We start from the raw sequence: 102,986 nt of genomic DNA, 5'->3' as shown, positions 1-102,986 counted from the left end.
GAGATGGTAATGCCGGGGGACAATGTGAGCGTAGAAGTGACGCTGATAACCCCGATAGCGATGGAGAAGGAATTAAGGTTTGCAATACGTGAAGGCGGCAGGACAGTCGGCGCAGGCGTCGTAAGCGAAGTAATTAAATAACGTTGAACGAAACAAAGTGAGACATGGTAGAGCAAAAAATAAGAATCAGGCTTAAGGCTTATGACTACAGACTTCTTGATAAGTCTGCAGATGAGATAGTAAACACCGCTGTTAGAACAGGCGCTAAGGTTGCCGGTCCGATACCTCTTCCGACTCATATAACGAGGTACACGGTGCTTAGATCTCCTCATGTGGACAAGAAGTCGAGAGAACAGTTTGAGATAAGAACGTACAAGAGGCTTCTGGACATACTAGAGCCTACAGCGCAGACTGTTGATGAGCTGATGAAGCTTACTCTCTCGGCAGGAGTCGATGTAGAAATAAAGCTGCCAAAAGCAGGAAAGTAGCAGTAAATATACGGAGCAAGATTGATGAAAACGATCCTCGGAAAAAAATTAGGGATGACACAGATCTTTGATACGGACGGGCAGGCAATTGCCGTGACAGCTGTAGAAGCAGGGCCCTGTTCTGTTACACAGATAAAAACCGCTGAAAAAGACGGTTATACAAGCATTCAGTATGCCTTCGGCGGGAAGAGAAAGAAACCGGGAAAAGCACTTGCAGGACACTTTGCCAAGAGCAAGGTGGAACCGGTGATGACAGTTCGTGAAGTAAGGATTGATGACCCTTCGGCATACAGCCTTGGACAGAAGATAACCGGGGAGATTTTCAAGGAAGGGGATTATGTTGATGTAGTCGGGACCTCTAAGGGGAAGGGATTTCAGGGTGTAATAAAAAGACATCATTTCTCGGGAGGACCTGCGACTCATGGTTCGAGATTTCACAGGGCGGTGGGTTCTGTAGGATGCAGAAAGCCCCAGCATACCGTGAAGGGCCGCAAAGGTGCAGGCCGGATGGGTGGTGAACGCGTAACCGTTCAGAACCTCCAGATAAAGAAGATAATGACTGACAAGAATCTGATATTCATAGAGGGAGCAGTACCTGGAACAAAGGGATCTCTCGTGGTAATAAAAGAAGCTGTAAAAACCTTATAGTTAAGTGAAGAGACAGGAATGATACCGGTAGTAAACAGTAAAAATGAAAAGATTAAAGAGGTGAACCTCCTCGAAGGATTTGAGGTTAAAGATATATCCCTGAAGCTCCTTCATCAGACGGTTGTGAACAAGCTTGCAAGCGAGAGGGAGGGGAATGCATATGCCAAACCCCGCGCAGAAGTTGATTACAGCACAAGGAAACTTTTCAAGCAGAAGGGAACAGGGCGTGCAAGAGCAGGTTCACGCAAATCGCCAGTAAGGGTCGGCGGCGGAACTACACATGGGCCGCTTCCCAGAGATTACTCCTATACGCTTCCAAAGAAGCTCAAGAAACGTGCCCTTATTGATGCTGCGAACCTTAAGGCCGGGGAAGGTAATATTATAGTGATCGATGACTTTGGTCTCACAGGTATAAAGACAAAGACTATGGTGGAGGTTCTCAAAAAATTAGGTGTCAATAAATCAGCCCTCATACTCATTGGCGATAAGAATGAGATAATAGAAAAATCGGCAGGGAATATACCGGGTGTGAAGGTTATGAATGTGCGCCACCCGAATGTGTACGACATGCTCAACCATGAAAAGGTCATCATCATGGAAAAAGATATAGCCCTCTTCAGGGAGGCACTGAAGTGGAACTGAAAAAATATGACATTATAAAGTCTCCTGTGATAACGGAGAAATCCAACAGGCAAAAAGATAAAGAGAATAAGGTTTCCTTTGTGGTTCATCCTGATGCAAACAGGCTTGAGATAAAGGATGCCATAGAACAGATATTCAATGTAAAGGTTCTTAAGGTCTGCGTTCAGAACAGGGTTGGTAAGGTCAAGAGATATGGAAAATTTACCGGCAAACGTTCTGACTGGAAAAAAGCAATCGTAACCCTGAAGGAAGGGGAGAAGATAGAAATTTTTGAAGGTGTATAAGGATTGGAGAATATAAATGCCGGAATTACTAAAATATAAACCTACGTCTCCTGGAAGGCGCTTCCAGACAAAGGTAATCCGCTCAGAGGTAACAAAGTCTGAGCCTGAGAAGTCGCTCCTTGACTCTTTGCATAAGACGGGAGGCCGCAATAATAACGGAAGAATTACCTCGCGCCATATCGGAGGGGGCCACAAGAGACGTTACAGGATCATAGATTTCAGAAGGGACAAGTTCGCAGTTCCAGCACGCGTCGCTTCCGTGGAATATGATCCGAACAGGACGGCGCTTCTCGCTCTGCTTCATTATGCTGACGGTGACAAGCGCTACATACTTTATCCTGCAGGGGTTAAGGTCGGTGATACGCTTATATCTGGTCCGGATGCTGATATAAAGGAAGGGAATGCTCTTCCAATAAAGAAGATCCCGCTTGGTACAACGATACATAATATAGAAATGAAGCCTGGCAAGGGCGGACAGCTTGTACGCGGCGCCGGAATGGGAGCACAGTTGCTCGCAAAAGATGGTGAGTATGCACAGGTCAAACTGCCCTCAGGTGAGATAAGGATGATAAGCAAAGACTGTCTTGCCACCATAGGCCAGATAGGAAATGTAGAGATAGAGAATGTTTCTCTCGGTAAAGCCGGAAGAAAACGCTGGCTCGGAAAAAGGCCGAAGGTAAGGGGTGTCGCGATGAACCCTGTTGATCATCCGCACGGCGGAGGAGAAGGAAGAACATCAGGAGGCAGACATCCTTGCACGCCATGGGGCAAACCGACTAAGGGATATAAAACTGTCCGTAAGAAATCAAGCAATAAATATATAGTCAAAGGGAGGAATAAAAGATAGATGGCACGCTCAGTATCGAAAGGTCCATTTGTTGATGAATCCCTAAAGAAAAAGATCGAGGGGATGAGCCGTTCAAGGGGAGACCAGAAGATTATTAAAACCTGGTCAAGGAGAAGCACCATCATCCCTGAATTCATAGGCTATACATTAGCCGTACACAACGGAAAGAAGTTTATACCCGTTTATGTCACAGAGAATATGGTAGGACACAAACTCGGAGAATTCGCCCCGACGAGGACATTCCGCGGGCATTCCGGGAAAAAATCTGAAAAAACTACAAGTGTAACGGGAAAGAAATAAATGGCTGAAATAGAGAAAAAACCAGAGGCAGAAAAAATAACAGGAGTGGCAAAGGCACGGTTTCTAAGAATCGGCCCGAGAAAAGTAAGGCTTGTCGTTGACATGATCCGCGGCAAGACTGCCAATGAAGCTCTTTCAATACTTGAATTCTCGCCGCGCTACCCTTCTGTTGCCGTGAGGAAGCTTTTGAAATCAGCGATTTCGAATGTAATGAATGTTTCTGAAGCAAAGAAGGTTGAGCTCGATCCTGACACACTGGTAATAGACAGGGTGTTTGTGGATGAGGGACCTAGTATGAAAAGGATGAGCCCCAGGGCTTTCGGAAGGGCAGATATCATCCGCAAGAGAAGCAGTCATATAACAATAATTTTAGGGACCAAGTAGGATCCGGAGGTTACGACGTGGGACAAAAGGTTCATCCGTTAGGATTTAGGCTCGGAATTACAAAAACTTGGGACTCCAAGTGGTTTGCTACTAAAAATTATGCTGACCAGGTTCATCAGGATCTTGCCATAAGGAAGCTTCTTAAGGTCAAGCTTGAGAGAGCAGGTGTGGCAAAAATAGAGATAGAAAGAGCATCTGATAATCTTAAGGTTGATATCTATTCTGCCAGGCCCGGTATAGTTATAGGAAGGAAGGGGCAGGAAGTCGACAAACTCAAAGATGATCTGAAAAAGCTTACGGGAAAGATAGTTACCGTAAATATACATGAAATAAAGAAAGCTGAAGTGGACTCTCAGCTCGTGGCGGAAAACATAGCCATGCAGATATTAAAGAGGGTCTCATACAGACGTGCAATGAAGAGGAGTATTACATCCGCGCTCCGTTACGGCGCACAAGGGATTAAGATCTGCTGTGCGGGAAGGCTTGGCGGCGCGGAAATCGCAAGGACAGAATGGTTCAGGGAAGGCCGCGTTCCGCTGCACACCCTGAAGGCTGATATAGATTACGGATTTGCAGAAGCAAGAGCACCGTACGGGTTGATAGGGGTCAAGGTATGGATTTACAAAGGCAATGTTATCCCGGAGAAGGCCGCACCAGAGAAAGAAACGGAAGCAAGGTAAATAAGCAGGTTTAAAAAAAGAGAGGTAGACCGGCAATGTTAATGCCATCGAAAACAAAATATAGAAAGCAGCAGAAGGGAAGACTGAGAGGGAAGGCTACAAGAGGGTCCAAACTTGATTTCGGTGAATACGGTCTAAAGACGCTTGAATGCGGAAAAATTACAGCGCGCCAGATTGAGGCAAGCCGTATTGCAATAACCAGAACGATTAAAAGAGGCGGGAAAGTCTGGATAAGGATTTTCCCGGATAAACCGGTTTCTAAGAAACCGGCTGAAACCAGGATGGGAAAAGGAAAAGGAGCCCCAGAGTTCTGGGTTGCTCCGGTAAAGGCAGGGAGAATGCTTTTTGAAATGAGCGGAGTTACGGAAGATGTTGCTACCAAAGCGTTGATGCTTGCTTCGCATAAGCTTGGGATCAGGACAAAGATTGTTTCCCGTGCGTAAAAACAGTAAAACGAAATCCTTTGAGGTTTTTGAATGAAGGCAAAAGAATTAAGAGAACTTACAGACGAAGAGCTGAAAAAAAAGGAAACAGATCTGTCGGAAGAGCTTTTCAACCTGAAATTCAGGCATTCTTCCGGTCAGGCTGAATCTCCTGCCAAGATAAAGCAGGTAAGAAGGGAACGCGCCAGAATCATTACGATACTGAATCAGAGGGCGCATAGCAGTAAGACGGCTAACGTCTGATAGGGCATTTAACCGGGAATAACGGCAGATGAAAGTTAATAAAGAATTGGTTGGTACGGTAGTAAGCAACCGGATGGACAAGACGGTTGTAGTAGCAGTCGAAAGGCTTGTGCGGCATCCAAAGTATAACAAGATATACAGACGCCGTGTAAAGTTTAAGGTCCATGATGAGAAGAATGAATGCAAGCTCGGCGACAAGGTCCGGATTATAGAGACCAGGCCGATTAGCAAGGATAAACGGAGCATAGTAAAAGAGATAATTACGAGGGCGGAAAGATAGTTTTCATACATTTTTTATGTGTATTGCTGCATCAGGAGATTAATTAGATGATTCAGACCAGAAGTAACTTGAACGTGGCTGACAATTCCGGCGCAAAAAGTATCCAGTGTATCAGGGTAATGGGCGGATCAAAACACAGGTATGCTGCTATAGGCGACATAATAAGGGCATCGGTGAAGGAAGCGTCCCCGAATGGAACTGTTAAAAAAGGTGATGTTGTCTTTGCTGTGGTTGTAAGAACAAGAAAAGAACTTGGAAGGACTGACGGGACTTATATCAGGTTTGACGACAATGCGGCTGTTCTAATAAATGCCCAGAAGGAGCCGGTCGGAACACGAATATTCGGACCTGTTGCAAGAGAGTTAAGGCGCAAGAATTTCATGAAGATCATATCTCTGGCGCCAGAGGTATTATAGGAGTATCAGTTTTATGGAAAATGAAAATAGGCTTCTTAAAAAAAATGACATGGTAATGGTAATTACCGGCAAAGAACGCGGAAAGACCGGCAAGTTGTTGAAGATATTACCCCGTACTAAACGCGTCATCGTTGAGCATGCAAATATGGTAAAGCATCACCAGAAGCCAACGCAGAAGCAGAGTCAGGGAGGTATAATCGAAAAAGAAGGTACAATCAGCTGGTCGAATGTAATGGTGTACTGCAGCAGATGTGCAAAGCCGGTAAGGCTTGGAAAAAAAATACTCGCAGACGGTAATAAAATAAGATATTGCAAAAAATGCGGTGAGAGCATTGAGGGAAAGTAAATGGCTCGTATAAAAGAAATTTATCAAAAAGAAGTAGTTCCACAACTCCTAAAAGAGTTCGGGTACAAGAATGTCATGCAGGTCCCGCGGATAGAAAAAATAGTCCTTAACATGGGTATCGGTGCTGAGGTTATACAGAATTCCAAGGTGCTTGAATCCGCTAACGCTGACCTTACGGCAATAAGCGGACAAAAGCCGGCACTTCGAAGGTCAAAGAAATCGATAGCCAATTTCAAACTGCGCGAGGGTCTTGTTGTAGGACTTAAAGTAACGCTTCGCGGATCCAGGATGTATGAATTCTTCGACAGGCTTGTAAACGCTGCATTGCCAAGGATCAGGGATTTCAAGGGGATCTCAGGGAAGGCGTTTGACGGCAGCGGGAATTATACACTTGGAGTGAAAGAACAGATAATATTCCCTGAGATAGTTTATGACAAGATAGACAAGCTCCGTGGAATGAATATAACGATAGTGACAACGGCAAAAAATGATGAAGAAGGGAAGACTCTTTTAAAGTTCATGGGAGTTCCTTTCAGGAATTAACATTGCGGGAGATAGATGGCAAAGAAATCGCTAATAATCAAGTGTAATAGAAAGCCAAAGTTCAGTGTCAGGGCTTATACCAGATGCAGGATTTGCGGCAGACCAAGGGGCTATTTAAGGAAGTTTGAGATGTGCAGGATATGTTTCAGAAAGCTTGCTCATGAAGGACAGCTTCCAGGCGTAATAAAAGCCAGCTGGTAATTTGTAACATAAGTTAAGGGAGAAAACCAATACTATGATGACAGATGTCGTAGCTGACATGTTAACAAGGATACGCAACGCGATCATGGCGAGGCATGATGATGTAGAGATACCCTCATCAAAGCTTAAGCTTGCAATCGCAAATATACTCCAGGAACAGGGGTATATTCAGAAGTTCAGGATAACCAAGAACGAGAAGGGACGAGACCTGATAAATATAGTTCTCAAATATGATGAAACAGGGAAATCTATAATTACAGGATTGAAAAGGAAAAGCACCCCTGGCGGCAGGTACTATGAAAAGTCGAAAAAGATTCCAAAATCATTGGGAGGATACGGCATAGTAATAATATCCACGTCAAAGGGGATAATGACGGATAAGGATTGCAGGAAAGAGAATATCGGTGGAGAGGTGCTTTGTGAAGTATGGTAAAGACAGCTTTTATGTTTATGGAATAAGGGGGCAGGCAGTATGTCAAGAATAGGTAAAAAGCCGGTACCCTGTCCGCAGGGAGTTTCGGTTGAAACTAAGGGGAACGAAGTCAAGGTAAAGGGCCCTCTGGGTTCCATACAGTTCAGATTTCCCAGTGAGATATCCGTGAAAGTTGAAACAGGGCAGGTTGTGGCGAGCATCGGGACGTCAAGCAGTGATTCCGACGCCAAGCACGGTCTCGTCCGGAGCGTAATCAATAACATGATAACTGGTGTAACTAAGGGTTTTGAACGGAAGCTTGAGATTGTCGGTGTCGGTTATAAATCGCAGGTACAGGGGAATGAACTTCTTCTGAATATAGGATTCTCACACACTGTAAATTACAAGATCCCGGAAGGGATAAAAATAGAGGTTGGCAAGCAGACTGAAATAACTGTAAAAGGCGTTGACAAACAGCTTGTTGGTCAGACTGCCGCGGAAATAAGGGGATTCTATCCTCCTGAGCCTTACAAGGGAAAGGGGATAAGATATTCAGGCGAGTACATAAAGACCAAGGTTGGAAAAGCCGGGGCATAAGATATCGGGATTGATTGATTAAGGAGCGGAACATTGGAAGTCAGCAGAAGCGAAACAAGAAAAAGCAGACATCTGAAAATCAGAAAAAAGATTCACGGAACAACTGAGAAGCCAAGGCTTTGTGTTTATAAAAGCCTCCATTACATCTATGCGCAGCTCATAGATGATGACAAAGGCCACACAATTGTTTCATGCAGCAGCATTGACAAAGAGTTGCGGGGGAAGCTTAAGAACCATAAGAATAAGGATGCTGCGAAAGCTGTTGGTGAATCATTGGCAGAAAAGGCGGTTGCAAAAAATATAAAGAAAGCGGTTTTTGACAGAAATGGCTATCCTTTCCACGGGAAAGTTAAAATACTGGCAGATGCAGCCCGAGAGAAGGGCCTGGAGTTTTAGCCAGCGGAGGTTCCATTGAAAAAATTAAATTTAGATGAAATGAAGTTGAATGACAAAATAGTCCATATCAGCCGTGTATCAAAGGTTGTTAAGGGTGGTAAACGTTTCAGCTTTTCCGCGCTTGTTGTTGTCGGAGACGGCAACGGGCATGTAGGTTATGGAATGGGAAAAGCCAACGAAGTTCCTGAGGCGATCAGAAAGGGGACTGAAAGGGCAAAGAAGAACATTGTTGAAATCCCAATTAAGGAAGGCACAATTCCTTACGAGGTTATCGGGCATTTCAGGAGCGGCAAGGTGTTATTGAAACCTGCCCACAAAGGTACAGGCGTTATAGCAGGAGGTGGAGTAAGGGCTGTACTTGAGATACTTGGCATAACTGATATTCTTACAAAGTCTCTTGGCTCAACAAATCCTCACAATGCAGTTAAAGCCACATTCGATGCGCTTACAAGCTTAAGAAGCCCATCTGACATAGCAAGGTTAAGAAATAAAACCTTAGAAGACATAGTTTCATAGGGTGTTAAAATGGGTAAAATAAAAATAGATCTTAAAAGAAGTCTTATTGGATGCAGCAAGAAACAGAAAGCCGTGATCAAGGGATTGGGGCTTAGATATATCAATCACTCTGTTGTCCGTGAGGATTCTGTGCAGGTGCGCGGGATGATAGAGAAGATTCCTCATATGCTTGCCGTAAGTGAACTGAGCGGGCAATAAACCAGGAAAGAGCAGAGGGAGAAGATTTAAAATGACACTTTCGAGTCTGCCTACATCAAGAGGCAATAACGGGAAAAGAAAACGTGTAGGACGCGGCCCGGGGTCAGGGCATGGCAGCACATCATGCCGCGGCGACAAAGGAGCAAAGGCACGCTCCGGCTACAGCCGCAAGTTAGGTTTTGAGGGAGGCCAGATGCCTCTTTACAGAAGGCTGCCTAAAAGAGGTTTCACCAATATCTTTGCTGCAAAACCTGTAATCATCAATCTTTCCGATATAGATGCACTGGAAGGAATAAACGAAGTCACTCCTGAAATCCTCATAGCGAACAGGCTGGTTAAGGGAGCCGAGAATGGGATAAAAGTTCTTGGACAGGGGAATATTTCAAAAGCAGTCAAAGTATCCGCGCACTACTTCAGCAAACAGGCTGAAGAGAAGATAAAGAAGGCAGGCGGTGAAGTTGTGGTCCTTAAAAGATAAATCACGTGATTGAGAAATTTCAAAATATTTTCAAAATTCCGGAGCTGAAAAAAAGGCTCCTTTTTACATTTGGCCTCCTTGCGGTGTACAGGATTGGTGCGCATATACCTGTCCCCGGAATTGACGGCCAGGCTCTGGCTGAGTTCTTTGCAAAGATGCAGGGCGGGATGCTCGGTTTTTTTGACATGTTCTCAGGCGGCGCCCTCAGGAAACTTACGATATTTGCACTCGGCATAATGCCTTATATCAGCGCATCAATCATACTGCAGCTGCTTACGGTTGTCATACCTGCACTTGAGAAGCTCTCAAAAGAGGGAGAAGCAGGAAGAAAAAAGATCACACAGTACACCCGATACGGCACGGTCGTGCTCAGCATGATACAGGGTCTTGGTATAAGCTACGGACTTGAACAGATGAGAAGCCCCGTAGGCAATGCTCCGCTGATACCGGATCCGGGATGGGGTTTCAGGATTATTTCCATGCTCACTCTTACAGCCGGCACTGCGTTTATCATGTGGCTTGGCGAACAGATAACTGAAAAGGGAATAGGGAACGGAATATCACTTATAATTTTCTCCGGTATCGTAGTGAGGATGCCTGATGCAATAGTTACTTCAATTCAGGCAGTTCAAAGAGGGGATATCAACCTTATTTTCATGGTAATCGTAGTAATACTCGTAGTCGCCATAACAGGTGCAATAATATTCATGGAGCGTGGACAGAGAAGGATACCGGTCCAATACGCAAAACGGGTTGTCGGGCGCAGGGTTTACGGCGGACAGAATACGCATATACCGTTAAAAGTAAATACAGCAGGCGTCATACCTGTAATATTTTCATCTTCAATACTTATGTTTCCGGCGACGATTGCCGGGTTTTACAAGAACTCATTTACGATGTGGATTACCGAGAAGCTTTCACCGGGCTCGCTTGTTTATGAGTCCATGTATGTTCTTGGAATCATATTCTTCTGCTATTTTTATACGGCCATAATTTTTAATCCAACTGATCTGTCTGAGAACATGAAAAAGTACGGCGGATTCATACCGGGGATACGTCCCGGGAAGAAGACCTCCGAGTATATTGATAAAGTCCTTATGCGTATAACTTTCGGCGGAGCTCTTTATCTTTCGGCAGTCTCGGTTATGCCTGATTTTCTAATAAGATATGGCCGCGTCCCCTTTTATTTCGGTGGTACAGCGCTGCTCATAGTCGTGGGTGTAGCCCTTGACACTGTATCGCAGATAGAATCCCATCTGCTTACAAGGCACTATGAAGGGTTCCTGAAAAAAGGAAGATTGAAGGGGAGGCGCGGATAGATAATGAACAACCTGATTTTTTTAGGTCCTCCCGGGGTTGGAAAAGGTACGCAGGCAAAGATGTGTGCGGAAAAATTTTCGATTCCGCAGATATCTACCGGTGATATGCTTAGAAGCGCAGTGAAACAGGGAACGCCGCTTGGCGTAGAGGCAAAGACCTTCATGGACAAGGGTGAACTTGTTCCGGACAGGATAGTAATAGGGCTTATCGCTGAAAGAATAGGAGAGGATGATTGCAAAAAAGGCTTCATTCTCGACGGATTCCCGAGGACTATAGTGCAGGCTGAAGAGCTTGATAAGCTTCTTTCAAAGAAAAATCTTCCTCTTAAGAAGGTTGTTTCCATAACAGCTTTGGATGAGGAACTTGTAAAAAGATTAAGCGGCAGGAGAACTTGCAGTTCATGCGGCGAGGTGTTCCACCTGATGTTCAATCCCCCGAAGACAGCAGACAAGTGTGATAAGTGTCAGGCGAAACTCTTCCAGAGGGATGATGACAAGGAAGCAACCATACGTGAGCGGCTGAAGGTTTACAAGAATCAGACAAGCCCGCTTATTCAATATTACGGTAATAAAAGAATACTGGAAGAAATAGACGGCTCTCTTGAGATAGGGAAGGTCTTCGGACTGATATGCGATGCTATTGGGAATAGCAGATGATCGCGCTTAGGTCTCCCCGGGAGCTTGATACAATGCGTCGTGTGAACAGGATTGTGGCTGAGATATTGACAGAGCTTGGCAAGATGGTTGCACCGGGGGTTAAAACAAAAGATCTTGATGAATATGCTGAAAAGCGTATTCTTGAGCTTAAATGTAAACCGGCTTTCAAAGGGTACAAAGGGTATCCGGCAACACTTTGTATTTCCGTCAACAATGAGATTGTTCACGGTATTCCTGCTGGCCGGGTGCTTTGCGAAGGAGATATAGTAAGTATTGACATAGGCGCAGAGAATGAAGGATATTTCGGTGATGCCGCAGCAACATTCCCTGTGGGTAAGATAAATGAGAATGCCAGGAAGCTTATAGATGTGACAAGGAATTCCCTCGAGGCAGGCATAAGGGAAGCAAGAGAGGGGAACCGGCTGGGAGATATATCAAATGCTATTCAGCTGGAAGTTGAGCGGAATGGATTTTCGGTAGTAAAGTATTTTGTAGGCCACGGCATAGGAAGAGAGCTCCATGAGCCGCCGCAGATACCGAACTTCGGGGAACCCGGCAAAGGTATAAGGCTTAAAAGCGGTATGGTTTTTGCCATAGAACCTATGGTAAACGAAGGAAGCTGCGATGTAGAAATATTAAATGATGGGTGGACTGCAATTACAAAAGATGGTAAACTTTCTGCCCATTTTGAACATACGATAGCTATCAAAAATGACTGTGCCGAGATTTTAACACTGGCTTAAGTGAGTTTGCAGGAGGGGGGAGCTAAATCGGATGCCGAAGGAAGAGCCCATTGAAGTGGTAGCTACTATCCTTGAGACATTGCCTAATGCAATGTTCAGGGCTGAACTGGAAAATGGGCATAAGATACTGGCACATGTTTCAGGTAAGATGAGGATGAATTTTATTAAGATATTACCGGGTGATAAGGTCACTGTGCAGTTATCCCCCTATGACCTCACAAGAGGAAGGATCATTTACCGACACAAGGATAGAAAGTAGGAGCAGGAAAATGAAAGTAAGAGCATCAGTAAAAAAAATCTGTGATAAGTGCAAGATAATAAAGAGAAAAGGCACGGTAAGAGTGTTATGCATCAACCCTAAACACAAGCAGCGTCAAGGTTAGGGAACAGGAGGAGCGAGAATTGGCAAGGATAGGCGGAGTTGATTTACCAAAAGAAAAGAATGTAGAGATAGCGCTCACTTATATCTTTGGGATTGGGAGAGCAACATCACAGAAGGTGCTGCAAATAACAGGGGTGGACGGGTTCAAGAAGGTGAAGAATCTCAGCGACCCTGAAGTGAATGAGCTGAGAAAAGTTATAGAGAGGGACCTGAAGATTGAGGGTGACCTCAGGAAAGATATATCCATAAACATAAAACGCCTTATGGATATAGGATGCTACAGGGGTTTAAGGCACAGAAGAAGCCTTCCTGTAAGGGGTCAACGCACTCACACCAATGCAAGGACACGCAAGGGACCGAGAAAAGGCGGAATAGTAAAAAAGAAGTCAGCAGAATAGAAGCAAATTGTTGCTGATAAATATTACGGGGTGATTAATGGTTAAGGAAAAAAAAGTTAAGAAGAAAAAAGAAAAGCAAATAGTGCGCAATGGTATTGCCCATATTCAGTCTACTTTTAACAATACGATTGTCACTATAACAGATATTGAAGGGAACGTCTTAACCTGGGCGAGTACCGGTACGCAGGCTTTTAAGGGATCAAGAAAGAGTACTCCCTTTGCTGCAACTCTGGCAGCTGAAGGTGCTGCAAAGAAAGCCATTGAATTTGGCATGAAGCAGATTGAAGTTTACGTAAAAGGGCCCGGTGCCGGAAGAGAGGCTGCAATAAGGGCTTTACAGTCTGCTGGATTGACCATAAGTGTGATAAAGGATGTTACCCCGATACCGCATAACGGGTGCCGCCCGAGGAAACGCAGAAGGGTGTAATTCCCTTAAAATTGGTTGAATGTTTTTTTTGAAAGACAAGTTTGAGGAGGAGTAACTTTGGCAAGATATAGAGAAGCCGCTTGCAGGCTTTGCAGGAGAGAAGGTTTAAAGCTGTTTTTGAAGGGAGACAAGTGCTTTGAGAAATGCACTTTTGAGAAAAGAGGTTATCCGCCGGGACACAGCGGAAAGTTTACACGCGGAAAGTTTTCAGAGTACGGAATACAGCTCAGGGAAAAACAAAAGGTAAAAAGGATATACGGAATACTCGAGCGCCAGTTCAGAAGCTACTTTAAAATGGCTGAGCGACAGAAGGGAATCACCGGAGAAAACCTGCTGATGCTTCTTGAACGGAGACTTGATAATATTGTTTTCAAAATGAACTTTGCAGCTTCACGTCCGCTTGCAAGGCAGTTTGTAACTCACGGCCATTTCCGTGTGAACGGCAGGAAAGTAAACATTCCTTCCTACCTGGTAAAAGCAGGTGATACAATCGATCTTGATGAGGGGAGCAAAAAACTTGATATCGTGAATCAGATTGGGAAGCTTTCAAACAGAGGCGCAGTGCCGGCGTGGCTTGAGACAGACAGGGAAAATGCCAAAGGCAAAGTGTTAAGTCTGCCGCGCAGGGATTACATCACTATACCAATCCAGGAACAGCTTATAGTGGAATTATATTCGAAGTAAAATCTTACTTTGAGGGAGTTGGTTGCATGAAAATTCAAAGTCTTAATAAACCTAAAAGGGTTGAGTGTGATGAAGAAACAAAAACCGCTATGTATTCGAGGTTTGTAGCGGAGCCTCTTGAAAGAGGTTTTGGAACAACTATTGGTAACTCGTTAAGGAGAATACTTCTTTCTTCAATAGAAGGTGCTGCACCTACGAGCATAAGAATCGATGGTGTGAACATGAAGTTTACCTCGCTTCCCGGTGTTGTTGAGGATGTAACCGATATAATCCTTAATCTGAAGCAATTAAGGGTGAAGATGCATTCAGATGGGCCAAAAACGGTTTATATCAAGGCAAAGGGAGAAGGGGAAGTCAAGGCATCAGATATTGAACATGACAATGATATTGAAATAATGAACCCCGATCTTCATCTGGCGACGCTGGATTCAGACGGTAAGTTCGAAGCTGAGATAGAGATTGAAAAAGGGCGTGGATATGTGCCTGCCGAGAAGAATGAGAAGGAAAAAAATCCGATAGGTGTTATTGCCATAGATTCTATATTCAGCCCTGTAAGAAAGGTGAATTACAGGATCGAAAGCGCTAGAATCGGACAGGAAACTGACTACGACCGCCTGCTTTTGGAAGTATGGACTGACGGAAGCATAACCCCTGATGATGCGCTTGGGCAGGCTGCAAAGATACTGAAGGATTACATGACTCCATTCATAAACTTTGATGAAACGGAAATGCTGGAGTCGTCCAGCTCGGAAGGTCCTTCGGAAGACAAGGAAAAGGTAAGGCTTTCAGAAAATCTTTTAAGAAGTGTTGATGAACTTGAGCTCTCTGTAAGGTCTCAGAACTGTTTGAAAAATGCCAATATCCGGACTATAGGGGAACTTGTGCAGAAGACAGAGCAGGAGATGCTGAAGACAAAGAACTTCGGAAGAAAGTCACTTAACGAGATCAAACAACTGATGACGCAGATGGGTCTTTCGCTTGGCATGAAGATAGATGAATGGCCTGTTGCAGAGCCAGTAAAAAAGCCTGAAGAAGACCTCGAAGAGGAAGAAATAATTTAAGCGGAGATTGTTAAAATGGATCACCGGACGGGAAACAGGAAACTCAATAAAACAACAAGCCACAGGCTTGCCATGCTTCGCAACATGACAACCTCACTTTTTATTCATGGGAAGATAGAGACGACTGTCCCCAAGGCGAAGGAGCTTAGAAGGGTTGCGGAAAAGGTGATAACCCTTTCAAAGAAAGAGTCATTGCATTCAAGAAGACTTGCAGCTAATTGGGTAAAGGATAAAAAAATATTAAAGAAGGTCTTTACAGAGATATCACCCAAATATGCATCAAGAAACGGCGGCTATACGCGTATTATCCGTACCAGGGTAAGGCGTGGTGATGGCGCTGAAATGGCTATAATCGAGCTTGTAGAGTAATGCTTCGCCGCCCTTTTGGGCGGCGGGTTTTTTCAGATAGTTGTATTCGAGGTTTTGAACCGTATAGTACCAGAGCAGTTTGCAGCACTCCATGAAAAATGTCTTGGCATAAAGCCTTTCTTTCCACCATCTGTCAGCCTTGAATCTCATATTTTCTGCACCGGTCATTATGATTTTTATATCTCCCGAATTTGAAAGGTGTATGAAGGTGAAAGCCGTCCTTCTTGTGTGGTAATCGCTTGTTACGATTATGGCCTTCCTGAATCCCTTATTTTGAAGAAAAGCGACTATTCCAGGGACTTCCTCTACTGTAGAGTGGGCATTGCTGGTTACACGGAGTATTGACTCTTCAGGCACTTTTAAGGAAAGCGCCTGCTTCAGCATGATTTCATTTGAATAAGTATTCCACGCTATTTTGTTTCCGCTCAGTATTATGACCTTCCCATAATCTTTTTTAAAGAGCTCAACTGCTCTCTCCACACGGCTGCCGTTCTCATCATCTCCGCTCATGACAACTATGGCGTCAGCCTTTTCCAGCTTTTCATCCACGATAAGAAAATTTCCTATCCTCGTTAAGATCCATGGATGGAATTGATATGCGACAAATAGAAGTGCAGCATAAAAGACGAGTTTAATAAGTTTGAACATCAGTTTTTATATCTGTTGGGTCAAAAAAAAGGCCATACTACTGCTCTTAATGGATGCACTTCATTCCCTAAATGGCAATTTACGGATCCGTATCCTCTGGTCTTCAAAAACAACTACACTTCCCTGCTCGAGAGCGTCTTTAATATCAGGCAGATTATTAATCAAAATATCCAATAAATTGTAAGTTCGTTTATCTTCCATTTTGAACAAGATAAAAGAAGGCTTAATCGAATTACGTGCTGCTAAAATAGTTCCAAAGTCAGTATCTTCAGAAATGAGTATTCGGTTTTCTCTTACTGCATAGTCAAAGATAACTTCATCAAGGGCTGATGACAATCCAATATCCCTGACATGCACTGACTCATATCCTAATTTAATAAGTCCCCCTGAAAACCGCGGAGAAAGAGCATTATCAATCAAAAATTTCATTTTCCTGATACGATAGGTATCTGTCGTTCTTCAACTGCCTTAGCAGCGAATCGTAAAGCTTCGTGAATATCTTCTGCCTCAAGGTCAGGATAATCCCTCAAAATTTCTTTTTCTTTAATCCCGTTTGCCACAAGACCAACCACAGTAGCGACAGGAATCCTAAGGTTTCTGATACAGGGGATTCCCCCCATCTGCTTAGAATTTATTGTGATTCTTTTAAATTTCATAATCCTTTCTCCAATAAAACTACTTTGTATTTATACTTTACAGTCAGAAAAACAAAAAATTTTACACCTGTTATCAAGTTTAATAAAATGTTAGTGAACTGTAACTCTATAAGCAAGATATTTTTTGGGGAGTTTCAAAGACGTCAGTCTTCTTTATCCCTTTTTTTTCCTGAAAGAAGGTCTTTCCAGAACTCAAGACGCTGGGCAATCTTTTTTTCAAAGCCTCTGTCTGTGGGAGTGTAGAATTCTTTGTTTTTCATCCCCTTGGGATAGTACTCCTGTTTTACTACGGCATTCTCATAGCTGTGAGGGTAAAGATAGCCGTCGCCGTAACCTTCTTCTTTCATAAGATCTGTCACAGGATTTCTCAAGTGGAGCGGCACAGGAAGATAGCCGGTATTTCTTACCTCTTTTTTGGCTGAAAGATATGCCATGTATGTAGCGTTGCTCTTTGGCGCAGTTGCAAGGTAAATGGCAGTCTGTGCAAGGGCAAGATCTCCTTCCGGCATACCGAGAAAGTCAACTGCCTCCTTGGCTGCATTTGCAACAAGCAGAGCTTGCGGGTCAGCGTTCCCCACGTCTTCGCTTGCAAACCTTACCATGCGTCTTGCGATATAAAGCGGGTCTTCTCCGGCTTCAAGCATCCTTGCAAGCCAGTAAAGGGAAGCGTCCGGGTCGCTGCCTCTTAAGCTTTTATGGAATGCAGATATTATATTGTAGTGTTCCTCGCCTGCTTTGTCATAGATCAGGGCTTTTTTCTGCATGACCTGCGTTATTGTGTCGTTAGTTATTTTTCTTTTCCCATCTGCATCAGGCTTTTCTGATGTTATGGCAACATCGAGGACATTAAGGGCAACTCTGCCGTCGCCTCCTGAAAGGGATGCGACAAATGAGAGAGTATCATCCGAGATATCAGGGTTATATTTTGCCACTCCGTGCTCTTTGTCATTCAATGCTCTTTTGATGATTTTTATTATTTCCTCCTCAGTTAAGGCATGGAGGGTATAAACCCTTGTTCTTGAAAGAAGAGGAGATATGACCTCAAAAGAGGGGTTCTCAGTTGTTGCACCTATCAATATTATCGCTCCTTCTTCAACATAAGGGAGGAACGCATCCTGCTGTGCCTTGTTGAAACGGTGTATCTCATCAATAAATATTATTGTCCTTTTCCCATACCGTTCCAGATTCTCTTTTGCGGTCTTTATTACTTCCTTTATTTCCTTTATGCCTGAGGTGACTGCGCTGAAGGAGATGAAAGTCGCTCCGGTTTTCTGCGAGATTATCTGAGCCAGGGTAGTTTTACCTGAGCCCGGCGGACCCCATAAGATTATGGAGCTTACCGAGTCTTCCTCTATCGCCTTTCTTAAAAACTTTCCTTCACCGAGGATGTGGTCCTGCCCGACGAATTCATCCAGATTATTGGGACGCATTCTTTCAGCAAGAGGGGCAAATTTCCCCGGTTTTACAATCTTGGGCTTGTCGTATTCGAATAGTTCCATTTATTATACTTATTCTTTCTTTTCTTCATGGCTCTCGTTAAGGAGAACATATGCCTTATCCCTGTTTTTCTGCGGAGTCTCATCAGAGGGATCAATCTTTATCGCTTTTTCAAATTCCTCAATCGCCTCTTTTATCATCCCTTTTTTTATAAGTACTGCACCATAGTCATTATGTGCAAGTGAATCATTTGGAAGAATCGCAACAGCTTTCCTGTAAGCTAAAAGTGCGTCATCATATTTTTCCTGGTCATAGTAAATTTTAGCTATGGATTTATAAAGGAATCTATATTGATCCGGTGAGTGCTCGAGCGCCATGCGGTAATGGATGATTGCCTCTTCATAATTTTTGAACTCAGTTTCCAATAGATAAGCAAGATCATAATGGGCAAGAGCATTTCCCGGGTCAATTTCAATGGCAGTCTTGTATTCTTCAATGGCGGTTTTAAAGTCCTTCACCCTGACAGCGCTGTTTGCGGTTTCTATGTGGTTTTTTGCAAGGCTTTCCGGCGTATCTCCCCCGCAGCCTGCATAAAAAATCAGAGAAAGACTCAATAAAAGCATGGATGGTACCAAAAGTTTTTTCATAACAATTCTCCTTCCTCTATGAAAAACTTATTTTGTGAAAGTAGTTTAGTTACAACTCCATATCTATTACAAAAAAATCTTTATGAATAAGGAATTGACGGTTGTCTGCACTTTAGTCCTAATATCCGGTAGAAATTGTCTGTTCGATATTTGCAATCTTTTTTTCCCTGTCATCTATGTTGAGAAGATTTTTTTCCAAAATATACTTTGACACAAGCAATCCTGCGAGATGGTTTCCGGTTTTGTTCCAGTGCGCATCATATTTCCAGTATAGGATCTTGGGAGTGAAATTCTTATTATCAGGATCTGCATTTGCCTCTTTTTTGAAATAAGGGAGGAGATCTATAAAATCTATCCCTTCTGCCTGAAAAAAATTATTGAGTATTCTGTTGGGTTTATCAGGAGCAATATTTTTGAACTCATCAAAACGATCTGAAAATACCTGGTATTTTGCGGGAATTTCTACAACCAGTAACCTGGCTCCGCAGCTTTCCGCCAGTTTTTTGAATTCTCTTAAATTCTCAAAATGCTGTTCCCATGCATTCTTGATCCACGGGTAATCATTATAAGACAAATCAAGCTCTATGGGGTTTAAGAACGCATTGAAAAATACAATTCGCACAAGATTATAAATGATAGAATGCTTTTTGAAAAAATATCTTATCCTCACAAAATAGGGATTTTTAGGATAATGGTTTAATCCGAATTTTTTCCAGAGATGAAATTCATCTTTGAGATCTTTACGTAAAAAAATCTCACCTGTTTTTTTATCAAGTGTCCTGTCAAAAACCCTGCATCCCTCTATAATTGTTATTTGAGGGAACAGATAGTCATCCTGGAGATCATTTATGAAATACCCTAAAATAATTAATTTTGGGGGATGCTTTACTTTCGAGATGATATCTTTTGCTTTGTAAAGCTCATCCTTGGTTCCATATCCTGATACGCCGCATTTTAGTATCCTGTATCCTAGAAGTGATTCTGCATATGTTCCCCATTTATCCTGAAAGTCAGTATAAGCATGGGTGAAGCTATCGCCAACAAGGAGGACGTAATTATCTATATTCTTTGCAGGAGTGTCAAAACATCCTATCTCATTTGACCAGATTTTATACGTACGGTCTCTGTCAGCATAAGCTTCGGATTCATTAAAATTTTCTCTGATATCATATCCCTTCACAGGGTCTGACTTGAAATAAAATTTGGGGAATGGATAATTATAAAATGAATATCGTTTGATAGTATGCTCGAACCTTGTGAATCTCAGAGCTATTTCGCCGGCTAAGAATGTAAATATGATACTTGCCAAAACAAGCACTAAATTTACTATCCTTCTTCTGGTTATTCTCATAAATACAGGTTAAGTTTTTAATAAAACTTTTGCTCTGACATTAAGATACCTTTACTCTCTGTTAATGGCAAGAAAGGAATTGAAAATTACAGAAGTGAAATTATAGTTGCCTAATATTGTGGTTTTTATTTTATAATAATAATCATGAAGAAATTTTTGGTACCTGCACTTATTCTTATTTTCTGTGGGGGCATTACAGTTTCTGTTTTCCCTCTCTCTAAGTTCTCAGGCCGGATTGTAAAATTCAGCCACAAAGTACATGTCGTAGGACAGGGCATTGAATGCGAGGCATGTCATGTCTATGTTAAGAAACAAACTTTTGCAGGTATTCCTGATATAGGTATCTGCCTTGGTTGTCATGAGAGCAAAATAACGGACAGCCCTGAGGAGGAAAAGATAAGACAGGCTTCCTCAAGGCATGAAGACCTGGAATGGGAAAGGGTTTTTAAACTCCCTTCTCATGTTTATTTTTCGCACAGAAGGCATGTGGGCATAGCGAATATTGACTGCGTGAAATGCCATGGCGAAGTATGGAAGATGACCGAGCCGCTTACAAGTCCTCTTAAAACATTGGTGATGGAAGACTGCATCGAATGTCACAAGGAGCGGAACGTTGTATGGGATTGTGTGGATTGTCACCGCTGAGAAAGCTGGGAAAGAATAATGAGGAGAAAAGGTGTTTTGAAGAAGCATAGAAATATAAAAAGAAGATCATTTCTAAAAGCTTCCGGAGCCGCTTCTGCTACTGCACTTGGCGGCTGCCAGAAGATAAAAAATGTGAACAAGGGAATCCATGAATTCCTGAACAGATTTGAGGAGGTCCCGGTTCCGCACGGCATTGAAACATGGAAGACTACGACGTGCAATCTCTGCTCAAGCTCCTGCGGCATCCGTGCAAGGACGATTGATGGCCGTCTTGTAAGCATAGAGGGGAATTCTGCCCATCCTGTAAACCGCGGCGGCATATGCCCCAGAGGTGTGAACGGGCTTCATATCCTTTATAATCCTAACAGGCTTTCGGGTCCGATGAAAAAAACCGGAAGCGGCGACAGTTCAAAATGGGAAAGGATATCCTGGGATGATGCCATGAAAGCTGTTACCGGTAATCTTAAATCCCTGAGGACACAAAGCCCGCAGTCTCTTATGTTTTTGCATGGGAAGCCTTCAACCAGTCTTGAAGTAAGTTTTGCTGACAGGTTTATGCAGGCTTATGGAAGTCCAAACTATATCTGCTACATGGATGGGCATGATTATTATGATTCATCCATGCTCGATGCAATTTATTTGATGCAGGGGATAAATGCTGCCCCTTCCTATGATATTGGTAATTCCAATTTTGTCCTCTCTTTCAATACTGATATCTTTGAAAGCCACGAGAACCTCATGCAGTCTTTAAAAGCTTATGGACAGGCCCACAGCGAAAGACCATCGGGCAGATGCAGATTTGTTCACGTGGGTCCGAGATTGTCCGCATCTGCTTCGACTGCGGACAAATGGATACCGGTAAGGCCCGGAACCGAGGGCGTTCTTGCTCTGGGTGTTGCGCATGTGATCATAAGGGAAGACCTCTATGATTATAATTTTGTGAATATAAACTGCAGCGGCTTTGAAGACCGGACTGATGAAAGCGGAAAAACAGAGAGGGGCTTCAAATCTGTTGTGATGAGTGAATATGCCCCTTCTGATGTTTCAAATATGACGGGAGTTAAGGTTGAGGAAATAATAAGGCTTGCAAGAGACTTTGCCTCTTCAAGACCTGCATTGGCTGTAGGAAATCGGACGCAAACGCGGATACAGCTTGCAGTCCATAGCCTTAACGCTCTTTTAGGAAGTATAAATACGAAAGGCGGCATCCTTTTCCCTCCTGATATAGTGTTGAAAAAAGAAGGAGAGAAATCATCATCAATATATGGAGAGAATAACACGGATTTTCTAAGTAAAATTATTTCTTCGCCGGAATCGCCGGTAAAGGCTCTTTTCATAAAAAATGCAAATCCGATTTACTCAAGTTTAGAGAGCGCGCTGTGGAGAAAAGCACTTGATAAAATACCTTTCAAGGTGAGTTTCTCCGGTATAATGGATGAAACATCATCTCTTTGTGATATGATACTTCCTGACTGCACATATCTCGAAAAATGGAACGGCTCCGCTGTTGCCACCTCTGAAGGTTATCAGGTATTTTCAATATCCCGGCCGGTTGTGGAGCCTGTTGTCGAATGCAAAGCATCTGAGGATGTTCTTTTAAACATTGCATCAGGACTTTCTCCGGAGGTCGCCATAAACTTTCACTGGAAGAGTTTCAGCGATTACGTAGAGCTTGCCATCGAAGGGCTTTTTGAAGCGGGAAGAGGGAGCAGGCTTGGAGAGGAATTTGAAGGGACATGGGTAAGACTTCTTGAAAAAGCAGGCTGGAGGATCCCATCAGAAGGCGGACTTGATGAATTCAAAAAAACGATAATAGATGCAGGAGGATGGTGGGACCCGATTTATTATTATGGGGAATTATCGCGTGTTATTTTAAAACCGACCGGCAAATTTGAGCTTATGCCGGCAATCAAAAGTATGACGAATTATTCTTTCCCCGAGCTGACGGAAACGGATGAAACACGAGAGCAGTATTTCGCACTTCATGTTTCTAAACCTGCGTCTCTTGCCGCACTGACCAACCCGAATTCACCCTGGATGCTTGATAATATAACATCTGTTCTGACTGATAGATGGAATACATGGATTGAGATAAATGAAGAGATCGCAAAAAAGCTCGGGTTTAAGCGGGGAGATGAGGTTATAGTGGAGTCTGATAAAGGGAAGATAAGGGCAGAGGTTACACCGACAAAGAGTATTCATCCAGAATTTGTTTCAATCCCTGCCGGCATGGGGCATGTTATCCCCGGTGAATGGTCAAATGGGATTGGAAGCAATGCAGCAGATATCATGAGTGCTGTGCGTGACCCAGTTACAGGGATTTTCCTTGCAGATAAGACGAAGGTGAAGATTTATAAAGCATAATGTTTTAGGAGTGATTAAATGCCGCGATGGGGAATGGTGATCGACCTTGATAAATGCACTGGCTGCGGAGCCTGTATTATCGCCTGCAATTCGGAAAACAACATTGGGCTCTCTGATCCTCAGCTTTTCAGGGAAGGAAGGTCCATAAGATGGATGGATATTCTTACAATTGAGGAAGGCGAATATCCTGATGTGAAGAAGAAAATAATGCCAAGACCCTGTTTCCACTGCGATAAACCTCCCTGTACCAAGGTCTGTCCTGTGAGAGCAACATATAAAGGAGATGGAGGTTTGGTTGGGCAGATTTATCCACGCTGTATAGGCTGCCGGTACTGTACTACCGCCTGTCCTTATACTGTGCGATATTTCGACTGGTATGTGCCGTACTGGCCCAGTGAGATGATGGCAACGCTTAACCCTGATGTCTCGGTACGCCCCAAGGGGGTTGTAGAAAAATGCTCCTTCTGCCACCATAGATGGCAAAAGGCTAAAGAGCTGGCAAGGTCTGAAAACCGCGATATGCGTGAAGATGATTATGTGCCTGCATGCGTCGAATCCTGCCCGGGCAAGGCGATGTATTTCGGGGACCTTGACAATCCTCAGCACAGGGTTACAGTTCTTTCGAAAAGCCGCAGGGCTTCACGGTTATTGGAAGATTTAGGGACAGAGCCTAAGGTCTATTACCTTTTAAAAGGTGAATGATAAATGGCGGATGAAAAAGTAAAAACCATCGGGGAAGACCCTGACGACATTCTCCTTGAGCCCATATTTAAAACAGGAAGGGGATTTTATATTACAGTAGGTATTCTTCTTGCCATTGTCGCCTGGGCCGGGATTGCTTATATGTCACAGCTCATATGGGGGTTAGGGGTAACCAATCTGAACCGTCCTGTTTACTGGGGGATGTATATTACAAACTTCGTATTCTTCATCGGCATAAGCCATGCGGGTACGCTTATCTCTGCAATCCTCCGGATAGCCAAGGCTGAATGGAGAAGAGCCATAACAAGGTCGGCTGAAATCATTACAGTGATGGTTCTTTTTATCGGTGCAGCAAATCCCTTTGTGGATATGGGTAGACCTGATAGGTTGTTAAACCCGATAATCTACGGAAGGTTCCAGTCCCCGCTATTGTGGGATATGGTGAGCATTACGACATATCTTACAGCAAGCACGGTTTATCTTTATATTCCCATGATACCTGACATCGCTTTGATACGTGACCGCTCTGAAGGGAAAATAAGGAAGCTCGTTTATTCAATTCTTGCCCTTGGCTGGGAAGGGACTCCTCTCCAGTGGAAGGTGCTTGAAAGATTGATTGCCATAATGGCGATTGTCGTTATCCCGGTAGCTGTTTCTGTACATACGGTTGTGTCATATGTTTTTGCCATGACCGTCCAGCCTATGTGGCACAGCACTGTATTCGGTCCCTATTTTGTGGCAGGTGCGATTTTTTCAGGGATTGCAGCCCTTATTATCGCCATGGCGGTTTTAAGAAAAGCGTTTAACCTTGAGAACTATATACGCCGTGTCCATTTCGAGAATATGTCATTACTTCTTCTTGTTATGACACTGCTATGGTTTTATTTTACATTCTGTGAGTATATCACGACGTTCTACGGCGCGGAGCCGGTTCACATGGCGGTATTCTGGGAAAAGTTCAGCGGGCGCTTCTCCCCTTATTTCTGGGTAATGTGCATCACCTGTTTTGTTATTCCATTTACGATATTGTGCAACAAGAAGACGAGAACAATTACCGGAATTGTGATTGCTTCAGTCTCAGTCACTATTGGAATGTGGCTTGAAAGGTTCTGCATCATTGTACCTACGCTTGCCAACCCAAGGCTTCCCTATGACAGGGGAAACTATTTCCCAAGCTGGGTGGAGTTTTCAGAAATGGCAGGATGTTTTGCGGGTTTTATCCTCCTCTATGTTTTATTTACAAAGTTCTTTCCCGTAATATCCATATGGGAAATAAAAGAGGGGCGTAAAAAATCTGTACAGGAGGTAAGCGAGAGGGTTGAAAGCTATCTGCCGGGACTGAAAAATGAACCGGAACGGGCTGATTAGGGAGAATAAGATTGAAGATTGATGACTCAACATTCAGGAAAATAACTTTTGCGGGACATGTTTCAATTGTTCTCGCCTTATGGGGAATGGCTGTGTTTATAATCGTTTTTCTCCTTAACGGTTATTTTTGGGCTTCTGAATGGAATGACCCTTCAGCGCCTTTTGCGCGTGTCATAGCTATTCTCATAATACCGGTATTCATTCTTCTTGCCGGCGTGGGAGGTACACTCTTTTTTGGGATAACTCTGGCTAAAGACAGACCTAATGATAAATTCAATGATAAACTCAAAGATAAACCCAAAGATAAACCAATGAATAAAATAGAGGAGATGAACCAGTGATGAGGGGGAACTTGAAATCTCAGAGTTTGTGTGTTCTCTTCCTGATCATGTTGATACTGCTTCTTGCCTCTCCCCCTGTATCATCTTCTGAGAGTATTAATGATAAGACTTCAGAACAGGGAAATCCTACGAAAGGATGGAAAGCTTTTTATGAGAAGGGGTGTATCAAATGCCATTCGGTTTGGGGAGAAGGCGGAAATGAGGGGCCTGACCTTGCGGTGTCAGAAGATAAGAGACGGGATATAACTGAAAGCAGTTTGGCTTCATCCCTCTGGAACCATGCGCCGGTTATGCTTGAGAAAATAGTCCTTAAAGAAATCAAATACGAACCTGTGTCAAAAGAGGAGATGTCAGATATCTTCTCCTTTCTTACCTTTATACGCTCTACCATTGAGATCGGTGATCCAAAAAAAGGGGCATCTTTTTTCGAAGAAAAAAAATGCAGCGTATGCCATTCTATTAAAGGGAAAGGTGGACGTGTGGGGCCTGAGCTTTCGGGCTGGGGAAAATATACAAGCCCGGTTGTATGGGCTGATCTCATGTGGAACCATGCGCCTGCGATGAAAAGAGAAATGGCTAAAAAAGGGATAAAATGGCCTACCTTTGAAAAAAGCGACATGGCAGATCTTGTGGCTTATATAAAGGAAGTATCAGGTGTGTCTGAAAAAGAATATTTGTCGCCCGGGAATGCCGCTGAAGGAGAGGAGATTTTCCGGAGGAAGGGATGCATCGCCTGCCATTCGGTATATGGCAAGGGAGGAAAAGCAGGCCCCGATCTTTCGAAGGCATTAAGTTCCGGGGAAAATGGAATCATCACCATAATGCAGATTGCAGGGCTAATGTGGAATCATTCCCCGCTTATGATTTCCAGAGGAGCCAGTATCAGCGAAGGAAAATTAGAGCTTACTTCTGATGAGATGTCTCATCTGGTTGCATATCTTTTAAGTTTAAGACGGGTTGAAACTGCCGGGGATGCCAAAATGGGCGCGGAGCTTTTCAATACAAAGAAGTGTTCTTCCTGCCATGTAAAAGGAACCGGGAAAATAGATGGGAAGATATCCCTGCCGTCTGACAATAATAAAATTTCTCCGATTTATATGGCGTGGGCGATGTGGAACCATGGGCCCAAGATGCGCGATGAGATGAAAAAGAAGAATATACAGTGGCCATTGATGGAAGACTCTGAGCTTGCCGACATAGCGGCATTTCTCAATAATTAAGTTTAATGTTGCCTACAACAAATATCTTAACTGGTTTATTTCCGCTTTTGTTTAAGATTCCTAAAACACGGCTGAGGTTGTAATATTACCTTAAATCCTGTATATGATAGTTTTTTCAATAATGAGTATTAAAAAATAACAATGTAACTTTTCTTACAGCCACAGATTGAAATTATTTGATAAACAGTAAGTATGGATTCTGTTGATTAGAAAAGGTGACTAAATTAGTAGGTTGCGTTATTATATAATTGATTATGACTAAAATTACTAAATGTATAATTCTCGCAGATAAATTAAGTAAGAGGTTAAGTCCTCTGACGAAGGATAAACCGGTCTTTATGCTGCCGGTTTTTAACAGACCGCTTGTCGAATACACGATACATTGTCTTGCCGGAATGGGGATAAATGAGATTGTTTTTGCCGCGTCGATGGGTAGTGCTTCAACAGCATATCTCGAAAGCCTTAAACGTAAAAACGGTCTTACTATAGATATACATTATACTGATGACGAAAAACCTCGTGGGAGCGCAGGGATACTGAGGGACATGAGGGATTTTATAGGAAATGACAAGTTTCTGGTTGTAGATGGGAACTCCTTTCTCGGTACCATCAACCTTAATGACATTGTAGCATATCATGATGAAAATCACTCTGTTGTAACAATCGCAGTGCAGGTTACAAAAAGATTTCTTTCAGAAGGAGTTCAGGTTGCAGACAACAATGCTGTGGGTTCTTTTTACAGCATACATCATTCAGTGGAAAGAAGATCTGTAATGAAGCCTCTTGGTGTTTATGTTTTTAATCCCGAGGCGCTTGAGTTTGTAAAAGATGATGGTTATTTCGACATTCAGGAGCAGCTTATTCCTCTTTTGAAGAATGCCTCATTAAGCGCATATACCTATGAAATAAAAGAAAGCTGTAAAGCAATCAACAGCATAGAAGATTATTATGAAGCCCACAGGGAGAACCTGTTTACGGGGCATGCAGAGGACGGTTATAAAATGCTTGCCGAAGGGATATGGGTAGGAGAAAATGTGTCAATATCTCCAAATACGTATATTCTCGGGCCGGTGTTAATCGGGAATAACTGTATGATTGAAGAGGGTTCACGGATAATCGGACCGACTGTGCTTGGGAACGGGTGCACGATAGGAAGAGGGGTTCTTGTGAGGGAAAGCATTCTCTGGGATAACTGCAGGGTGGAACAAGGCTCGGCGCTCGGTTATTGCATTGCCGGCAGCGGTCTTTATATCAACTCAGGAAAATCTTTTAAGAATAAGGTGCTTGTGGGAAATCTCAGTTTCGGGGATATAAATCTTCTCCCTGCGGGTTATGAGTTTAACGGTGTCGCTGCTATTGATTCTCCGCAGGTAAATCGTTTTAAGTACAGGACATTCCTCAGAATAAAACGTTTCGTAGATATTGTTTTTGCTTCTTTGGGATTAATTGTTTTTTCTCCCTTGATGCTTTTGATAGCTGCCGCAATTAGAATTGATTCAAGAGGGCCCATTGTATTCTGGCAGAAGAGATGCGGAAAAGACGGAAAAGAGTTCGGCATGCTCAAATTCAGGACAATGATTGAAGATGCAGAGAGCCTGCAAGAAAAGCTTGCTGCTCAGAAAGAATGCGACGGTCCGATGTTCAAACTGTCAAAAGATCCCCGCGTTACAAAAGTGGGGAGAATACTTCGTTCCACGAGCCTTGACGAGCTTCCGCAGTTTATCAATGTTTTGAAAGGAGACATGAGCCTTGTAGGTCCTAGACCTCTTGTGATGGAAGAAATGAAATTCTGCTCCAGCTGGCGTGACATCCGCCTTAAAGTTAAACCGGGGATTACCGGATTATGGCAGGTCGAAGGAAGAAGCGATTCCCCCTTTCACAGCTGGATAAGGTATGATGTTTTCTATGTCGAGAACCAGTCTGTATGGCTGGACATAAAAATTTTGTTTAGAACGATAATTGCTGTTTTAAAAAGAGCCGGTGCATATTAGAATAGAAACAAAATTTTTTTAAAAGAAGGTAATCAAATTTGCCAGTAAAAAAAATATTAGCATTTACATTGGTCGTATTTCTTGTTGCCTGTGCAAGCTGCAGTATGATTGGGAATAAACAGGATATCAGCGGAAAAGGAAATGCGGCATCTTCCGGACAGGAAAATCCGGCAGAAAATGAGAAAACTCCCAAAATAACTGAGTTTATTCTGGGTTCAGGGGATATTGTTGATATTTCAGTTTACAGACGTGATGAGCTATCCAAAACTCTGCGCATAGATTATTCCGGAAAGGTAATGTATCCGCTTGTAGGAGATATTCAGGCTGGCGGCTTAAGTATTTTCCAGCTCAGGGACAAGATAGCTCAAGGGCTTTCTCCGTACATTATTGATCCGCAGGTCTCAGTTGCAATTACTGCTATTCACAGCCAGAAAATAATGGTCCTTGGTGAGGTAACAAGTCCGGGATTCTTTCAGGCAGATGAGCCAATGACAATTGTTGAAGCCATATCGCGGGCAGGTGGCTTCACTATAGACGGGAAAAAGAAGAGCGTCCTTGTTATCAGGGGAGGATTAAAAAGTCCGCAATTGATAAAAGTCAATGTAGATGATATTTTAAGCGGCAGTGATAAAGGGAATAATATAGTACTTGTAAAAGATGACATTATATATGTTCCGAGGACAACTATTTCAGATGTTAGTTTGTTCTTCAGCCGCTTATCTGGTATTATTTCACCGCTCCTTCAGCTTGAAACAGGATATTTCATAGGCCAGCAGATAGATGAAGGTCCCGGCAAGGGAGGGAGTCCATCAGTTTCGTCACCGGGTGCCAAATAACAAGGGATGAAAAAACTGCCGGACATAGGGGTGATAAATGGTACTGCCGGATTCAGGAATACCTGGTATAAGTTTCTATAGGTACCTTGGGAAAGTTTATCATTCATGGGAAAGTCAGATTTAGAGGAAATTGGAAGATGGATGAAATCATGACACTTGTAGAGGCACTGGAAAAAAATGCGGCAGAATTTGCAGAAAAGCCGGCGATAGTTTTCCACGATAAAAAGACAAGCTACGCGGAATTTAACAGTCTTGTTAACAGGTTTGCCGGTGCTTTGTTAGAGCTGGGGCTGAAAAAAGGGGACAGGGTTGTACTTATGCTTCCCCGAATACCTGAACTCGTTATTGGTTTTCTTGGAATTGCGAAGGCGCGCGGCATAGCAGTTCCTGTTAATTATGAACTGACTGATAGAAATGTAAATGCCATTCTGAATAATATTTCCCCATTATGTGTCATCACTCAGATTTCTTTCCTTGAGCTGATAAAAAAATCCATTCCGCAAAACAGTGATATCAGGATTATAACTGTTGGAGGCAGAGAAGCGGGCTTACTTTCCTGGGAGGATGCGCTAAACTTAGGAAAGCCTGAAAACCCCTGTCTTCCGATAAATGACGAAGACATTGTTTATCTTAACTACACTTCAGGGTCAACCGGCACTTCCAAGGGAGCTGTGACGACCTATTCCAATATTTACTGGAATACAGTTGCCTCGATTGACTCTCTGGAATTGACAGCAGATGACATACATCTCTGTATGTTTGCCCCCTTTGCCCACCCTCACGAAATATTTGCAAGACCGGTCTATCTTGGAGGGACAATGGTGCTTGTCGATAAAATCTATCCCAAGTCCATAGCTGAGGCAATTGCAAATCATAAGGTAACATGCATGATGGGGCTTGTCCCGATGTATGAAAACCTCCTTGAAGTTCTTGACCACAAAGAATATGACATGAGTTCTTTAAGAGTTCCTGAAAGCGGCGGGATGTATACACCTGTTAAGCTGATTGAAAGATTTGTGCAGAGGGTTGGGATTCCAATTATCCCTGTCTGGGGAAGTACTGAGACAACCGGAATTGCCCTTGCAGTGAAACCGGGGAGATTAGCGCCGGCAGGTTCAGTAGGCAAACCTTGCAAATCATATGAAGTGAAAATAGTAGATGACAGAGGAAGGGAGCTTCCTCCCGGAAGAACAGGGGAGATGGTATTCAAGGGTCCTGCTGTTGTAAGCGGATATTATGGTGATGATATAACTACAAGTTCATGCTTTCGCAACGGCTGGTATTACAGCAGTGACCTTGGCAAATGCGACAATGATGGTAATTTTTATTTTATTGAAAGAAAGATGGGAATGATGAAGATTGCCGGGCTCAAAGTTTATCCGCTGGAGATAGAACGGGCGTTGCTTGAACATCCTGATATCAGGGAAGTTGCAGTAGTTGCTCTTGATGACAGACTGAGAGGAAAAGTTCCAAAGGCTATCATAGTCCCTATGCCCGGGAAAAATATAGAAGCAGATGAGATTCTAAGCTTTTGCAAGAATCTCCTTCCTCGTTACAAACTTCCAAGGGAGATAGAACTCAGAGAATCCCTTCCAAAAACCGGCAGCGGAAAAGTTAACAGAAAGGCATTGTGATCTTCTGATGATGAAAGCCTTCATTGCCAACGCCGAATGGCAGCCTCGTAATTCCTATAAATTGAGTGAAGATGAAAAAAAAAGGAAGAGAGCTGTCAATGGGAATATGGTATGGAAAAACCCCGGATTCGAAATCAGGAACGTGCCGGTTCCGGAGACCGGAGATGATGAAGTCCTGATAAGGGTTAAAAGTTGCGGAATCTGCGGCTCCGATACTCATGTCTACAAGACGGATGAAGAGAAGTACATAATCTTTTCAGGTCTCGCCAAATTTCCCTGCATTTTAGGTCACGAATTTTCCGGAATAGTGGAAAAGACAGGGTCTCTTGTGAAGACCCTTAAAGTTGGCGACAAGGTTGCAGTTGAAAGCATTATGTGGTGCGGAATATGCAGGTCGTGCAGGGGAGGGGCTCCAAACCAGTGCAGGAATATAGAACTTTTAGGATTAAGTTCCGACGGAGCGCTTGCAGAGTTTGCAGCAGTAAAGGAGAGGTACTGCTGGAAGATTAATGAGTTTGAGAAAATATATCCGGGTGATGAGCTTTTTGATGTGGGAGCGCTTATCGAACCTGTTGGTTGTGCTTACAATGGTATTTTTATTGCCGGAGGAGGATTTGCTCCCGGTGCAGTGGTTGCTGTTTATGGTACAGGTCCCATAGGACTTGGTGCAATTTCACTTGCCCGGGCTGCAGGAGCAAGCAGTATAATAGCCTTTGACAGGGTTGATGAAAGGCTGAATATTGCCTCTCAAATGGGGGCAGACCATGTTTTTAATGTTGAAAAAATGGTGAAAGGTGAAGCCTCCCAAAGGGTTATGGAACTGACTGATGGTTTTGGAGCAGATGTGCAGGTGGAAGCAGCCGGTGCGGCTCCTCTTACTGTCCCTGAAATGGAGAAATCCATGTCGCTTAACGGGAAGATCATATATCTTGGCAGAGCAGCATGCAGTACACCTGTTAATCTGGATTTGTTTGTATCGGGGGCTAACAGCCTAATAGGTTCAAGGGGACATTCCGGATATGGGATTTATCCGAACATTATACGGCTTATTGCTTCGGGCAGGCTTAAAGTTGAGAAAATGGTAACATCCCGCTATCCGTTTGACAGGGTTATGGAAGCATTGGAATTGTCATCACACTGTACAGATGGCAAAATAATCATTAGAATTTGATTAAATAAATTCCTCAATCCATTGAATCAGTGTATAATAAATTAATGATTTAATTTTTGTTTTTTTTGTGCCTTGAGGCAGAATAAATATAATAAATGGAACTGATAAAATATCTTGAGATAATCTGGCGAAGAAAATACGTCCTTATAATATCAGTGCTGATACTTGTAGCGCTTCCCATTTTTCTTTCAAAGAAAGTAATCCCAATATACAGCGCTACATCAAAGCTCATGATAAATATCAAAGACTATAAACCCCAGATATTTTCAAATAGCCCGGATGATCTTGGGAAGTTTAATTATATTCAGGAGAAAAATGTAATTGATACTTATCAAACACTTATCAGGACCAGAACTGTAGTTGACCCGGTTATCAAAGAGCTAAACCTGAAAAATGAGGACGGAAAACTTATTGAAGGTGACAAATTCTTTATTGACACTTTCAGCATATATAAGCTTTTGAGTTCACAGAAAAAAGGGGTGAAGGTTGCACAGATAGAGAGCGCTGAAATTTTTTCAATAACCGGCTATTCAAGCAATCCTGAAGAGGCTGTAGCAATTGCAAACAGGGTCAGCGAAAAGACCATGGATTTTTATTTCAATCTCAACAGGGCTGAGATGACTAAAACTGCTGCTGTATTAAAAGCCAGGCAGAAAGTGATAGTCAAAAAATTGGATGAATATGAAAGTGACGTAAGCGATATCATGTTTAAAGGAGGCTTTGCTGACTTAAGCACGAAGAAGGAACAGCTGGAAGAACAGCTTGTTTCGCTTGAGACTAAACTTCCTGCCCTTAAGATTGAGCTTACTGAAAAACACCCTGATGTACTTTCTATAATTAAACAGATTGAAACTGTAAAGAAACAGCTTGCTGCCATACCTGTGATGCAGATGAGACTTAACGAAATACAGAGAAAAATGGATGTGCTTGATAACAGTAATAAGATGATTGATGAACAAATTGCTATTGCTGAGATGCTTTCAGAAATGGATATAACGAATGCAATTCTCATTCAAAGGGCAAAACCTTCCTTCGATCCTGCCAATGACATTTATCTTCCCAATACAGGTATGGTGCTCGGCATAGGGGGCGGACTCAGCATAGTAATAGGGTTGTTCCTTATTTTCACTTTAGAATACTTTGATACCACATACAAGGCCATTGACCCGGTAAGAAAAGATTTCAGCGGACTTATATTGGGGATCGTGCCTCTGGTGTCATGGCCTTTTGTAAGATGGGTCACTTTCTACTGGAACAAGCGGTTTCTTGACAGCATAGGGGATATTGGTTCAGGTATTATAAAAACAGGCAATAAAGTTACAGGCATCTTCAGCCCCACACAAGGTGACGGGAAATCGGTTATATCTTCATATCTTGCCCGTGTAATAGCTGAACGCGGCAAAAGGGTGGTACTTATTGATGCTGATTTTTTCCAGAGCAGACTTAAAAGATATTTCCGTCTTAAATCAAAGCCAGGCCTTAAGGATTACCTCGACAAGAAGGCATCGCTTGAGGAAGTTATTAAGAGTTCAAATATAAAGGGGCTTGACATCATTCCCCTTGGGAAAGGTAAAAACCTTCCTTCCATGTATTTGGGGATGCCGGAATTCAAGGAACTTATTGATGAGCTAAAGAGTAAATACGATTTTATAATCATGGACTGCACTTCTCTTGTAAGAAGAAATATCTTTACAAACTCTCTTGCTTCCCACGTAGAGATTCCTGTCATGGTAGTTTCGCTTTTCAAGACTGAAGCAAACCATTTCAAAGAATCTTTGAACATACTCAGCGACAGCGGAATCCCACCTTACGGAATTGTTATAAACCGGGCCAGAGATATAAGAACTTCCTTCAGTCTCTATTAATAATGCATAAGCAGGACATTAAATGACGACAGCTCGGGCAGAATCATCAAAAGCAGCAATCAATGGGCAAAACAGCGGACTTGTAGGAAACTTCATTGCAACCGCGATAGCCCGTATCCTGGATATTGCCGGCAACTTAGCTGTTATACTTATAATAACAAGATACCTGTCATTAGAGGATTACGGCAGGTATGGTTTTATAGTTTCTTTTGTCACCACTGCGGTAACTGTGACTTATTTTGGTCTTGAGATAGTGAGCATTAGGGAAATGGCCTGTGACAGGGAAGCTGCTCCGCTTGCGTTGGGAAACGCTCTTACGATCCGCTGGGGCCTTTCCGGTGCAGTGTTCATCTTTATTCTTGCATCTATCCCATTTTTACATCTCACACCTGAGGGTTCCCTTGCTGTTTTTATTGTTGCAGTAACGCGTATCCTCATTGCTTCTTCCATGATGTATCAGGCTGTTTTCAAGGCTTTTGAAAGGATGGAGTATGATGCATATATCACGATATTTTTCCAGGCAATAAACCTCATATTTATAGCCTTTGCATGTTACCTGAATTTAGGTTTCCTGTTTATTTTTTACTCGCAGGCTCTTGCTTCGGTTTTAAGATTCATTGCAGTTTTTATAGTAGTCAGAAGAGTTTTTATCAAACCCGTATTCCATTTCGACAAGGTGAAGCTTGGCGTTTTTTTTAAATATACTTATGTCATGGGATTAATCGCTCTTTCTATGGCGTGCTGCAACAATATGGAAATATTCTTCCTTAAATATCTTGCTGATAACGAGGAAATATCTCTCTTCTATGCCCCTTATTCCATCCTTTCAGCGGCGCAGTTTATACCGACCGTTATGATCACATCTTTCTTTCCTGTAATGTCAAGGATGATTAAGGGAAGCCAGGAAGAGAAAGAGAAGCTTATATTCCTTTTCAGTAAAATCTGTAAACTCCTTGCTATGGGAGGACTGCTCGGCGGAGTCGTCTGTTTTTCTTTTTCCAATCAGATAATAGATATCATCTTCGGAGCCAAGTATGATGCTGCCGGCGGTGTTTTTTCGATAGTTTCTCTCAATATTTTTTTTACATTTCTTGTGCCGCTGTTCAGCCTGCTGATGGCAGCTGCGAACAAGGAGATAATAGTTTTTTTCTGCTCCCTTGTAACAATAGCGTTAAAGGTTCCTTTTGATCTCTGGTTAATTCCGGCTTACGGCAATCTTGGAGCAGGAATTGCCTATGCGGCAGGTTCGGCTTTTTACTTTTTCCTGATTCTGTATTTTGCTTTCAGTCATGTTTTTACGTTCGCTTTTTTTTCAATGCTTGCAAAATCTCTTGTTTCAGCCCTATCTCTTGCTGCAGGATTTTTCCTGTTTAAGGGTATGAATATTCCCTTATCAGTCATTGCCGGCATTGTCTTCTGTACCATCACATTGTTCCTTTCAGGCGCAATAGATAAAGAAGATATAGATATTTTCAAAAAGATAGTTTTGAAAAAAGGGGAGAGACTTGGCTGAGAACAAAGTAGTTATAATTGGAATAGACGGCGCTACCTTTGACCTCATTGACCCATGGGTGAAGGAAGGGCATCTTCCCAATATCGAAAGATTACTTAATGAAGGGACGCATGGAAAACTTAAATCATCTATTCCCCCTTTAAGCCCCTGTGCATGGACTTCCTTCATGACAGGAGCAAACCCTGGAAAACATGGGATACTAAATTTCGGTGAACTGTCAGAGAAAGATCCGAGGTTTGTAAAGTTCGTAAAATCTCAGGACAGGGGGATGCCTCCATTCTGGATGTACACATCGCGGGAAGGGCTTAAAAATATCATAATAAATGTACCAATGACATATCCCCCTGACAAGGTTGAAAGCGTCATGATATCAGGGATGGATGCTCCTGAAGGCGTTGATGATTATACATATCCCAAGGAAATCTATGAGCAGATTGAAAGTAAGGTTAGAAAATATGTTGTTGACATCACCCTTGACTCTAATCAGATTCTTGACCGGGAGAAATATGTTGCTGACGTGATAGCCATGAACAGGCTTAGGACCGACACAGCGCTTAAGCTTATGGAGGATTATGCATGGGATGTTTTTGTCATAGTTTTTGTGGCAACCGACAGGGTTCAGCATGATTTCTGGCAGGATATGCTTGAAGCTCCGGGAAATGATAATGCGGTATTTTCAGTATATAAGGAAGTTGACCGCTCAGTTGGAGCTCTGCTGGATAAAGCCTCTGAAAAATCACATAAGATAATAGTTTCAGACCATGGCTCAGCAACTGTTTCAAAAACAATTGTCATCAATAAATTCCTTGAAAAGAGAGGATACCTTAAATATAAAAATCCGGGGGCTTTGAGGAAGTACATATTTAAGCCTTTCATGTTTATTAAAAGTATGTTCCCTGAAAGTATTAAGAAAAAGCTTAAAGCTGTCTTTAAAGTGGAAGTAAACGAGATCCCTGCTTTGCAGTTGATAAATATAGACTGGGGGAAAACAAAAGTATTTCATTTTGGGCCTGCCGGCAACATTTATATTAATCTTCAGGGGAGAAACCCGCAGGGAATAGTAAATACAGGGGAGGAGTATGAGAGTTTGCGGGACAAGGTGATTTCGGAGCTTTCGTCGCTCGTTGACCCTGAAACAGGATTAAAAGTGATAAGAAAGGCACATAAAAGAGAGGAAATCTATTCAGGGCAGATGCTTGAAAAGGCTTCTGACATAGTCCTCGAGATCGAAACCGGTTACACCTGCAATGATGTGCTCGTAGAGGGGAAGGTTATAAGCAGCTGCAACCTTGTTGATGATTTTTTCTGGAAGGACAACAGATGGTCCTCAGACCATGAGCCCAATGGTATTTTAATAATGAGCGGTGGGGGGATTAAAAAAGAAAATGAAATTAAGGGTGCAGAGATTATAGATATCATGCCTACACTGTTCTATATCCTGGGTATACCAATCCCCGACAATCTGGATGGAAAAGTTCTTGTTGATGCTTTCGAGGAGAGCGTTACTGAAGGAAGAAAACCTGTTTATACATCAGATAACCTGTCCGGCTATTCCGCATCGGGAGAGGGAAAAGATGAAACTGAAAATATAAAGGATCGCCTTAAAGGGCTTGGATACATGGGATGATGATGTAATATTAGTTATAGGTGAGAAAAGGTAATGTCTGGAATTGCTGAAAACATAAAGAGGATTTTAAAACTTTTTTTTCTTTACACTGTTGGAAATATTTTCAAACTCTTTCCTTACAACCTGAGCTGTTTGTTAGGCGATATAACAGGCTCATTGTCATTTGCCATAGAAAAACATAAGAGAGGAATAGTTGAAGCAGAACTCCGGGCTCTTCTTGGAAGGCGACTTGACGGAAAAGACATTGATATCATAGTGCGCGACTGCTTCAGAAATTTCAGAAAAAACGCCTTTGACATCTGGCAGTTCAGCAGGATGAATAAGGAAAGAGTAAGAAGGATTTCAGAGATAGAAGGGAAAGAGAACCTTGACAATGCGCTTAAGAACGGGAAAGGAGTAATGATATGCCTTTCCCATTTCGGCTCATACAAAATGATCCTTCCTGTGCTTGGCTTTGAAGGCTATCCTGTTAATCAGGTTGCCATAAGGCCCACATCGTTTGTAAAAGATGGATGGAGCAATGCTGTTGATAACAGGATAATGGAGATGGAGTACGAGTCGGAAAAAAAGCTTCCGGTCAAATTCCTTTATATTGACCGGTTTTTAAAATCAATATTTGAGGCCCTTAAAAAAAATGAGATAGTAGTAATGTCCATGGATGGGGTTGCCGGAGCAAGGCGGACAAGAGTTGATCTTCTTGACCGCAAGGTACTTCTTTCAACAGGGGCGATAGAGATAGCAATGAAGACAGGAGCTTCTCTGGTACCGGCTTTTATGGTACGCGGAAGCGACAAAAGACACAGGATAATTTTGGGAGAGCCTATAGGTATTGACAATGAAATTCCAAAAGATGATGCAATACTAAAGGCAACGCAGTCTTTTGCAGGAATTCTGGCCAGTTACATTGAAAAATATCCTTCTCACTATGGGATGTTTCTGTATGTGGCTAGAAAAAACCCTGTACAGGGAAATCAGCATATCTTCCAGGATGTTTAGATGTTTCATATATTGCATACATTTTAGTTGTAAATTAATTAACAGGACATACACGAGAATAATATGACGGTAACATTGATATCACCGCAGAGCGATATCAGCGCCTTTGGCATAAGGTCGCTTTCAGCATACCTTAAAAAGAACGGAATTCCCACAAGACTCATATTCCTTCCGGACATTAAGTTCGATACAGGGGATAATGGAGACAGGGCTTATCGTTATAGTGAATCTGTTCTTGGACAGGTCGCAGAGCTTTGCAGGGATTCCGTTCTGGTCGGGATATCACTTTTTTCATGCCATTTCGACAGGGCCATAGAACTTACGAATTATTTAAAGGAACATATCAGCTCCCCGGTAGTCTGGGGAGGGATACATCCGACAGCCGCACCCGAGCATTCTCTTGAATACAGTGATATCATCTGCATCGGCGAAGGGGAAGATACCCTTCTTCAACTTGCACAGCGAATTTCTAAAGGCGATGATTATCTTTCAGTTCCCGGTCTCTGGATAAATAAGGACAGGGAAATTATAAAAAACCCCATGATGCCATTGAAAAGTGACCTGGATCAGCTCCCGCATCCTGATTATTCGCTTGAGGAACACTATTTATTCGACAGCGGTGAGGACAGAATATCCAAGATGGACGAAGATTCCCTTATAAGGTTTCTTCCCAAGGACCCTGAAAGCGGAAAGCCTACCTATCAAACCATGGTGACAAGAGGATGTCCGCACAACTGTGCCTATTGTTTTACCTTCAAGAATTTTTATAAAGGTGAAAAGTATCTGAGACACAGGTCTGCCGGGGATGTTGTCTCTGAGCTCGAGGAAATAAGAAGCAGGTTCAGGAAGATTGAGATGGTTGTCATAAGCGATGATTCTTTTTTTGCCATACCGGAAGAGGAGATTAAAAAGTTTGCCGAACTATACAGGCAGAAGATATCCCTCCCCATGCGGTGTCTTGGAAGTCCTTCAACCGTTACTGAAAAGAAACTTGGTTATCTTGTAGACGCTGGTCTTTTTCAGATACAGATGGGGATAGAGACAGCAAGCGAAGCAACGCGGAAGATATATAACCGGACTATTACGAATAGCAAGGTGATGGAATCTGCTTATGCTATTAACAAGTTCAATGGCAGGCTTATGCCTTATTATGATTTTATAACTGACAATCCTTACGAGAAAAAGGAAGATTTCCTTACAACGCTTAGATTTGCCGCCAATCTTCCAAGGCCCTATTATCTTCAGATCTTTTCTCTCGTGCTTTTCCCAGGGACCCAGCTTTACTACAGGGCCCTTAAAGAAGGTCTGATAAAGGAAAGCGACATCATGAAGATGTTCAGGAAACAGTTCCATTTTGAAAAAAAGAATTATATGAACTTCATGCTTCATCTTATAAATATCCCGCTTCCGAAATTTGTGTTCAGTATTTTACTCAGCGATTTTGCTGTATGGGTTCTCGACAGGGAAAGCATAGGAAAGTTGCTTTACAGAGCTTATTATTACTATAAAAAGATTCAGGCTAAACAGAGAGCTTCAGCTATTAATTCATTGAAGAGAGAAAAACAAATATGACTGTAACCTTGATATCTCCGCAGAGCGACATAAGTGCTTTTGGCATCAGGTCTCTCTCAGCATATCTGAAAAAAAACGGGATTCCTACGAAGCTCATATTCCTTCCGGACATGAAGTTTGATATGGAGGCGAATGAAAACGAGATTTACAGATACAGCGACAAAGTGCTTGGACAGGTTGCGGAGCTGTGCAAGGATTCCATGCTGGTCGGGATATCTCTTTTCTCATGTCATTTCGACAGGGCAATTCAGCTTACTGATTATCTCAAAGAACATGTTGATGCCCCGGTAATCTGGGGAGGAGTGCATCCCACAGCTGCACCTGAGTATTGCATTGAACACAGCGATATCATCTGTCTTGGAGAGGGGGAGGACACGCTTTTGGAACTCACTCGGCGCATTTCGGAAGGACGCGATTACCATACTGTCCCGGGGCTCTGGGTAAAGAAGAACGGCGAGATTATAAAAAATCCGATGATGCCTCTTAAAGGAAGCCTCGATGATCTTCCTGTTCCTGATTATTCCCTTGATGAGCATTATATTTTTGATAAAGACAAGGACAGCATCTTCAAAATGGATGAAGAGCTTCTTATGAAATTCATTTTCAGGGACCCGGAAAACGGCAAGCCCATCTATCAGACCATGGTTACCAGAGGGTGTCCTCACAGCTGCACATATTGTTTTACATTCAGGAATTTTTACAAGGGGGAAAAGTATCTGAGGCACAGGTCTGCGGAGAATGTCATTTTTGAAATGGAAGAGATTAAAATGAAGTTCAGGAAGTTCGAGATAATGCTTATAAGCGATGATTCATTCTTTGCCATACCGGAGGAGGAGATAAAAAAATTTGCCGGGCTTTACAGTAAAAAGATATCTCTCCCTTTCAGGTGTCTTGGCAGTCCTGCGACAGTGAACGAAGAAAAACTCGCCTGTCTTGTCGATGCCGGACTCTTTCAGATACAGATTGGCATCGAGACAGCAAGCGAAGGGACAAGAAAGATATACAACAGGAGCATAACGAATAAAAAGGTTCTGGATTCTGTGAATACGGTTAACAAGTTCAAAGCCCGTCTTATGCCTTTTTATGATTTCATAACTGACAACCCCTACGAAAAGAAAGAGGATTTCCTTACTACCCTGAGGTTTGCTGCAAGTCTTCCTAGACCTCGTCATATCCAGGTTTTTTCACTCGTGTTTTTCCCCGGGACCCAGCTTTACTACAGGGCATTGGAAGACGGCTTGCTCAAGGAAAGTGATATTATTAAGGGGTTCAGGAAACAGTTCAATTTTGAGAAAGAGACTTACATGAACTTCATGCTTCATCTTATCAACTTCCCCATTCCGGGCTTTATAGTTGCCATGCTGGTCAGCGATTTTGCAGTGTGGTTTTTTGATAGAAAAAGCACAGGGAAGATGCTTTACTGGTTGTTAAACTCATATAAAAGGATGAAATCACAACGAAGATATTCCTATTCCAGTCATATCTCGGAAGAAAAGAGCTTGTCCTCTACCCCTTAGGTCTTTCCTATATTGCAAGCAGGCTTGATGGTCATGAGGTAAGGATCTATGATCCTAATACTTCCGGTGACCCCTACGAAGGACTGAGGAAGGGTCTTAAAGATTTTAATCCTGATGTAGTTGGCATATCTGTAAGAAATGTTGATACGCTTACCTTCAGCGATAACTTTTATTATCTCAAAACGCTCTCCCCTTCGCTTTCCATAATAAAAGAGATTGTCCCGGGTGCAAAGATTGTCATTGGCGGGCCGGGCTTTTCCATATTTGCTCCTCAGATAATGGGAAGGTACAGGGAACTTGACTTCGGCGTGTTTCTCGAAGGAGAGGAAACGTTTCCTGAGCTGCTTTCAAACTTTGAGACTCCCGGGAATGTTAAGGGGGTCTATTACAGGGATGGTACGGATATTAAGTTTACCGGCAGAAGGGAATTGCCGGACTTTGAACGGGAAAAACATCCGAGACGGGATCTGTTGCCTCCATCCAATTACAGGGATCCTTACAGCCTCGGTGTACTTGCAAAACGCGGCTGCTCGTTAAAGTGCATTTACTGCAATTATTCTTTTTTGAATGGCCTTAGAATAAGGGAAAGGCCTCCGCAGGATATAGTTGATGAACTGGAAAACCTATCAGCAAACTATGGGGTGAAGACTTTCATGTTCGCTGATGCGATTTTCAATCTTCCCAAAAAACATGCCGTAGAAATCTGCAATGAAATAATAAGAAGAAAGCTTGAAATGAAATGGGGTGCTTATTTCACAGAGATTGGATTTGACGATGAGTTTGCTGGCCTCTTAAAAAAAAGCGGGTGCGATCTGGTGTTTTTTTCTCCTGATGGAAATTCTGAGAAATCATTGAAGCTACTTAAGAAACCAATTGATGTCAGCGAGATTAAAAGGACGTTTAAATTAGCCTCAAGAAATAAGGATATTAATTTCATTTTTTGCTTCTTTTTTAATCCTCCGGGACAGGACCTTATCTCATTTATTAAGCTTTTCCTGCTGTCTGTATGGTATAATTATATAGCAAGGGGAAATATCAATGTTCCTCTCAATAACCCGCGGCTTGAGCCGCATACTGATATTTACAGAATGGCCATTGAAGAAGGAGTGAGCCTTACTGAAGATGAACTGCTGCCCAAAAGAGATGAGGAGCTTTCGAAACTTTTTTATGTGAATCCATCTTTAAAGATTGCCAATACGATAATGTTGAATTTTTCACGGATTATAAAAGGAGTAAAAAGGGTATTGCGGGGGGGCGGGTCTTGACAGCTTCTTTATCCTTTTTAGTATGTTGTTTTTTCCACTTAAATACTTTAGCTTGTTAATAAACATGAGAATTTTTTTCATGAGAATACTTCCTGCATATCTTATTTAAGGAAGAAAGGAGATGTCCAATGGTTAGAAAAAAAAATGCTTTAAAATTAATGATGATATTCTTTTTTTTAAGCAGCTTTCTTTCTTTTAACTGCGGAGCTTTTGCAAAGGTGAAATCAATTCCTGTTAAACGTGTTGCCGGTAATTCTGTTTTTACGGCAAACATTGACTGTGCGTCTAAAAAGGGAAAAATAAATGACAATGTATTTGGTGTCTTTACCAATCCTGATGAAGTGACTAAAAGTTTTAATCTTTTGAGTGATGCCCGCTTCCGGCTTATAGAAACACTTGTGCCTGCTGATGACAGGCTTTTTTCAAAGTCTAACAGTATAGGCAGTTTAAGATTTATCAAGATTGCAGAGGATCATATAGAAAGGGCTATCGAGCTTGGCATAGAACCAATGCTATGGTTCAACAACCCTCCTCAGCCTTTTAAAGACCTTGACGGGTTTCGTACTTATACGCAAAGCATGCTGAAATATCTTACAAAAGGCAAACAGGGGGGGCACAACTACAAGATAAGGATGTTCAGGTTCGGGAATGAACCTGACAATCCCATGTACTGGAATGGGACTAAAGATGAATTTTTCAAGGCCTTCGCGGTTTGGGCAAAGGCTGTAAAAAATGTTGATCCAAATTTTATAGTTGTAGGACCGGGGCTTGTTTTTGGGAATGCCGTCATCGCTGACAGGGCATCGGGCAGATTCTCTATATCGTCTTCTGAAGCAAGCAGTTGGGCCAAGGACTTTTTAAATTACTGCAACAAGTACAATGTCCCGGTGGACTATTTTACGGTTCACGGTTATTCTCCGGTTGTTTATCCGCTTTTCAATGATCAGATAAGCACAATAAAGAGAAATCTTGAGAAATATCCTAACATGAGCCCTCTTTACGGTACCCCGAAGGTTGGCAACGACGAATGGAATGTCATGGTGGGGGACCAGTGGAGTGGAAGATATAACCTTGAGTTTGACACAACGGATCTGGCTTCCAACAATATTCTGGCTCTTATCAATATGGTGAAATCAGGGCTTGAGCTTTCAATAAGATATGGAGGAACAGATTTTCCGGGTCATGATTACTCTATGGTATTCAATAATTATGAACCCAAGCCTGTCTATTATGCTTTCAAAGGATTTAACATGCTGCAGGATACACCTTACATCCTTAAAGACTCTGCTGCCGGCAAAAACCTTAATGCTGCTGTCCTTGCCGGTATTTCAGGCGACAACAAAAAGATTACAGTTGTGGCAGCCAACTTTGATGTTGATTTCTATATGAATACATATGTGACAAAGAGAAAGGGAGACACTGCTGCTATACCTAAGCAAATGAAGAATTATGATCAGGCATTAACGGACTTAAGCATTTCAAGCCCTACAACTTATGGAAAGCTTTCTCTTACTCTCGAAAATTTTCCCTGGAGCAGCGGGGAACAGATTTCGTATAAAATCTACAGCGTAGATGATGCCCACAACCTTGAAGTAATAGAAAGTAATACCATAAGCGGTTCCACAACCGTGAAAATTGAAAGAGACATTACTCTACCATCTGTTCAGGTCATAGTGTTTGAGAAGAAGTAATGCAGTCTGACGTAATAAATAAAAAAATTCTCTGGATTGAAATAATAGTCTTTCAGCTCTTAATCGCTGTTCTGCTTCTTTTATATCCTAATTATTATTTTGCGGCCGCTGTTGTTTCCATATTCTTTATGGCATTCATTTTTTCTGTTCCTGAGATTTCTTTGTTTCTGGTAGTGTTTACCATTTCAGTTGAACAGGCAGCTCTTTATCTCATTCTTGGCAGCAATGTAGTTGAAACTTTTCTTATCTATCATGTTTTTGCAGTAATTGCTTTTATATCATCTCTGGCTGCTCTTACTTTAGGGAATAAGAGGATTAAATCTCTGGAAAAAGACAAGTTCTTTTTTCTCTATCTGCTTTTCTTTTTATGGGGGTGTCTGACACTTTTCTGGTCAGCTGACAGGTCAAACGGATATTTTAAAACATATAACTTTGTGATCGACGGAATGATGATAGTCTCCTGCTATCTTATCATAAAGACAAAGAGATACCTTAACTGGCTTATAGGGGCTACGGTAGCTGCAGGTGTAATCACAACTGTTATTGCGCTTTATTCAATGGGTTTAGATTACCCGGGAGAAATATACTATAACTACAGGAATCTGATCTTAGCCTTCACCTTCAACCCCCGGCCTGAAATCATGAGGGGGCACGGCATCCTTTCACCGCCTGCCACGGCCTTCTATCTTAACACGGTAATCTCATACACCTTTGCCGTAATTCTCCTTTGCAGGAAGAAGATAATAAAATTTATAATGTTTGTTGTTCTCATGTTTCTTTTTACAGGACATCTTTCAACCATTACAAAGGGGAGCTTGCTTGGGCTTCTGGCAATAGCGACTGTTTTTATATTCAGAAACGAATTTCTTAAGAAAAGGATATTTACCTCTTATCTGGTTATGTTGTCTCTCATACTTTTTGGTTTTCTCGCTTCCCACATAGACGACCTGAGCAGGACCATCGAGTTCGGAATCCTGCGTACCATGTCTACTTCATCGGGGACAACGTCTGTTTCTTACAGGATGATGTTCTGGAAAAAAGGGATTGTGAAAATTTTTGAAACCTATGGCATCGGAGTAGGCATGGGGGGAATGCAGCATGAATTTTATCCATGGCCCCATTCCCACAGCATATATTTTTCCACTCTCTATGACCTCGGATTTACCGGGCTTATCATCTGGCTTGCCATTCTCGGCTATGCGATGAAAAAGTCAGTTGATGTTTACAGAGTAACGACAGACAAATACTACAGGACGATGATACTCGCCTTTATCGCCAATCTAAGTGGGATTCTTGTCAATGGTCTTACGGATTTTGAATATGTTTATGGAATGATCTGGCTGCAGCTTGCGTTCGGAATGGCAATAGTCAGGCTGGCTAAAAAAAATGGAGCAGGAATTGCTGAGACATAAAAGTGATTCCAACATCTTTTACGGCCCATCATTTTTTGGCCTTCTCTTTGCCGCTTTTTTGTTAAGGCTTATCGCATTGATGGCCGGCAGGTCATGGAAGATCCCTGTTACCCTTGAATATGGACAGATCGCTGACAATATAATAGCAGGGAAAGGTTTTGCCTTTGATTTTTACGGGTTAAGGAACGGAGCTGAGTTGAAATCTTTTTTCCCGCCCTTCTATCCTTATCTTATGGTTTTTTCCCGTGAAACCTTTGACCATCCCTATCTGTATCTTCTGATTTTACAAATTATCCTATCAGTCATCACCTGTGCTCTGATTTTCTTTATCAGCAGGGAATTTTTCAGCAGGAGGGCTTCATTAATAGCAATGGGGCTTGCCTCGTTCTATCCTCCATTTATTATTTCATCTGCCACATCTTTTTATCCTTTGACATGCGACATATTCATGATTGCGCTTTCTGTTTTGTTAATTATCAGATGCAGTAAGAATTTTTCCATGCCGGTTGCCCTCTATGCAGGAGTATCGCTTGGCATAATGACTTTAAGCTATCCCCAGGCTTTAATTTTCATCCCATTTGCTATTTTATACTGGCGTATGAACAAAAGCAGCTATGTATTGAGGAAGGGGTTAATACTCGTTTGTCTATACATCATAATAATCATTCCCTGGTGTATTCGAAATTATCAAGAGCATGGAAGGATTACCAATATTTCTACCAATGGCGGGTTCAATTTCTGGATGGGCAATAACCCTTTTACAATGGATACAGGCTGGGATGTAGATGTGGAGGCATATAAAAAATATATCGGAGGAAGAGAGCCTGACCCCGCTGTAACCCGGAAAGATGTACCGGATAAAATCAAGTCGCCCGCAGAGTTCCAGTCATTTGTGACGAGCAGGACACGTGCCTATCTTCCAAATGAGATAAGAGAGAGAGTAGGAGATATTTCGGAAACAGAGTTGGAAAGTCTTTTGTATAAGGCAGGAATTGATTATGTTTTAGATGAACCTTTATTATATGTAAAGAGAGTGGCAACAAAGTGTTTTTACTTCTGGATATACAGACCTCCCGAAGGGCGAAAACCCGCCTTCGCCTCTTTCCCAGGGAATGTAATTTATATAGTTCATTATATGTTCCTTTTCCCTCTTGCGGCTGGCGGAATATATGTAAGCAGAAAAAAATGGAGAGAGCTGTCATTTATCTTTTTTATACTAATTTTGTTTACGGCATTATATGCTAATTTTTTTGTACTAAGCCGCTACAGGTGGCTCATAGACGGGTTCCTCATGGTGCTGGCGGGGGCTTTTCTCGATAATGTGGTGGAGAACCGGGATCAACATTGTATAAATTTGTAAATACTCGGACAAAGATAATAGTTTTTTTTATAGACCTTGCAGGATTTTTCTTATGGGCTTTGTGTCATATTTTTATGCCATGGAAGATAGTCGGGAGAAAGCCTGTTCCGGATAGTCCTCAGAAAATCCTACTTATCCGCGCAGACTACATCGGTGATGTCCTGCTCACAACCCATACATTGAAAGGGATAAGAGAAAGGTTCCCCCAATCGCATATCTCTTACCTTGTGTCATCTAAGTCGCGCGAAGTGCTTGAAGGCAACCCTTATATAGACAGAATTATAACCTATGATCCACCATGGTTTTTTAAAAAAGACTTTAAAACTGCTTTAAGCGAGTACAGGAGTGTTTTGTCATTGATAAGAAAAGAGCGTTTTACCCTTGCCGCTGACTTTCGCGGTGATGCACGCAACATCTTTCTTTTGACTGTCCTTGGAAGGATACCGTTCAGGGTGAGCTTTGCCTCATCAGGGGGATGGTTTTTACTTACTACCGTAGCCGATTATCCGCCGCACACACATGAATCAGCATATCACACAATCATAGCGGAGACTCTTGGCGCTAAGGTTGATAAGACGGCTTTGCCGGAGATGTTCATTGGAGAAAAAGAGAGGGGATTCGCAAAATTATTTTTTAGCAGGTATAATATCAATAATAATGATGTTACGGTTGTGATTCATCAGGGTGCAAGACTTCCCCTGAAGCAGTGGCCGCTTGAGAGATATGGCGAAGTTGGCCGTTATCTTGTATCAAATCATGGGGCAAAGATAATTCTGACAGGTGCTTATGGTGAAGCTCCGGTTGTTGACAGACTAAGAGAAATGATAGGTTGCGATAGCTCTGTTATTTCCGCGGCAGGAACAACCGGTTCATTAAAAGAGTTAAAGGCGATTTTTGATATGTGCCGGCTTTTTATTGGTACAAGCAGCGGTCCGTCACATATCGCAGCCTGTGCCGGCGTGCCCGTTGTTTTGATTTCTGGTCCGGAGTCGGTGGCACAGTGGCGGCCCATAGGGAACAGGTGCATTATACTGAAAAAAGAATATCCCTGCTGCCCGTGCAATGAGAAGGAGTGCCCATATATAGATAAAGGGGAAAACTGCATCTTGGCAGTGAAGACAGAAGATGTTAAAAATGCAATAGATGAGATTCTATGTTGATAAATCTAGCAGCTGGCTTGTCAGTCCTGCTCCGGTACTAAACAGCAGGTGCCTTCCGCAGGAACTGCCAAGCCATCTGAGCACAGAAGCGGCTGTGGTTTGCACGGGAGCACCTGCTGTTCAGTGCAGAGTGCAAATCGCTGCCGCTTCTGGATTAACAAAAACTATTTTTTGGGATTACTGGAAAAACTATGTTTAGGTTTGATCTATTAAAGGTGGGATCAAGGGGGGAGATAAGGGAGAAGCTCTTTAATACCCTTGAGACCTATAACGACCTTTTCCCTTCTTCAAAGTCAGCGAAGATACTGATCAAGCCAAATCTGAATAGCAACATGAATGCACTCACAGGTAACACTACAGATCTGCGGATTGTCGCTGCCATGATAGAATATCTCAGGGAGAAGGGATACGGGGACATTACCATCGGGGAAGGGACGAACAGCGGATTTTACAGGAGCAATATCAGCGTTATCTCAAGGCTTGCCGTTGACAGGCTTGCAAATCATTATGGTGTGAAAGTAATTGACCTCAATTATTCTGATAAATTGGAGATAGATTTTGAAAATGGGATAAAAGCGGATGTCGCAAGGGAATGTGTTGAGGCAGATTTTTTTATAAATATGCCAAAGATCAAGACCCACTTTGAGGCAGGGATGAGTCTTTCCATTAAAAATCTTATAGGATGCCTTGTAGGACAGGACAATAAAAAAAAGGCCCATAAGAGCCTTGCCCGCAATATTCTTAATATTAATAAAGTTGTAAAACCACATCTCCATATAGTTGACGGCATAATATCAATGGAGGGGCTCGGACCTACGCGCGGAACGCCCGTAAGAACAGGTGTAATTATTACCGGAACTGACCCATACCTCATAGACCTGGTCTGTGCAAAGATCGCCACTTTTGATTACAAAAAGATCGGAGTACTTAAAGCTGCCGCTGATTCAGGTTTAATAACACCGGAGCACCGCAAATTTGCAGATGAGTTTGACCTTTCAGGGATATCGAAAAAATTCATTGAGCCTAAGGCTAACTTTTTTGCATCTTTCATACACAGCCCGAAGCGGCAGAAGTATTTTCTGGCGGTCCGCAATACAGCACTTTTCAACTATCTTTGCACAACATCCTTCTTCGGGGCTATTCTTTTTAAGACAGGGTTAAGGCAGGACAACTATATAAAGGAGGAGATGTTTCTTGAAGGGCTAAGGTTCAGAGAGGACCTTTGCCTTGAAGGATGCAGGAAATGTGCGGATTACTGCCCTGTCGGCATTAGTCTTCCTATTGAGCTGGAAAACACAGATAACGGTTGTATAGGATGTCTATACTGTTTTCTTGTCTGCCCTGTTCATGCGATTGAGTTCAAAGGGAAGCAGGGGTTCCTCGCGGAACAGCTTAGACAATATGATGAAATAACAAGAAAGGTAACATAAATGAATGTACTTCTGCTTAATCCTCCATATCTTAAAAAATTTTCCCGTCCGCAGAGAAGCCCTGCTGTCACCAAGAGCGGCACACTCTATTACCCGATGTGGCTTGCCTATGCTGCCGGGGCGCTTCAAAAGGCGGGACATGAGATTGACCTAATAGATGCCCCTGCTGACGGGTATTCCTTTGAAGAAGTTATTGAGCGGGGGAAAAGATTTTCTCCTGATCTTATAGTCCTCGATACGAGCACTCCGAGCATTTATAATGATGTTGATGTTGCAGGAAGGTTGAAGGACATATTCCCCTCATCATTCATTGTCCTTGTGGGAACACATGTGTCGGCGCTTTCTGACGAAGTGATCCGCATTGACGGCAGGGTTGATGCCGTTGCACGTTACGAATATGACCAGACATTGGTTGAGCTTGCAGCAGTACTTTCCGGGAAAAAAGATTTAAAGGAAGTATCAGGTTTAAGTTTTCGTGACGGCGATAAAATCATTCACAATCCACAGAGGGCTTTTACGGAAGACCTTGATGCTTTTCCATTTGTGAGTTCGGTTTACAAGAAGTTCCTTAAAATAGAGAATTACTTTAACCCAAATGCCCTTTATCCAATGGTGACTATCACTACAAGCAGGGGATGTCCTTTCCCCTGCACATTCTGCGTTTATCCGCAAACCCTCATGGGGAGAAAGTTCAGGCTCCGCTCCATAGAGAGTGTTGTAGCTGAGATGAAATATATAGTTGAAAATTTCCCGCAGGCAAAAGCGGTCTTTTTTGAAGATGATACCATTACAGTAAATAAAAAAAGATGTGAAGAGCTTGCGAAGTCCATAATCAGGGAAAAGATAAATATCTCATGGACAGCCAATGCACGCGTGGGGCTTGATTATGATACCATGAAGATAATGAAAGAGGCCGGGTGCCGCTGTTTCTGTGTTGGCTTTGAGAGCGGCAGTCAGTTGATCCTCGAGAATATGAAAAAGAAAATCACCGTTGAAGACATGGAAGGGTTTATGAAAAATGCCAGAAGAGCCGGCATCCTTATTCACGGCTGTTTCATGGCAGGGCTCCCGGGGGAGACAAAAGAGACTCTCATGGAAACCCTTGAGCTTGCAAAAAGATTAAAGCCCGACACAGTGCAGTTCTATCCGGTGATGATCTATCCGGGTACAGAGGCTTACAACTGGTACAAGGAGCGGGGCTTGATCTCCACAGATGATTTTTCGAAGTGGCTTACCCCTGATGGTCTTCACAACACGGTAATAAGGACTGAGAAACTTTCTTCGGCTGAAATTGTAAAATTCTGTGATTATGCCAGACGGTCTTTTTATCTGCGCCCCGGATATCTCCTATATAAGATGATGCAGATGATAATGCATCCGGAAGAGATAAAAAGGACTGCAAAGAGCGCAAGGACGTTTATCAAGTATCTGGTAAAGGGTTCAGATATCAGTGAAAAAGAGTAAGAGCTGGCTTGCCGGTCCCCCTCAGGCTTAAAGCTTCATGCGCCTTCGGGGGAATCCGCCAAACCAGCTTAGCATGGAATTAAGATATTTTAAATGTGAATTAAGACGAGAGGTGGCTTGTCAGTCCTGTTCCGGCACTAAACAGCAGGTGCCTTCCACAGGAACTGCCAAGCCAATTGCCACCGCTAAAAAAAAGATTTTTTCTGAGCCGATTAAATAGAAAGTGGTTTTCTAAATGAAAATTTCAATCATCATCCCTGCTTATAATGCTGAGAAAACCATAGGTGAATGTCTTAAGGCATTGCTTGATCAGACCTATGGAAGGGAAAGTTATGAAGTAATCGTTGTGGATGACGGTTCCACTGATAAAACTGCCGGGATTGCTGAGTCGCTGGGAGCAAAAGTTATAAGGCAGAAAAACGCTGGTCCTGCGGCTGCGAGAAATCGCGGGGTTGATGAAGCGAAAGGTGATATCATTCTTTTTACTGATTCTGATTGTGTCCCTGCCAAAGACTGGATAGCACAGATGACAGCTCCTTTCGAAGACAGCGAGACCGGAGCAGTCAAGGGAGCTTACAGGACGGAGCAGAGAAGTCTTGTTGCCCGCTTTGCACAGGTTGAGTTTGAAGAACGATTTGAGATGTTAAAGAAGGCAGACTCGATTGACATGGTTGATACATATTCAGCCGGTTACAGAAAAGAAATATTCTTAAAAGCCGGGGGGTTTGACAGAAGTTTCCCGGTTGCAAATAATGAGGATACGGAACTTTCCTATAAGCTTTCTGGACTTGGCGTTAAAATGGTGTTTAATCCGGATGCAATTGTTTGCCACCTTAATCACCCTGATACGGTATTGCGTTACACAAGGCTTAAGTTCTGGCGCGGATACTGGAGAATGGTAGTTTACAGGCGGTTTCCTGACAAGATGATGAAGGACACATATACGCCGCAGTCGCTTAAACTTCAGATCCTTTTTTTATTCCTTGTTGCCGCCGGAGCTTTCATTTCGCTCTTTTATCCTCTGGCGGGAGCATATTTTGTGATTATACCGGCAATAGGTTTTTTCACGATAAGTTTGCCATTTATAATCTTTGCTTTTAAAAAAGATCTCCCCGTAGCAATGACTGCTCCATTCATGCTAATGCTGAGAGCCCTCTCAATAGGGTGCGGCGTAATATGGGGACTTGTATTTTAGCCGGTTACACTTTTATATTAACTGTCGCTTCAGTTGACGGATTAATATCACTTGCTGTCTGATTCGCGTTGTTCATTGTCTGCCAGTATGCGTTCAGTTCAGCTCTGTCAGCCTTGCCGTCCCCGTTTGTATCGATTTTGCCGAAAGTTTCACTGTCCGCGTTAAGCTCAAGAGCACTGAGGGCTTTGTCTCCGTCAGAATCTTTGTCCGATATTACTCTTGAAGACATAAAGTCTATCTGGTTTACAGGAAAGAATGCATTGAGTTCAGCTCTGTCGGCCTTACCATCCTTATTTGTGTCAACCTGCGAGAAAGTATCGCTATCCATGTTAAGCTCTTCAGAGGAAAGGACTTTGTCCCCGTCAGAATCTTTGTCTTTTATCAGGGTTGCAGTCATTGAATCTATTTGGGAATCTATCTGGGAATCTACCTGGCTTGAGAAAGTATTATTACTGCTTGCTTCGCTTTTATTCTTTCCGTCATAATACTTATTGACGGATGATGAAAAATCTACACTTGAAATTCCATTCATTTTGTTCTCCTTTAATTGTTAGACTCATTGATTAGACTAATGATTAGACTAATGCGTAACTTGAAAAAGCTTTCATACGAGTACTATGCAAGCAGCATGCCATCTGAGCATTATTGGTTAACATATTAAATTTAAAGACTTTTTTATAAAAAGGCATTTGGTGATGTTACAAATAGAGCTGACTTTCTCATTATATATATGGTAAAGTTTGCCTATCAGTAGTTTAAGAGGCTGAGAATAATAACAGCAGAAGATAGCGAAAGAGGAAAGTGAATCCATCAAGCTCAGATAGAGTTTTTAAAAGCGTATGCAGGATATGTCACGGCGGATGCGGCACACTTGTCCATGTGAAAGACGGAAAAGTGGTAAAAGTCCGGGGAAACCCGGAATCACCCATGAGCAAAGGGTGGATGTGTGTAAAAGGGCTTGCAACTGCTGAGATTGCAAACCATCCGGAAAGACTCTCACATCCATTGCGCCGAAAAGGTGAAAGAGGAAGCTGCCAATGGGAAAAGATATCATGGGATGATGCGTTAGGTGAGATAGCATCAAAGCTTGATAGGTTCCGCAAAGAGCTAGGGGCGGAATCCATCGCCCTCGGGCAGGGGACCGGACGCCATCATTATATGCACACCGTAAGATTTGCAAACCAGCTTGGCACTCCCAACTGGTATGAGCCCGGGCTTGCCCAGTGTTTCATCCCGCGCATAACGGTAAGCAATCTCACCTACGGCGGATTTGTGACCGGCGATTATTACGGTGAAGTTCCCCCCAGATGTATAATGTTCTGGGGGCATAACCCTGTTGTGTCAGGCCCTGATGGAGAGCTTTCCATAGTTGTGAGGCGTGCTCTCCGCAAGGGATGCAAAACCATTGCCATAGACCCGAGGAGGTCTGAGACAGCAAAGCTCTGCGGGCAATGGCTCCCTGTGCGTCCCGGCACTGATGCAGCCCTTGCCCTTGCCATGATCTACGTAATAATAAATGAGGAAATATATGACAGGGGCTTTGTTGAGAAATGGACAATAGGATTTAATGAGCTTAAAGAGCGGGTAAAAGAATGCACCCCTCAATGGGCGGAAATGATAACAGGTGTCCCTGCAGATGACATTAGAGAGGCGGCAAGGACATATGCGCTGAACAAGCCGGCAATACTTGAATGGGGTTTAGGGCTGGAGCAGAATATAAACTCCCTTCAGACCGTAAGGGCTATTGCCATATTAAGAGGGCTTACAGGCAACATTGATATTCCAGGCGGCGACATCTTTGGCATGAACATAATAAACAGCTATCCTACCCTGAAGGATAAACTTCCGGAGGGGATGTCTAAGAAACGGCTCGGAGCGGATGAGTTTAAACTCCTTGGAGGGTGGCGCGCTTTCATGCCGTCAGCGCACATACCTGCGCTTTTCAAAGCTATGAGGACAGGAGAACCTTACAGGATAAGAGCGCTTCTTATCTTCGGAGGAAATCCCCTTACTACGGTTGCAAATGCAAAAGAGGTATATGAGAGCCTAATAAAGCTTGATCTTCTCGTTGTCACCGACCTCTTCATGACTCCTACCGCAGCTCACGCTGATTATGTCCTTCCTGCAGCATTCTGGCCTGAAGTAGAGCAGGTCATCGGCTACCCCCTTGTTGTTGAGAATATGGTTATAGCACAACCCAAGATAACAAGCTTCGGAGAAGCGAGACAGGATGAATGGATAATGAACGAGCTTGCAAAAAGGCTCTCCCTTCCGGCAAGTGAAGAGAGTTTACAGGATATAATGAATTACCAGCTTCAACCTTTGGGGATTAATTACACGCAATTATTGGAAAGGCATTTTATTTACCCTCCTCATGAATACAGAAAATATGAGATAAAAGGTTTCAGGACACCGTCGCGAAAGGTTGAGTTATATTGCAAGACACTTGAGAGGATGGGCTATGACCCTCTTCCATTATATAAGGAGCCCCCTGAGAGTCCGGAGAGCGCTCCGGAGACAGCCAAAGAATTTCCTTATATACTTATTACCGGAAGCCGTAAGATGGAGCTCTTTCACAGCGAAGGAAGGCAGATCTCATCGCTTAGGAGTAAAAGACCTTTCCCGCAGGCTGAAATCCATAGAGAAGTTGCAGACAGATACAATATAAATTCAGGAGACTGGATTATCATAAGTTCCCCGAGAGGCAGAGCAAGAATGAAAGCCGTCATTACAGATGATATACACCCGAGGGTAATCAGCATTGATCATGGCTGGTGGTATCCTGAGCTAAAAGGCCCTGATTACGGTGTATGGGAGTCGAATGCCAATGTGCTTACCAGCAATCAGCCGCCCTATGATAATGCTTTTGGTTCTTATCAGTTGAGGGGACTTCTTTGCAGGATAGAAAAAGAATAAAATTGTTTTTAGATTGAAATATTTTAAAAAATAAAAAAAATGTTTGACACTGTTAAAGTCAGGTGGTAACAAAAAAAGTATACTTTTAATGAAAAGATACTTGACGAATGGATTGCATTCAAACTATTATGACACCAAGTATCATATTTTCACTATCATTTTATTAAAAATTAACTGGAGGGATAATATGGGTTTTAAAAAAGCAGTCGGTATTTTCTGTATCATGTTATTTGTTTTTGCAATTGGAGTAACAGCATCAGAAGCAGCGCTTAAGATCAGCAAGGTAACCTACTCACCTACCCCGGCCACTATAGGGGGTGAGGGCACGATTACAATCAAAGGTAACGGGTTTACGTCAAAGGCAAAGGTAACAATCTCGGGAGTGACCTTCAAAAAGACAGGAAAAATCACAAGAACAACAATCAAAGGAACATATACTGTTAAAGATACTGCAACAATCGGTAAAAAGAGTGTTGTTGTAAAAGTTGGAAGTAAGAAAGCTACAAAAAAGAATGCATTTGAAATTTCGGAAGCATGTACATTCACACTTATACCTGTTCCTAACCCACCTGAATTCCCGGCAGTTGGCGCTGACGGTATAATCACAGTCTCAACGGAAGCTAATTGCCCGTGGCTTGCAACAACAGAAGCTGACTGGATTACTTTAAATACAGATTCAGGCACAGGCACAGGTGTAATCAGTTTTACGGTTGCTGAGAATGTGGTAACTGAAGCTCGTGAGGCTGCTATAAATGTAGAAGATCAAGTCATTACAATAGTTCAGGTTCCTGCTGCAAGCGGTGAGTGTATATTCCTGCTTAGTGGTGATCCATTACCGGCTTTATTCGATGCACCAGGGGGTGAGGGCGTAATAACAGTTACAACGGATGTTACCTGCGACTGGACTGCTACACCGGGCGCTCCATGGATCACCATATCACTGGAAACCCTCTCAGGAACAGGACCTGGAGTAATTTCCTACGCTGTGTCAGCTAACACCGGAGACATACGTACTTCAGTTATAACAGTAGAAGATAAAGTATTCACTATAGCTCAAAGTGCATTGGCAGCTGACCTGATTGCAACTGTGGTATCAGATTCAGTTACAAACAGCGAGCTTAGCTCTCTGATATGGGGTGTAATAACTCCTGTTCCATTCCCCACCAAAGGAAACGTTGTAGGCGGTGGTCATGGTGCACTTTTTGATGATTTGATCACTGTTACACTTCAGGCAGCACATGATTCACAGAACCTGTATATAAAGGCAACCTGGCCAGATGCTACCAATAGTGCAACTGCTGGAGTACTTGGATATAATGGTACAGGATGGGTAAATTTTGATCCTGCGCAAACAAACGAAGACAAGTTGTACATGATGTTCCCGATAACAGACAGTGCCGGAAGGGCCGGATTGACATTTGCTCAGGCAGGATGCGCATCAACATGCCATCTGACCAAAAATGACAGTGGCGTTATAACTAACACTGTTGCACCGCTCGCCAATTGTGCCATGTGTCATAATAACTCAGATGATGTACAGGACCTTGCTTTCGTCCATCCATCAGTAGATCCATTGACTGAAACATGCACAGACTGCCATGCTGACAGGAGTTTTAACAATGTTGTTCTTACTCCATTGGCTGCGCAGACAATGGGTGCAGGTACAGGCGGCGTACTTGATGTTTGGGAATGGAAAGCGGCAAATACAGCACCTCTCGGCTTAGCAAGGGATGCAAACTCTGCCTTCCCGATTGCCACTGCTGATGACGGAGGAAGCCTTACGATTTCAAATCTTCTTCCTGTTACATCAACTGTAATACCTCAGTTCATATGGACAAGTATATCACTTGGCGCCAATGATCTGATTCCTGCAAGTAAGTTATTCGATAACGATGGTTATTCAATTTATACAACATCAGATATATGGCTTGACGGCTCACTTGCAGTATTTAGTGGCACAGTTGGATCGGGCGACTATTACAATAAGGATGGGGTAATAACCATTACAACAGGACATATTGCCAGAAATATACTGTTCGATGACAGAGGTGCAGTAGGCGGAAATAAAGACTTAAGTGTTGAATCCGCCTATATAACCGGAACATGGAATGTATTAATTACAAGAAAACTCGATACAGGAAATGTAGGAGACGTAGTATTCGAAACAGGCAATACCTATAATTTCGGTTTGGCAGTAACTGATAATTCGACTGCAAACCATAAGGGTATCGCGCTTAAGAGCTTGCTTATAGAATAGAGCAGTAAGATCGTAAGCGTCCAAAGCAGATGAACAAAGGCCGCCGGAAGAATATTCCGGCGGCTTTTTTATTAAAAAATAAAGGCTGACTTAAAACTATGAATGAAAGAAAAAAGAGACCATTTCTGAAGCTTCTGGCATTTTGCGCTATCCTTGCATTGTCCCTGTCGTCATGCGGAAGAGGATGTGTTATCGGAGGGGAAAGATTGATAAAGCAGGCAAAGTCGCTTATCGCCGAAGGTAAGACTGAGGAAGCAGACAAGGTGATAAATGAACTTTTGAAAAAAGATCCCCGCAACAGCGATGCGCTTGTTGTCAAGGCTGAGATTATGCTCAAAAGAGGAAAAACAAAAAAAGCACTTGAATCATATATGGAGCTAAAAAAGAAAGGTATAAAGGATGACTCCTTCCTTGATGAAGTTGCCAAAAGGAGCATAATAGAATTCCTTACCGGTAATAATATAGACCTCAAACTTATAGCCATAGAGAGCGTTGAAAGGATGAAAGATGCCTCTGCAGTGGAAATACTGAAAAAAGTGCGCAGCACTTACGGTGAAGATTACGAGGTAAGAAACGCAGCAGCAGAGGTGCTTGAAAAAACAGGTGAGAAGCTTAGCGAAGATGAACTTAATAAAATGCTTTTAGATAAAAACGATGAATGGAACAGAATGTATGCTCTTAAAAAACTCTCAACTGCCAAAGGCAAAAGTTTTGCTGAGAGTATAAAAAAAGCCCTTGGTGATGAAGATATTGATGTAAAAGTTACAGCCTGCGATCTTATCGGTGAAATCAATATCGGAGACCTTGCAGACAGCCTCAGAAAGCTTTTAAATAACAAAGATGAAGATGATGAAGTGAGACTGCACGCTGCCGCTTCACTGATGAAGACAGGAGATAAAGGCGGGAAAGATCTTCTCATGAAGTCGTTAAAGGATAATGATACAGACATAAAAAGCATGGCATGCGAGCTTTTAGGCGCATCAAAGGTTATGCAGGCTGTTCCTGATATATTGAAAATACTTGACAATGAAGATGAGTTTGTAAGGCTTGAAGCAGTAAAAGCGCTCGGTATTTTAGAAGACAGGACAGTGGCGAAACAGCTTGTTCCATCTCTTGATGATGATGATTTTGATGTACGTACAGAGGCGGCATCGTCGCTTAAAAAAATGGGATTTGAAGGTTTAGAGGATGAGCTCATAAGCAGGGCTAAAGATCAGAATTTCGAGATGAGAAGTTCTGTAGCCTGGTCGCTTGCAGAACTTAAAGGTGCCAGGGTTGAAGAGACGCTGAAGACTTTATTAAATGATGATGAACCTGATGTGCGTGCAGGTGCTGTCTACTCATGGGGGAAAGTGAAAGGAAAGGATGGTGCCCCGGAACTATTAAAAATGCTGAAAGACAGCGATAAGTCAGTTGTATCTGCAACCGCTAAGGCTTTGTCAGATTTTGCCTCAAAGGATATGATAGACCAGATGCTGGAAACAATTGAAAAATATTTCAAGGATGATGAAACAAGGCTTTATCTTCTTAATGATATTGAAATTGCTTTACACAATAAATAATATTGTGATATTTTTTAACCAATTTTAAAATTAAATTTTACTGATAACCCAGAGGATATTGATGAAAAGAACATTGCTCAAGGCAGTTCTGTGTTTCTTCTGGATTTTATTTACTCCGATTTGCGTATTTTCCAAAGATTACAGCCTGAATCTTAAGACTATCTATGATTTCAGGTCTGCCCGCTATGAAGATATAAGGACCAATGACGAAGACCACGATTTTTACCAGTATGTAACATTCAGAAGCGATGGCTACGGTCTCGAAAATCTTGAAACCTTTATTTCAGGGAGGATTGCCTGGGATATCGGCGATACCATGAGGAGAGACTATTTCCGGGATGTAAAAAACACTTATAGCGGAAGCGACAAACTGAGCGAGATTTACAGCGCATGGGCAGAATATAAAAACATTTTCAACATAGCAAGCGTGAAAGCAGGAAGGCAGTATTTTTATGGTGCCGAGGTAGCGCACTTTGATGGGGCTGAGATTGCGGTAAAGAATATTCCCTATGTTGATTTCAGCGCCTTCGGCGGCAGTCGTGTAAGTCTTAGATACGAGCCCAGAAAAAATGAGATATGGGGAGGCAACCTTGGTTTTAAACCTGTGAAGGATACCAGACTGGAAGTCAGAATGGTAAAGTATCTTGACTACAGTTCTGATTTTACTATTTATCAGGAAATAACAAAGAACCTTGATATGGATATCAAGTTTGCTGCCATCAATGAAGACCCCAAGGACATTGATGTAAGTGCAAACTATTCATCGAGAAAGTACGGCACAAGGGTTCTCTTCGAATATTACAGAAGGCTTGGCGGAAGCAGTTCTGATGAGTATGAATTCGACTACACTTCAGCGGAAAACCGAGGCTTAAAGGGATTCAAAGTGCCGAGGCTGGGATTACTCCGGCTTCAGCCATTCGAAGATTATTATGTTATGGTCCATCAGCCATTCCTTGATTATTTTGGCGTGAGTGCATCTTACAAGATACAAAACCTCATAAATAATAATGAGGGAAACCAGTATAACTCTGATTCTCAGGAATACACAGCAGGACTTGACTGCAAGAATTTACCATTAAAGGGTTCTGATATACTTGTGGAGTGGAGACACTATCAGGACAGCAGGCGTTCTAAAAGGTTTCAAACTGAATCGCAGGAGATTAGCGGAGAGTTTAGTCAGCAGCTGGATCAAAGCTTCTCTTCTATCAACAAGCTGTTCGGCAAGAACCTCAATAATGTATCATTCAATGTCAGAGGGTTTTACAGGGTTTATGATTATAACTTGAAAAAATACCAGACCTATGGACTTACATCCTATTTCAAGGGATATATAACCGACAATCTTGATTTTCTTGTTTCATATTCTTATGAAGAGGATGATAAGCTTGCCGTGCCTTATTCTAAGCTGGATTACCTGCAGGGTGTGAGGGTAGAGCTGGGACTTAATTTTTAAGGTTTTAAGGGGTGGTGTAATGTTAGATAAAAAAAATATAACGCTAATCTGCTCATTCATATTTGCAGTACTGCTTCTTTGTATATTTATCCAGGGATGCAGAGAAGACGAGCTGGGCCTCGTTTTTTCACATAAGTTCCATACTGAAACAGGAGGAGCAGTCGGGGCTGAATGCAGCCAGTGTCATGAGACAAATGCTGATGGAAAAAAGATGACGCTTCCCAATCACGAACAATGTTCCCAATGCCATGAGATAAACGAATCAGATCCACCTGACAAATGTTCATCATGTCACACAAGGGAAGACAACAAGGTTTTCCTGCGTGACATGCAGATGATGATAAAAGATGTGAAGTTTTACCACAAGGTGCATATTGATTTGGGCTTTGGATGCCTTGAATGCCATCCTGAGATCAAGACAAGAGATAAAACTTCGGTTGAAGACATACCTGAAATGGAAGTCTGTTCCAAATGCCATCGTATGACAGTTTCGGAATGCAGTACATGCCACGATGAAATAAGGGAGGGACGTAAGCCCATTGACCATACAATTCCGGTATCACACGACAGCTCCTGGAAAGAGTTTCATGGAAGGAGTGCCAGAACTGACTCAGATGACTGTCTCTTATGTCATAAGTCTGCAAGTTGTGAAGAATGCCATACAAAGGTAAGGCCATCTTCCCATAGCCTTTCATGGAAGCAGGATATACATGGCAGATATGCAACGCAGGACAGGGATAAGTGCGCCGTATGTCATCAGGCAGATTTCTGCAGCCGTTGCCATGAGCAAAGACCTACGACACATTATGAACCTGATTGGGTTCCAAATCACAGGACTGTAGCAAGCAGGGATGGAAGATCATGTGTTGTCTGCCATGAAAGAGAATTTTGTCAGGAATGCCATAGGATAAACTTCAAAAAACTTGTTAAGTAGGAATTAAAATGTTTGATTCTCTTCAACGGCTATTTGTTATTATTGAAGGTGCTCCATGCTCTCTAAAGTCAGGCAGACAGGATATTCCTTTGGAAGTACTAGGAGAGAAAGGGAAAAACCTTTCCTTGCTGACCGTAGCTGTTCAGGTAATTTCAACATTTATAATATTTTCTCTGCTGATTTTTTCCTTTGCAGGGTGTAGCGGCGGGGGAGGAGGAAGCACGAGCAGTTCTGATAAAAAGGGAGTTACCAAGGCCCCATTTCTTGGCAGGACTTATATCGGTTCAAGCAGATGTATATATTGCCATGAAGGAACAGGAGAAATATGGGAAACTACCAAACATGCAAATGCCTTTGCTGTTGTTGCCGGTGGAAGTAACGAATGCTACCGCTGTCATACGACAGGTTTCAGTAAATCCGCAGATAATGGCGGCTATGATGAAAATCCGGTTAATAAGCTTGAGAACGTGGGATGTGAATCCTGCCATCTGGCAGGAGCAAAATATGCACCGCACTATACGGCGCGCTCAGCAAGGGGTTTATCCAGCAGAACACTTCTGGCTTTAAAAGCAGAGGTCTGCGGATATTGCCATACAAAAAATGTTGATGATTCCGTGTCTAAAGGACAGTATGACATGTGGGTCAACTCTCCTTTCCCTAATTCTCTTGAGAATTTAGAGGGGCATCCTGAGGTAAATAATTCATGTCTTAAATGTCACAGTGCTGATAAAATTTATGACAGCTCCGTTACTTTGGGGGAAGCCCGAAATGCTGTAACATGCGGGGCATGCCATTCACCTCATGGTTCAGGCAATGATTTTCAGTTAAGAGCACAGGGAGATGTGGACCTTCCCGGACCTATCACCAATACGACTGTAAGCGCGGGCAAAGGCGCAATTTGCTATACATGCCACAATGACCAGATAGAAAATGTTGATGATGCAGTATCCGAAGGCGTGACTCCAAGATTCAATCAGGCGCAGATGTTTTCAGGTACCGGGGCCTACGAATTCGGCGAAACGATAGACGACTCCGCCCATTCCAGTTTTGATAATAAATGCCTTGACTGTCATGGTTTTGATACTCCTGCTGATGGTGAGACAGGACATAACACAATTGGTGGGCATACATTCAGGGTGATAGATAAAGACGGGAATAAGCTTTTTTCAGCATGTCAGCAGTGCCATGATGGACTTGAGACATTCAACAGGACTGCCCGCGGAGATTATGATGGAGATGGAACTAAAGAGGGAATACAGAGTGAAATTGATGGATTGCTGGCGCTGTTGAAAACTGAGATACTGAAATCAGGCAATGTAACTGAAGGAGCAGATTCATTTAGCAGATCCTATTTTATATTTTCTTCCAGTGCAACTGATGAGGAAAAACAGAGTGCCTTCAACTGGTCTTTTGTTGACTCTGATAAAAGCCGGGGTGTGCATAACACTGAATATGCTGTAAGATTGCTTCAGATTTCCTACAAAAAAATTACCGGAACCGATGTGCCGGGTGCTGTAATCAGGTAATACGGATTAAGGTTTAACCTCCCTGTGAGAAGGTTCTTCCCCTTCTGTTCTGATGAGGGAAAATCATGAAAAAAAATATAATTCCATTTGTAATAATATTGCTGGTTATCCCTTCGATATTCATCCTTTCAATAAGACTCCAGAAGTCATCTGAGGAAGAGCTTGTTAAGCGGTATTCTGACCAGCAAATTCTTGTTGCCCGCGAGGTTTCATATTCAATCGGGAGGTTCCTGAAAGGGATTGAAGATGACCTTAATCTTGCAAATTATGTAATTTCAGGAAGTACTCTTAACTCGGGAAATGGTTTCGAAAAGGATGTCCTTTTTCTTTCCGGCTATTTTATGAACATTGAAAATATTTGTGCGGTTTTTATAATCGGGAATAATGAGCTCAGATTTTTTCCTAAAGAAAATAAATGCAGATCAATTGACAGGAAAGCGCTCAGGGAAGCGATAAAATTAACACAGCAGGGAGACAGACAACTTCAGTCATTAATCCCGGGGTCAAGACAGAGGCAGATGATTATTCTTCCTACGGGAAGTTATAACTCCGCGCCGGATACTGACAATGAATATATCATAGGCTGCCTTATAGATGTGACAGGACTTGCAGAGCAATTTGCAAAGCCGCTAAAGACCAGTGAACGCAGTTACGCATGGATCATTGGAAGTGATGGCAACCTCGTCCACCATCCATTCCACAAGGAAATGGAAGGAAGAAATATTTTAAAAAATACAGAGGAATGTTTTGACTGCCATACAAACAGGTTTGAAACAGAGAGAAAAATGCTTTCAGGCAATAGCGGCACTGCTGTATATGGCATAAAAGGGAACGAGGATAAGCTTGTTGTTTATTACCCGATTAATCTGATATCTGTCAGGAAAGAATCGCGCGATACTGGAAAGTCATGGGCTATCGCTATATCAGTACCTTATACTGATGTCACACATTTCATTGCCTCTGTTAACAGGAATATAATCATTCTCTCCGGTGCCTCTATTATCCTCATATTTTTTGTTGGCATGTATACAATAGTTATAAATTCAAGAAGGGTAAGGATTGAGGAGATGATGAAATGGAGCAGGGAGATAATAGAAACAAAGAACCGTCTTGAGACCCTTTTTGATGGTATAACCGATGGTATATGTATAATTGACAAGGATTACAGAATAATTACAATGAACAGGGCAATGGAAGAGATGATGGATGTGGAAGGAGATGCATATGAATCTGATTTCTGTTATAAACAATTTGCAAAAAGGGACAATGTCTGCGATGTCTGCCCGGTCAAGGATACTCTTACCACGGGAAAGCCTTACCAGATTGAAAGAGAGCTTTCCGATAGTGACAGTAAAAAGATAAGACACTGGATGATATATACCTTTCCCATAAGAAATGCGGATGGGGATGTTTTTCAGGTAATTAAATACGTAAGGGATATAACGGCTCAGAAAAGAATAGGAGAAGAACTGGAACTTTCAAAGAGGCTTTCAGCAGTGGGACAGATGATTGCAGGTATAGCACATGAGATAAAAAATCCATTGCAAAACGTCAGCATGGGCATATCGCTTTTAAAGTATGATTTTGGAGATAATATCGAAAGCCGGAAAACACTTGAAGGCGTTTCAGAGGGTGTAAAAAAGCTTAACACCATAGTCTCGGACCTTCTTGATTTTTCACGTCCTCTTAACATCGAGGTCTTTGATTATAACATCAATGAAGTGCTCGACGAAGTGCTTTCGGAATTTGAACAGGAGTTTGCACTTAAGGGGATTTCTATTAAAAAGAATTATCAGAAAGGTGCCTTACATGAGCCGGTAATAAAACTGGATGCCTTCAAGATAAAACAGGTTTTTTCAAATCTCCTCCAGAATGCTGCTGAAGCAATGCCAAAAGGTGGTATAATAGTAGTGACGTCAATTTCTGATGAAGAAGATGGGAAGAAAAAGGTAACTGTGAAAATCAGGGATTCCGGTATAGGTATAAGCAGGGAGAATATATACAAGGTATTCGATCCGTTCTTTACTACAAAAAGCAAGGGTGTGGGACTTGGAATGGCAATAGTAAAAAGGATAATTGAACTTCATAAAGGGACAATATCTGTTGAGAGTAAAGAAGGAAGCTGGACTGAGTTTACTATCGTATTTACAGATGAGGTTCATCATGAGGCATAAGGTGTATTAAAATGACGGAGGCGATAATGAGACAGAAGATACTTGTTGTTGATGATGAGCGTATTATATGCCAGCACCTGAAAAGAGTGCTTGAGAAGGAAGGCTATGAAGTGGAAATTGCATTTAACGGCAAAGAGGCTTTAAAAGTCCTTGAGGCTAAACAGTTCAGCGTTGCTGTGGTTGATATAAGGATGCCTGAGATGGATGGGCTGGAACTTCTCGATATTATAAAAAATAAATATCCTGAAACAGCCGTGATAATCATGACAGCCCACGGCAGCATCGAGACAGCTGTAAGCTCCATGAAAAGAGGAGCCGTTGACTATCTTGCCAAACCCTTTGAGTCTGAAGAGATACTCCTTGTCATTGAAAGAGTTCTGGAGAGGTTAAAACTCCTCGAAGAGAATATATATCTTAAAAGCCAGGTCGAAGAAAAAAACCGCTTTGGCAATATAATCAGCCAGAACCACAAGATTAAATCCATCTTTGATCTCATAACCACGGTTGCTCCTACGGATTCGACTGTAATGATTACAGGAGAAACCGGCACAGGCAAGGAACTCGTGGCAAGGGCTGTGCATTTTAACAGCTACAGAAAATCCAAAAGGTTTGTGACCATAAACTGCGGGGCGCTTCCGGAAACGCTGCTCGAAAGCGAACTCTTCGGACATGAAAAGGGGTCATTTACCGGTGCTGTGCGGCAGAAGTTGGGCAAATTCGAATTTGCAGACGGAGGCACGGTTTTTCTCGATGAGATAGGGGATATAACACAAACCATGCAGGTGAAGCTTTTAAGGTTTGTTCAGGAAATGGAGTTTGAAAGGGTTGGCGGAAACTCCACCATAAAAGTGAATGTCAGGATAATCTGCGCCACAAACAAAAACCTTGTGGAAGAGGTAAAAAAAGGAAATTTCAGGGAAGATCTTTTCTACAGGATAAACGTAGTTCCCATCCATATCCCGCCGCTGCGCGAAAGGATGGAAGATGTACCGATTCTTGCCCTCCATTTCCTGAGGAAAAATGCTGAAAAGATGGGTAAGGATATATCCGCCATATCTCAGGATGTACTCGATAAGATGATGCGCTACAGATGGCCCGGCAATGTGAGGGAGCTTGAGAATATAATAGAGAGGGGCGTAATACTTGAACATGGCAACACCATTTCAAAACTGGATCTTCCCGATGATTCAAGAGAAAATGTCAAAAAGACAGTGGATATAACAGGTTATTCGCTTCCTCAATGGCTTGATATCTATGAGAGCAATTATCTGCGGGAAATAATGGCAAAATATCGCGGAAACGTGGCAAGTGCCATAAGGCAGGCCGGCGTTGGGACCAAGACCTTCTACAGGAAAATCAAAAAATACAACATCAAGCGCTCTGATTTCGAAGAAGGGCAATAGCATTCTAACAGTAATAAGTATCAGATGATTGTTTCATCTTTTATTATATGTGTTTGCTAACTCCTTAGAAGATTAAGTAATTTACGATTACTGCTCATATTTATAATCTCATTAAGTCAATTTCGGGAAAATATCTGTCAATACTGGGAATTTCTTGCCTCTCCCAATCAGCTGCACTAAAATATTGCTAAAAATAACAAGTGGTTAGTCTCGCAAAATAGACAGAAAAATTCTGGCATAAAAACTGCTATAGGGCTTTATATGGATAAACTGAATGTAACTATACGCTGTACCTACTACAGCGAAGAGGCAGTGGTGAAATGCCTGGGATTTAAGGAAGGCATTAAATTTCCAAGCAAGAAGGAAATAATGGAATTCTGCCTGTCCGGGAATTTCAAAAGTTGTCCTGTTTACCAGCAGAAGAAAGAGGGAGGGGGACAGAGATGAGAGGAGCTGCAGGTATTCATAATCATAAAGCAAAATTTATTGTTTGTTTTGTTATTGCATTATTTTTTTTCCTTTCTTTTCCCGGATTGTCTGAATCCGCTTCAGAGCCAGAGCATCCTGCCTGCATAGACTGCCATGATATTAAAGCCGAGAAAGGCGATATCCCTTATGCCCATGATGGTATGGAATGCGCGGACTGTCATCAGGATATAAAATTTACTGAAGACCCTCATTCAAGGAGCAAGCTTGCACCGCTGGAGATTTGCAGCGGTTGCCATGAAAAAGAAGCGAAGGATCTTAATAGCAGTATCCATACAGGAGTGATGAAGGGAAAAGATGTTCGTCCGCCGGACTGTGTGTCCTGTCACGGGAATCATAAGATATTTACCATGGGAAACAAAGGACGCGACCTTCTCCGTGCTGAAATTCCAAAAGCCTGTGCGGTCTGCCACTCAGATCTTAAATTCGTTGCTGTCACCGGAGGTGTTTACTCGAAAAAGGTATATGTTGAATACAACAACAGCATTCACGGACAGTCCATTGAAAAAGGAGTGATGGCTGCTGCAGTGTGTACCGACTGCCATGGCTCGCACAGCATCAAAAGCCCTGTTGAGCAGGATTCAACGGTTTCAAGGGTAAAAGTTCCTGAAACATGCGGCAAATGTCATTACGGCATATTAAAACAGTACGTGAACAGCATACACTATACTGCTGCAATGAAGGGGATATCGTCTTCCCCTGTGTGTACTAACTGCCACGGGATTCATACAATAAGCGCGCTTAAATCTGATGAGAAAGGGAACGGCGGGCGTGAGATAGTCTTTAACTCCTGTGCCAGGTGTCATGGTGATTTAAGGCTTTCAAAGGAATTTACAGTATCTGCTGAGCGCGTGACAAGCTATATGGACAGCTATCACGGACTTGCTGCAAGGCAGGGTGAGCTTACGGTTGCAGACTGCGGAAGCTGTCACGGAGTCCATTCTGTGCTCCCTTCAAGTAACCCTGAGTCAATGGTGAGCAAGAACAACCTGGCAAAGACCTGCGGACAATGCCATGCCGGTTCAAGCGAAAATTTCATGAAAGGGAGCATCCATCTGATGGCGTCGGAAGCCGGCAACTCTATGGAGAGCAGGGTCACTCTTTATCTGAAGTGGTTTTACATCTTCTTGATTATCGCGACCATTGCCGGAATGGGAGCACACAACCTCCTCGATTTTATAAGGAAAGCGCAGAAAAAGTACCGTGGAGAAATCCCTCATGCGCATAGGTCTGGAATATACTACGAGAGGATGAGCTTAAGCGAAAGAGTTCAGCATCTGATGCTCCTCACATCTTTCATTGTGCTTGTAATAACAGGGTTTGCCCTTAAGTTCCCGGACTCATGGTGGAGCTATCCGTTCAAGATCATCGAGGGTGGGGCATCTATGAGAGGCCTTGTTCATAGGATAGCAGCTGCAGTCATGACAGCCGCAGCTCTCTATCATGTCTATTTCATCATTGTCACAAAAAGAGGAAGATCTTTTCTTAAGGGAATGATCCCTGTATTTAAAGATGCTAAGGATGCATTGATGAATCTCATGTATATGGCTCTTGGCAAAGGAGAAAGACCAAAATATGACCGGTTTAATTATATAGAAAAAAGCGAATACTGGGCACTTGTATGGGGGACCTTTGTGATGGCGGCAACAGGGGCTGTACTATGGTTCGAAAATGAAGTGATGATGTATTTACCGAAGCTCTTATTTGACGTCTCAGAGGTCATCCACTATTATGAAGCATGGCTTGCCACTCTTGCCATACTTGTTTGGCATATTTACTACGTAATTTTCAATCCCGATGTTTATCCAATGAACTGGACATGGCTTACCGGTAAGATATCAAGGGAAGAGATGGAAGAAGAACACCCTCTGGAACTTGAAAAAATTGAACAGGAAACGAAAGAGGTCGGCAATGAATAAAACGAGAAATGTTGAAATCAGGCTTTGTCTGCTGCTTGTGGTTTTTATTGTGTTTGCCTTCAGCGCTTTGGCTTCTGATGAATGTCTGAAGTGCCATGGAGAAAAAAGCATTATGAAAGCTTCCAAAGGAGAGAAGCTCTATATAGATGTTGAAAAATATTCTTCTGCCATACACGGGAAACTCGGATGCCGTGACTGTCACTCGGAGATGGGTGAAGTGAAAAGCTCCCTTGAACATGACAAGAATACCAAAGTATCCTGCGAGAACTGCCACGACAAGGAATTTGAAACATACCGCCAGAGCGTGCATGGATGGGCGAGGAAATCGAAAAAATCATCGCCTCCATACTGCAGTGACTGTCATGGGAGTCATTATATATCATGTACAAGTGAGCCGGACTGCAATGTATCGCCCATAAATCAGATAAAGATCTGCATTAAATGCCATGAAGATGAAGAGGTTGTGAAGGACTACGGACTCCCATCGGTCGAATTTATAAGGTCATATGAAAAGAGCGTACACGGTAAAGCAATAGAGGAAAAAGGACTTCTGGTTGCAGCGGTATGCAGCGATTGTCATGGTTCGCACGGCATAAAGGCTGTAGATAATCGGGGGAGCCTTGAATTCAAGAAAGATGTTCCTGCTCTCTGCGGAAGATGCCATAAGACTGTGGAGATAGAATATATGGACGGAATTCACTGGAAGGGTATTGAAAACGGAAAAAAGGAGAGCCCTGTCTGTACCGACTGTCATGGAGAACACCGCATACTCTCACCGCAGGACAAGAACTCTTCTGTCTACACGGCAAATGTTCCAACTATGTGCTCGAAATGCCATGAAGACGTAACACTTACGGAAGTATTTGGCATGTCTTCAAACAGATATAAAACATATATGGAAAGCTTCCATGGAGTTCTTCTTGAATATGGAGAAGCTAAAGCTGCCAATTGCGGAAGCTGTCATGGGGTACACAAGATCCTTCCGCCTTCCGACCCTGCTTCAAGTGTAAATCCTGAAAACCTTCCTGTCACCTGCGGCAAATGCCATCCGCAAGCCGGAGTAAAATTCAAAAATGCTAAGATCCATATAGAAGCCAAGAAAGAGAGTTCCGCCGGCAAGTATTATGTAAGAAAATTCTATATCTGGTTCATAGGGATACTTATTGTGATTTTTGCGTCTTATGTGCTCCTCGAAATTTTTAATTACAGATCAAAAAAGAAAAAGGGAGAGAGCTGATGGCAAAGGAAGGCGAAAAAGTCTTAAGAGTCAATCTGATTTTTAGAACACAACATATATCTCTGATGGTTTCCGCCCTTGTGCTTGCCGTAACAGGATATGCACTGCTAATGCATAAAAGCGAGGCGGGGAAATTTATAATAAACTTTCTGGGAGGATATGAGTCAAGGGCTTTAATTCATCGTATTTCAGCGATCGTTCTTATTGCAGTTTGCATATGGCATTACCTCTATGTTTTATTCTCGAAAAAAGCCCATGATGAATTCTTAAAGATTATTCCCTCTATAAGTGATGTAAAAGATTTTTTCAACACCATAGCTTATTATCTGGGAGGGAAAAAATCCTTCCCAAATTTTGACAAGTTTAACTTCATCCAGAAATTTCAATACTGGGGTGTAGCGGTTGGCATGATAGCAATGATAATGTCAGGATTGGTCCTCTGGTTTAAGGATATATCCATGGCGGTTATCCCCAAGTGGGCGATTGACACCTTGATAGCTTTGCACGGTTATGAGGGAGTAGTAACATTTCTTGTTCTTTTCATTTGGCATCAATATAATGTGCATCTTAATCCTTCCGTATTCCCCATGGACAGTGTGTGGCTTGATGGCATGATAGATGTGGAACGGTTGCGGAAAGAGCATCCTCTTGAATACGATAGACTGATGAGTGAAGCGGTTAAGGGAGGCAGATAAATGGATCTTAAGGCAGCAGAAAAATTTAGAGGATTTTTTTTCATGGCTTCACTCTTTTGTGCTTTCTTTGTCATTCCTGCAACAGTCCATGCAGATGAGGAAAACTCAAAGTGTTTTGTCTGTCACGGCAAAGTAGGTTTTGCTAATCCTCTGAAGACCGGAAAAGTTATTAGTCTTTATATCAACTTTAAAGAGTTTTCCGAAACTGTTCATGGAAAGAAGCTTTGTACTGACTGTCACACAGATGTGAAACAGATACCGCACAGAAATGTGATAGGTAAGGTAAACTGCGCAAACCAGTGCCATTTCCTCGGCAATCCGTCCGGCGCTCCTGAGACTGTGAAATATATAGAATACAAGAACAGCATTCATGGCAAAGCTCTTTTTGCAGGGAACCAGTCTGCACCGCAATGCCAGGACTGCCACGGCAAACACAATATATTCAAGCCTTCAGATTTAAGGTCTGCTGATGCGAGGGAAAATATCCCCAAGACCTGCGGTAAGTGCCACCTTCAGGAATATGTGGATTTCAATACAAGTATCCATGGCACCCAATTCAAAGCAGGAAACAAAGATGTTCCAGTATGTACAAGCTGTCATGGCGAACATAATATATTCAAACCCGAAGATGCAAGGTCAACGGTTTCTGCCGCTCATATTACAAAAACATGTTCAGCCTGTCATGATAAAGTGCAGATAATGGAGAAATACGGCATACCCACTGAACAGGTTGCGACTTACGATGAGAGCTTTCATGGGATAGCCGTAGAATTCGGAGTAAAGAAGGCGGCAAACTGTTCAAGCTGTCACGGGTATCATGATATAAGGGCTTCAGAGGATCCCGGGTCTTCCATAAATATAAACAACATTCCTAAGACTTGCGGTAAATGCCATCCGGGAGCAAATGTAAATTTCGCAAAGGGGAAAGTCCATATAAATCCCAAGAGCAAGGAATCGGGCATCGTATATTATATTTCCAAGGCTTTTATGGTTCTTACGATTTCTACAATGCTTGTTCTCATAATTCACATAATGCTCGATTTGCGAAAAAGGATGCAAAAAAGGAAGGAAAACAGAGAATGAACGAGAAAAATGATAAAGACTTGGCAGATAACGGAAATGAACTCAGGGACAAGGTGAGAAAACAGATCATAGAGGAATTGCGCGAGAAATACGGCAATGGCTATAAGGAAGAGGAGGTTGAAAAGATTGCTTCCGATATTCTTGAAGGTTATGCAAGCATAAAGGAGAAAGCCCTTCTTGATTATATTAAAAACCAGCCTGCTAAAGAAATAGCTAAAATGGAAAGAGCAAAGGCTGATGCGGCAAGTCATGGAATATTGGCAGAAAAGGAAGGTGAGGATTTCTTTGTAAGATTCGGAATAAACTTCAGGGCCCAGCATATGCTGCTTTTCTCAAGCTGTATTATCCTTATTTTAACCGGAATGCCTGAGAAGTTTTATTATACGGGAATTGCCTCGTTCTTAATTAAACTTATCGGAGGGATGGGAACTGTCACGTTCATCCACAGGATAGGTGCAGTTGGGCTTATAGCTATGTTTACCTATCATGTTCTGATTTATACGCCTTTTACGCGGCAGGGGAGAAAGGATTTCCTTGAACTTCTTCCGGGGCCAAAGGATATTTTTGATGTAATCCAGATGATAAAATATTTTTTTGGATATGCTACCGAGAAGCCAAAGTTCGGACGTTTCTCCTACATTGAAAAATTCGATTACTGGGCTGTTTACTGGGGCTGTCTTGTAATGATAGGTTCAGGTTTTCTCATGTGGGTAGAAGTAGAATCAATAAATATGTTCGGCAAGACAATTGTTGATATCTGCAAGGAGGCTCACAGCGACGAAGGATTGCTTTGCACGTTGGCCATCCTTATATGGCATTTCTATAATGTTCATTTCAATCCCAAGGTTTTCCCGATGAGCTGGGTCTGGTGGAACGGGAAAATTTCCAAAGAGGACATGATTGAAGAGCATCCGCTTGAATATGAAATGATAATGAAGGACAAAAAACACCGAGGGAAGCATTAGACAAAGAGGAATGAAATGAAAATTATAAAAAATATATTAATTGTTTTTGCAATCATAGCTGTTGTTTCCATAGCGGTTACACAAATACTCCACAGAAGTTTTAAAAATCCGGAGTTCTGCCTCAAATGCCATTACATGAAACCCTATTATGAACAATGGCAGAAATCAACACACAACAAGGTGGGATGCATTCAGTGTCATGATTATAAAATGGGGAAAATAACGGCAAGCGCTTTAGTCTATTTCATGGGTTACTATAATCCAAGGCCTATCGGAGATGTTAAAAATGAAAGCTGTCTTGCAAGCGGCTGTCACAGTGACAGGATGATTAACAGCAAAGAGGCTTTTGCAATGAAAATAGTTTTTGACCACAAACTCCACATGGGTACCATGCTGAGAGGAAAGATGCTGAGATGTACAAGCTGTCATTCCCAGATAGTGCAGGGGAGCCATGTAGGTGTGACTGAAGATGTCTGCTTTCTTTGTCATTTTAAGGGGATGCAGGTTAATCAGGCTTTTACAGGTTGTCCTTCCTGTCATGGAGTTCCTGAAGGGATGGTAAACCATGGCGGTTACTCTGTGAACCTTAAAGAATATATAGCTACCGGGATAGAGTGCAATCGCTGCCATACATCAGTTGTAAGCGGCACAGGAGAAGTGAATCATGACAAGTGCTATTCCTGCCATCCGTCACGGGTCGAGAAATATGATGATCATAAGTTTATTCATGACAAGCATGTATCTGAAAAAGGGATAGACTGCTTTTATTGCCATGAAAAAATAAAACATGGCAATATAAAGATGACTAATCCTCTTGAAGTAAAGTGCGAGGGGTGCCATCAGAATATGCATGGCTATCAGAAAGAGATGTATATGGGCGTTATGGGAAAAGGGATAACAGATGTCCCAAGTCGTATGTTTGCAGCTCAGGTTGCCTGCGACGGTTGTCATACGGAAGTGCATGTTGTGGGCGGCAAGCATGTGCTGGGCGAAGCAATCGCTGCCGCTAATGAAAAGTCATGCCTTGCCTGCCATGAAAAAGGTTATGATTTAATGCTGCGATCATGGAAGAGCGGAGTGGATTCCCTTGCAGGTTATGTTGACAGGAGGCTGAAGCTCGTTTCAACCGGCAAATCTTCTAAAGAGTACAATGACGCGGTTTTCAACCTTGATTTTGTGAGAAAGTCAGGGGGATTTCATAATATTGAGTATGCGGTGAAACTTCTTGGAATGGCAGACGGAGTGGCGGAGAATTTAATAAAGGATCAGGGGAAGGACCCTGACAAGGACAGCATTCTCAAGATGAAGGGGAACTATTGCGCCACATTGTGCCATAACTATATAGAAACCGATAAGGTATTCCCTTACAGAAGCATTGATTTTCCTCATAATATGCATATATCTGATTTCGGCATAGATTGTACCGAATGCCATTCAAATACAAAACACAAGAGTACGACTCTTACGCTTAAAGATTGTGCAGCCTGTCATCATGGCGGCGATGACAAAACAGCGGACTGCAGCAGGTGCCACAAGCAGGAATACAAGCTCTACTATGGAAAAGGGAAAGAATATATCTCTGATATGTCTCCTGATTCCATGGCAACAGCGGGTGTCGGCTGCGCAGACTGCCACCTTCCTTCAAAGGGTGAGCCTGCTTCATCTGGATTGGAGCGTTGCAAAGGATGCCATGATGATAAATACAGGACCATGCCTGATGAATGGAAAAAGGTAATAGAAGCAAAAATAAAAAGCATAGAAGAAATGAAGGAAAAAATTGAAATTGCCATTGAAGGCGCTGAAAGAGAAAAGAAAATGGATGTGACTGCCTTTAGGAAATCTTTTATGAATGGTGTAAATGTCATTGAATTTATAAAGAGAGGCCAGGCAGTACACAATTTCGAGCAGGCAAAAGCTTCTCTGAATAAAGTGGAGGGGACTTTTAATGCATTATGGGATCAACTTTTTACACAGCAGAAAAAAGTCTCCCCAACAGCCTGACATCATGTCACTTCAGCTTCTGTTTTGACATTTTGTCTAATGATTTTTTTTCTTTAAATTTCGTTGAAATTTATTTTTTGCTGATATGACTCAATATATCAGTCTCTTGCCTTAGATTAAGGTTTCTCAAATTCCTTGGCACAGTATTTGCTCTTCTTGTTCATCGCTCAATAATAAATTTCTTGACTTCCATAGGGCTTAGTGTGATTTTTAATGGAACTAATTTCAAACAGACCTGGATGTGAAAGGACGAGAAGATGAAGAAGATTTTCATAATCGATGCGGATGAGAGCTTTCAAAAGACAGTAGCTGCAAGATTCAATGGGGAAGGTTTAGAATACGAGGTTTTTTCAACGGCTTCTGAAGCTTTAATCAGGATGACTTCAGAAATACCTGCTGTTGTTTTCCTTGATTATAACATTCCTGACAGAAGCAGTGTTGATGTTTTAAAAGAGATTCTCAGGATAAACCCTGATACGCGGGTAATAATTGTTGCTTCCGGAGTTGTTGAAGAATCTGGCGGCGAACTAATCACTTATGGTGCGGCTGATTACGTTGTTAAACCGGTTAATCTCAACAAGCTCGTTTCAATTGCAAAAAAACAGATTGAAAGAAACAAGATAGTTGAGGAAGGAAATATAAAATCAAGAGCATGGTGGCGCAAGTCTTTTGATTTTATCGGAATACATTTCCCTGTGGGAAAAGATGATGTCATCCATGTTTCAAAGAGGATTTATTACAGCATAGGAATTTTTTTTGCTGTTGTTATAGTGGGAAGCATTGGATTTATCCAATTCAGTATGAGTCCTACCTTCTGCAATTCATGCCATATTATGAGGCCTTACTATGACATGTGGAAAAATTCGAGACATAATACAGTTGCCTGTGTTGACTGTCATTATCCTCCGGGCTTCAGGGAAGAGATAAAGGGAAAATTTCAGGCTGCAACACAGGTTGTAAAATTCCTTACCGGGACATACAGCACAAAACCCTATGCCCAGATAGAAGATGCTTCATGTCTGCGCACAGGGTGTCATGCGACAAGGCTCTTAAGCGGCAAGGTTCTTTTCAAAAAGGGTATAGTCTTTGACCATACACCGCATCTTACACAGATGAGGGGAGGCATTAAGCTCAGATGTACGTCATGTCATTCGCAGATAGTTCAGGGGTCGCATATTGCGGTTACTGAGACAACATGTTTTACCTGTCATTTTAACGGTCTTGAAAAAGACCCATCGCTTTGGGAAACACAAGCAAAATGTACAATCTGCCATGAGATACCAACACAGGATATTCAATTTGAAAGCATCACATACAATCATCAGGATTTTGCAGGCAAAGGGGTTGCCTGCCAGAAATGCCATCTTGAGGTAGTGAAAGGATTAGGAGAGGTTCCTAAAGAGTTTTGCGTAACCTGCCACGGCGAGCCAGAGCGCCTTGCAAAATATAATGATTTTGAATTTCTCCATAAACATCATGTTACAGATAAGAAGGTTGAATGCACCAGATGCCACACGGAGATCAAACATAGCGTAAAAACGAGCGTTAAACCTCTTGAGTATAGCTGTGATATCTGCCACAAGGATAAACATACAGGACAGAAAGAACTTTATATGGGTATTAGCGGCAGAGGTGTAGAGAAAATGCCAAGCCCCATGTTTATCGCCCAGGTGGATTGTATAGGCTGTCATGTAAATAAAGATAAGGTAAATGACCATACCCAGTTTGACGGTTTTACTCTCCGTCCTTCTGAGGATGGGTGCATTTCCTGTCATGGCAATGACTATAAGGGGATACTCAAGGATTGGAAAGATTCAGTCAATGCACAGCTTAAAGAAACTAAGGCATTGCTCAGCCAGATTGCACCGCTTGTTGGAGGAGCTCCTGATAATATTAAGAAACTTTATGATGACGCAAAATACAATATTGAATTCGTAGAGTATTCAAAAGGAGTGCACAACATTGACTATGCAATAGCTCTTTTGGATAAATCCAAGGAATATATAAATCAGGCAAGAGAAATGCTTTTTAAAAAGAGCCAGAAGTCGGCTAAGCTTTAATTAATTTAAGTAACAGGTTTGGAGATTTTAAATATTCTAAAAATGCAATATTTAATGGTTTGCATTTTAAAAAGGGGGTGAAATAAATTATGGAAGAGAGCAGTAAGGGTGATGTTTTCGGGAGGCGTACGTTTCTTGATTATATGATTGGGTTCGGGGTAACCTCGTGGGCTTTATTAACTGTTTATGTGACTGGTGCATATCTTTGGCCATCGAAGAAATCGATTGGCACTAATACTGAAGATTCCGTTTCGATTCCTCTCTCAGATGTTCCTGAAGGCTCTTCGAGAAAAATCAGGTACAAGGCTAATCCTGCAATCGTAGTGAGAACCAAAGAAGGGGTTTTTGCCCTTTCCGCTGTGTGTCCTCACCTTGGATGCCTTGTGAACTGGCATGATGGGGAAAAACTTATTGAGTGTCCCTGCCATGCTGCAAAGTTTGACTTGAGGGGAAATGTGCTTGGAGGACCTGCTCCCAAGCCCCTTGAGACGTTCAAAGCTGAAATTAAAGAGAACGTTATTAAAATAGGTTAGGGAGGCTAAATATAAAATGGCTGACAATGAACATAAGGATTTGGAAAAACGGACAAGTTTCAGGGAAATTATAAACCTGATTTCACTTACTGGTTTTGTTTATGGTCCTCTTGATGATAGGTTAAGCATTAGAGAGGCTCTTGAGAAAAATCTTAAAAAGCCCGTTCCTGATCATGTTAACTGGTTGTTCTGCTTTGGCGGAGTGACATTCCTGCTTTTTATAGTTCAGGCTTTTACAGGAGTGCTTCTTCTCATGTATTATCAACCTACTACTGCCGAGGCTTACAAAAGTGTTGTTCATATAACGAATAATGTCCCCTTCGGATGGCTAATGCGCGGCATTCATCACTGGGCGGCAAACCTTATGAGTGTGTTCTGTCTTTTACACATGTTAAGGGTCTTTTTCTACGGAGCCTATAAGGCACCCCGCGACTTCAACTGGGTCACAGGGGTAATGCTCCTTTGTGTTACACTGGGGTTCGGTTTTACCGGATATCTCCTCCCCTGGAACCAGATATCGTACTGGGCAACAACGGTTGGTACAGAGGTCCCGAGTGCAATGCCGGTTGCCGGTGATCTCATAAAAATGCTCATAAGGGGTGGTAGTGATATTTCACAGGCAACACTTACAAGATTTTTTGCGATTCATGTCCTGATTCTGCCGGCTGCAATAGCAGTTTTTCTTATCAGTCATTTCCTTATGATCAGACGGCAGGGGATATCAGAGGCATTATAAGAAAAACAATTGCTTTACTCCAATAGCGGAGGAAATTTGGGATGAGTAATACTGAAAAAAAACATGAAGAGGAAAAAGGGATACCTTTTTTTCCTAATCATATATTAAAAGAAATTATAGTTGCATTTATTGTATTTGGCGGTCTGATTACTCTGGCCACTTTGTATCCTGCACCGATGGAGCCACCGGCAGATCCATTTACAACACCGGAACATATAAAACCGGAATGGTATTTTCTTGCGGCTTACCAGTGGCTTAAAGTGGCAGAGTATCTTGATGTTCTTGGACAGTGGGCGCCAAAGGTAATTGGCGTTCTCGGTCAGGGAGTAGTGTTTGCACTCCTCGTATTGTTTCCGTTTTTTGATAAGAACCCTGAACGTAAACCCAGCAGGAGGAAGTTTGCCATTCTGCTCGGTATAGTGGGCGTTATCTCATTTGCAGCCCTCACAATATGGGGTCATTATTCTTGATCAATTATTCAAATAACAAAAAAAGGAATATGCCAATAAAAAAAGGAATTATGAAAATGAATCCAAAGAGGACACTAATGTTAGTTTGTACTCTTTTGCTAATCAGCAGTGTAATAGCTGTTGCTCCTGTTTTTGCAGAGAACAATGGATGTGTTACCTGCCACAGGGGACTTGACGGAGAGGCTCAGAAGGTAGTTACCCAGTGGGAAACAAGTATACATAAAGCAGAAGGGATTTATTGCCAGGATTGTCACGGCGGCAACCCTCTTGTAGATGATGACATGGACAAGGCAATGTATCAGGCAAAAGGTTTTATAGGAAAGCCGTCTAAGAAAGCGGTCCCTGAACTTTGCGCGAAGTGCCATTCTGACACTGTAAGGATGAGGAAGTACAACGTAAGAACAGACCAGTATGATCAATACAAGACAAGTATTCACGGAATACAGCTTGAAAAAGGGGACACAAATGTAGCGGTCTGCTCAAACTGTCATGGAGCCCATGACATAAAGAAAGTAAATGATCCCGGCTCTTCGGTATATTATACCAATGTACCCGATACCTGCGGGAAGTGCCATGCGGATTCTCAGCTTATGAGCAAATATGGGATCAAAGCCGAACAGCTTGCTCTCTACAAAGAAGGGTATCATGGACAGATTCTTTATGGGAAAGTAAAGGACAAGAACCCTGCACTGGTTCCTAACTGTGCGACTTGCCACGGCACTCATGGCGCAACACCTCCGGGAGTTAAGGATGTAGCAGAGGTTTGCGGCAGCTGTCACGGCACAGTGCTCGACAAGTTCAGGGAAGGGCCTCATTATGCTGCACTGCAGAAGAACGGAAGCCCTAAATGTTATGACTGTCATGGAAGTCACAAGAACAAGATGCTTGCCCCTGAGATGTTCCAGGGAGTTGAATCCGGACATTGCGGCGCCTGTCATCAGGGCAATGACATCCAGCAACTGGCAAAAGATATTTACGCGGTAATACTGGATACTAAGGGCGAGGTTGACAGAGCTAACAAAGAAGTACTAAGCATAGAATATTCAGGAAGGAACAACCAGGACATCGAGGACCTTATGAATGAGGCGGGGACTTATTACAAGGAGATTGGTCCTCTTACCCATTCGTTGAACCTGGAGAAGATAAATGAGTTGAAGACAAAAATTACGGCGAACACAGATAAGGTTCAGCAGACTGTTTCGGAATTCAAGCAGGGACTGGATATGAGGAAAAAGAACCTTGTCTATTATTTGGTTATCATAGTTTTGATTGTCATCCTTCTTTATGCGAAGTTGAGGGTGGTAACGGATGAGTATGAGAGGACAGCAAAAAAAAAGAGTTGAAAGGATAATGGGTTGAACAATGGCAGAGACTAAAGAAAAGAAAACACCAAGATATGCAATGGTGATAGATCTGAGGCGCTGTATCGGGTGCCACAGCTGTTCTGTCGCCTGCAAGAGTGAGAATGATGTTCCGTTAAGCGTTTTCAGATCATGGGTAAAAATAATTGAGAAGGGACAGTATCCGAACGTGAGCCGTTCTTTTCTCCCCTCGTTATGCAATAACTGTGAAAAACCGATCTGCGTACAGAACTGCCCTACACAGGCATCGTACCAGAGAGAGGACGGCATAGTTATGGTTGACCCTCACCGGTGCATAGCATGCAAGTACTGCATCGCATCATGTCCTTACGATGTCCGTTTTGTAAATCCAATAAAGCGGATCGTACAGAAATGTTATTTCTGCGAGCACAGGGTTGATCAGGGGATAGCGCCGGCATGTGTTGTTACATGTCTGGGGCATGCACGTATTTTCGGGAATATCAAAGATCCTGATTCAGAGATTTCAAAACTGCTTGCAACGAATCCGGTGCAGGTTTTAAAGCCTGATATGGCTACAAAACCGCATGTTTTCTACATTGCGGCAGATCTCGAGGTTATGGATCCGATGAAAGGGAGAGAATAAGTCATGGATGTGAATGTCGTATACAATACACCTTATGAAATGCCTTTGGGTTACTGGATAGCAACATATTTTTATCTTACAGGATTGAGTGCAGGTTCATTTGTTATCTCTGTTCTTTCTACCCTTGGCGGGAAAACAGAGTTTAAACCGATAGGGAGGATTGGCGCTTTAATGGCTCCAATACTCCTCGTGCTGGCGCCGTCTACCCTTATCGTTGACCTTGAACAGCCTTTGCGGTTCTGGCACCTTTTCTTGTACCTCAATCCGAAATCGCCAATAACATACGGAAGTTTTCTTCTTACTGCCTATCCGATAAACGGTATTATCTACGCATATTACCTCTTTACCGGAAGGGACAAGCTAGCCAAGAGGCTTGGTATCATAGGAATCCCTCTTGCTATTGCAACTCATGGATACACAGGTTTCATACTTGCCCTTGGTAAAGGAAGAGCTCTATGGTCAACGGCTCTCATGCCGACCCTCTTCATTGTTTCTGCAATGGTTTCGGGTTTTGCAATGATGATTGTCCTTGCGGCAATAAGGAACAAGTACTTTTACGGGAAGATGACATCGGAACAGAGAGAGGCAGATAAAACGCTTATATGTCAGCTCGGCACGTATCTTGCCTTTGCGATCCTCTTTGATCTTTTCCTCGTGTTTAACGACATCCTCGTCCTTCTTACATCGACGGAGGAAGCGCTAAGGGTTGCAAAGCTTATTCTTTTTGGTGACTTCAGTCTTGAGTTTGTTTTTGTCGAGTTGATCATAGGCGGGCTGGTGCCGCTTGTGATTCTGCTTAGTCCCAAGTTTAATAAAGCTCTGGGGAATACAGTTTTTGCTTCTTTGCTGACATTGTTGGGTGTTTACTCAATGCGCGTCGTGGTCGTTATCGCGGGGCAGAGTCTTCCTCTGCACTGATTACTATAGAATAGGGGTTAGAGAATATGTGTGCAATGAAAAGAAGGGATTTTTTAAAGGTTTCTGCGGCAGGTGCTTCTGCTTATGCTATGGGAAATTACATAGAAAAGAAGATAGAAGCTCAGGAACTCCAGATGGGAGGCCGCAGTGTTTCAAGGACGACTGAGAAAGAAAGAAAGGGTACATTTTCCACATGCCTTAACTGCTATGCCAGGTGCGGAATCATGGGGTTTGTAGAATACAGGAGAATAACCAAGCTGGAAGGCAATCCCGCCCACCCGAACAGCAGAGGAAGGCTTTGTGCCAAGGGGCAGGCCGGTGTAAATCTCGTTTATGATCCTGACCGGATCCTGTCACCCATGAAGAGAGTGGGAAAACGCGGCGAAGGAAAATGGGAGAAAATATCATGGCAGGATGCTCTGGATATGACTGCTTCAAAGCTGAAAGAGCTTAAAACTGAAGGTCATCCGGAAGAGTTTATTTTTCAGAGCCCCCGCGATATAACCACACAAAATCTGGCTAAAAGATTTCTCCATGCTTATGGTTCACCCAATGTATTTGCTGATGCCTTTCTTGGCGGGAACAACAAGAAAGTCGCTCATATGCTTTCCTGGGGTTCTGATCTGGACATAAGCGATGTTGCCAACACACAATATATCCTTAATTTCGGCTCCAATCCTTATGAAGCTTTTATATTGAGGACAAGCTTTGTCCAGAGAATCGTAGAGGCGAGGTCAGAGAGGATTGATGAAAATAAGATCCATAAACCTGCAAAGATAGTTACCTTCGATGCGCGAATGTCTCAGACAGCAGGAAGAAGCGATGAATGGCATCCTATAAAGCCGGGAACTGATGCGATTGTGGCGCTTGCAATGGCGAATGTAATTATGGAAGACGGGCTTTATGATCGGGAGTTTATAGAAAAATGGACCAACTATTCTCCGGAGAAGCTCGCTTTGCATCTTAAGAGATATACCCTCGACCTTGCGGAAAAAGAGAGCGGTGTTCCTGCTAACGATATCAGGAGAGTCGCACTCGAGTTTGCCGAGACAAAGCCGGCAACTACCATATCCACAGGAGGGGTTACAAAACATGTCAATGGAGTTTACAGTGAACGGTGTATATTCCTTCTTAATGTTATTACCGGGAATATTGATGTAAAAGGAGGATACTGTATGCCGCGGTGCTTCGCGCTTGAAGATTTGGCACCGGCACCTCAGCCCCCTTCGGCAAAAAGCAGCATTCTTGACCGCCGTGAATCCCCGTTTATTGCCGGTGAGCCTGAGGACCAGGTTCTTTCAAAAATAGCGGGAGGAAAATATAAGTGCGGCGTTTATATGACTTATAACTATAACCCGGCGTATTCGGTTCCGGACAACGTAGGCGCTGCCGCTGTTCTTAAGGATGAGAAACTTATCCCGTTTCATGTTGCCATAGATTCGTATTACTCGGAGACTTGTGACCTTGCTGACTTAATCCTTCCGTCTGCAAGCTATCTTGAAAGATGGGAGCTTGAATCTCCACCTGCAATGAACTTTATTCCTTTTGTAAGTTTAAGACAGCCTGTTGTGAAGCCGCTGGGTGACAGCATGGCATTCACAGATATCATTATCAAGCTTGCAAATGTTGTCGGAGAAGGAGTTGCCGGAGCCTTCCCGTTTAAGGATTCAAAAGATTATGTGAGGCAGATTGCCTCAAAAATACCCGGGCTCGATGCAGCAGGCGGAATTGACTACCTTGCACAAAATGGCTTCTGGGCTGATTCAAACGTTGTTCCTGAATACCAGAGTTATAAGCAAAAGGGATTTAATACTCCTTCCGGAAAAATAGAGATTTACTCGGAACGGCTTGAAAAAGCAGGGTTTGACCCGCTTCCTTCATATCATCCCATAGAAGAACATAAAAGCCTTAAGGGGGATGAGTTTATACTTGTTAAATTCCAGTACAATGTCCATACCCATGACAGGACATCAAACTGCATGTGGCTTTCAGAAATCATCCATCATAATGGAATCTGGATAAATGCTGATGTTGCGGAAAAAATGGGAATAAAAAAAGAAGATATGGTTAAACTGACTTCCAAAAAAGGGAGTATTACAGGAAAGGCATGGCTTACTAACGGCATTCATCCGCAGGTAATTGCAGTGTCTGACAGCTGCGGGCATAACAAATATGGACATGTAGCTCTTGCTGAAAGTTTCGAAAGTGAAGATCCAAACACTGATTTCATCTGGTGGGAAGAAGAAGGGAACGGAGTTAATCCTAATCCCGTGATTGCTCTAAAAGCTGATCCCATAGGCGGCGGTCAGAGCTGGATGGACACTGTTGTAAGGATAAGCAAGGCATAAAAAAATTTTCAATTCGAATAAGGAGGTTTAGAGGTGTTTAATAAGGCTGTTGATTTTTTTGTAAAAACTGTGAGGAAGATACCGCACTTGACCTTCAAGGGATGGTGTGTGATAGGAGTTATTGCCATTATTGCAGGAAGTACGTCTTTTGTGGTTTTAGAACAATATACTACGACGAGACGGCAGTTCTGCATGGGCTGTCACTATAAGCAGGCTTATTCCGAATTCTGGAGGGAATCCAAGGTCCATCCGGAAAGTGTGAGATGTCCTGAGTGCCACACCAAACATGAACAGATAATCCCGCGCTACTATTCAGCTGATGATAATATGGTAACTCCTAACTGCATCAGGTGCCACGAGAATATTACAAAGACTAACGAGCAGATTGGGTTTAAAACTAATCCTCTTAATATTAAAATACCGCACAAGTTCCATCTTGAGGATGTAGGTGCGCAATGCACTGACTGCCATGCAAACATTTCCCATGACAAGGAGGAACCGCAGACTAACAGGCCCCGCATGGAGAACTGTTTCAAGTGCCATGAAAAAGAGGACACAAGAGAGTCGTGCCTCAAATGCCACTATGAATGGTAGAAAAATGGTGAGGAGAATTTTTTAAGGAGAAATAAATATCATGTTTGCAGCACTAAAAACTGTTTTATTGGCTTTTGGGATAATAACCTTTATTCTCTGCCTTGGGACTGTCTGCCTTTACTTGATGCAGAAATTCGAGCTTAGCAGCACCAAGAAACAGTAGACATAGAGCATAAAATAAACCATAAGAAAAACTTATGGTTAAAATTTCAGGACATCTCGTTGGGGAAAAGACTACTAACCTATTTATTTTAAGACTTTTCTTTGTTTTTGTAATTCCCTTCTTTTTGTTGATATCTGCATGCGAAGAAAAGCTCATTGAAACGCAAGAACACCGGATAATTCCAGGAGCAAAAAAAGAGAATAAACCAATCGTTAAATTTGGAGTAATTTCCCGCTATAACCCGGTTCTCATGTATAAGAGGTACCAGCCTATAATGGATTATCTTACTGAAAATACTCCCTACAAATTTGAATTAAAGCTTGGTTCCACCTATGAAGAGACAGTTGAGGACCTTCATTACGGAGAAACCGAAGTTGCTTCACTTGGTGGAGTTACCTTTGTGGAGTCATGGATTGCATTTGGGGCAAAAGCAATACTGAGAAGCAAGAACGTCTCAGGCAAAGGGTTTTATTATAGCGATATAGTTACAAGAGAAGATAGCGGAATAAACAAACTCTCTGATCTAAAAGGCAAGACATTTGCTTTTGCATCAATAAAGTCAACATCAGGGAACCTGTTTCCGAGGTATCTTCTCTGGCACAACGGAATAGGTCTTGAAGACATAAAGTATGTTAACCTTAAGCACCATGATGCAGTAGCAACAGGGGTTTTGAAAGGAAAGTATGCTGCTGGTGCCCTTAAAGATGTTGAAGCTGAAAAATATAGCCGTATGGGACTTAAGGTTATTTCCAGGTCTGATCCAATACCTTCTGTTCCTATTGTTGTGCGAAGTAATGCTGATCCGGAGATGGTAAGCTGGATTAAGAAAGCCTTGCTTAAAGTTAACCCGGTAAATACCAGAGACAGAAATATTGTAAAGGACTGGGATGAAGAGTTCAAGTTTGGTTTTATGGAAGCTCGGAACAGCGATTATGAAATTATAAGAAAGATGATAGAAGATATCCCGGTAAGCTGCGGAGGCACTTGCCATCCGAAAAATATCTTTAAAAACGGAGCTAGAAGAATTGGGAAAATGGATAAATCTCAAGACTAAGTTTCTCATATCAACCTCCCTCATTATAATATTAGTGCTTGCTGTTACTGGTTATATTCAAAAAGAGACGCAGAAGGAGCTTCTTGTCGGGAAAGTACTGGAGAATGGCCGTATCCTAGTAGAGTCAATAGCCATGTCCTGTGCCAACACCCTGCTCTATCAGGAACTGGGACTGATAGAGGAGGGCGGTCTCCTTGATAATTTCATAGATGAGCTTATGGAGAAAAAAGAACTTCATATACAGTATGCAATAATAGCCAATGAGAACAACCAGGTGATAGTGAGCAATGATTTTAAGATGCATGGTACGATGCTTAAGGACATTGTAAGCCTGAATTCTTTCAATTCTGACAGAACAATCGAGCAGGTATATTATGACAGCATCACTAAAAGCGAGGTTCTTGATATATCATCGCCGCTTTCCATTGCCGGTAAAAGATGGGGGACACTGAAAGTTGGTTTTTCTCTCGATTTTGTGAGGCCTGTCCTTTACTATTACTACAGGCGGATTATTCTCATTGGGCTTGCTGCCATAGTTTTGTCTGTCATCACGATTAATTACATTTTCAGCAGACTGACCGGACCTCTTATAAGCCTTTCTGGAAAAATAAAAGGGATAAGCAGTGCTGATGATTTTTCGAGGATCGAAGTTAAAAGCAGGGACGAAGTCGGAACACTTACTGAGGAATTCAACAGCTTCATGGAGAGGTTAAAAGAAGCAAGAGAGAATGTTCATGAAGCTCAGAGGAGGATGATAGCTCAGGAGAAGTTTTCGTCTCTTGGCAGGCTATCTGCGGGAATAGCTCATGAGATAAACAACCCTCTTGACGGGATAAAGGACTGTGTGCAAATGCTTGAGAGCGGAGTCAGGGATGAGGAGAAAAGAAAAAAATATTTCAGGATGACGCGTGACGGCTTGAAGCGGATCGAGGAAATTGTAAGGGGATTGCTTGACTTTGCCCGTGAACACCCCTTTGACATGCGGGAAGTCAGCATATCAGATATATTGTTTTCAAGCACCGAGCTTTTGAAATATAAACTGCGCGAAAAAAAAATAAATCTGTCAGTCGAAAACATACTGACTAACCCTGTTATAAGGACAGACACTGCAAAGCTGCAGCAGGTTTTGATTAATCTTTTGATGAACAGTATAGAGAGCCTTGAGCATAAAAATAGCGGAGAAATAACACTGCGCGTCTATGATTGTAGAAGGAACGAAGTAAACTTTGCCGCAATAGAGGTTCAAGATAATGGTGCCGGTATCAAAGATGAGGACAAGGATAAGATTTTTGAACCTTTTTTTACAACCAAGGGACCGCGTGAAGGCACCGGGCTCGGACTCTCGATAAGCCTTGGCATTGTTGAAGCGCACGGCGGTAAAATGGAGTTTGAAAGCGAATACGGGAATGGTACTCTTTTCAGGGTACTGCTCCCGCAGTGAGATAATATATGTGTGTGAGGTTTTGTTAATATGACATTGAAGATTATGGTTGTAGAAGATGAGGAGATAAAGAGAGAGACTATAAAGGACTTTCTTGAGGAGAAAGGATTTAATATTTTGGCATTTGACAATCCTGTCTCCACACTCTCGAACATAGGGAATTTTGACCCTGATATTGTAGTGTCAGATTTAAGGCTTCCCTCCTTTGACGGGATAACCTTGATGAAAAAAGCAAAGGAGATAAAGCCTTCGCTTGATTTTATCATAATGACGGCTTTTGCCTCAGTTGATACAGCGGTTGAAGCAATGAAGCAGGGGGCTTTTGACTATATAAAAAAGCCCTTTGAGCTTGAAGAACTGCTCGTGATTATAGAAAGGTTAATCAAGATAAAAGAGTTAAAGTCAGAAAATCTGCTGCTTAAGGAAAAGCTTGAAGATAAGTATGACTGCTGCAATATTGTAGGCAAATCAAAAGAAATGCGGGCTGTCTATGAGCTGATTGATTCAGTTTCTGACAGCTCCTGCACTGTTCTCATAAAGGGGGAAAGCGGAACCGGGAAAGAACTTGTAGCAAACGCTATACATTATAATAGCGTTCGAAAGAACGGGCCTTTTATCAAGATAAACTGTTCTGTTTTCAATCCTAACCTTCTTGAATCTGAACTTTTTGGTCATGAAAAAGGAGCTTTTACAGGTGCTATAAGAGAAAAGTCAGGAAAATTTGAATTGGCTCATCGCGGGACAATCTTTCTTGATGACATTGATGACATGCCGTTTGATTTACAGGTAAAACTCCTGAGAGTATTGCAGGAAAGAGAGATCGAACGGGTCGGGGGAAACAAGCCAATATCTGTTGATGTTCGCATAGTAGCAGCTACCAAAGTTGACCTTAAAGCAAAAGTGCAAAAAGGTGAGTTCAGGGAAGACCTTTATTACAGGATAAATGTTGTAAGAATAGACCTTCCTCCTTTAAAGGCAAGAAAAGAGGATATCTCACTGCTGTTTAATTTTTTTCTGAAAAAATATTGTGAAAGGGAGAAGGTAAATTTTCCGGAAATTAGTGGTGCTGCATTGACTCCTCTTTTTTCATACAATTGGCCCGGGAATGTGAGGGAGCTTGAGAATTTTACGGAGCGGCTCGTGACATTGAATAAGAGTGTTAGAGCCATAGATGAAAAGATGGTGCGTTCATTTATGCCTGAAAATGAGAGTTCATTTTTCGGAGATGTCATTTCTCTGATTAATGAGAGTAAAAGCTTCATAGAAATAATCGATCTTGCTGAAAAGGCATTATTGAAATGGGCTTTAAGAGAAGGCAATGGAAACAAGACTGCTGCAGCTAACCTGTTAAAAATGAAAAGAACAACTTTTTGCGATAAATTATTGAAACATGGGATGGAAGAGTAAATAGTACCCCTTTTTAACGGTTATCCGCTCAAACTCAGCCGGGAATCCGTTATCAATGTTTGTCCAATAAATCAAAATGTTATTTATATATTGAGCCCGGCTCTCATAACTTTATCGAATATTTTCCGTCACTTTGTCATAATCCGCATCTGAGTTTCTCATTATTCCATAATTTAACATTCTGAATTTCCTGCTTTTATTCTACTGCCTTTAATAAAAACTTCTTTCCGCATGACTGGCACATATTTTGCAAAAGTGTTTTCTGCAGTTAGCAGGTTAGGTACTGTGGTTTATCTATTCCACCCTCTTCCAAGAGGTATCCTCCAAAGTTCCTTGAGGAAGAGGATGGAAATAGAGGAGTTCTATTTTTCGGAGGATAATTTAATGTTAGGACTTGGGATTCAGGAATTATTGGTAATTTTATTAATAGTTTTTTTGATTTTCGGAATGAGAAAACTTCCGGAGATAGGCGAAGGACTGGGGAAAGGGATAAAGAATTTCAAAAGCTCTTTGAAGGAAATCAATTCAAATCAAAATGATTAATATGGGGAGGTCGAATTATGCTCAAGAGACACAGGTTATGGTTAATAGGGTTTTTTATTCTTGCCCTTTCAATACCTGCATATATGGTGTTTTCTGCAGGTAAACCCAAAGTCGTAACAGTGACACCCTCGGCAGGCTCTCTCGGCAAGACTGTCAAGATAAAGATCAAGGGATCTAATTTTACAAAGACTAAAGGGAATAACATATTAAATGTAGAATTCAATGATTCCCAGCTAGTTGTAAATTCTATAAAATATAAGTCCTCCAAGCTTATCGAGGCAAGTGTGATAATAGGACCTGAGGCAACATTAGGGAAAAAGAAAATTATTGTAACCAACCCCAACGGGAAGAAATATACAAAGGCAGGTGCTTTCAATGTTAAATCAGCGACTGTTGAAATAGAGGATTTTACAGGTTCCTATGTTTCAATTCATAACAGTACTTCTCAATCTTACAGGAACGACTGCACAAATTTTGCGTGCCATTTCAGCATTATGACTGAAAAAAGTCTTAAAGCATCGGTACCTACATTTCATATGAAAAAGCTTTCGCTTCCGGCAATTCCGGGGGCAACCAAAACTGTCAAATGTACATATTGTCATAAAACAACTGATATTGTTGAGGGCTCTGCCAAGAACATCCGCAGGAATGTTGACGTTGAGCTGTGTGTGACATGCCATAAGACTAAAACGTATGCAAAGTTTTACATGGAATAAAAAATTAAAAAGTTCAGAGGAGGAGAAATTAAATGAGCTTAACGGATAAAGAAAAGAAGAAACTCTTTGTGACAAGAAGAACTTTCCTGAAAACAAGTGCTGTTGCAGCAACAACCACAGCATTTATTGGCGGATTCAAGGTTGGAAATCTTGCAGCCCTTGATGATGACATAAACCCTGACCCGCTGGCTGATGCCGACGGGGTAAAGATAATAAGAACAGCATGCATGATGTGCAATGCGGGATGCGGTATACAGGTTAAAGTTGACATCAACGGCATAGTTCAGAAGGTGGAAGGCAATCCCTTCTGCCCCCACACCAATGATTATTCAACAGCAGGCGCAGAGGCGGTTCTTTCTGATATTACAGATCCTGATAAAAACTCGGGAACACCATGCGGCAGGGGAAATGCCGGTATAAAAACCCTCTATGATCCTTACAGAATAAAGAACCCGTTGAAGAGGACCGGCACAAGAGGTGAGGGGAAATGGGAGGAAATCTCATGGAGTCAGGCATTTGATGAGATAATAAACGGAGGAACACTTCCTGAGGGGGCGTTCGAAGGATTGAGCGCCATAAGAGGAACACCTGATTCATCCAAAAGGGCATCAGAGAAACTCACATCATCAGACACAAATTATGCAGATGAGGCAAAAAGCGGGGATGCCTCAAACTTTGGCTACAAGGCAAACCAGTATGTGTGGATAAGAGGAAGAGACCAGATATCCCAGATAACAAAGAGGTTTAATGACAGCTATGGCACTATAAACCATATAGAGCACAGTTCCCTCTGCAACACAAACTATGCGCTACCTACAAAGACCACATTCACTAAGCCAAAGAAGGCAGCTTACGACTACCTGAGAGTTGAGCTTGACAACGTGGAATATCTGGTACTTCTGGGGACAAACCCTCTTGAGGCAAATGTTGCGACCAATTATTGGGCAAGAAAGCTCATGAGTATGAAGGCAAAGGGCGGAAAGCTCATAGTGGTTGACCCCTTCTTTACGCACACTGCTTCAAAAGCTGACCAGTGGATACCCATAAAGCCCGGCACAGACCTTGCGCTGGTAATGGGTATTATGAGAAGGATTTTAGACCAAAACACGCATAGCAGCAGTTATCTTTCCATACCAAATGAGGCCGATGCAAATACGGCGGGCTACAAGAACTATACCGATGCCGCATATCTCGTTGAAACAGCGGAAGGGAAAGGCGAGAAATTCCTTGACGCCTCTGCCGCTGGACTCACTGACGGCGTGACGACTCTTGCCTCAGATATAACTACTTCAACTACTGTTATACCTGTAGCTGATTCAAGCACATTCCCGGCTAAGGGATTTATAAAGATAGGCTCGGAATTAATCTATTATCCTGCAAAGGATGATACAGGCAACACACTTGGCACATCGGGAAGCGGATGCACGAGGGCAAGTTTTAATACAAAGGCGGCTTCTGCGTCAACAGGTGCATCAGTGGTAGTTCCTTTTACAGTAAGGAAGGATGACGGTACTATAACCCTCTATTCTTCAACTTCCACAGCAACCCTTGATTTTGAGGGTACGGTCAACAGTGTTGAGTGCGCAACTTCCTTTACGCTCCTTAAAACACAGATAGAAAGCAAGACAGTCAGCGAATGGGCAGCACTCTGCGATGTAAGCTCAACTATTATAGAGGCTATTGCTGATGAGTTGTCATCAGGTACAAAAAAATCCTGCGTGGAATCTTACAGGGGAGCATGGGCACATCCAAATGGTTATCAGACAGCGCGGGCAGTGATGATTCTCAACACCATAATAGGAAGGGTTGACAGAATCGGAGGATATTGCACACGTGCCCGCTTTGGAGGGAAAGATGCCTCGAAGCCTGTATCAAGCAGTCTTACAAGCGGGATAAGAATTGACAGGGCAGGTTCAGCATATGAAGGCATTGCAACAACTCCCACAAGACAGTGGTATCCTGCTGCAGGCGTTGTAACGCAAGAAACTATACCGAGTGCTGCTGTGGGCTACCCCTATAATTGCAAAGCTATGGTGATTTACTGCCATAACCCAGCATACACACAGGCTAACAGCCAGGGAGTAAGGGATGCTCTTGTAAAGAAAAATGGGGAAAAGTATGTGATACCGCTTTTGGTGTCATGTTCTATATTCATGGATGAAACAGCGGCATTGTCTGACTATATTCTCCCTGATACCACATATTTTGAGAGATATTCACTGCCATTCACAAGCTATCCGACTCTTAAGACAAAAGCCGGCACAATAAGAAGACCCGTAATAGGCACGTACAAGGAAATCACGATCGATGGAAGGTCTGCGCGGATATATGTGCCTGCAGATGCCACTTTGACGGGAAGTTCCTTTGCCACAGCAGCAGAGCTCCTTGCAGCATGGAGCGGACCAATGCCTTATGATGAACAGCTCGTCCAGATGGCAAAGCTCCTCGACCTTCCAAACTTCGGGGCAGATGGAATGGGGACAGGGAAGAACCTTGATACTGCTTATCAGATCTGGGATGAAGTTTTAAAGCTTGGAGATTTCTCATCGGGGCTTGGCGATGAAGGAGCAACCGGTGTTCCGGGCGACAGTTCTGTTGAATATATACAAATGGCAGGCAGATGGGAAAACCCTGCACAGGTTGAAGACTCAAGCGCTACAGGCTGGGTCAAGAATAAGTACGGCGACCTGATAAATATATTCTGCGAGAAGGTTGCCCACTATAAGAACGCATTTAGCGGTGAAGAATATTCGGGAGTGCCTTTATGGGAGGAGCCATACGTCGGACTTAAGGGGGCGGAAATAGATGATACCGAATATGAATATACTCTAAGTACATATAAAAGGGCATGGCATACCCAGTCTAGGTCAACAAGCAATGAATGGGCGCTTGAGATTCAGCCTGAGGGATTTGTATATCTCAATACAAGCGATGCTGCCGAACTCGGAGTCCTGACCGGAGACATAGTTGAAATATCATCTCCAAATGGCAGCAGCATAAAAGGGAAAGTTAGGGTAATTGCAGGGCTTAGGGCAAAATCAGTTGTTGTTGACCATCACTTCGGCAGGGAATGGTTTGGCTCGCAGCCTTATACTGTTGGAAGCACTGCCACAGACTATAACGCCAAGATAGGAGCAGGTCCGAACGGAAATCTTGTGCAGAGGGGTGATCCGGATTTTGCAGATACATGCCTGACAGACCCTATTTCAGGGCAGGCATGTTTCTATATAAGCAAGGTCAAAGTTGAAAAAGCTATATGATTATTAAAATAAATTGAAAGGAGAGATAAGTATGAGCCAGCTCGGATGGACCATAAATTTAGGGAAGTGTGTAGGATGCAGGGCATGTGCCATGGCATGCAATGCTGAATTGAATACTAATAAAGGTGCAAGGTACAGGCAGGTGATTGAAAAGCAGGGAGGAGACGAGTCTGCCCCCAAGAGACTCTTTGTGACGATGTCCTGCTTCCACTGTGACGAACCTGCTTGCCTTAAGTCGTGCCCTGTTGGCGCCATATCAAAGGATGACAATTTCGGGATAGTGCTTATTGATCAGGACAAGTGCATAGGTTGTAAGTACTGCGCAAAGGTTTGCCCTTATAGCGCTCCGCAGTTTAACAGCGAGACCGGCAAGGTTGAAAAATGCACATTTTGCGTTCACAGAGTGCTTGATTCCGGGCGTACGAGTCTCACAGGGCTTAAGCCTGCCTGTGCAAACACCTGCATAGGAAAAGCTCTCAGCTTTGGTGAAGATGTGGGGAATACCGGTGAAGCACCTGTCAAATTTTCAGACAGAAAACATACCAATCCTTCTGTGACATTTGAATGGGGGAGTGACGATTGGAACATAACACCCTGGTGAAGGAAGAAACAGCAAACCGAAACTCATTCTATGCCTTTTTTGCAAGGGCATTTCTTGAGCCACCTGATGAAGAGTTTATCGCTGCCGTAAAGGAATTTGTTCCGGAGCTTGAAACAGATTCAAAAAGTGAGCTTGTACAGGAATACCAGCGGCTGTTCAGAATCCCCTACAAATCCTATGTGACACCTTATGAGTCTGTTTTCAGAAATGGAAGCAGCAGACTTTGGGGGGAATCCACTATAAATGTAAAGCAATTCTATTGCCGGTTTAAGTTTAACTATGCAGCGAAGTATAATGGACCTCCTGACCACATAGGCTTGGAGCTCGCCTTCATGGCTTGCCTTTGTGAAGAGGAGGAAAAATTGTTGTACCAGAAAAATAATAAAAAGAAGGTTGAAAAGCTCTTGTCTGCTGAGAGTGCTTTCCTCAAGGAGCATCTTCTCAAATGGGTGCCGATGCTTAAGGATAAGATTTGCAAAAATGCTTCATGCCAATTTTACAAGACTCTCTCATCAATACTTCTTGAGTTTTTAGAAAGCGAAGCCATTAACCTTTCTCTGCAGTAACTCTCCAAAGGTTCTTGCTCCAAGTATTTATAATGCTGCCATAATATTCTTTATGGGACTGGCAAAAGTGGTTTAAAGAATAGATCTGGCATTTGAACATTCCATGGTTTCCATTGTCTTAAAAAAAGATATCAGATATATCTTAAGGAAAGTTTGATAAATTATTTGGAGGGATTTGACATGAAACTGCAATACTATTTCAGCACTACCAGTCCTTTCTGTTACTACGGCAACAAGAGAATTTTTGACATGGAAAAGGAATTCGGGATTAAATGGGAACTTAAGCCATATGTAATAGAGCAGCCTGCAGATTCATCTCCACCTGACCCTAAGGAATTAAAGCACATGACAGCCGATATCAGGCGTCTTGCCGGGTATTACAAACTTGAACTTACATTTCCTAAAGGTCCGCCCAAGGGTTCTCTTCATAAGGAATGTTTTTTCATCGCTAATGATGCAGGCAAAGGCAAGAAGTACCTTATTGCCACAAACCATGCTTTCTGGGGGAAAGGGATTGATATAAGCGAGATAAATGTTCTTGCGGATATTGCCAAATCCATAGGGCTTGATGAAAAAGAGTTCAGAGAAAAGTCTGGCGACCCATCACTGAAAGAGCGCCTTAAGAAATCAACAGAAGAAGGAAATGCAGATGGAGTATTCGGAGTTCCCACTCTCATAGTCGGCAATGAACTTTTCTGGGGACAGGACAGGCTTGAGCTTGTAAGGGCCGAACTGGCAAAGGTCTTTAAAAAATAAACTTCACGGAAGTCATGAAAAAATTTTATTTTTTTATTATATCGCTGGTTATTATCTCCGCATGCGCGCACAAGGAGGTTGTTGTTAAACCTCCGCCAAAACCCGTAAAAATAGCTGTTGTTCTCGGTGCAGGTGCATCAAGAGGCTTTGCCCATATAGGGGTGCTGAAAATCCTTGAAGCGAATAAAATTCCCATCAATATGGTTGTCGGAACAAGTGCAGGAAGCTTTGTCGGAAGCCTTTATGCTTATGGCTACGATGGCTTTGAACTTCAAAAGATAGCGCTTACTATGGAGAAGGATGTCATTGTGGATTTTACCATACCTGATAATGGATTCGTGAAAGGCGAAAAGATAGAAAATTTTATCAATAATGCATTAAAGAATACGCCAATAGAGAAACTGAAAATTCCCTTTTATGCAGTTGCAACAAAGATTCCCGAGGGGAAAGAGATTGTGTTCGGGAAAGGGAATACAGGTTTGGCTGTGAGGGCTAGTTGTTCTATCCCCGGGATATTCAGACCTGTGATTATCACTGACAAGATGTATATAGACGGAGGGGTTGTAAGTCCGGTGGCGGTTGATGCTGCCAGAAGGCTGGGGGCAGATGTTGTAATAGCTGTAGATATATTGGCTGACCTTGATAAAGAGAAGCCAACAGGAACAATAGACACCATCTTACACTCCATCAACATCATGTATTCAAAACTTGCGATAAGCCAGCTTGCCGATGCTGATATAGTTATAAGGCCGAAGGTAGGCTACATAGACACAACAGAATTCGAGAAAAGACACGAAGCTATCATCGAAGGAGAAAAAGCCGCTCTCGAAGCAATGCCTCAGATAAACAGTATAATTACGGAACTTAAAAATCAGGGAAGGCTTTGAAAGAAACTCAAAGCAGCGAAGTCCCATCTTTATTTGAAATAAATCCTTTTTTTTATATAATGAAAGCATGAAGCAGTTAATTAAAGCTGTTGCTGTCATGTTTCTTCTTTTGTTTGTTTCTCCTTCCTGTGCAAAAGCCCAGACTGAGAAGAGTGAGCCAACTGTTAGACCATCGGCGCTTGCAGGCTCCTGGTATCCGGCAGATTTTCAAACACTTGCTAAAAATATAAATTCCTATCTTCTTTCCAATACGGGCAGTAGCAGTTTAAAAAAGGAAGAGACAGAGCCTGTCGCGCTCATAGAGCCGCATGCAGGCTATGTATATTCAGGCAAGGGTGCTGCTGCGGGTTATAGTTATCTTTCCGGCAAAAGCTATGACAGGGTAATAATAATTGCACCTTCCCATTATTCCTATTTTAGAGGGATTGCCATTGCCCCTGTTGATTACTTTGAAACACCATTGGGAAGAGCGAGTGTTGACCGGCAGACATGCGATGCGCTTTTAAAGAAAAAAGGGTTTTCATCAAACCTTGAGGCAAACAGACAGGAACATTCCATAGAGATCCAAATTCCTTTCCTTCAAACAGTGCTAAAGGATTTTAAGATAGTCCCACTCCTTGTCGGTGATGTGGGCGGCAGTGAGTATGATGAACTTGCAGAGGCCATAAAACCTTTTGTTGACAGCAGGACGTTGCTGATAGCGAGTTCTGATTTTACCCATTATGGACCTAATTTTAATTATGTCCCTTTTGGTGAACCGGTTAAAGAGAATCTAAAGAAACTTGATATGGGTGCGGTTGAAAAAATAATCGCAAAAGACTCTGATGGCTTTATAAAGTATTTCACTGATACAGGAGTGACTATATGCGGCAGAGCTCCAATCGCAATACTGACGAGAATTCTTCCGGCTGATTGCAAGGGGGAACTTGTTTCCTATTATACGTCAGGAGATGTTACGGGTGATTTCAAAAGCAGTGTAAGTTATGCAACGGTTCTATTTTATAAAAAAGTTTATAAAAAAGCTTTAACAGGAGGTGAAGTGGTGGATGGATTAAAACTAAATACTGATGAAAAGAAGATGCTGCTTGATTTAGCAAGGGCGACATTGCGCCGTTATCTCAAAGGAGAAAGCGTAGATAAGTCCTTCATAAATAATTTCAATGTATCTGATAAGCTCAAACAAAAACGCGGCGCTTTCGTGACGATAACAAAACACGGCATGCTTAGAGGATGCATCGGTTATGTTGAAGGAATAAAACCTCTCTACGAAACCATTGTTGATAATGCAATTAATGCTTCCACGAGGGATCCGCGTTTTGAGCCTATGAAATCATCTGAGGAAAAAGATTGTGATATCGAAATATCGGTGCTCACTGTACCTGTCCCGGTTGCTAATGTTTCTGAAATAGAAGTTGGCAGAGACGGGCTGATAATCGAGAAAGGGTGGAGCAGGGGGCTTCTCCTTCCGCAGGTGCCGGTTGAATATGGATGGGACCGTGATACTTTTTTAAGACAACTCTGTGCCAAGGCAGGATTGCCTTCCGATGCATGGAAGTCAGGTGCGAAGATAATGAAGTTCGAAGCACAGGTTTTTTCAGAGCATGAGAAATAAGCAAAATGAAGAGAAGGAAATTCGTTAAGGTTACTGCAGGGATCAGCGCCGGTTTTATTGCAAGTCTTCTTAAAAATATAAGTTCCGCAGAATCCATTTTTGATACTCTTATTAATAAGATCAATAATAAGATAAACCCCTCTGGTGAGAGCGGCACGGTTCTCAGAAGCACACCTAAAATCCAAAAAAAGCCTGTTGTCGCAGTTTCAAAACGGGGTGACATTAGAGACAAAAACGGAGAGCTCCGAGGCGATGTTCTCCGCTCTATGTTTGATGAAAGTATCAAAAAGATTTTTGGGGTTACTGACCCCCGCGATGTATTAAAGTCACTTTTCCCCGGCACTGATACAATAGGCATAAAAGTCAATTGCCTTGCAGGACGGGGGCTCTCATCAAGCAGGGAACTTGTAGAAGCAGTGATATCAAGCCTTCAATCTGCCGGGATAGAGCGGGAGAGGATAATTGTCTGGGACAGGACAGATGATGACCTTATTCGTGCAGGGTTTACGGTAAACCGCAAAGGAAATGATGTTCTCTGTTTCGGAACAAATAATCTCTATGAACCGGAGCCAAGAATGAGCGGTTCCGTTGGAAGCTGTTTCAGCAGGATACTTTCAGAAAGATGCGGCACCATAATAAATATTCCGGTGCTGAAAGACCATGACCTTGCCGGTGTCTCGCTGGGGATGAAGAATTTTTACGGAGCTATTCACAATCCCAACAAATATCATGACAATGCATGCAATCCCTATGTGGCAGAGCTTAACATGCACCCACTTATAAAGGACAAAGTCCGGCTCATAGTCTGTGATGGTACCACTGCGCAGTTTCAGGGAGGTCCATCTTATAAGCCGCAATGGACATGGGATTTTAACGGCATACTTGTTTCGGAGGATCCTGTGGCGATAGACCGCATAGGCTTCGACATAATTACTGAAAAGCGCAGAGCAGCAGGGCTTAAGCCCTTTGCCGAAGAAAAGCGCGACCCTAAATATATAGAAACAGCAGGAGATATGGGGCTTGGAGTTTTTGATAAAAGCCGGATAAAGATAGTTTCATGATTATTTAGAAAGACAGCGTCCTCATCCCAAATTGAAAAATCCTTTCCAAAGGGCTATCTTATAAAACATGGACAGACGCAGGTTCATAAAATGTGCAGTTGCAGGCGGCTGTATATTTGCCGCAGGTGATATTGCTTCGAATCCTATCCTTCTCTTATCTGAAGCAGGCGAGACGGCAGCAGGGGGAAATCGCTCTCTTAAAGAGTGCATGTATTATAAGAAAATCGACCAGCTTCGTGTAGAATGCCTGGTGTGTCCGCGAAAATGCAGGATTGCAGATATGGAGCGCGGCTACTGCGGCAACAAGGAAAATCATGGCGGCACTTATTACAGTTTAGTATATTCAAGACCATGCGCGATTCATACAGACCCGATAGAAAAAAAACCTCTTTTCCATTATCTGCCGGCAACTACGGCATTTTCACTTGCCACTGCGGGATGCAATGTTGAATGCAAGTTTTGCCAGAACTGGGAGATAGCCCAGTTCCGACCAGAGCAGGTTGAAAGCGTTTATCTCACCCCGGATGATGTCCACAAAGAGGCGGCAAAACAGGGCGCCCGCTCCATTGCCTGTACATATTCCGAGCCGGTCGTTTTTTACGAATATGTCCACGACATCGCTGTGCTTGGGAAAAAGACAGGAATAAAAACCGTTATGATATCAAACGGCTTCATTGAAAAGGAGCCGATGCAGGAACTTTGCAAACACTTGGGAGCCGTCAAAATAGACCTCAAGGGGTTTACGGAAAAATTTTACAAGGACACATGTAGTGCTGAACTTAAGCCTGTCCTTGAAACATTAAAGCTTTTAAAGCAGAGTAGAATCTGGTTTGAGATAGTTGTGCTTCTTATCCCGACGCTCAATGATTCGCCGGCAGAGATAAGGCAGATGTGTTCGTGGATAAAAACGAATCTTGGCACAGATGTACCTATTCATTTTACACAGTTCCATCCAACTTATAAAATAAAGAATCTTCCTGTAACCCCTGTCTCAACACTTGAGATGGCAAGAAACACTGCTATGGCTTTTGGCTTGAACTTTCCTTATGTAGGCAATGTTCCGGGGCACCCGGGGGAAAACACCTACTGTCCTCAGTGCAAAAAGAAAATAATTGGCAGGGTTGGTTTTTACATCACGGATGTTTCGATTGAAGGTGGAAAGTGCAAGTTCTGCAAACGACCGATTCCCGGTGTCTGGGGGTAAATTATATTACACGGCACGTTCGGGGAACGTGCCCTACGACGAATAACTATATTGCTCTACGAAATAATTGTAGGGTCTGCTCCCCGAGCAGACCGACGTTGCTCCCTGCCGAAAAAAAGGAAAACAGTCCATAAAGCTGCAATAAGAAAATTGATAAAGCCAATCAGATAACATGTAAATTCAATGCCGAGGATAGGGACGAGGATTACCCCTGTTGCTATGGCTCCAAAGAATGCCCCCAGATGGTCCATGTTGTCAACTGCGGCGGCAGATTTCTGAACACTCATACCTGTAAGCGAAAGAATCCTCCCTGAAAGAGGAAACTGAATTCCGGTCAAGAACCCTGAGACCGGAATAAGAGTTAAATATGCAAACTCCTGCATGATGATATTTCCTGCTTCCATTGCGATGAAAGATTTTAATATTTGAGGCAAGGCAATTATAAAAAACATTATCAGCAATTGATTTAAAGCTATGGCTCCCTGACATTCGATCAGCCCGCCCTTATATTTCATCCCCGCAAATCCGCCAACCGTAAGTCCTCCCATGAATAGTGCAATGATAATCCCTATGAAGCTGTAGAGATAACCGAATATGCTCTGGAATGAGAAAAGCAATATTATGCTCAACGCCATTCCTGAAAAACCTGTGATGAATATGGCGAGCCTTGTGTTGAATGAAGCCTCATTGAGTATATTTTTCCGGCGGGTGAATAAAATATAAAAAAGCCTTACTGAAAAAAATAAAAATGGTATAGAACAATACCAGATGAATTTAATCTTTCGTAAGAACTCCGCGAACTTTGCAAAAAAAGTAATCCCTCTTCCTTTTACAGAGTAGAAATCCCACAGCATGAGGTTATAAAGATATGTCACAGGAGCCATATCAGTATTTGCAGCTAGCGTTGAAGATGATGATAACTTGCTTTTTATGAAGGCAACTCGTTCAGGCTGGAGGAGAAGATTGAAATGATAAGGGGTAAAGTAAGAGCTTTTGATGCCGCGAGCTTTAAATCTTTCAGCAAGCTCGCTTATATCAGAGGTCGGCGAGCTCTGTGAATCGCCTCCCATTAAAAACATTCTTTCTCCGGGTGCCGCAACTATATTTTTAAAGACACCTTTAAGCGAGTTGTAAACTGAAGCAGCATAGAGAAGCTGTTTTCCTGCAAGATAGGTGGACTGTGATGAGATGGATGTTATAAATATTCCTCTATCGTTTAATTTTTCTTTCGCCTCCCTGAAAAAATCTTCTGTGAACATTCTGTTAATCATCGCATTAGATGGATCGGGAAGGTTTGAAAATATGATGTCATAGTGTTCAGACGATTCTTTTATGAAATATCTTCCGTCGGTGTTGTGGATGTGGAGCCTACTGTCTGCCATTACCCTCAAGCTTTCCTGCGGAGCATATTTTGTTATTAATTTTATCAGGTACGGATCAAGCTCTACATAGTCAATGCGCTCTACCGGGTATAAAAGCATTGTCTCGACTATTCCGGCGAGTCCATCCCCGATAAGAAGTATTTTTTTAGGATTGGGATGTTCATTCATTATGAAATTTCCGGTCAATGAAGCACCATATTTGTCAGGAAATGAAAAGGAATATATACCGTTAAGATAAATATTGTATTGACCGCTGTTCCTGCCAATGGAGATGTTCTGGTACTTTGTGTCAGCAGATTCTATGAGTTGAATATCACCTCCAAGGCTTTGCCATCGTTTTTCTATTGAGAATGAGCTAATCCCAGTGGACAGGCCTGTTACTAAAGAGATGAAGAATAAAATGGCAATTACACCAAATAGCAATGGTCTGAATTTTACATGAGATATCGCAGGATAAAGAAGCGCGAGGAGCAGGAAGGCACTGGTATTTAAGAATATCAGTGTTTCAAAGGTTGAAAAATAGATAACAAAGAAAAAAGTATAAAAACATCCCCCCGCAAGGCTTCCGGCAGCTTCGGCGGTATAGATTGTAGTTATGCTGCTTTCTTTTTCCGGTGTTGCGGTCTTCTTCATCATGCAGAAAATAGGAAAGGTAAAACCCACGAAAAAACTTGCTGTGCTGATAAGTATTATTGAAAGAAACAGGAGCTTGATAAAAGGGATATACTCTCCGGGCTCAACATTAAGGAAAAATCTTGCATACCGTATTGCCAGTATTACAGGAAAAGAACTTAAAGGCATGAATATCAATGAGGGAAGAAGGAATTGTTCTGACTTTTCCGATTTGATTTTACCGGCTAAAAAAGCGCCTATTGATATACCGCATAACCATCCGGAAAGAGTAAGACCAAGGCAGAGCTCGCTGCCGAACGAGACAACAAGTATTTCACGGACTATTGCTGACTGGAGAGTAATGCCATAAAAGCCGGTAAAAAAAGTAAGAGCTATGATGGCATTGGATGATGTCCTGATAGACATGCTTTCCCCTTAGTCGCGAAAATTATCTTATCTCTGTGAACAGCGAGACACAGTGCTCTCCGAAACAGCCGGCATGGCGAAGCTCTGCTGAAAGCCGGTTGTTCTTTTTAAGGATTGATTCATAATCATCTTTAAGGATATTTCCCGGCACAATGTCTTCCCTGTGAAAGCATGGGATAATCTCTCCGTCGCAATTTAAAACAAGAGATGTCCCTCCCATGCCGCACACTTTTGGCCTGCCGGGCTGATTAGAATAAAGCGAGAGAAGAAGCTTCACAAAGGCAAGAGTATTAAATGATTTTCCCCATTCAAGTAAAACATTCTTTAAGTTATCGAAATCTTCAGGGAGAAGGTTCGCAATGGACAAATTACGTGCTTTTTCGTTGGTTTTTCCACTGAAAGATGGGATAAAGGCCGGCTGAATTATAAGTCCTTTCCCCATCTTGCGGGTAAGCTGCAAAGCTTTTTGTGCTAATGAAAAATTCACTGATGTGAGAACAAAGATGAAAGTAAGTGGGATCTCCATATCCTCTGCGGCAGAGGTGATCTTTCTTTCAAGTTCCATTTCATCAGCGCTGTCGACATGAAGAGAAACTGATA

103 protein-coding genes (1 of these 103 only partly in view) are annotated in these 102,986 nt (G+C 42.5%); 94 read left to right on the top strand and 9 right to left on the bottom strand.

The features are described 5' to 3' along the window. The 32 genes from tuf to rplQ form a co-directional block, all read left to right on the top strand. Positions 1–141 (top strand): elongation factor Tu (tuf, locus tag HZA77_12635; protein MBI5376279.1); only part of this gene is annotated, 141 nt, incomplete at its 5' end. A gap of 23 nt (positions 142–164) precedes the next feature. Then, complete coding sequence (gene rpsJ, locus HZA77_12630; GenBank protein MBI5376278.1) at positions 165–488, top strand: 30S ribosomal protein S10; 324 nt, start codon at positions 165–167, stop codon at positions 486–488. Between the two features lie 21 nt (positions 489–509). Then, complete coding sequence (gene rplC / locus HZA77_12625; GenBank protein MBI5376277.1) at positions 510–1,136, top strand: 50S ribosomal protein L3; 627 nt, start codon at positions 510–512, stop codon at positions 1,134–1,136. An 18-nt stretch (positions 1,137–1,154) separates the two neighbouring features. Then, on the top strand, positions 1,155–1,778 hold the full coding sequence (gene rplD, locus HZA77_12620; GenBank protein MBI5376276.1) for a 50S ribosomal protein L4: 624 nt from the start codon (positions 1,155–1,157) through the stop codon (positions 1,776–1,778). Next, positions 1,775–2,062 carry a 50S ribosomal protein L23 gene (locus tag HZA77_12615; protein MBI5376275.1) on the top strand — a complete coding sequence of 96 codons (288 nt, stop codon included), beginning with the start codon at positions 1,775–1,777 and terminating at the stop codon, positions 2,060–2,062. Before rplD ends, HZA77_12615 begins: the two co-directional genes overlap by 4 nt. Before the next feature lie 16 nt (positions 2,063–2,078). Then, positions 2,079–2,909: a 50S ribosomal protein L2 gene (gene rplB / locus HZA77_12610; GenBank protein ID MBI5376274.1), complete on the top strand. Its 831-nt coding sequence runs from the start codon at positions 2,079–2,081 to the stop codon at positions 2,907–2,909. After that, a complete protein-coding gene (gene rpsS / locus HZA77_12605; GenBank protein MBI5376273.1) occupies positions 2,910–3,209 on the top strand; it encodes a 30S ribosomal protein S19 in 300 nt (99 codons plus the stop codon). 36 nt (positions 3,210–3,245) lie between these two features. Beyond that, entirely contained in the window at positions 3,246–3,593 is a 348-nt protein-coding gene (gene rplV, locus HZA77_12600; GenBank protein MBI5376272.1) for a 50S ribosomal protein L22, read from the top strand. 17 nt (positions 3,594–3,610) lie between these two features. After that, entirely contained in the window at positions 3,611–4,273 is a 663-nt protein-coding gene (gene rpsC / locus HZA77_12595) for a 30S ribosomal protein S3 (GenBank protein ID MBI5376271.1), read from the top strand. A 35-nt stretch (positions 4,274–4,308) separates the two neighbouring features. After that, complete coding sequence (gene rplP, locus HZA77_12590) at positions 4,309–4,716, top strand: 50S ribosomal protein L16 (protein ID MBI5376270.1); 408 nt, start codon at positions 4,309–4,311, stop codon at positions 4,714–4,716. A 33-nt stretch (positions 4,717–4,749) separates the two neighbouring features. Beyond that, a complete protein-coding gene (gene rpmC, locus HZA77_12585; GenBank protein ID MBI5376269.1) occupies positions 4,750–4,959 on the top strand; it encodes a 50S ribosomal protein L29 in 210 nt (69 codons plus the stop codon). A gap of 28 nt (positions 4,960–4,987) precedes the next feature. Then, positions 4,988–5,239, top strand: a complete 252-nt coding sequence (gene rpsQ / locus HZA77_12580) for a 30S ribosomal protein S17 (protein MBI5376268.1) — start codon at positions 4,988–4,990, stop codon at positions 5,237–5,239. 47 nt (positions 5,240–5,286) lie between these two features. Beyond that, positions 5,287–5,655: a 50S ribosomal protein L14 gene (rplN, locus tag HZA77_12575; protein ID MBI5376267.1), complete on the top strand. Its 369-nt coding sequence runs from the start codon at positions 5,287–5,289 to the stop codon at positions 5,653–5,655. 13 nt (positions 5,656–5,668) lie between these two features. Continuing rightward, complete coding sequence (locus HZA77_12570) at positions 5,669–6,001, top strand: 50S ribosomal protein L24 (protein ID MBI5376266.1); 333 nt, start codon at positions 5,669–5,671, stop codon at positions 5,999–6,001. Further along, a complete protein-coding gene (gene rplE, locus HZA77_12565; protein MBI5376265.1) occupies positions 6,002–6,544 on the top strand; it encodes a 50S ribosomal protein L5 in 543 nt (180 codons plus the stop codon). 15 nt (positions 6,545–6,559) lie between these two features. Continuing rightward, the gene (locus HZA77_12560) at positions 6,560–6,745 is read left to right on the top strand and encodes a type Z 30S ribosomal protein S14 (protein MBI5376264.1); all 186 of its coding nucleotides are present in this window, start codon (positions 6,560–6,562) and stop codon (positions 6,743–6,745) included. Positions 6,746–6,779: 34 nt separating this feature from the next. Then, the gene (gene rpsH / locus HZA77_12555) at positions 6,780–7,178 is read left to right on the top strand and encodes a 30S ribosomal protein S8 (GenBank protein MBI5376263.1); all 399 of its coding nucleotides are present in this window, start codon (positions 6,780–6,782) and stop codon (positions 7,176–7,178) included. Between the two features lie 39 nt (positions 7,179–7,217). Beyond that, positions 7,218–7,754, top strand: a complete 537-nt coding sequence (rplF, locus tag HZA77_12550; protein ID MBI5376262.1) for a 50S ribosomal protein L6 — start codon at positions 7,218–7,220, stop codon at positions 7,752–7,754. Between the two features lie 33 nt (positions 7,755–7,787). Further along, a complete protein-coding gene (locus HZA77_12545; protein MBI5376261.1) occupies positions 7,788–8,150 on the top strand; it encodes a 50S ribosomal protein L18 in 363 nt (120 codons plus the stop codon). Between the two features lie 15 nt (positions 8,151–8,165). Beyond that, on the top strand, positions 8,166–8,666 hold the full coding sequence (gene rpsE / locus HZA77_12540; protein MBI5376260.1) for a 30S ribosomal protein S5: 501 nt from the start codon (positions 8,166–8,168) through the stop codon (positions 8,664–8,666). A gap of 9 nt (positions 8,667–8,675) precedes the next feature. Beyond that, entirely contained in the window at positions 8,676–8,864 is a 189-nt protein-coding gene (rpmD, locus tag HZA77_12535) for a 50S ribosomal protein L30 (protein ID MBI5376259.1), read from the top strand. Positions 8,865–8,895: 31 nt separating this feature from the next. Continuing rightward, positions 8,896–9,342, top strand: a complete 447-nt coding sequence (gene rplO / locus HZA77_12530) for a 50S ribosomal protein L15 (protein ID MBI5376258.1) — start codon at positions 8,896–8,898, stop codon at positions 9,340–9,342. A 5-nt stretch (positions 9,343–9,347) separates the two neighbouring features. Beyond that, the gene (secY, locus tag HZA77_12525) at positions 9,348–10,661 is read left to right on the top strand and encodes a preprotein translocase subunit SecY (GenBank protein ID MBI5376257.1); all 1,314 of its coding nucleotides are present in this window, start codon (positions 9,348–9,350) and stop codon (positions 10,659–10,661) included. A gap of 3 nt (positions 10,662–10,664) precedes the next feature. Then, the gene (locus tag HZA77_12520) at positions 10,665–11,318 is read left to right on the top strand and encodes an adenylate kinase (GenBank protein MBI5376256.1); all 654 of its coding nucleotides are present in this window, start codon (positions 10,665–10,667) and stop codon (positions 11,316–11,318) included. Further along, entirely contained in the window at positions 11,315–12,061 is a 747-nt protein-coding gene (gene map, locus HZA77_12515; protein ID MBI5376255.1) for a type I methionyl aminopeptidase, read from the top strand. Before HZA77_12520 ends, map begins: the two co-directional genes overlap by 4 nt. Before the next feature lie 31 nt (positions 12,062–12,092). After that, positions 12,093–12,320, top strand: coding sequence for a translation initiation factor IF-1 (infA, locus tag HZA77_12510; protein ID MBI5376254.1), 228 nt, complete (start codon positions 12,093–12,095; stop codon positions 12,318–12,320). Positions 12,321–12,330: 10 nt separating this feature from the next. After that, positions 12,331–12,444 (top strand): 50S ribosomal protein L36, encoded by a 114-nt coding sequence (gene rpmJ, locus HZA77_12505; protein ID MBI5376253.1) that lies wholly within the window; start codon positions 12,331–12,333, stop codon positions 12,442–12,444. 19 nt (positions 12,445–12,463) lie between these two features. After that, complete coding sequence (rpsM, locus tag HZA77_12500) at positions 12,464–12,841, top strand: 30S ribosomal protein S13 (GenBank protein ID MBI5376252.1); 378 nt, start codon at positions 12,464–12,466, stop codon at positions 12,839–12,841. A 37-nt stretch (positions 12,842–12,878) separates the two neighbouring features. Continuing rightward, complete coding sequence (rpsK, locus tag HZA77_12495; protein ID MBI5376251.1) at positions 12,879–13,268, top strand: 30S ribosomal protein S11; 390 nt, start codon at positions 12,879–12,881, stop codon at positions 13,266–13,268. Between the two features lie 57 nt (positions 13,269–13,325). Beyond that, positions 13,326–13,952: a 30S ribosomal protein S4 gene (rpsD, locus tag HZA77_12490; GenBank protein MBI5376250.1), complete on the top strand. Its 627-nt coding sequence runs from the start codon at positions 13,326–13,328 to the stop codon at positions 13,950–13,952. A 26-nt stretch (positions 13,953–13,978) separates the two neighbouring features. Beyond that, positions 13,979–15,013: a DNA-directed RNA polymerase subunit alpha gene (locus HZA77_12485; GenBank protein ID MBI5376249.1), complete on the top strand. Its 1,035-nt coding sequence runs from the start codon at positions 13,979–13,981 to the stop codon at positions 15,011–15,013. Between the two features lie 15 nt (positions 15,014–15,028). Next, complete coding sequence (rplQ, locus tag HZA77_12480) at positions 15,029–15,382, top strand: 50S ribosomal protein L17 (GenBank protein ID MBI5376248.1); 354 nt, start codon at positions 15,029–15,031, stop codon at positions 15,380–15,382. On the opposite strand, the gene HZA77_12475 is transcribed toward rplQ, so the two are convergent. The 6 genes from HZA77_12475 to HZA77_12450 form a co-directional block, all read right to left on the bottom strand. Next, the gene (locus HZA77_12475; GenBank protein MBI5376247.1) at positions 15,293–16,030 is read right to left on the bottom strand and encodes a YdcF family protein; all 738 of its coding nucleotides are present in this window, start codon (positions 16,028–16,030) and stop codon (positions 15,293–15,295) included. The two genes, rplQ and HZA77_12475, sit on opposite strands and share 90 nt — an antisense overlap. Positions 16,031–16,090: 60 nt before the next feature. Continuing rightward, positions 16,091–16,459, bottom strand: coding sequence for a DUF5615 family PIN-like protein (locus HZA77_12470; GenBank protein ID MBI5376246.1), 369 nt, complete (start codon positions 16,457–16,459; stop codon positions 16,091–16,093). Beyond that, complete coding sequence (locus HZA77_12465; GenBank protein ID MBI5376245.1) at positions 16,456–16,686, bottom strand: DUF433 domain-containing protein; 231 nt, start codon at positions 16,684–16,686, stop codon at positions 16,456–16,458. The genes HZA77_12470 and HZA77_12465 overlap by 4 nt, the downstream gene beginning before the upstream one ends. Positions 16,687–16,829: 143 nt before the next feature. Beyond that, positions 16,830–18,185 carry a replication-associated recombination protein A gene (locus HZA77_12460; GenBank protein ID MBI5376244.1) on the bottom strand — a complete coding sequence of 452 codons (1,356 nt, stop codon included), beginning with the start codon at positions 18,183–18,185 and terminating at the stop codon, positions 16,830–16,832. A gap of 9 nt (positions 18,186–18,194) precedes the next feature. Continuing rightward, entirely contained in the window at positions 18,195–18,770 is a 576-nt protein-coding gene (locus HZA77_12455; protein MBI5376243.1) for a tetratricopeptide repeat protein, read from the bottom strand. A gap of 118 nt (positions 18,771–18,888) precedes the next feature. Continuing rightward, positions 18,889–20,121, bottom strand: a complete 1,233-nt coding sequence (locus HZA77_12450) for an SGNH/GDSL hydrolase family protein (GenBank protein MBI5376242.1) — start codon at positions 20,119–20,121, stop codon at positions 18,889–18,891. A 144-nt stretch (positions 20,122–20,265) separates the two neighbouring features. On the opposite strand from HZA77_12450, the gene HZA77_12445 reads away from it, so the two are divergent. The 25 genes from HZA77_12445 (at position 20,266) to HZA77_12325 (ending at position 52,460) form a co-directional block, all read left to right on the top strand. After that, the gene (locus tag HZA77_12445) at positions 20,266–20,766 is read left to right on the top strand and encodes a cytochrome c3 family protein (GenBank protein ID MBI5376241.1); all 501 of its coding nucleotides are present in this window, start codon (positions 20,266–20,268) and stop codon (positions 20,764–20,766) included. 36 nt (positions 20,767–20,802) lie between these two features. Further along, a complete protein-coding gene (locus HZA77_12440; protein ID MBI5376240.1) occupies positions 20,803–23,130 on the top strand; it encodes a molybdopterin-dependent oxidoreductase in 2,328 nt (775 codons plus the stop codon). A gap of 18 nt (positions 23,131–23,148) precedes the next feature. Further along, positions 23,149–23,832, top strand: a complete 684-nt coding sequence (locus HZA77_12435) for a 4Fe-4S dicluster domain-containing protein (GenBank protein MBI5376239.1) — start codon at positions 23,149–23,151, stop codon at positions 23,830–23,832. Positions 23,833–23,835: 3 nt separating this feature from the next. Then, the gene (gene nrfD / locus HZA77_12430; GenBank protein ID MBI5376238.1) at positions 23,836–25,200 is read left to right on the top strand and encodes a polysulfide reductase NrfD; all 1,365 of its coding nucleotides are present in this window, start codon (positions 23,836–23,838) and stop codon (positions 25,198–25,200) included. An 11-nt stretch (positions 25,201–25,211) separates the two neighbouring features. Next, the gene (locus HZA77_12425; GenBank protein MBI5376237.1) at positions 25,212–25,541 is read left to right on the top strand and encodes a hypothetical protein; all 330 of its coding nucleotides are present in this window, start codon (positions 25,212–25,214) and stop codon (positions 25,539–25,541) included. Positions 25,542–25,552: 11 nt separating this feature from the next. Next, the gene (locus HZA77_12420) at positions 25,553–26,761 is read left to right on the top strand and encodes a c-type cytochrome (protein MBI5376236.1); all 1,209 of its coding nucleotides are present in this window, start codon (positions 25,553–25,555) and stop codon (positions 26,759–26,761) included. Between the two features lie 254 nt (positions 26,762–27,015). Continuing rightward, positions 27,016–28,752, top strand: a complete 1,737-nt coding sequence (locus HZA77_12415) for an exopolysaccharide biosynthesis polyprenyl glycosylphosphotransferase (protein MBI5376235.1) — start codon at positions 27,016–27,018, stop codon at positions 28,750–28,752. Positions 28,753–28,790: 38 nt separating this feature from the next. Beyond that, the gene (locus HZA77_12410) at positions 28,791–29,588 is read left to right on the top strand and encodes a polysaccharide export protein (protein ID MBI5376234.1); all 798 of its coding nucleotides are present in this window, start codon (positions 28,791–28,793) and stop codon (positions 29,586–29,588) included. A 137-nt stretch (positions 29,589–29,725) separates the two neighbouring features. Beyond that, a complete protein-coding gene (locus HZA77_12405; protein ID MBI5376233.1) occupies positions 29,726–31,222 on the top strand; it encodes an AMP-binding protein in 1,497 nt (498 codons plus the stop codon). A 7-nt stretch (positions 31,223–31,229) separates the two neighbouring features. After that, positions 31,230–32,393 carry an alcohol dehydrogenase catalytic domain-containing protein gene (locus tag HZA77_12400; protein ID MBI5376232.1) on the top strand — a complete coding sequence of 388 codons (1,164 nt, stop codon included), beginning with the start codon at positions 31,230–31,232 and terminating at the stop codon, positions 32,391–32,393. A gap of 95 nt (positions 32,394–32,488) precedes the next feature. Continuing rightward, positions 32,489–34,258 (top strand): AAA family ATPase, encoded by a 1,770-nt coding sequence (locus HZA77_12395; GenBank protein MBI5376231.1) that lies wholly within the window; start codon positions 32,489–32,491, stop codon positions 34,256–34,258. A gap of 22 nt (positions 34,259–34,280) precedes the next feature. Next, entirely contained in the window at positions 34,281–35,771 is a 1,491-nt protein-coding gene (locus HZA77_12390; protein ID MBI5376230.1) for a flippase, read from the top strand. Beyond that, a complete protein-coding gene (locus HZA77_12385; protein MBI5376229.1) occupies positions 35,764–37,398 on the top strand; it encodes an alkaline phosphatase family protein in 1,635 nt (544 codons plus the stop codon). Before HZA77_12390 ends, HZA77_12385 begins: the two co-directional genes overlap by 8 nt. 33 nt (positions 37,399–37,431) lie before the next feature. Then, positions 37,432–38,394: a lysophospholipid acyltransferase family protein gene (locus tag HZA77_12380; GenBank protein ID MBI5376228.1), complete on the top strand. Its 963-nt coding sequence runs from the start codon at positions 37,432–37,434 to the stop codon at positions 38,392–38,394. Positions 38,395–38,457: 63 nt separating this feature from the next. Continuing rightward, positions 38,458–39,966: a B12-binding domain-containing radical SAM protein gene (locus tag HZA77_12375; GenBank protein MBI5376227.1), complete on the top strand. Its 1,509-nt coding sequence runs from the start codon at positions 38,458–38,460 to the stop codon at positions 39,964–39,966. After that, on the top strand, positions 39,963–41,483 hold the full coding sequence (locus HZA77_12370; GenBank protein MBI5376226.1) for a B12-binding domain-containing radical SAM protein: 1,521 nt from the start codon (positions 39,963–39,965) through the stop codon (positions 41,481–41,483). Before HZA77_12375 ends, HZA77_12370 begins: the two co-directional genes overlap by 4 nt. Before the next feature lie 278 nt (positions 41,484–41,761). After that, complete coding sequence (locus HZA77_12365) at positions 41,762–42,748, top strand: radical SAM protein (GenBank protein ID MBI5376225.1); 987 nt, start codon at positions 41,762–41,764, stop codon at positions 42,746–42,748. Positions 42,749–42,876: 128 nt separating this feature from the next. Next, entirely contained in the window at positions 42,877–44,439 is a 1,563-nt protein-coding gene (locus HZA77_12360) for a hypothetical protein (protein ID MBI5376224.1), read from the top strand. Continuing rightward, the gene (locus HZA77_12355) at positions 44,439–45,851 is read left to right on the top strand and encodes an O-antigen ligase family protein (protein MBI5376223.1); all 1,413 of its coding nucleotides are present in this window, start codon (positions 44,439–44,441) and stop codon (positions 45,849–45,851) included. The genes HZA77_12360 and HZA77_12355 overlap by 1 nt, the downstream gene beginning before the upstream one ends. Beyond that, positions 45,838–47,211, top strand: coding sequence for a glycosyltransferase family 39 protein (locus HZA77_12350; protein ID MBI5376222.1), 1,374 nt, complete (start codon positions 45,838–45,840; stop codon positions 47,209–47,211). The genes HZA77_12355 and HZA77_12350 overlap by 14 nt, the downstream gene beginning before the upstream one ends. Then, positions 47,196–48,371: a glycosyltransferase family 9 protein gene (locus HZA77_12345; GenBank protein MBI5376221.1), complete on the top strand. Its 1,176-nt coding sequence runs from the start codon at positions 47,196–47,198 to the stop codon at positions 48,369–48,371. The genes HZA77_12350 and HZA77_12345 overlap by 16 nt, the downstream gene beginning before the upstream one ends. Beyond that, positions 48,355–48,570 (top strand): hypothetical protein, encoded by a 216-nt coding sequence (locus tag HZA77_12340; protein MBI5376220.1) that lies wholly within the window; start codon positions 48,355–48,357, stop codon positions 48,568–48,570. The genes HZA77_12345 and HZA77_12340 overlap by 17 nt, the downstream gene beginning before the upstream one ends. Continuing rightward, a complete protein-coding gene (locus HZA77_12335) occupies positions 48,563–49,801 on the top strand; it encodes a DUF362 domain-containing protein (GenBank protein ID MBI5376219.1) in 1,239 nt (412 codons plus the stop codon). The genes HZA77_12340 and HZA77_12335 overlap by 8 nt, the downstream gene beginning before the upstream one ends. Continuing rightward, positions 49,802–51,265: a radical SAM protein gene (locus HZA77_12330; GenBank protein MBI5376218.1), complete on the top strand. Its 1,464-nt coding sequence runs from the start codon at positions 49,802–49,804 to the stop codon at positions 51,263–51,265. Between the two features lie 235 nt (positions 51,266–51,500). Continuing rightward, on the top strand, positions 51,501–52,460 hold the full coding sequence (locus tag HZA77_12325; GenBank protein MBI5376217.1) for a glycosyltransferase: 960 nt from the start codon (positions 51,501–51,503) through the stop codon (positions 52,458–52,460). Between the two features lie 4 nt (positions 52,461–52,464). On the opposite strand, the gene HZA77_12320 is transcribed toward HZA77_12325, so the two are convergent. Further along, entirely contained in the window at positions 52,465–52,992 is a 528-nt protein-coding gene (locus tag HZA77_12320; GenBank protein ID MBI5376216.1) for a hypothetical protein, read from the bottom strand. A 269-nt stretch (positions 52,993–53,261) separates the two neighbouring features. On the opposite strand from HZA77_12320, the gene HZA77_12315 reads away from it, so the two are divergent. The 37 genes from HZA77_12315 to amrS all read left to right on the top strand — a co-directional run bounded on the left by HZA77_12315 (position 53,262) and on the right by amrS (position 99,966). Then, positions 53,262–55,376, top strand: a complete 2,115-nt coding sequence (locus HZA77_12315) for a molybdopterin-dependent oxidoreductase (GenBank protein MBI5376215.1) — start codon at positions 53,262–53,264, stop codon at positions 55,374–55,376. Between the two features lie 187 nt (positions 55,377–55,563). Continuing rightward, complete coding sequence (locus HZA77_12310; GenBank protein ID MBI5376214.1) at positions 55,564–57,633, top strand: IPT/TIG domain-containing protein; 2,070 nt, start codon at positions 55,564–55,566, stop codon at positions 57,631–57,633. 98 nt (positions 57,634–57,731) lie between these two features. Further along, positions 57,732–59,195 (top strand): HEAT repeat domain-containing protein, encoded by a 1,464-nt coding sequence (locus HZA77_12305; GenBank protein MBI5376213.1) that lies wholly within the window; start codon positions 57,732–57,734, stop codon positions 59,193–59,195. 61 nt (positions 59,196–59,256) lie between these two features. Further along, complete coding sequence (locus HZA77_12300) at positions 59,257–60,648, top strand: hypothetical protein (GenBank protein ID MBI5376212.1); 1,392 nt, start codon at positions 59,257–59,259, stop codon at positions 60,646–60,648. A gap of 19 nt (positions 60,649–60,667) precedes the next feature. Next, positions 60,668–61,582, top strand: a complete 915-nt coding sequence (locus HZA77_12295; protein MBI5376211.1) for a cytochrome c3 family protein — start codon at positions 60,668–60,670, stop codon at positions 61,580–61,582. Positions 61,583–61,590: 8 nt separating this feature from the next. Further along, entirely contained in the window at positions 61,591–63,108 is a 1,518-nt protein-coding gene (locus tag HZA77_12290) for a hypothetical protein (protein ID MBI5376210.1), read from the top strand. A 65-nt stretch (positions 63,109–63,173) separates the two neighbouring features. Continuing rightward, positions 63,174–65,282, top strand: a complete 2,109-nt coding sequence (locus HZA77_12285) for a PAS domain-containing protein (GenBank protein ID MBI5376209.1) — start codon at positions 63,174–63,176, stop codon at positions 65,280–65,282. A 26-nt stretch (positions 65,283–65,308) separates the two neighbouring features. Then, positions 65,309–66,685, top strand: coding sequence for a sigma-54-dependent Fis family transcriptional regulator (locus HZA77_12280; protein ID MBI5376208.1), 1,377 nt, complete (start codon positions 65,309–65,311; stop codon positions 66,683–66,685). A gap of 261 nt (positions 66,686–66,946) precedes the next feature. Continuing rightward, positions 66,947–67,132, top strand: a complete 186-nt coding sequence (locus HZA77_12275; protein MBI5376207.1) for a hypothetical protein — start codon at positions 66,947–66,949, stop codon at positions 67,130–67,132. Continuing rightward, positions 67,129–69,090 (top strand): cytochrome c3 family protein, encoded by a 1,962-nt coding sequence (locus HZA77_12270; GenBank protein ID MBI5376206.1) that lies wholly within the window; start codon positions 67,129–67,131, stop codon positions 69,088–69,090. Before HZA77_12275 ends, HZA77_12270 begins: the two co-directional genes overlap by 4 nt. After that, complete coding sequence (locus tag HZA77_12265; protein MBI5376205.1) at positions 69,083–70,327, top strand: hypothetical protein; 1,245 nt, start codon at positions 69,083–69,085, stop codon at positions 70,325–70,327. The genes HZA77_12270 and HZA77_12265 overlap by 8 nt, the downstream gene beginning before the upstream one ends. Continuing rightward, positions 70,327–71,022, top strand: a complete 696-nt coding sequence (locus HZA77_12260) for a cytochrome b/b6 domain-containing protein (GenBank protein MBI5376204.1) — start codon at positions 70,327–70,329, stop codon at positions 71,020–71,022. The genes HZA77_12265 and HZA77_12260 overlap by 1 nt, the downstream gene beginning before the upstream one ends. Next, entirely contained in the window at positions 71,023–72,105 is a 1,083-nt protein-coding gene (locus HZA77_12255) for a hypothetical protein (protein ID MBI5376203.1), read from the top strand. It begins immediately after the preceding gene. Further along, positions 72,102–73,070, top strand: coding sequence for a hypothetical protein (locus HZA77_12250; GenBank protein ID MBI5376202.1), 969 nt, complete (start codon positions 72,102–72,104; stop codon positions 73,068–73,070). The genes HZA77_12255 and HZA77_12250 overlap by 4 nt, the downstream gene beginning before the upstream one ends. 15 nt (positions 73,071–73,085) lie before the next feature. Continuing rightward, positions 73,086–75,071: a NapC/NirT family cytochrome c gene (locus tag HZA77_12245; protein MBI5376201.1), complete on the top strand. Its 1,986-nt coding sequence runs from the start codon at positions 73,086–73,088 to the stop codon at positions 75,069–75,071. 257 nt (positions 75,072–75,328) lie between these two features. Further along, positions 75,329–77,131, top strand: a complete 1,803-nt coding sequence (locus tag HZA77_12240) for a response regulator (protein MBI5376200.1) — start codon at positions 75,329–75,331, stop codon at positions 77,129–77,131. Between the two features lie 89 nt (positions 77,132–77,220). Next, entirely contained in the window at positions 77,221–77,664 is a 444-nt protein-coding gene (locus HZA77_12235) for a Rieske (2Fe-2S) protein (GenBank protein MBI5376199.1), read from the top strand. Between the two features lie 16 nt (positions 77,665–77,680). Then, positions 77,681–78,400: a cytochrome b N-terminal domain-containing protein gene (locus tag HZA77_12230; GenBank protein MBI5376198.1), complete on the top strand. Its 720-nt coding sequence runs from the start codon at positions 77,681–77,683 to the stop codon at positions 78,398–78,400. A gap of 41 nt (positions 78,401–78,441) precedes the next feature. Then, the gene (locus HZA77_12225; protein MBI5376197.1) at positions 78,442–78,870 is read left to right on the top strand and encodes a hypothetical protein; all 429 of its coding nucleotides are present in this window, start codon (positions 78,442–78,444) and stop codon (positions 78,868–78,870) included. Positions 78,871–78,947: 77 nt separating this feature from the next. Further along, entirely contained in the window at positions 78,948–80,213 is a 1,266-nt protein-coding gene (locus HZA77_12220; GenBank protein MBI5376196.1) for a cytochrome c3 family protein, read from the top strand. 19 nt (positions 80,214–80,232) lie between these two features. Then, positions 80,233–80,835, top strand: coding sequence for a 4Fe-4S dicluster domain-containing protein (locus tag HZA77_12215; GenBank protein MBI5376195.1), 603 nt, complete (start codon positions 80,233–80,235; stop codon positions 80,833–80,835). A 3-nt stretch (positions 80,836–80,838) separates the two neighbouring features. Continuing rightward, on the top strand, positions 80,839–81,753 hold the full coding sequence (gene nrfD, locus HZA77_12210) for a polysulfide reductase NrfD (GenBank protein MBI5376194.1): 915 nt from the start codon (positions 80,839–80,841) through the stop codon (positions 81,751–81,753). Positions 81,754–81,779: 26 nt separating this feature from the next. After that, positions 81,780–84,101 (top strand): molybdopterin-dependent oxidoreductase, encoded by a 2,322-nt coding sequence (locus HZA77_12205; protein ID MBI5376193.1) that lies wholly within the window; start codon positions 81,780–81,782, stop codon positions 84,099–84,101. Positions 84,102–84,134: 33 nt separating this feature from the next. Further along, positions 84,135–84,695 (top strand): hypothetical protein, encoded by a 561-nt coding sequence (locus HZA77_12200; protein MBI5376192.1) that lies wholly within the window; start codon positions 84,135–84,137, stop codon positions 84,693–84,695. A gap of 197 nt (positions 84,696–84,892) precedes the next feature. Continuing rightward, a complete protein-coding gene (phnD, locus tag HZA77_12195) occupies positions 84,893–85,912 on the top strand; it encodes a phosphate/phosphite/phosphonate ABC transporter substrate-binding protein (protein MBI5376191.1) in 1,020 nt (339 codons plus the stop codon). Then, entirely contained in the window at positions 85,884–87,353 is a 1,470-nt protein-coding gene (locus tag HZA77_12190; GenBank protein MBI5376190.1) for a HAMP domain-containing histidine kinase, read from the top strand. Before phnD ends, HZA77_12190 begins: the two co-directional genes overlap by 29 nt. Positions 87,354–87,383: 30 nt before the next feature. Then, positions 87,384–88,760: a sigma-54-dependent Fis family transcriptional regulator gene (locus tag HZA77_12185; protein MBI5376189.1), complete on the top strand. Its 1,377-nt coding sequence runs from the start codon at positions 87,384–87,386 to the stop codon at positions 88,758–88,760. Between the two features lie 384 nt (positions 88,761–89,144). Beyond that, positions 89,145–89,303, top strand: a complete 159-nt coding sequence (tatA, locus tag HZA77_12180) for a twin-arginine translocase TatA/TatE family subunit (protein MBI5376188.1) — start codon at positions 89,145–89,147, stop codon at positions 89,301–89,303. Positions 89,304–89,320: 17 nt separating this feature from the next. After that, positions 89,321–90,019 (top strand): IPT/TIG domain-containing protein, encoded by a 699-nt coding sequence (locus HZA77_12175; protein MBI5376187.1) that lies wholly within the window; start codon positions 89,321–89,323, stop codon positions 90,017–90,019. Positions 90,020–90,051: 32 nt separating this feature from the next. After that, complete coding sequence (locus HZA77_12170; protein MBI5376186.1) at positions 90,052–93,279, top strand: molybdopterin-dependent oxidoreductase; 3,228 nt, start codon at positions 90,052–90,054, stop codon at positions 93,277–93,279. A gap of 31 nt (positions 93,280–93,310) precedes the next feature. Next, on the top strand, positions 93,311–93,880 hold the full coding sequence (locus HZA77_12165; protein ID MBI5376185.1) for a 4Fe-4S dicluster domain-containing protein: 570 nt from the start codon (positions 93,311–93,313) through the stop codon (positions 93,878–93,880). Next, on the top strand, positions 93,859–94,446 hold the full coding sequence (locus HZA77_12160) for a molecular chaperone TorD family protein (protein MBI5376184.1): 588 nt from the start codon (positions 93,859–93,861) through the stop codon (positions 94,444–94,446). The genes HZA77_12165 and HZA77_12160 overlap by 22 nt, the downstream gene beginning before the upstream one ends. Positions 94,447–94,626: 180 nt before the next feature. Next, complete coding sequence (locus tag HZA77_12155) at positions 94,627–95,202, top strand: 2-hydroxychromene-2-carboxylate isomerase (protein MBI5376183.1); 576 nt, start codon at positions 94,627–94,629, stop codon at positions 95,200–95,202. 14 nt (positions 95,203–95,216) lie between these two features. After that, the gene (locus HZA77_12150) at positions 95,217–96,089 is read left to right on the top strand and encodes a patatin-like phospholipase family protein (protein MBI5376182.1); all 873 of its coding nucleotides are present in this window, start codon (positions 95,217–95,219) and stop codon (positions 96,087–96,089) included. A gap of 67 nt (positions 96,090–96,156) precedes the next feature. Then, the gene (amrB, locus tag HZA77_12145; GenBank protein ID MBI5376181.1) at positions 96,157–97,701 is read left to right on the top strand and encodes an AmmeMemoRadiSam system protein B; all 1,545 of its coding nucleotides are present in this window, start codon (positions 96,157–96,159) and stop codon (positions 97,699–97,701) included. A 5-nt stretch (positions 97,702–97,706) separates the two neighbouring features. Next, positions 97,707–98,762: a DUF362 domain-containing protein gene (locus HZA77_12140; GenBank protein MBI5376180.1), complete on the top strand. Its 1,056-nt coding sequence runs from the start codon at positions 97,707–97,709 to the stop codon at positions 98,760–98,762. Between the two features lie 67 nt (positions 98,763–98,829). Continuing rightward, complete coding sequence (gene amrS / locus HZA77_12135; protein ID MBI5376179.1) at positions 98,830–99,966, top strand: AmmeMemoRadiSam system radical SAM enzyme; 1,137 nt, start codon at positions 98,830–98,832, stop codon at positions 99,964–99,966. Positions 99,967–100,022: 56 nt separating this feature from the next. Here the strand turns inward: amrS and HZA77_12130 are convergent, their stop codons facing one another. Then, the gene (locus HZA77_12130; protein MBI5376178.1) at positions 100,023–102,386 is read right to left on the bottom strand and encodes a hypothetical protein; all 2,364 of its coding nucleotides are present in this window, start codon (positions 102,384–102,386) and stop codon (positions 100,023–100,025) included. A gap of 22 nt (positions 102,387–102,408) precedes the next feature. Continuing rightward, positions 102,409–102,986, bottom strand: partial view of a radical SAM protein gene (locus HZA77_12125; protein MBI5376177.1) — the 3' portion only. 316 nt of this gene lie beyond the right edge of the window; 578 of the gene's 894 nt are visible here — the last part of the coding sequence; the start codon falls outside the window, past its right edge — the gene reads right to left on this strand; its stop codon occupies positions 102,409–102,411.

This window comes from Candidatus Schekmanbacteria bacterium (genome assembly GCA_016219965.1).
Lineage (GTDB): Bacteria > Schekmanbacteria > GWA2-38-11 > GWA2-38-11 > J061 > JACRJM01.
This window is presented reverse-complemented; position numbering and strand designations above follow the sequence as displayed.

Coding starts and splice junctions, on each gene's coding strand:
- HZA77_12175 (MBI5376187.1), top strand. CDS start 89,321: ATGCTCAAGAGACACAGGTTATGGTTAATAGGGTTTTTTATTCTTGCC.
- HZA77_12250 (MBI5376202.1), top strand. CDS start 72,102: ATGAACGAGAAAAATGATAAAGACTTGGCAGATAACGGAAATGAACTC.
- HZA77_12165 (MBI5376185.1), top strand. CDS start 93,311: ATGAGCCAGCTCGGATGGACCATAAATTTAGGGAAGTGTGTAGGATGC.
- HZA77_12460 (MBI5376244.1), bottom strand. CDS start 18,185: ATGGAACTATTCGAATACGACAAGCCCAAGATTGTAAAACCGGGGAAA.
- nrfD (MBI5376194.1), top strand. CDS start 80,839: ATGGATGTGAATGTCGTATACAATACACCTTATGAAATGCCTTTGGGT.
- HZA77_12215 (MBI5376195.1), top strand. CDS start 80,233: ATGGCAGAGACTAAAGAAAAGAAAACACCAAGATATGCAATGGTGATA.
- rpmC (MBI5376269.1), top strand. CDS start 4,750: ATGAAGGCAAAAGAATTAAGAGAACTTACAGACGAAGAGCTGAAAAAA.
- rplP (MBI5376270.1), top strand. CDS start 4,309: ATGTTAATGCCATCGAAAACAAAATATAGAAAGCAGCAGAAGGGAAGA.
- HZA77_12270 (MBI5376206.1), top strand. CDS start 67,129: ATGAGAGGAGCTGCAGGTATTCATAATCATAAAGCAAAATTTATTGTT.
- HZA77_12340 (MBI5376220.1), top strand. CDS start 48,355: ATGAGATTCTATGTTGATAAATCTAGCAGCTGGCTTGTCAGTCCTGCT.
- amrS (MBI5376179.1), top strand. CDS start 98,830: ATGGACAGACGCAGGTTCATAAAATGTGCAGTTGCAGGCGGCTGTATA.
- rplN (MBI5376267.1), top strand. CDS start 5,287: ATGATTCAGACCAGAAGTAACTTGAACGTGGCTGACAATTCCGGCGCA.
- HZA77_12330 (MBI5376218.1), top strand. CDS start 49,802: ATGAATGTACTTCTGCTTAATCCTCCATATCTTAAAAAATTTTCCCGT.
- HZA77_12255 (MBI5376203.1), top strand. CDS start 71,023: ATGGATCTTAAGGCAGCAGAAAAATTTAGAGGATTTTTTTTCATGGCT.
- HZA77_12185 (MBI5376189.1), top strand. CDS start 87,384: ATGACATTGAAGATTATGGTTGTAGAAGATGAGGAGATAAAGAGAGAG.
- HZA77_12360 (MBI5376224.1), top strand. CDS start 42,877: ATGGTTAGAAAAAAAAATGCTTTAAAATTAATGATGATATTCTTTTTT.
- HZA77_12520 (MBI5376256.1), top strand. CDS start 10,665: ATGAACAACCTGATTTTTTTAGGTCCTCCCGGGGTTGGAAAAGGTACG.
- rplF (MBI5376262.1), top strand. CDS start 7,218: ATGTCAAGAATAGGTAAAAAGCCGGTACCCTGTCCGCAGGGAGTTTCG.
- rplB (MBI5376274.1), top strand. CDS start 2,079: ATGCCGGAATTACTAAAATATAAACCTACGTCTCCTGGAAGGCGCTTC.
- HZA77_12415 (MBI5376235.1), top strand. CDS start 27,016: ATGACTAAAATTACTAAATGTATAATTCTCGCAGATAAATTAAGTAAG.
- HZA77_12205 (MBI5376193.1), top strand. CDS start 81,780: ATGTGTGCAATGAAAAGAAGGGATTTTTTAAAGGTTTCTGCGGCAGGT.
- HZA77_12405 (MBI5376233.1), top strand. CDS start 29,726: ATGGATGAAATCATGACACTTGTAGAGGCACTGGAAAAAAATGCGGCA.
- HZA77_12265 (MBI5376205.1), top strand. CDS start 69,083: ATGAATAAAACGAGAAATGTTGAAATCAGGCTTTGTCTGCTGCTTGTG.
- nrfD (MBI5376238.1), top strand. CDS start 23,836: ATGGCGGATGAAAAAGTAAAAACCATCGGGGAAGACCCTGACGACATT.
- HZA77_12240 (MBI5376200.1), top strand. CDS start 75,329: ATGAAGAAGATTTTCATAATCGATGCGGATGAGAGCTTTCAAAAGACA.
- rplQ (MBI5376248.1), top strand. CDS start 15,029: ATGGATCACCGGACGGGAAACAGGAAACTCAATAAAACAACAAGCCAC.
- rpmJ (MBI5376253.1), top strand. CDS start 12,331: ATGAAAGTAAGAGCATCAGTAAAAAAAATCTGTGATAAGTGCAAGATA.
- HZA77_12260 (MBI5376204.1), top strand. CDS start 70,327: ATGGCAAAGGAAGGCGAAAAAGTCTTAAGAGTCAATCTGATTTTTAGA.
- HZA77_12435 (MBI5376239.1), top strand. CDS start 23,149: ATGCCGCGATGGGGAATGGTGATCGACCTTGATAAATGCACTGGCTGC.
- rplD (MBI5376276.1), top strand. CDS start 1,155: ATGATACCGGTAGTAAACAGTAAAAATGAAAAGATTAAAGAGGTGAAC.
- HZA77_12140 (MBI5376180.1), top strand. CDS start 97,707: ATGAAGAGAAGGAAATTCGTTAAGGTTACTGCAGGGATCAGCGCCGGT.
- HZA77_12400 (MBI5376232.1), top strand. CDS start 31,230: ATGATGAAAGCCTTCATTGCCAACGCCGAATGGCAGCCTCGTAATTCC.
- HZA77_12370 (MBI5376226.1), top strand. CDS start 39,963: ATGACTGTAACCTTGATATCTCCGCAGAGCGACATAAGTGCTTTTGGC.
- rplE (MBI5376265.1), top strand. CDS start 6,002: ATGGCTCGTATAAAAGAAATTTATCAAAAAGAAGTAGTTCCACAACTC.
- HZA77_12470 (MBI5376246.1), bottom strand. CDS start 16,459: ATGAAATTTTTGATTGATAATGCTCTTTCTCCGCGGTTTTCAGGGGGA.
- HZA77_12295 (MBI5376211.1), top strand. CDS start 60,668: ATGTTAGATAAAAAAAATATAACGCTAATCTGCTCATTCATATTTGCA.
- tatA (MBI5376188.1), top strand. CDS start 89,145: ATGTTAGGACTTGGGATTCAGGAATTATTGGTAATTTTATTAATAGTT.
- rpsQ (MBI5376268.1), top strand. CDS start 4,988: ATGAAAGTTAATAAAGAATTGGTTGGTACGGTAGTAAGCAACCGGATG.
- HZA77_12390 (MBI5376230.1), top strand. CDS start 34,281: ATGACGACAGCTCGGGCAGAATCATCAAAAGCAGCAATCAATGGGCAA.
- HZA77_12325 (MBI5376217.1), top strand. CDS start 51,501: ATGAAAATTTCAATCATCATCCCTGCTTATAATGCTGAGAAAACCATA.
- rpsH (MBI5376263.1), top strand. CDS start 6,780: ATGATGACAGATGTCGTAGCTGACATGTTAACAAGGATACGCAACGCG.
- HZA77_12220 (MBI5376196.1), top strand. CDS start 78,948: ATGTTAGTTTGTACTCTTTTGCTAATCAGCAGTGTAATAGCTGTTGCT.
- rplO (MBI5376258.1), top strand. CDS start 8,896: ATGACACTTTCGAGTCTGCCTACATCAAGAGGCAATAACGGGAAAAGA.
- HZA77_12450 (MBI5376242.1), bottom strand. CDS start 20,121: ATGAGAATAACCAGAAGAAGGATAGTAAATTTAGTGCTTGTTTTGGCA.
- HZA77_12375 (MBI5376227.1), top strand. CDS start 38,458: ATGACGGTAACATTGATATCACCGCAGAGCGATATCAGCGCCTTTGGC.
- rpsK (MBI5376251.1), top strand. CDS start 12,879: ATGGTTAAGGAAAAAAAAGTTAAGAAGAAAAAAGAAAAGCAAATAGTG.
- HZA77_12335 (MBI5376219.1), top strand. CDS start 48,563: ATGTTTAGGTTTGATCTATTAAAGGTGGGATCAAGGGGGGAGATAAGG.
- HZA77_12130 (MBI5376178.1), bottom strand. CDS start 102,386: ATGTCTATCAGGACATCATCCAATGCCATCATAGCTCTTACTTTTTTT.
- HZA77_12475 (MBI5376247.1), bottom strand. CDS start 16,030: ATGTTCAAACTTATTAAACTCGTCTTTTATGCTGCACTTCTATTTGTC.
- rpsS (MBI5376273.1), top strand. CDS start 2,910: ATGGCACGCTCAGTATCGAAAGGTCCATTTGTTGATGAATCCCTAAAG.
- HZA77_12320 (MBI5376216.1), bottom strand. CDS start 52,992: ATGAATGGAATTTCAAGTGTAGATTTTTCATCATCCGTCAATAAGTAT.
- HZA77_12560 (MBI5376264.1), top strand. CDS start 6,560: ATGGCAAAGAAATCGCTAATAATCAAGTGTAATAGAAAGCCAAAGTTC.
- infA (MBI5376254.1), top strand. CDS start 12,093: ATGCCGAAGGAAGAGCCCATTGAAGTGGTAGCTACTATCCTTGAGACA.
- HZA77_12170 (MBI5376186.1), top strand. CDS start 90,052: ATGAGCTTAACGGATAAAGAAAAGAAGAAACTCTTTGTGACAAGAAGA.
- HZA77_12280 (MBI5376208.1), top strand. CDS start 65,309: ATGAGACAGAAGATACTTGTTGTTGATGATGAGCGTATTATATGCCAG.
- HZA77_12355 (MBI5376223.1), top strand. CDS start 44,439: ATGCAGTCTGACGTAATAAATAAAAAAATTCTCTGGATTGAAATAATA.
- HZA77_12570 (MBI5376266.1), top strand. CDS start 5,669: ATGGAAAATGAAAATAGGCTTCTTAAAAAAAATGACATGGTAATGGTA.
- rpsJ (MBI5376278.1), top strand. CDS start 165: ATGGTAGAGCAAAAAATAAGAATCAGGCTTAAGGCTTATGACTACAGA.
- HZA77_12485 (MBI5376249.1), top strand. CDS start 13,979: ATGAAAATTCAAAGTCTTAATAAACCTAAAAGGGTTGAGTGTGATGAA.
- amrB (MBI5376181.1), top strand. CDS start 96,157: ATGAAGCAGTTAATTAAAGCTGTTGCTGTCATGTTTCTTCTTTTGTTT.
- HZA77_12445 (MBI5376241.1), top strand. CDS start 20,266: ATGAAGAAATTTTTGGTACCTGCACTTATTCTTATTTTCTGTGGGGGC.
- HZA77_12225 (MBI5376197.1), top strand. CDS start 78,442: ATGAGTAATACTGAAAAAAAACATGAAGAGGAAAAAGGGATACCTTTT.
- HZA77_12365 (MBI5376225.1), top strand. CDS start 41,762: ATGGGAAGGTACAGGGAACTTGACTTCGGCGTGTTTCTCGAAGGAGAG.
- HZA77_12230 (MBI5376198.1), top strand. CDS start 77,681: ATGGCTGACAATGAACATAAGGATTTGGAAAAACGGACAAGTTTCAGG.
- HZA77_12235 (MBI5376199.1), top strand. CDS start 77,221: ATGGAAGAGAGCAGTAAGGGTGATGTTTTCGGGAGGCGTACGTTTCTT.
- rpmD (MBI5376259.1), top strand. CDS start 8,676: ATGGGTAAAATAAAAATAGATCTTAAAAGAAGTCTTATTGGATGCAGC.
- phnD (MBI5376191.1), top strand. CDS start 84,893: ATGGTTAAAATTTCAGGACATCTCGTTGGGGAAAAGACTACTAACCTA.
- HZA77_12150 (MBI5376182.1), top strand. CDS start 95,217: ATGAAAAAATTTTATTTTTTTATTATATCGCTGGTTATTATCTCCGCA.
- HZA77_12305 (MBI5376213.1), top strand. CDS start 57,732: ATGAATGAAAGAAAAAAGAGACCATTTCTGAAGCTTCTGGCATTTTGC.
- HZA77_12465 (MBI5376245.1), bottom strand. CDS start 16,686: ATGAAATTTAAAAGAATCACAATAAATTCTAAGCAGATGGGGGGAATC.
- HZA77_12290 (MBI5376210.1), top strand. CDS start 61,591: ATGTTTGATTCTCTTCAACGGCTATTTGTTATTATTGAAGGTGCTCCA.
- HZA77_12380 (MBI5376228.1), top strand. CDS start 37,432: ATGTCTGGAATTGCTGAAAACATAAAGAGGATTTTAAAACTTTTTTTT.
- HZA77_12395 (MBI5376231.1), top strand. CDS start 32,489: ATGGAACTGATAAAATATCTTGAGATAATCTGGCGAAGAAAATACGTC.
- HZA77_12155 (MBI5376183.1), top strand. CDS start 94,627: ATGAAACTGCAATACTATTTCAGCACTACCAGTCCTTTCTGTTACTAC.
- HZA77_12275 (MBI5376207.1), top strand. CDS start 66,947: ATGGATAAACTGAATGTAACTATACGCTGTACCTACTACAGCGAAGAG.
- map (MBI5376255.1), top strand. CDS start 11,315: ATGATCGCGCTTAGGTCTCCCCGGGAGCTTGATACAATGCGTCGTGTG.
- HZA77_12245 (MBI5376201.1), top strand. CDS start 73,086: ATGAAAATTATAAAAAATATATTAATTGTTTTTGCAATCATAGCTGTT.
- HZA77_12455 (MBI5376243.1), bottom strand. CDS start 18,770: ATGAAAAAACTTTTGGTACCATCCATGCTTTTATTGAGTCTTTCTCTG.
- HZA77_12310 (MBI5376214.1), top strand. CDS start 55,564: ATGGGTTTTAAAAAAGCAGTCGGTATTTTCTGTATCATGTTATTTGTT.
- HZA77_12285 (MBI5376209.1), top strand. CDS start 63,174: ATGAAAAAAAATATAATTCCATTTGTAATAATATTGCTGGTTATCCCT.
- HZA77_12300 (MBI5376212.1), top strand. CDS start 59,257: ATGAAAAGAACATTGCTCAAGGCAGTTCTGTGTTTCTTCTGGATTTTA.